The organism is Neorhizobium descurainiae, assembly GCF_051400715.1.
Classification (GTDB): Bacteria; Pseudomonadota; Alphaproteobacteria; order Rhizobiales; family Rhizobiaceae; genus Neorhizobium.
Genome location: NZ_JBLFFK010000024.1, coordinates 1 through 85,228, shown reverse-complemented (window position 1 = coordinate 85,228; position 85,228 = coordinate 1). Strand labels below are relative to the sequence as shown.

Genomic DNA, 85,228 nt, shown 5'->3' with positions numbered 1-85,228 from the left:
CCGTCAAACCCAGCCTTCGAAATCGCCTCCAGCTTCTCGGGAAGGTCCCCGCTGATCGATACCGTCGCTATCGACGTCTTCATGGGAAGCTCCTCCGTTGAAAATCACAGCGCCACGCGGAATTCCGGCCGGCCTCGAATGCCGACATCGAGCACGAGAACTTTTCCCGCAAGCGGCTCGGCCGCACGCTCCTCCGGCGAGAGCGGCTCGCTGGCAGACGTCACGTAAAGCCTGCCGAAATCCCTCCCCCCGAAACAGCAGCAGGTGGGGTAGGTAACGGGCAGTTCGACCACCCGTGACGCCTCGCCTTCGGGACTGTAGCGAACGAGACGGCCGCCGGCATATTCCACATTCCAGACATAGCCTTCCCCGTCTATGCAACTGCCGTCCGGCCTCGCGGGCGCGGTCGTGGTCGCGAACAACCTTCGCTCGCCGACGCGACCGTCGGCCGGATCGTAGTCGCAGACCCAGATCGCATAGGCGCGCGTATCGCCAAAATACATCCGCCGCCGTTTCGGATCGAATGCCAGCGCGTTGGGAATGGCCAGCTTGTTGGCCTCGACCGAAACCTCAAGATCCGGCGAGATGCGATAAAGCGCACCAACCGGGGCATAATCCGTCTCGCGGAGCGTTCCAACCCAGAAATTGCCGGCCGAATCGGCGCGGCCGTCGTTCTTCCGATGTTCTGTGGCTCCGGGTTCCGGGTCTACGAGAAAAACCTGCTCGCCTTTCTCCGGATCATAGGCGAAGACGCCGTTGTCGCAAGCCAGCACCAGGCCGCCGATTCGGCGAAGGGCAAGCGATCCGATCCGCCGCGCCGCCACCGGATGCCGCAGGCAGGCCCCGGTGCTCGGATCATGGCTCCATAGCGCCGGCTCGAGTACGTCGACCCACCAGAGCCGGCCGCTGCGCTCGCACCAGATCGGGCATTCGCCCAATCTGGAAGCTGCCGAGTCGAGCGTCTCGATGACCATGCTAGGCCTCGACATGTCCGCCAAGGAAGAGCTGGCCGACGCGCGGATCGGCCAGCAGTGCCGCAGCCTTGTCATACATTCTCGTCTGACCGAGCTCGAGCACCAGCCCATAGTCCGACATAGCCAGCGCAGACTTGGCGTTCTGCTCCACCATCAGGATCGTGACGCCCTGGTCGCGAAGCCTGATCAACGTCTGAAAGACCTCCTGCACCAGGTTGGGCGAAAGCCCGATCGACGGCTCGTCTATCAGGATCAGCTTGGGATCGAGCAGCAGGGCGCGCGCGACTTCGAGCTGCTTCTGCTGGCCGCCGGAAAGCTCTATCGCCTTCCGATCCCGAAACTGGCGCAGCATGGGAAACTGATCCATGACAGCCTCGATCCGCTGACGCACCTTGGCCTGATCCGGTGCCGTTATGCCGCCGAGTTCGAGATTGTGATAAACGGACAGTTGCGGAACGACATTCCGTCCCTGGGGCACATAGGTCACGCCGTGCGAGATCATTTGCCTGGGCGTCTGGCGGGTGACGTTCCTGCCGTCGAGAAGAATCTCGCCGGAGTGGATGTTCAAAAGGCCGAAGATCGCCTTGAAAACCGTCGACTTGCCGGCCCCGTTCGGCCCGATCACCGTCGTGATTGATGCCTTCGGGATTGCGAAGGAGACGCCGTTCAGAATGGTGATCTTGCCGTAGCCGCCGTGGATATCCTTGAGTTCAAGCATGTTCAGCCTCCGAGATAGGCATCAATGACCATCTGGTTCGCCCGGATATCTGCCGGCTTGCCTTCGGCGATTATGCCGCCTTCCGCGAGCACTATGATGCGCGTGCACAGGCTCATCACGAATTCCATGTTGTGCTCGATGACCACAAAGGTCGTGCCGTGTTCGGCGTTGTAGGCCGTCAACCGCTCCTTGAGATTGGCGAGCATGGTCAAGTTAACCCCACCTGCCGGTTCATCGAGCAGCACGAGGCTCGGCCCTGCCATGAAGGCCATTGCCGCGTCGACGAGTTTCTGCTGGCCGTAGGACAACGAACCGGCCAAGGTGTCGCGTAGATGATTCAGGCGGAAAAACGAGATCAGCTTGTCCGCCTCCTTCGTGAGGCCGGCATCGTTCGGGCCAAACAGCCGCGACACCATGGTGCCATGATGCTCCTGGCCGGCTAGGATGATATTGTCCAGCACGGTCATTTTCGGGAAGACGGAAAGCTGCTGGAAGGTACGACCGACACCCAGCCTATTCAGGTCCGAGGCACGCAAGCCCGAAACATTGCGGCCGTTGACTTCGACTTCACCCGTATCCGGCCTAAGCTGACCGAGGATGCAATTGAACAGGGTCGATTTTCCCGAACCGTTCGGGCCGATCAGCCCCAGGATCTCGCCTTTATGAACTTCGAAAGAAACGCCGCGCACCGCGCGGATACCGCCGAAGCTCTTCTCGATATTGCGGACGGAAAGGATCGGCGTGCTCATTTCAGGCTCGCTCCTTCCTGCATGTCGGCACGCACCTGCTGGCGCGGCCAGAACTTTTCACGGATACGACCCCAGACGCCGATCAGGCCCGAGGGGACGAAGACCAGCATGACGATGACAAGCGCGGAATAGATGATGAGGTAATAGCCTTCGGTAAACCGCAGGACCTCCGGCAGAAGGATAACGACGCCGGCGCCGAGGAAGGGCCCGAAAAAGAAGCCCGCACCGCCGACGACCACCATCAGCAGGATGCGCAACGAATGAGCCAACCCGAACGAGCCCGGCTCGATGAATTGCACCAGCGGCGTGATCAGGGAGCCGGCCAGCCCGCCGTAGGTGGATCCGATCGCAAAGGCGAGCAGCGTGAGGCGACGGGTATCGACGCCGAGGCTTTCAGCCCGGATCGGGTTCTCGCGCAACGCCTTGAAGGCGCGTCCCCAGGGTGATCGTACAATGCCCCACATTGCCAATGAGGCAATCACGGTGATCCCGAGCGTGAAGTAGTAGAAGTGCAGCTGCTTCATGGTCTTGAACAGGAAGAAGTCCGGCCGCGGCATGCCGACAAGGCCATAGCTTCCACCCGTCAGCCAATCCTCGTTGCGCAGCACCAGGAAGACCAGCGTGTTGAAGGCGAGCGTCACGAAGGCGAGGAAGTGCCCTTTGACACGCAGCGCCGGGTAGCCGAGCAGCAGTCCGATCACGAAGCAGGCTGCCAGCCCGATCGGCATGGCAAGCACCCAATGCCATCCTGCCAATGTCAGAAGCGCGGTCGTGTAGGCGCCGATCGCCATGAACGAGGCCTGCGCGAGCGAAATCTGGCCGGCGTAGCCGAGCGTCAGGTTGAGGCCCATGGCTGCGATCGCAAAGATCAACCAGGAGGTCAGCACGTAGATGATGTAGTTGCCCTGCCCGATGGGCAGCAAGACGGCGATGATGAGCAGTGCGAGGATCGCGACCTTCGTCGCCAGGGAATTCATGCGCATTAGACAGCCCTCCCCTCGGATGTGCCCATGATGCCTTGCGGCCTGATGAGAATGATGGCGATCAGGAGAACCAGGGGCAGCGCCGCGCGGTATTCGGCAGTCACATAAGCGGCCGTGAGATTGTCCAAAACGCCGATCAGCAAACCGCCCACGAGCGCGCCGCGGATCTGGTTGAAGCCTCCGACGATCGCCGCGATGAAGGCTATCAGGCCGAGCGTTTCGCCGTTCGAGAACTTTGCGAGATAGATCGGCGTGATGAGGAACGATGCGAGGGCGGCAAGGGCGGCGTTGATCAGAAATGTATAGAGGATCATCCGCTTGACGTTCACGCCCAGAATTTCGGCGACGGCCGGGTTCTGCGCGGTGGCCTGCATGCAGCGCCCGATACGGGTGCGATTGAGAAACAGCGTCAGCAGAACCACGATAGCCAGCGATATCGCCAGGTTGAACAGGTCCTGCGTCGACAGGATCGCGCCGAAGACATCGACGGGATCGTTGGGAAACACGGACGGGAACGGCTGGGCTTCCGCAGAGTAGAACTCCTTGACGCTTTCCTTGAGCAGAATGCCGAGCGCCATGGTCGCGATGATCAGCGTTATGCCGCCATGTGGCAGGATCGGTTCAACGATCAGCTTCTTGAAAAGAATGCCCAGGACCACAAGCGAAACGGCCAGCCCGAACAGCAGCGCCGCCCACAGGGGCATGCCGAACAGGCTGATGCCGATCAGCACGAAGAAAGCCGGAAGCATGACGAATTCGCCCTGGGCGAAATTGACGGTCTGAGCGGCCTGCCAGACCAGCGTAAAGCCGATCGCGACAAGCGCATAGATCGAGCCGGTCGCAAGACCGGACAGCAGGACTTGCAAAAACTGGGACATAGGTGTCTCTTTCGGAAATGGACCGCGGCAGCTCGAACCGCCGCGGTGAGACCGACGTCGATCAATTGGCGGGCACGGCGCCGATGACGACGGGCGCGCCGTTCTTGACCTGCACCATGAAGCTGGGGCGGGACATCTCGCCACGGTCGTCCCAGCAGGTATCAAGCAGGATCTTCGGATGATCGGCGGCCTTCAGGCAAAGACCATGCATCTTTTCGGAAAAGGCCTCGCCGTCGAACTCGCCCACCAACTCGGTGACATATTTCGTCGTCCAAGCGCCAACGTAACCCTTGATCGCGTCATGGGTTGGCTTACGCTTGAATGTCTCCTCGAACTTCTTCGAAAAAGCACCGATGCCTGGAACATCGGTTGCCGTGGCCGTCACGCCCACATGCGCGATCGCCCCTTCGGCGGCACCTCCGGCCAATTCGATGACCTTGGCTTCCGTAAGCGTGACTTCACCGACAAGCGGCATGGCGAGCGACTGCTTTTTCGCCTCGATGAGAAAACGGGCCGATTCCTCCTGGTTCATGTAGACGAAGATCGCGTCAGGTGCGGCCTGCTTGAGCTTGGCCACGTCAGCGGCATAGTCGGTCTGCGCCTGCTCGGACGGCACGTCCGCAATCACTTCGATGCCGGCCGTCTTCATCTCCTCGATGAAGACGTTGCGCCCGCCCTTGCCGAATTCGTTGTTCACCCACGCGACGGCAACCTTCTTGGCCTTCAGCGTATCCTTGAAATAGGTCGTCAGCGCCGGAACGCCCTTTTGCGCGCCCGACGACGTGCGAAATACGAAAGGGTTGCCCTTCTCGACGATGTTCGGCGCTTCCGAGCCTACGAACTGCGGAATGCTGTTCTGCTGGGCGACGAGCATGTTGACCATGGTGGAACCGGAATAGATGGTTCCGAGAATGGCATAGGCGCCGGCATCGATCGCCTTCTGCACCATGGCACGCGAGACCTGGGGGTCGGTCTGGGTATCGTATTCCGTCAGCTCGACCTTTCTATTGAGGATGCCGCCCTCGGCATTGATTTCCTCAACGGCGATCTTGATGCCGTCCCGCCAGTTGGTTCCGGACGGGGCGCCGGGACCGGAAAGCTCGGCAACCATGCCAAGTTTGACCGTCTCCTGCGCCAGCGCGGTTCCGGCGGTGGCCATCAGTACGGTTGATAGTGCAAGCAGGTATTTGCGATACATCGAAGTCCTCCCGATATAGATTGGTCGCCTGGTACTTACCTCTCCGTCTCCCTACATGCGGTGATAAGACATGGGAACACGTGAAGAGGCGAAACTTCAATTTGTCATGGGATATCCCCTGACGGTGCCGGCCTGGCGAGGAGGAACTCGACGAGCGTTTCCGCCTGCCCGTCGAACATGCCTCTCCCCGTCATCGTGCCGCAGCCGCGCTTGCGGGCCTCTTCTATCAATGGTGGAATCTCAGGCTTGGTGACCACACAGGCCACGAACTGCCACGCCTCCAGTCTTGATACGTCTACCGGCAACGGATCATCCGGCAGCATGCCGAGCGGGGTCGCATTTGCAACGAGATCGTATCCCGATGGATCGGCGCTTCCGATGGTGATCTTGCCTGGGAAACGCTGCGTCAGCGCGGCGATGACGGCATCCCGGCGCATGATATCAATGTCGTGGATCGCAAGTCCTGCCGCACCGCGTATCATGATCTCGAGGGCAATCGCCGAGCCGGCACCGCCGCATCCCACCAGCAGCGCCCGGCGTTCGCGAACATGGAACCCTTCACGTTCCAAGCCATTGAGATAGCCGAGCCCGTCTGTATTGTCACCGATCCAGCCGTCATCGGTCTTGCGCACCACATTCACGGATCTCACGAAATCCGCGCGATCCGTTCTCATTTGGCAGAGGGCGTAAGCGGCGTTCTTGTGTGGGACGGTTATCAGCATCCCGCCGACATTGCGGATCGCATGAAGCGCTTCGAAGACCTTGGGCAAATCCGGCGGGGACACATGCATCGGCACGCAAACCGAATCGTCGCCCCGCTCCGCCAAGATCCGCGTCAGGCCGCTCGGAGAACGCACCTGCGCGATCGGATCACCCAGAACCGGGAAGAGCCTGGTACTGCCCGAAGGAATGACGCCTGTTATCTGCATGCTCCGCCCTGAACCTTAGCTGGGAATGATGTCCTGCCGAGCTCCGGCTCGGCCAAGGATGCTCACTTCGCATCTCAGCTCCCATGCACCTTAGCGGAAACGGACGATGATATCGCCTACCAAATTCGACGACATCCATAACATGATGTTAATGGGTGCCGACACTTCGACGTATTCTGCTTTCCTGGGTTTTGGTCGAGCTGACTGCGGTCATTTCGCGGCGAAGTTCCTGCAGGAAATGTTCTGCATAGACTGAGAGGGGCAAATCCCTGCGATAGGCGACATAGGTATGGAAAATGCTGTCGGCATCGATCTCCAGCCGTTTCAGCCCACGCACGACGTCGTGCGCTACCGTGAATTCATCGATGATCGCGATCCCGAGGCCGGCTGCAACGAGGCTGCACACCGTCGTGCCAAACCGTGCCTTGACGTTCATCTGATAGTCGATGCCGGATTTTGTAAACATGGCGGCCATGATCGCGCCGTATGGATCCTTGGGATTGATCCCGATCAGCGGATGCTCCGCCATTTCCCGTGGCGTGATCTTTTCCCGTTCCGCCAGCGGGCCGTTGTCGGGAACGATGCAAAGCAGCCTGCCGCTCGCCAGGAGCTCGAATTCGATAAGCGGATGATCGAAACGGGACGAGATGGCCACGAGTTCGCCACGCCCCAGCAGAAGGTAGTCGATCGCCTCCTCGATCTTGAGGATGTTCACGTCGAGCCCGAGGTCTGGAAACCGCTGCCGCACCTGCGCAATCGCTCTTGGCACCATGACGTTCGCGATGCTCGGAACAGACGCGATGCACAGTTCCTGACTCCGCCCGCGTCCCAGGTCGGCGACCGCCGATTGCAGGTCCTCGATCTTGCGATGAACCGTATCGAGAAGGTCGAATATGTTGCGAGCTTGCGGCGTCGGCACGTAGCGTCCGGCCTGCCTGTCAAAGAGACGAACGCCAAGAGAATCCTCGGAATATTTCATCAGGCGACTGATGCCCGGCGCCGAGACATTCAACAGGCGGGCGGCTCCCGCGATGCTTCCCGTGACCATGATGGCGCGAATGACTTCGATTTGACGTAAAGTGAGCATGAATGCTCCCCATTTAGGCAAGAACAAAAGCCGTGCATGCGGCGGCATTCGACCGTAACATCATGTTATGGGTCCTGGCTCGTTTTATATCTGATGAGGAAAGCCTCGCATGAAGGCCTCACTGCTTGTATTCGGCCGGAACTTACCTACGGCGCGATCAGCACCTTGCATTCATGGGTGCGTTTGCGCAGCGCCTCGAACCGTTCGGGCACTTGGTCAAGGCCGATTGTATCCGTGACCAGCATCTGCGGTTCGGCGCTCCCGGCGTTCAATGCATCGAGGGAGGCTTCGTATTCCTGCCGTTTGAAGAAGGCGGAGGTCACGAGGTTGACCTCCTTCGACAAAGCCCGGAAAGGCACAAACGTATCGGGTCGCGTGCAAAGGCCGAGAATGACGACCGTGCCCCCGATGCGCGCCTGCTCGACGGCCTGTGCGATCAGGCCCGGGATGCCCACGCATTCGAAGACGATATCCGGCTTCCCGCCGAATGCCTCGTCGCTCGCACTAACGGGTTCGGCGGGATTGCAGACGAAACGTGTCGCACCCATGGCAAGGGCGCGCTCCTCCTGATAACGTGCGATGTCCTGCACGACCACTTCGGTCGCGCCGAGACGACGCGCCCAGTAGGCGGTTGCAAGCGCGATCGGCCCCGCTCCGAGCACCAGAACCTTTGCACCGGGCATCAGGCCCGCGCGCATGACGCCATGCAGGGCAACGGCCAGCGGTTCGACGATCGCGCCGTCGGCGATGCTCGCACTGTTCGGCAGGAGCACGCATTGGCGTTCACTGGTAACCGCCAGTTCGGCATATCCGCCGCCCTGCAGTGCCATCCGGCTGCACCAGGCCGGCTCGCCCGCAAGACAGCTGGGGCATTTCCCACAACTCGATATCGGCACGACGGAAACCCGGTCTCCGAGACTGAGGCGCTCGACGCCTTTGCCAAGTGCCACGACCTCGCCTGCGAATTCATGGCCAAGCACGTCGCCGGGCCGCGTACCGAAGGCGGGATCCCCGGTCATGTGCAGGTCGGAGCCGCAAATGCCGCAGCGTCCCACGCGGATCACCACCTGATCGCCTCCCGGCTCCGGGTCGCGCAGCGTTTCGATAGCGAGCGGCCGGCGCAATTGCCGGAAAACGGCGGCGCGCATCAGCGGAACCTCCCCTGTGCCATGCCGCCGTCGATCAGCAGCTGGCTTCCTGTCATGTAACTCGACGCGTCCGAAGCGAGATAAAGCGCCAGCGGCTTGATCTGATAGGTCTCGGCAACCCTGCCAAGCGGCACCTGCGAATCCCATTTGGCGCGCAGGGCCGGATCTCTCTTGAGCGCTCCGCCGCCGATATTGGTTACGAAAGGACCGGGTGCGATCGCATTGACGCGGATACGAAATTCCGCAAGCTCCAGCGCCAGATGCCGGACGAAATGTGCGACACCCGCTTTGGCCGGCATCTAAGGCAGATCGACGATCGCCTCGCAGATCATCGCGGCGTTCGATGACGTGGCAATGATCGAGCCGCCGCGCTCGGCCGCCTTCATGATGCGAACAGCCTCGCGGACGGTGTTGAACATGCCGGTGAGATTGACGGAAAGACTGCGGTCCCAGCGAGCGGGATCGAGCGTATCGACCTGACCTTCCGGGTTGCGGTAGCCGCCCGGATTCCAAAAGCCCGGTCCGGTATCGATCCCCGCATTGGCGAAGGCGATGTCGAGGCCGCCATAGGCATCCACATGCGCGTCGAAAGCGGCGCGGCTCTCCTCCCGGTTTCGAACATCCAGGCGGGCCGAGCGAGCCTCATAGCCGAGATCCCTGAGCCGCGCCGCCTCCCGATCCGCGCCTTCCGCATCGACATCCGTCAACGTCACTTTCGCACCCGCCTCCGCCATCGTCTCGGCATAGGCAAGCCCCAAGCCGGAAGCGGCACCAGTGACGAGCGCGGAGCGGCCGCTGATATCGAACTGTTCCAGAGCCTTCATCGGTATCTCCCAAGATTTCAGGCAGGCATGCCGGACCTTGTGGCCCGGCATGCCCATGTCACCGGCGATCAGACCGTGGCGGCTGCGGAAGTTGCGGCCTTGCGCACCTGCGACGGCGCGGTTTCGCGCAGAAAGAGCGCTGTGATCGTCGCAACCACTGTGAGGCCGACCATGATCCAGAGCGGCGCGGTGAGCCCCGCGGCGTCGGCTGCCATGCCTGCCAATGACGGTGCCAGAACGCCGCCCAGCACCTCGCCCGTACCCATGGTCAGGCCGAGCGCAGTTGCGACGTATCGGGGATCGACGCTTTCAGTCGGCACGGTCGCCATGAACAGCGGAAAAATGCCGTTCAGTCCCCAGCCGAAGAAGAAAAACACGGCAAGCATCCAAAGCGAGCCCTGGTAATAGAGCGCGCCGAGAGGTAACAACAGGCCGAGCAGCGGCATCGCGATCATCACCGGTCGGCGGCCGATGCGATCGGAAAGCCCGGAGACCACGAAGGCACCGATCGTTGCTGAAATGCCGAGTGTGCCCATCAGCCAGCCCATGCTGTCCGGCGAAATGCCACGCACCTGGGTAAGGTAGAGCGGCATGAAGACCCAGCAGACGACGAGATAGGAGACGAGCAGCACGCTGAGGCTGACGCAGATCAGCACGTTGCGCTCCAGGAGCACGCTAGCGATGCTGACTTTCGGCCCTTCCGCTTTCGCGGCCGCCGGGGCTTTCGGTTCGTCGATCAGCCACCAGATGAGAAGCGCTGTCAGGATGCCCGGCACACCGGCGAGGAAGAAGGCCTCGCGCCATCCGTAGGCGGTGGCGAAACCAACCAGCAGGACCGGCGCCACGAAGGAGCCGAGCAGGTTGGAGCCGAAATTCTGCGCCACGCCCTGGGCAAGGCCGAGACGTTCCGGCGCAACTTCGGAAGCCACCATGGCGTGGCTGATCGGCATGATGCCGCCTTCCGCAGCGCCCATCAGCAACCGCGCGCCAAGCAGCAGGGCAAAGCTTCCGGCAATGCCGCTCAGGAACGAGCAGAGCGAAAAGGCGACGGTCGAAAGCACCAGCAGAAGCTTGCGGTTGCCGATCGTGTCGGAAAGCTTGCCGATACCGAAGGCGGCGATCGCCCAGGTGAAGGAAAGCGCGCTCGCCAGGACGCCCACCTGCGTGTTGTTGAGCTGCAGATCCGGCTGGATGAACGGCATGAGAAAGCCGAGCGCATTTCGGTCGAAGAAGACGATGCCGAAGTTGAGGCTCAGCAGCCCGACCAGCAGAAACTGGTACCGGGCCGACCGCACGGCCTTCGGCGAAGGCGTAAATGTGTTATGCATGAAGTCCTCCCAAGGAAGCCCAAGGCCGGGCGCAGCGCGTCCCCTCGCATCTGCGCGGCCGGCCGGAACGTCAGATGTAAAGCTGAGGGTTAATGGGGATTCCGTGTTCCTTGCAGTAGGTCTCGTAGTGGTTCATGAACCACCACACATCCGCCGTGAACGCAAAGTTCGCCTTATCGTCGTAGAAGTCGATCGCGCCCTGCATCCAGCCGAAAAGCTTGGTGCCTTCCGGGTGTTCGGTGACCAGCGTATGGGCCTCCCCCGGCACTTCCTGGATGAAATCGCCGGGGCCGGCGACCCACGGATATTCCAGATAGCGCGCGCTGCCATGCAGGCAGAGCATCACGATCCTGCCGCGATGATAATGCGTGCCGATGACGCCCGGCCCTTTGATCCAGAGGATGTTGCTGTAGATGTTGTTGCGGACGTCAAAGGCGAAATGGCGGATGGCGGCATTCTCTCCGAAGGGAATCCACGGGCTTTCGAGCTCGCCCGAACCGACGAAGGTGCCGGCAGAGCCGCGCAGAGCCGAGAGTTCCTTGTAGGGATCCGGCACGTCGACGATCTTGAAGGCGTTGGAAGGCGGGGCGTTCCTGATCGAAGTATCCATTGTCTTGCTCCTGCTCCGGCACGTCGCGGCAGGATGCGGAGACGCTCGCAGGCCCAAAGGGCACAGCCTTGCGCGATAAAGTCGGATCGGCGGCGCATGACGCACAGGATCCGATAAACCGCCCGTCCTCCCCCACGTGCATGTTTCTCGTTCGGAGGCCTTACCGGCCGCCGGCATCGAACTTGACGAAATGCAATCAGGATCGCGAGGACTGGAGCGAAACGTGAGTAGGACCAAAGCGCAACCTGAACGATTTCAGATGCGTCAGCGGTTAGCGGAATGTCCCATCCGTCAATTGTCGCCCCGCCAACCGCTCGGGTTGGTGCCGAAGCGGCGCCGGAAACAGCGGGCGAAATAGGCGCTGTCGTTGAAGCCGAGTTCATAGGCGATCGACGTGACCGGCATGCTCCGATTCGCCCGCAGCAGATCGGCGGCGCGCGCCAGCCGCCGTTCCAGAATATAGTTCGACGGAGTGGTGCACATGGCAGCGAAGACATTCTGGATCGTCCGCGGGGAGACACCCAGCGCTTGCGCAAGCGTCGTCGTGCGCAAATCGGGCTCACAGAGACGCAACTCAACGAGACCGAGGAGATGAGACCGGAGCGGCCAATGCTCGGCCTCATTTCTGATAGGCGTCGCTGCACCGTGGACGGCCAATGCCAACATGTCGAAGAAGACGCTTGATATGCCGTTTTGCAAATCCAGATCGCCATCACCCTGATGACCCTGCCGCCAAAGCGAGAGCAGGAACTCACGGAACAACCTGCCGCCCGGAGATGTTCCTGGCAGCCGACAGTCCAACTTCTCCGGAAGCGAAGAAAGACGTTCCTCCAAAGCCGCACGCGGCATTTCCACGACGAGCAGCTCGTGATCCCGTGACAGGTCGAATTTATAGCCCGCCTCCGCATCGGAAAGCACGAAATCGCCAACCCCAAGCTCAGCCTGCCGGTATTGATGCGAGAAACGGCTGTGACCGTGATGCTGGAAATGCAGGACAACGGAACGTTCCCCCCGCTTGGAGGCAAAAGGCGCGCGCCTGACGACAGATGCGTCGGAACGCGGCCGGATCATCGTCAGATCTCCGAGAGACCAGCGCCACATCTCGGCGCGAAAACCGTCGACGTCTGTGTCCACGTAAGTTTCGGTGAGGGTCTCACAACAGAGCTGATTCCAGAAATCGAGCCGGCCGGCCGGTTTAACGGCAGCGGTGGAAAACCTTTCGATCACACCCATGAGCGGCTCCTCCCCAGAATCCGTCCGTCGTATTCCCTTTCAGTGCCCGTCAGAAATGCCTCCCCAGTCCTCCATTCCGCATCCCATCTCCTCTTGGCATGCGTCATCAACAACCGCGCATCAGGGCGTTCGACCGAACAAGGCATGCGGAAAATCTAGCATGATGCTGTCTTTCGTCCAGATCATGCGTCGCCGTCACATCTCGAAAGACGGTTGGAGCACACTCACCTGATCTTCCGCCCGCCCCGCGCCCGGAAGCCACGCACCATCAAAGCCCGGATAAAGCATGCAGAAATCCCTACAAGGAACCTCTGGCTAAAGCTTGAAGTGAGGGTTCTTCTCGCGTTCCAACACCACCCTTACGGCGGGTCGAGCGAGCATCTGGTTTTTGTGCCTGGTGAAATCCTCCAGGGTCTCCATCGGCAGCCCATTGCTATCGCCCCAGCCGTAGAAGACGAGAGCGTAAGGATCCACAACGGAATACCGGTCGCCCATGATCCACTCGTTTCCGGCGATCAGCCGGTCGATCTCCTGCATGCTTTCCCAGTAAGACGCCAGCGCCTTGGCGCGAATATCGTCATAAACCTCCTCCCTGTCGACGAACCGATAAGGCCGGAACTTCGCTCTCTGGAAGATATGGGGCGTGTTCGAAAACCACGCCATCTGAGCAAGATATTGCATCTGCTCGACGGTGTCGGTCGGAAACATGGCCAATCCCGGATTGGCGAGACCGATATACGCCAGTATGGCGGTGTTCTCCGTGATCACCCTGCCATCCGGCGTGACAAGCGCCGGCACTTTCCCGCGAGGATTGATCGTGAGGTATTCCGGAGTGAGATGCTCATTCTTCGACAGCAGCTTTTTGATTGGCTTATAGGAAGTTCCCGTTTCCTCCAGAGCGATATGGGGCGCAAGCGAACAGGCGCCGGGACTATAGAACAGTATGGTCTCGCCGGTTGAAGTCGAAGACGTGCTTATAAACATGGCTACGTCTGCCATATTGGATTCTCCTCGCATCTACGGTTCGAAACGCGGCGGGATGAAAGTTGCCGCGCCAGATCTTTCTCCGCCGCCAGGAAATTGGCGCTGGCTGATAGGTCTTGTCGCTCCCGACCGCACATCAAGCCAGGATGGCAGCCATGATCCGTTCTCGCGTCATCGGCATGTCATGGATGCGGGTGCCCAGCGCATGAGCAACGGCATTGCCGATGGCGGCAGCCGTTGGCCCGCCGGCGCATTCGCCGACGCCAAGGGGGAGATGTTCGCTCGCATCAACAAGCTCGACGCAAATCCTCGGGATGTCTGAAAAGCGGATGACGGGATAACTCTGCCAATCGATCGTCGAGATGCCTTGCGGACCGAAGCGCACCTCTTCGATAAGGGTCCAACTGATGGCCTGGACGATATTGCCTTCGATCTGGTTGATAAGCCCGTCAGGATTTATGATCAGCCCCGCGTCGACGGCGCACCACACATCGGTGACGCGCACCGCCTCGTCAACCTCGACCGCTGCGACCACGGCGGCATAGGCCGAGGAGTTCTTGTACCGGGCAAGGCCGATACCCAATCCGCTTCCGGTACCGCCGGCATCACGCGACGCCCAATCACCCATCCCGGCGGCTTTCTCCACGACCCGACGGGCGCGCGCGTCGGAAAGGAGGGAGAGGCGGTACGCGAGCGGATCTTCTCCAACGCGCGCGGCCAATTCATCGAGAAGCCCCTCGATGGCAAAAACGTTCAGGGTCGCTCCGAGACCGCGCAGCGACGAAGTGCGGACCGGCACGTCATGGATCAGATGGAAATCTATCCGCTTGGCACCCGTCTCGTAGAGCGGGATGGCGTTGCGGGCGGCCCCGCCTCCGCGTTCCAACGGAATATCGAACGGCTTGCGGTCCGGCGGAGGTTCCTTCAGGGCATCGGCGGCCAGCAGATAGGCGCCGCCGACCCCAGGACGCTGGCCATGGGTCGCGCTCCAGATTTCGGTCGTCCAATCCACCGGACGCCCTGTGGGATCAAGCGCTGCGTGGACGGCAACCGTCATAGCCGAAGACAGCGGCTCGTGGGCGAATTCCTCCTCGCGCCGCCACATGAGCCGGATCGGCACACCGGGCAGCGCCATCGCCACGAGCGCCGCATCGAATGCAGCGTCGTCGGCGCCGTTGTGGCCATAGCAGCCGGGACCCTGGACATGATGGCAGGCAACATTGCCGAGAGGCAGCCCCAGTGTCTTGGCAATGTTTTCGCGCAGCGGCTGCATCCCCTGTGCATGCGACCAGACGGTCAGGTTACCATCTCGGTAGACGGCAAGGGCACAGGAGGGGGCGATGGAGCCATGCGACAGGAAGGAACGGGTGAAGCGAGCCGAAACACGGCTTAGCGCGGGCTCAGGAAGGGGGTCGCCCATCAATCGGTCGTCGGAAGGCTGCGACGCAACCCATTCGGGGGTTGCCTGTTCGGGACGAAGGCTACGGGCACCGGTCCAGACGGCGCGCTCTGCCGCAGCGACCGCCGCCGCGCGGACGGCAGTTTCGTCGGCACCGGCAAAGGCGACAAAGTTCTCGACGCGCACGATGCGGATTTCGGCTCCGGCATGGCGCCGAACGGCATCCTCGTCCAGTGAGACCAGTTCTGCACCCCAGCCGGGCTGGCGCAGGGTGCGGGCATGGAGCATTCCGGGAAGCGTCATGTCCTGGATGAAGCCCGATCCTGTCAGCTTGGCCGGTAGGTCAAGCCGCGGGACGGACGTGCCGACGAGACGATAGGAGCTTTGTGGCTTCGCCGGCACCGTGCCCGTCACCTCGCCGGAAAGATCGAGCTCGCCTGCGATGCTCCAATAGTCGATCCCGCTCGACACGCCATTTCTGAGGAAACCGCCCTCAACGATGGTCAACTCATCGGGAGCGGCATTCAGCCGTAGAGCCGCCTGCTTTAGGGCAAGGGCACGAACCTCGGCTGCGACGAGACGAATTGCCGCGCCGGAATGCTCGATCGACCAGCTCGACGCGGTATAGCCTTCGCCCGGACCTTCGACGCTGTTGCCGGACATCATCCGTATCTGGTCGATGCCGAGGTCCAATTCTTCTGCCGCGATCTGGGCAAGCGCTGTCAAAACGCCCTGGCCAAGCTCCACCTTCCCGGTGCCGATACGCACCCTGCGATCGTTCTCAAACTGAAGCCAGCGGTCGATCCGCGGATTGTCCTTGAGGCTGAAGGTGAGCTCGGCCATCAAGCCACCTGCCGGCGCATCACGGCTGCCGCCCTCAGCACCGCGCGCAGGATGCGCGGATGGGAGCCACAGCGGCAGAGGTTCCGGTCCAGCGCCGCAGCGGCTTCGGCGCGTGTAGGGTTCGGATTGCGGTCCAGGAAAGCCTTGGCCGCAATCAGGATCCCGGACAGGCAATAGCCGCATTGTCCGGCCTGCTCATCGAGAAAGGCTTGCTGAAGCGGGTGCAACGCCTCAATGGTGCCTAGGCTCTCGACCGTCGTGACGGCGCGCCCGGCAAGCGTACCGACCTCGCGGCTGCAGGAATATTCGGCCGCGCCGTCGATCAGCACCATGCAGGCACCGCATTGTTCCAGCCCGCAGCCATACCGGCTGCCCTTCAGCCCGAGAGAGTTCCGCAGCACATCCAGCAGCGGCGTCGTCTCGGGTACATTCAAGTTATGATCCTGGCCATTGACGGTCAGGGTGAGAGGTTTGCTCATGCAGCGCAATTTATCCTTGTATCTGTTCGTCGGGAAACTCGCCGGAGCTAAAGAATCGAAGCGGCATCTCACCAGCCCGGATGCGATGCCGCTTCGCCCCAACCCAACTCGCCCGGTCCGCCTTCAGCTCGGCTGCACGAGACCCGCGGTAACCAACGGCCTGATCGAGTCGATCTCCCGCGCCATCTCGCTTCGCATCTCCTCGGGGGTATTGGCGACGGCGGTAAGGCCGAGAGATGCCAGCTTTTCCTTGGCCGCAGGCGTATCGATCCAATCCTTGATGGTTTTTTGGATCGCGCTCACGATTTCCGCAGGCATGTCCTTGGGACCCACGGCGCCGAACCAGAGCGTTTGTTCGTAATTCTTCAGTCCTTGTTCTGCGACCGTCTGAACATCGGGCAGCTCGCCAATCCGCTCCGCTGAGGTCACCGCAACGCCGTGAATTTTTCCATCCTTGATGTGCGGAAGGTAATTCGACGGAGCATCGAGTGCGAAGTCGATATGCCCGCCCAGGAGATCGGCCAGCAGAGGCGGTGAGCCCTTGTAGGGAATGTGGTTCAATTCAATACCGGTCTGCAAACCGATGAGCGCAGCACAGATATGGCCCTTTGTGCCGGCACCCGGATTGCCGATGTTCACCTTCCCGGGATTGGCCTTCGCATAGGCGACCAGCTCCTGAAGCGACTTTGCCGGAGCTTTGGCGCTTGCGGTGAGCAAGGCCGGGCTTTCGGCCACGATCGTTATCGGCGTGAAGTCCACCTCGGGGTCGTAGGCGAGGTTCGTCTGCACCACCTTGTTGGCCGCAATCGGCGCGCTGCCGCTGACGAGGATCGTGTAGCCGTCCGGCGCCGAGCGCGCGAGCTTGCCGCCTGCCAGCGCACCGGCCGCGCCGGCAAGGTTTTCGATGACGAACTGCTGGCCAAACTTCGCCGTCAGAAGGTCGGCCACAAGGCGCGCGATGATATCGCTCGTCCCGCCGGGAGGGTAGGCGGAGATCACCACCACCGATTTCTTCGGCCAATCCGCCGCAAGCGTTACTCTGCTCGACGCCAGCGCGGCAGCGGCTCCCCCCAATACGATAAATTCACGTCTGTTCATTTCTGCTCCTCCCCACTCGTTAAATCGAGTTCTTCGGCCAAAACCTACCGCGTCCCGGCTTGGGGAAGAACCGTTGACTGCCGCCATTTCGTCCCTTGGAACGGCCGCGCGGAATTCGGCCGTTTAGTTATCACCCGCGGCAAGCCAGCCCTCCTCGCCGGCATGAAATGCACTGAGTTCGTCCGGCCGGTCGTCCCCCAGCAAATCGGGATTAACCTTCACACCTCGCAGGTGCTGAATATAGGTCAGGAACTTGTAGGACGGCCGCATCGTCGACAGAACTGACCAATCGACAGGAAGCGCGTCCGAGGGATTGACCGGTTTCATGACATCCCTCTCGAACAGCACTTCGAAACTCATCAGCGTCCAAGTGCCCGTCTCGCGCACCGCGCGGGAGAAGAAGCGGCAGAAGACGTGAACGTCGACCTCGACACCTTCCAGCCGCGCACGGTTGAAGATCATCGCAGGACTTTCCACCGTCGCCCGATCGCCGGCCAGCCGCGCGAAAGCCGGAAACACCCAGTGCTTGCTGTTGCCGGTCGCGCTCATCCATTTGCGGGTCGCTTCCACATATGTCTCCCCGCCCTGTCCCTCGTACCAACTCGTGCGGACATATGCATCGCGGTGAAAACATGCGCGCATGACGTCGAAACGGCGTTGGTCTCGGGCGAAGCGCTCGCGGCGCACGAGATCGAACAGTTCCTCGCGATCGAGAAAGGTTTGCAGGCGCGTTGCGGTATCCTGTTGCATAGTGGCTCCTGGGTTGACGTGTTGGATAAGCTCGACAGGCTCCTCCTCCCGACGGGCCTGATGCCTTCCTTTCCGTCAGTCCGCTTCCTGCAGCCCCTCTTCACGGACCTTGCGGAAGCGCGGCGACACGATCGAAAGGAGAAGCAGGCCGGCAACGACAAGCGTCCCGAGGCTGAGAGGACTTGTGAGGAAGACGGTCGCGTCTCCATGGGAGATCAGAAGCGTCCGGCGCAGGTATTCTTCCGCCATCGGTCCGAGGATCATCGCCAGGATCAGAGGCGCGGGTTCCGCCCCCAACTTCTTGAAGAAGTAGCCGAGCACGCCGAACAGGGCCATGAGGTAGACATCGAAGACGTTGTTGTTGATGCTGTAGACGCCGATCGCAATGAAGACGCAGATGACCGGGAACAGGAAATGATAAGGCACCGCGATCAGCCTGGCCCACATACCGACAAGCGGAAGGTTCAGGAATAAGAGCATCAGATTGCCCAGCCACATGGACACGACCAGCCCCCAGAACAATGCGGGCTGTTGCGAGAGGATTTCCGGCCCCGGCTGGACGCCCTGAACGACCAGCGCGCCGATCATCAGGGCCATGGTCGCCGTTCCGGGAAGGCCGAGCGTCAGCATCGGGATGAAACAGGTTTGCGCCGCCGCATTGTTGGCCGCCTCGGGTGCCGCAACACCTTCGATCGCTCCCTTGCCGAACTCCTCGGGATGCCGCGAGACCTTCTTCTCCAGCGCATAGGCGGAAAAGGACGCCAGCAGAACGCCGGCACCGGGCAACACGCCGAGCAGCACACCGAGACCGGTACCACGCAGGATCGGCGCGAACATCCGGCTCCAATCCTCGCGGGTGGGAAACAGGCTGCTGACTGACGCCACGCTGGCAACCCGGCTGCGCTCGTTCTCCAGATTGGCCAGCACATCTCCCAGACCGAATATGCCCGTGGCGACGACGACAAAATCCAGCCCGTCCAGAAGATTGGGCGAACCGAACGTGTAGCGCGCCGCACCCGAATTGATGTCGGTTCCGATCATCCCCAAAACGATGCCGAAAAGTGCCATGCCGAACGCGGTCAACAGGGATCCGCTCGCCAACACCATCGAGGTGATGAGGCCGAGCACGATGAGCGAGAAATACTCTGCAGGTCCGAAGGTAAGCGCGAAGCTTGCCAGGAGGGGCGCGGATATGGCTATGAAAAGCGTGCCCACGGTGCCGGCAAAGAAGCTCCCGATCGCCGCGGCCGCCAATGCACGTCCAGCCTTGCCTTGTTTGGCCATCTCATGACCATCAAGCGTCGTGACCACGGACGATGCTTCTCCCGGCAGATTCATCAGGATGGCCGTCGTGGAACCGCCGTATTGAGAGCCGTAGAAGATACCCGCAAGCATGATGAGCGCGGTGTCCACCGGCAGGCCAAACGTGAAAGGCAGCAGCATTGAGATGGTGGCGATCGGCCCAAGGCCGGGCAGGACACCGACTGCGGTGCCGAGAAGAACTCCCAAAAAACAGTAGAGGAAGTTCGACGCCGTGGTTGCGGTCGAGAAACCTAGAAGAAGCCCGCTGAATATGTCCATGTCAAACCCCGCGATATCAATAGGAACCGACCGCCTGCAGCCAATTCCCGACAATGGGAACGGGCAGGCCGAGCAACTCCACGAACAGGACGGAGCAGAATGCGGCGAAGGCAAGCGACCCGGCGAAAGCTCTCCAGTTGAGCCGGAATTTGACGCTCGTCGTCGCACTCAGGATCGTCAGGAGCAGAACGGCGAGCGGCAGCCCAAGCGGCTCGATGACCAACCCGAAGATCAGGATCGCTGCGGGAACGATGACGAGTGGTTTCCATCCGATGACCGGCAATGGTTCCGACGAAGCCAGCCGCGATCGAAGAAGGACCAGAAGGCCGGTGACGATGAGCAGGCTCGACACGATGAGTGGAAAGTAACCAGGTCCCATTCGGCTGGAGGTACCAAATGGATAACGTGTTGCAATCAAGGCCGATACGGCACCGACGACCGTGAAAAACCCCCCGAGTAGGACGTCCTGGCTAAGCTTCATTCACTCCCCCCGCCATCAGAATAAGTGGTCCCGCTATCGTAACATATGCGAAGAGAAGACCCGTTCAGTAGAATGGAGCGATCGACGCGATGCACTCCGCAAGTGGTTCATGTGGTTTGATCAATGCAGAGCTGACGAAGCGTGGCAACGCCGCAATGACGGTGTTTCGCCAGATGAAGATGGGCGGCGCTGAATCAGCGTCACAACAGCAGTCGAGAGGCGGGCGCCGGGAAACCTGCATCCTTCGCGCTAGAGATGGCGCCCTTCGTCCACCGGAACGATGATGCCTGTCGAACTCGTGAGATGCACGATGCAGGCTATGACCGCCCGCGCGACATCGTCCGGGGCGGTGACCCTGCCGAGCGGAAGCCTCTCTGCGATCTTCTGCAGCTGGTCAAGGGTACGGTTGGGAACGAAATCGGTGTCCACGCCGGCAGGCGAGACAGAAAAGACCCGGACCTTGGGCGCGAGCACCTTGGCAAGCGCGATGGTAAGCGCGTCCAGCCCTCCCTTGGCGGCGATATAGGCGAGACTGCTTCCCACGCCGGTTCGCGCCGCAATGGAGGAAATATTGACGATAGCGGCACTGTTGCCCTGCTCCAGCAATGGACGGAAGGCGCGGACCATGGCGAATGGTCCCCTCAGGTTTATCGCTAGCGCCCGGTCGAAGATATCGTCCGTGAGCGCATCGAGATCATTGGCGGCAACCGGGGTCGTCGCACCTCCGCAATTTATCAGAGCGTCAAGACTGTCGAATCGTCTGCGAACAGTTGCGGCCGCGTCGGCCACCGACTTCGGATCGTCGATCGCGATGCGGATGGCGCTGTGGCCGCTGCCTCGAAGACCACTCACGACCTCCTCCGCCATTTCCCGGCGGCTGTTGTAGCCGACTATGACGGCAGTACCCATGCCCGCAAGACGCGCCGCTGTCGCCCGACCGATTCCGCTGCTTGCGCCGGTAACCAGTGCTACTTTCGGAACGCTCAGCTCGGGAATTTCGATGGCAGACATTTTCTCTCCCTGACTTGAAGCCCTGATCGTTCTCATCCGCGGATGGCTCAAGCGTATCGTCGTGCTTGCTGCGTTCGTCGACCGCGATCGTCAGTCAGAATAGTCCTTCAGCGCCGCGCTCGCTGCCGACCGGATGAAGCCGTGGTCGCTCGACACCAACATGGCGCTGGCGCCGAGCTCCTTGACAAACGCAAAATCGGTTCTGCTGGTCGGCAGCAGCATCAGGGGAACATCCGCTTGCCGGGCGGCGGCGGCGGCTTTGGCCGTGAGCTCGGCAACTTTGGCATCGGCATCGGGATCGTCGCCAAAGGAGGCCGTGAGATCGCCCCGGCCGACGAATAAGGCGTCGATGCCGTCAATGCCAGCGATGTCGGCGGCGCGATCGACCGCCTCAAAGTCTTCGATCATCGCAATGCATGTCACTTGCTGATCCTGGAGGGCCATGTGGCGTACTCCGCCGACAGAGCCCCAGTTGCTGGCGCGCGTAAGGCCCGCGAATCCGCGAGCGCCGCGCGCGTAGCGGCAGCTGCGGGCAATCGCCTGCGCTTTTTCGACCGTCGTGACATGAGGAACCATGATGCCCACCGCCCCGCAGTCGAGCACCGAGAGGATATTCGCGTCGCTGAAGTCGCCGACGCGCACGATCGGCGCGATGTTCGACACCCTCGCGGCAAAGATCATCATATCCGTGGTATTGCGATCGAGCGGCGCATGCTCCTGATCGATGACGACGAAGTCGTAGCCGATCGGACCGAGGATTTCGATCACCTGCGTCGTCGGAAGCTTGAGGAAGGTGCCGAGCATCCGCTCGCGCGCCAGCAGGCGCTGGCGGAATGTACTGAAGTGAGGACGCTGTTCTGTCATTTGGCTGCCTTTCGATCACTGCTCCTAGCGGGAGGCAAACCAAACCGGGAAGCCAATTGTGCAGCCGTTTCTCGCTGCGGAACGAAAGCCGTAAAGCGCCGGACGTTTCTAAGGGCGAAACGTCCGGCGATAAGCATTGCGACTGCCGGCTTCGGATGCGAGCGAGTACGGCATGCCACGCTCAGCAAGGAAAGCGACGCTTGCCCGATCCCACCATCATCACCTGCGCCGTGACCGGCAACATAACGAGCCCCTCCCAGACCCCCTTTCTGCCGATCACGCCGGAACAGATCGCAGATGCCTGCCTGGATGCGGTACGCGCCGGGGCGGCGATCGTCCATATCCACGTCCGGCACCCGGACGGCAGGCCGAGCATGGAACTGGAGCACTACATGGAGGTCGTCCAGCGGCTGCGCGCTGCGGACGAGGATGTCATCATCAATCTCACGACCGGTCCCGGGGGCCGCTTCATTCCGAGCGATGACGATCCGAGCATTGCAGCGCCCGGCACCACTCTCACGCGCCCCGAGCGCCGGGTGGAGCATATAGTGGCGCTGCGGCCCGAAATATGCAGCCTCGACCTCAATACGATGTATTCGGGTTCGTCCGTGGTCATCAATACGCCACGCAATCTCGCCGTCATGAGTGACCTGATCCGCGAGGCGGGCGTGCTGCCCGAACTGGAGGTCTTCGATACCGGCGATATCCAGCTCGCCAATCACTTCATTCAGGAAGGACGGCTCGATGTGCCGGCGCTGTTTCAGATCGTGCTCGGTATCCGCTACGGCGCGATCGCCACACCGGAAACCCTGCACTACATGAAGTCGCTTCTGCCTGCTGGCTCGAATTGGGCCGCTTTCGGCGTCGGGCGCTGGGAGTTTCCAATGCTGGCGCAAGCCTGGTTGCTGGGTGGTCACGTCCGGGTCGGTCTGGAGGACAACATCTATCTCGAAAAAGGCGTCCTGGCGGAAAGCAACACGGTCCTGGTGAAAAAGGCCGTGCGCATCCTGAAGGAACTGGGCGGTACGATCGCGACGCCTGGAGAAGCGCGCGAAATCCTGGGGCTGAAGAAACAGCTTCCGAAGGCGATCTGACCAAACCTTTTTTGACAACCGAGCGGGAGATACCAGATGTATGTCCAGAGCGACCCACGATCGAGCCTGCAGGGCAACGCAAAACAGACCGGTGCTAAGGCCCACAGCAGCTTTTTTGGTTCACAGCTTGGGCTGTTCTACAAGGAAAGGCCCCAGGTCGCTGACGGCAACGGCGACACCTGGATCAGCCGCGGGCAGAACTTCGTCGTCGCCTACAGCCTTGGAAAGCAGGGCGGCGTTTTTTCCCGTCAAGCCCAGCCGGACGAATATGCGGTGATCATTCCGGACAAGGAGACCTCGGTGGAGATTGTCACCGCGGACGGCGCTGCCATTGTCCCCGGATATTCCGTCGCCTTCGTGCCGCCGGGAACCAGTTCCATCCGGATTCTGACATCAGGAACCATCGTCCGGCTCTTTACCCCAAAGTCCGAGGATCTCGCGGATGCGGCGTCGAATGCCGAGGCGTTTCGCGGGCCGCATCCGAACGTACCGCCCTTCGAAGCCTGGCCCGAGCCGCCCGGCGGCCTCAAGTTGAAGTGGTATACACTGGATGTCCCTGACGACCCGTCGCGGTTCGGCCGGATCTATCGCTGCACGACCTTCATGATCAACTATCTGTCGCCGCGTATCGGGCCCCGCGAGCGCGACAAGGTTTCGCCGCATCATCATGACGATTTCGAACAGTGCTCGCTGGCGCTGAGCGGCACTTTCACCCATCATCTGCGCTGGCCCTGGACGACGAACATGAACGTCTGGCGGGAGGACGAACATCTCTACTGCGAGTCGCCCTCGATCTGCGTCATACCGCCGCCTGCGACCCACACGACGACCGCCGAGTCCGCCGGCGTCAACCAGCTGGTCGATATCTTTGCGCCGCCGCGGGTGGATTTCTCCGCAAAGCCGGGCTGGGTCCTCAATGAGGACGACTACCCAATGCCCCGACGCTAGACCGCTTGACGCTAGCGCTTGCCGGAGACAGGAACGGCTTCGGCAAGCATCGGGTCGATAGCAAGGACGACTTTCCCGATCTGCCGGTTTTCGTCGAGGATACGATGGGCCTCTTGCACGTCCAGGAACGGAACGACCTGATGGATGCGCGTGATGATGCGCCGGTCCTCGATCAACGGCCAAACCTCCGCGATCAAATCCTTCGCGAGTCTTCCCTTGTAGGAGGATGGCCTTGGCCGGAGCGTTGATCCGGTGATCGTCAGCCGCCGGCGTACGAGTGCCCGGATGTTCACCTCGGCCGTAACGCCTTGATGGCTGGCGATGAAAACCAGCCTACCGTCGTCTTTGAGCAAATCCAACTGGCGCTGCGTGTTGGGTCCTGCCTGCCCATCAAGGATAACGTCGGCTCCGTCGCCTCCCGTCAGTGCCCGGATAGCCTCGTCCCAAGGGCCGCGATAATCGACGGCTGCCTGCGCGCCTATCGCCTGACAGACCGCCCGCTTCTCATCGCTGCTGGCAGAGTTGCGAAAACCGTTGCGTTCCGAAGCTGTCTCGCGATCTGGATGCCGGCCATCCCCACCCCGCTCGTCCCGCCGTGAACGAGCAGGGTCTCTCCCTGTCCAAGGCGCGCCAGCCAGATCAGATTGTTCCAGGCCGTGAAAAAGACTTCCGGGAGCGAGGCCGCCTCAACGAAGCTTAAGCCCTCGGGAACCGGCATGCATTGCACGGCCGGGACAATGCAGAACTCCGCATAGCCCCCACCGTTGACCAGGGCGCAGACGACGTCTCCCGTCTGCGGTGCGTCAACGCCCTCGCCAACTTCCTCGATGATGCCCGCCACGTCGAGGCCGGGGATGACGGACGCGCCTGGCGGCGGTGGATAAAGCCCGCGCCGCTGCTGCACATCGGGGCGATTAACCCCGGCAGCCACCACCTTTACAAGAACCTCCCCCGCCTGCGGCCGAGGGCGCGGCTGCTCGATGACCTGAAGGACTTCAGGCCCGCCAGGCCGTTCGATCGAGATCGCTTGCACGTCCCTTGCCCGCCGTTCGATGTTCAGTTCACCAATCCGAGGAGGCGAGCCGGATTGTCCGCGACCATGGTGCGCACGTCTGCCTCGCTGAAGCCGAGCGCAAGGCAGAGCTTGATCGCTTGACGCATGCCCTCGACCGGCGTGGGATTGTCTACCTGACCGAGGTCCGAGCCGATCGAGGAATGCTCGACGCCCGCGGCAAGGATATGTTCCTTGAACTCCTCCGGCGTGTAGGAGTTGAACCGGGAATCGACATAAAGGCCGGCGGACTGCTCGATCAGTGCTCCGAGCTGAGCCAGTTCCCGGATGTCCTCATAGGTGAAGTGCAAACCGTACATCGGATGGTTGACAAGCAGCCGCTTGACGCCGCGCGCCCGCGCTTCATCGAAGAGCTTCCATATTTCCCAGACATGCAGATGGCCTGACGACAGAATGGCATCGAACTCAGCGATCAGATCGAGGATCTGCTTCACCTCGTCCAGAATATTGCCGTAGGGATCCACGACCGTGAGGGCCGGGGACGGCCTCAACTGGACGTTCGAGGCGAGCCGCGTCTTGCGGTGCGCGCTGCGGATATGGTTGGCTGCCTGGGCCGTCGGCATCCAGATCAATTTGGCGCCCATTTTCAACTGAGCGTCGACAACGAACGGGTTCAACCCTCCGGTCGAATTGTTGAGCACCAAGCCGCTGAACATGGATAGCCCGCGGTCTCCGAACAAGCGTTCCATCATGGGTATGACAGGCGCCACCGAATAGTGGTGGTCCTTGAACAGGAGGGCACGCATTCCCGCCGCAGCCGCTTCCTCCGCCGCCTCCATGTGATCGAGTTTTCGCGGCATCGTCGATGGCCCCGAATGGACATGAAGGTCGATGGCGCCCTTCAGCAAAGCATCGGCCGCGGTATCGTCTATGCCCGCGATAAGCTGCCGGACTTGTTCCCTATTGCGTGTCACATCGTCTGCCGAAGCCATGATCTTCCCCTGATAGCAACCAGGGTCTCGTAAAGCTTGACTCCCGGAGGTCACAACTTATCATCCCCTCCGTTTCGCGTTGCGAAACGGCGATGCACCAGATGCTACGGGAGGAGGATCTATGGGCATTCGAGCGATTGAACGCGCGATGGCTGTCCTGCAGGAGCTGAACTTGCAGCCGATAAACACCATCGCGCAACTGCATGCGCGGACAAAGCTTCCCAAACCCACTCTCGTGCGCATCCTGCGTACTCTCGAGGATGCGGGATATGTCGAAAACGATCCTCGCCAGGGCGGATACCAGGTCAGTGCCCTCGTGACGTCCTTGAGTTCCGGCTATCACAAAGGCCCACTGGTCGTGGAGGCCGGACGCGCATGGGCGATCGCGATGACCCGCCAGCACAAGTGGCCGGTAGCGATAGCTTTGCCGGACTATGACAGGATGGTGGTGCGCTTCAGCACAGTTCCGGACAGTTTCGTTTCGCCGTTCCACAGTACGGTCAACAAGCGCCTGAATTTTCTCACGCGTGGCCTCGGCCTTGCCTATTTGGCTTTTCTGGACGACGACGAGTTCGAGCTGATCATCGACGTCCTGAAGCGGTCGGACGATCCGGAGAATGCCCTCAGCCATCATCCGGACGAGCTGAAGAAGCTTGTGGGAAGGGTGCATGAAAACGGATATGCTATCCGATCGTCGCTGGTGGAGCCAAAGAACTCCAACACGATCGGTGTTCCTATCATCAGCCACGGCGGCCGGGTACTGGCGAGCATAGGATTGACCTATTTCAAATCGGCATTCGGTTCGGAGCGGGAGGCTTGCGATCGGTACGCTCCTATCCTGAAATCAGCGGCAGCAGCAATTTCCGAGGACCTGGATCGCCTTTCGAACCATCTTGCGGTGTGATCCTCTTGCGACCACTTTGCAGCCAGCGACAAATGCTCCAGTTTCACCTTCGTGCTTCTGCCAGACCCGTCTGTCGCTGCACTGATTCAGCCGGGCTGCTTCAGGGGATCAGGAAGAGAAGTACGAGCGCAAGCAGGCAAACGGCGGCCGTCAGGAAGACCGCAATTCTTGCGGCGTCCTCTCTTTCGACCGGCACGTGATACTCGCTCAACAGCGCAAGCGCCCTGGCCTCGGTGAGTGCCCTACCGAAGCAAAACTCGTGCTCCCGCCCGTCGATGATCAGGATGATCGACCGTCCTCGGCTCCAGAACGCAATTTTGGCCCTGAACGCCGCGGTTTCGAAAGTCAGTCGTGGCTGAACTGCATCAACGTCTTGGGCGCCAACCATTGGCATAGGCTGCGGGCGCCCGAGGTTAGGTGACGCCGCCGTCGGCGATGATGGTGCGTCCGGTGATCCAGCCCGCATCCGGCGAAGCGAGGAAAGTCACGATACCGGCGATGTCGTCAGGCTTGCCGATCCGCGCAAGCGGCGTCATCGCCAGGATCTGCTCGCCCCTTTCGGCAAGGATCTTCGTGGTCAAGTCCGTCTCGATCACGCCGGGCGCCACCGCATTCACCGTGATGCCCTTCGGCCCCAACTCCTTGGCGAACGCGTGCGTTAGCGTCACGACCGCAGCCTTGGAGGCTGAATAGACCGAACTTGTCGGGATCGGTCGGAAAGCCAGCGCCGACGAGAAATTGATGATGCGGCCGCCGGGCGAGGCAAGGTGCGGCAATACTTCCTCCGTCATCAGCACGATACCCATCACATTGGTTTCGAGGATGCTCCGGATGAAGGACGCATCCATCTGGCCGAGCGGGCGGTACGGCCCGACCGCGGCGCAATTCACCAGCACGTCGATCCTGCCGAAGCGTTCGACCACCGATGCCACAAGGGTCCTGATATCGTCCGGATTGGCGATATCCGCCTGCACGGCGATGCAATGGCCGCCGGCATTCACCAGGTCACCTGCAAGCTTTTCCGCCGCCTCGCGATCGGATCTATAGGCGACGACCACGCGACTGCCGAGCGAGGCGAACCGGCGTGCTATCGCCGCGCCAATGCCACGTGATCCGCCGGTGACAAGCACGACCTTATCCTGCAATCCGCCGCTCATCTGCCTGCATCCGGCATCGGATAGTCATCCGCATTCAGCACCCAGCCCATTTTCTCTGAAAAATCCAACCGCGGCGGAGAAAAGATGTCGACCAGTTGATTCACACCTGCATCCATGCCACGCGACGTATGGATTGCCGGGGGCGGAATAACGGTGACGGACGGCGAACCGCAAAGCTCGTGGTCATCGGGCCGCCATGCATGGAGATTTGGCGTCCATGGCCAGCGGATATGGTGCGTGTAGGAACCTTCGAGCGCCAGAGAGCACTGCTCGAAATCGTCATGGTAATGCGGCGACAGTTTTGTGACGTCACGTGGCCCCTTGTCCGGTGGAAGGACGTTGACCATGAAAGTCGTGCAGCGCCAGATGCGGCCGAAACGGCCGGGCTCGTCGGGCACGTCGAGCGAATAGACCCGCACTCGCTTCTCACCCCGTGGTTCGGGCCAGGGCTGGAAGGGCGGGATGTTCGGATGGCGTGCCGCATAGGCGGCGGCATTGGAGCAGGCCGCGGCCAAATCCTCAGAGCGGGTCGAGAACATGCGCACGAGGCGCCCGCCTTCCGGCATGATGATCGTGCTATCGCCGGCCGGCACGAAGGCGAGCGAATAACCGGGGACGGTTTCGGTTTTTCCCCGCCAGGTGATCGCGGCCGACGAGTTGGCAGCAGGCAGCAGGACGACATATTCGTCGATCTGTGCCTTTCTGGAAAAGACCGCTCCGGTCTTCGTTTCGCTGTACGCGATAATGAAATTCTGTCCGCGGCCTAGCCAGGTCTTGCCGTTGGCATCGTCTTCCTGGGGCGGCATTTCGTAGAACTTCAGGTATTCTGCGGCGGCGAATTCCGTGGCCGCGGGTCCCGACCGGGCGGTCGCCAGCGAGTTGCGGGGATCACTGCTGTTGTACATGGACTATTCCTTTCTCGTTGGCCGTTCCGGGCGTGTGCCGGCGCTCGTTCAATGCGCCTTCGCACTCCGGCCGAAGCCGGCAAAGAGCCCGTTGGGGAAGAGCAGCAGCACGACCAATAGAACGCTCAGCGCTGCGACATTCTTGAAGCCCGCTCCGAGCGCCACGATCGCGAGTGCCTGCAGGACGCCGAGCAGCAGCCCGCCCGCCAGCGCCCCGCCTGCCCGTCCGAAACCACCGATGATGGCCGCGATGAACCCGTTGACGCCGAAGGGCGTGCCGACGTTGTAGGCAGTGTATTGCGTCGGAGTGACAAGGATGCCGGCGATCGCCCCGAGTGCCGCGCTTAGGGCAAACGAGATCAGCATCATCCGTGCGACCGGAACACCGAGGAGCTGAGCGGCCTCGCGGTTCTGCGAGCAGGCGCGCAACGCACGTCCCGTCCGTGTGCGAGTGAAGAACAGCCACAGAAGCAGGACCAGAAGCGCCCCGCATCCAAGAATCCAGAAAAGCTGGTAGCCGATCGCGACGTCACCGATCTTGAGCGGCCCGCCCTCGGTGAATTCGTGATAGGTGCGCGGCCGGTCGCCGAAGGTCAGCAGCGTGATGCGCTCAATCATGATCTGTGCCGCAAGGGTCGCGAGAATGATCGCGAACAGCGTTGCGCCACGATGCATCATCGGCCGGACGATCACCAGTTCCATGATCATGCCTGAGATCGCCACAAGCGGGATGGTGAGCGCAACGGCGAGCACGAGGGGGATGCCGAGCTGGGCGAGCAGCGCCTGACAAACCATGCCGCCCAGCATGACGAAGACGCCCTGGGCGAAATTGACGATGCCGCTCGCATTGTAGATGACGCAGAAACCGATCCCGACGAGGCCGTAGATGAGGCCGACCCCGATCCCGTTGACGATGCTTTGAAGAAATTCGACAAGGCTAGGCATCGGCCGTCTCCGTTCCGCCGAGATAGGCCGCGATGACGTCCCGATGAGCCTTGATCTCGTCCGGCGTTCCCTCGGCAATCTTCTTTCCGAAATCCAGCACGACGATGCGCTGGGCGATTTTCATGACGAGGCTCATGTCGTGCTCGATGAGGATGACGGTCGTCCCTGCGCGATGGATGCGGGTGATGACTTCCGCGAGCGCCTCGGTCTCCTGGGTGTTGAGGCCGGCGGCCGGTTCGTCCAGCAGCAACAGCCGGGGCTTGGCGGCAAGCGCGCGGGCCACTTCGAGAAGCCGCTGCCGGCCATATGGCAGCTTGTCGGCCTGGAGGTCCGCCTGATGTTCCAGACCGACGAAGCGCAGCAGCTCGCGGGCACCTTCGCGCACGCTCTTCTCCTGTTTGCGCATCCATTCCGGCCTGAAAAGCGCCGAGAACACGCCGCCGCGCGTGACCCTGTGGCTGCCGATCTCGACATTCTCGGCGACGGTCAGATGCTTGAAGAGCTGGACGAGCTGATAGGTCCGCACCAGACCGGCCGACGCCACCTGATGAGAGGGCATCCCGGTAATGTCCTTTCCATCGAAGTGGATCGAACCGGATGTCGGCGGGAAGAAACCCGAGATGACGTTGAACAACGTTGTCTTGCCGGCCCCGTTCGGGCCGATCACCGCCAGCAGCTCCCCCTCTTCGACGTCGAAGGATATCGACTGGTTGGCGAACAGGCCGCCGAAACGCATCGTCTCTTCGCGAACGGATAGAAGCGCCATGATTATGCGACCTCCTGCGCCCGGCCACGAGCCCGCCTGAACAGCACCGACAGGCCGGCCAGGCCGCGAGGTGCGAAGATGAGGATGAATATGAGGATCGCCGTGTAGCCGATATCCTGCATCTCCTTGAGGCTACGCAGCGCCTCCGGCAGGATCGACACGATGATCGCGCCGATTGTCGGCCCCCACATGGTTCCGATGCCGCCGAGATAGAGCATCGCGAAGCTTTGCACGACCATCGTGACGCCGAAGACTTCCGGGCTGATGAAGCCGATGAAATGGGCAAACAGCGAACCGGCCGCCGAGGCATAAAGCGCGGCAATGACGAAAGCGATCAGCTTGTAGCGGGCGATATCGACACCGAGCGCGAGGGCGGCCGACTCACTGCCGGCGATCGAGGCCAGAGCCCGGCCAAAGCGGGACTGCCGCAGGCGGGCGGCTACGGCCACGCCGAACAGCGCCAGGACGACCAGTGCCACCAATTGCTGCTTGACGGTAACAAGTTCGTATCCGGCGATGCCGAGCGGCGGTATGCCTGAATAGCCCATGTATCCTTGCGTGAGCGCCGTCCACTCGATGGTGACCTCGTAGACGATGAGCCCGAGCGCGAAGGTGGCCATCGCGAGATAGTGGCCGCGAAGGCGCAAGGTCGGAAATCCGACGATCACCGCGGCCACACCGGAAAGCGCCATCGTGACGAGCAGCGCCAGAACCGGTTCCCAGCCATAGTCGGCGCACAGGATCGCACTTCCATAACCGCCGATCGCGGCAAAGGCGCTTTGCCCGAACGAAGCCTGACCGGTATAGCCCATGAAGAAATTCAGGCCGGTGCAGAAGATTGTGTAGATGAAGGCGAAGCCGAGCACCGTCACGACATAGTCGCTCGACAGGAGCCCGAATCCGGCCACAACCACCACGGCGGCGGCAGGCAGCATCGCCTGCCAGCGGATGCCCGCAGGTTCAATGGAGATAGTAGCGTGCGAGGTCATGATACGATTTGATCTCGTCTGTCTTGAGTTCTGCGACGATCTTGCCGAGCGAGATGACATAGGCGCGCTGGGCCAGCTTGAGCGCCAGCGGAGCCTTCTGCTCGACCAGGAGAATGCCGATGCCCCGGCGGTTCAGCTCGCTGAGCGTGCTGAGGATCTCGAACGCCACACGGGGAGCGAGACCGAGCGAAGGCTCGTCGAGCATCAGGAGCTGCGGCTTGGCCATCAAGGCACGGCCGATCGCCAGCATCTGCTGTTCGCCGCCTGAAAGCGAGCCGGCGATCTGGTCGATGCGCTCGCGCAGGCGCGGAAAGAGCTCGAAGACCGTGTTCATCTGCGCCTCCGCCTCGGCGGCATGCAGGTAGGCGCCGATGATCAGGTTCTCCCGCACACTCATCTGCGGAAAGAGCCCTCTCCCCTCCTGCACCATGACGATGCCGCGGCGCGCCAGCTTGTGGGTCGGCAGTCCGCTGATGTCCTCGCCGCGGAAGAACACGCTTCCCACGCTGGGCGTGAGGCGGGTCAGAGCCCGCATCAAAGTGGTCTTTCCCGCACCGTTCGGGCCGAGGATGGTCACGAGCTCGCCTTCGGCGATGTGCAGGCTCGTCGGCTTGAGCGCCTGCACGCGCCCGTAGCTGGCGGAGATGTCCCTCGCCTCCAGGAGAGGGGCACTTGCCGCGGTGGTGCCGGTCGCGCTCATTCGGCAATCACCAGTTCGCCGTTGGCAAACTTGCCGATCAGGAAGGGGTTTTCCGTGATGCCCACATGCTGCTTGTCCGAAAAGTTGAACGTGGCATAGGCGCCCGTATAGGTCGGAACCTTCTCGGTTGCGTCGCGGATCGCCTCGCCTTCGGTCGAACTGGCGATTTCCACGGCTTTTGCAAGCACCATCATGGAATCCCAGGCGCGGGCGCTGTTGGCCGGATCGCGATCGGGATATTTCGGCTTCCAGTATTTCAGGAAGGCATCGACCGCTTCCTTGCTCGGGCCGGGCTTCAGCTGTTTTGGCAGTTGCACAGGAGGAGCCACGAAGAGGAAGCGGTCTCCCAGCACCTCGCCGGCCTGCGAAAAGATCGAGCCGTCGTCATTGCTGGAGAGCAGCAGCATTTTGTCGAGACCCAGTTGCTTGATATTCTTGGCGGCCGTCACCGTTGAACCGCCTTGCCCGATCTTCACGACCGCACCGCCGCCGGCCGCATTGATCCTGCCGATCTGCACCGTCATGTCGGCGTCGTCCGCCTTGTAGGTTTCCTCCGCCACGACTTCGAGGCCGAACTCCTTCGCGAGCTCTTCGCCTAGATCCTTCATCATCAATGCGTAGGGGGTCGGATCGTAGAGCAGTCCGATCTTGCGGATGCCGGTCTTCTCCTTGAGGTAGCGGTAACGGGATTCGATCTCGAACTTCGGCGGCGCGAGGAAGCTGAACGCCCAGACCTGCTCATTCTCGCGCTGGGGCAGGATCGAGCAGAGATACATGGGCAGGTTGGCCCGCATCACAAACGAGGCGGCGGCGAAGTTTCCGGCCGACACACACCCGCTGTTGAACAAATGGACCTCGTCGCTGGAGATCATCTTGCGATATCCGACAACCGCATCCTGCGGCTGTGAATGATTATCCTCGGTAATCACCTGGATCTTCTTGCCGAGAAGACCACCCTTCTCGTTCAGCGCCTCCGCCGCGACGGTCAGCCCGTCGCGCCAGGCGCGGTCGACCACGGCAGCGTAGCCCGTCAGGCCGACGGAAGACCCGATCTTGAACACCTCCTCCGCCGAAACCTTTCCGGAAAAGGCAAATACCGCCATGATGGCGCAAATCAGCATGCGTCGCTTGTGCATTCCTTCCTCCTCCCCACGAACAGGCGAACCTCCATTCGCCTGTTCTTATCTATGAAACAATGTTTCGATGAAAAGAATACGCAGCACCTCCCGATTGTCAATACTCACGGCACTCGATGCCGAGCGGCCACTAAAGACCTTGATAACCCAGCGCCTGAGAAACACGCCGGGCCGCCGCAATCGTCCTCAAGCGCTGATCGTCCGATGGGGCTTCCGCGATGAACTGGATCATGTCGACGATCCCGACGGCGCCGCAGACCACTCCCGACGAATCGAAGATCGGGGCAGCCAGCGTATTCAGGCCGATGGCCGTTTGATTGGGAGCCGTCGCCCATCCCTGAGCCCGGATCGTTTCCAGCTCCGCGACCAGCACGGCCGGGCTGATAATCGTGTGTGGTGTGAAAATTTCGAACTTGCCACGCAGCACCCGGTCGCGGAATTCTGCAGAGGCAAAGGCAAGCGCCACCTTGCCCTGCGCGGAGCTGTTGAAGGTAAGAAGCGAACCCGCGCGCACGCCGATCTCAATGGGTGAACGCCCTGGAACCGTCGCGAGAACCCGCATTCCGTCCGGAGTAATTTGAGAGACGACGGCCGAATGCCCGAGCGCGTCCCTCAACTCCATCAGCGGATCCGCAGCCACATGGGCAAGGTCGAGATTGTCGCTGACGGCCCTCCCCAGAGCCACCAGACGCGGACCACTCCCGTATCGATCCGAATCTCTTGGCTGAACGATATAACCCTGCTGAACAAGCGTTTGGAGGTGCCGATGGATGCGGCTCTTGGTGGTTCCCAGCGCCTGCGCCAGTGCCGTAACACCCACCGCCTGCCGCTCCTTTGCAAGATATTCGATAATGCTGAGCGCGAGTTGGACGGCCTGAACGCCATCTCCACTCTTGCCTTCAATCCGCGGCATTCCGGCCTCCCCGTAAAAGTCGAATCCCTCAGCGCCCTTGACAGACACCCCGGGCGCAGGTGTAAAAAGTTCAATAATCAGAAAGCTGTTCTGAACAGCGATACACTAGAAAGAATTCCGGCTCATGTCAACGGCGCGCCCATCCGAGTTCCGCCAGCGTTTCCTTAAGCGGGAGTTCCTTCTCGGCTCCTTCATCAAGACGCCCACCACGCATTCGATCGAGATTCTCGGTGGCATGGGGTTTGATTTTGTGGTCATCGATGAGGAACATGCGCCGTTCGACCGGGTCACGATCGACAACGGGCTATTGGCGGCGCGCGCCGTTGGCACCGCCGGGATCGTGCGCGTCGCTGAGCCCACTCCGGCCAAGCTGCTCGCCGTCCTGGACGACGGGGCGGCGGGCGTGCTCGTCCCGCATGTTTTCAGCGTCGAGAAAGCGAAGGCGATCGTTTCGGCTTGCCGCTACAGAGGCGGCTCCCGCGGCTTTTCCAATTCACCGCGGGCGGGCGGATATGGCACGCTCGGTATGTGGCAGCATGTCGAGGCGCAGGACAAGTCGGTCACCGTGATAGCGATGATCGAGGATCCCGAGGCGCTGGATGTGATCGATAAGATCGTCGCGATCGACGGGCTGGACGGCTTCTTCGTCGGCCGGGGCGATCTTTCGGTCACCATGAGAGCGCAATCGCAGGGCGCTCCGGAAATCCAGTCCGCGACGGAAAAAATTGCCAGGGCGGCTGCCGCAGTCGGCAAGCCCGTCTCCGTCATGGTCGGGTCGATCGCCGAAACGCCTCCGTTTCGGACCATGGGCGTCACATCCTTCATCGTCTCGTCCGACCAGGGCCTGATGCGCCAGGCGGCGGGCAAGGTCCTGGCGGATTTCCGCGAAATGGCGGCGGGATGATCCAGAGGCCGGGGCTGCCGCCGAATATTGATCAGGGAGAAGCAGAATGACATCCGATACGGTATCATCCATCATCGCCAATGGCACTTCCCGCGACGAGGAGGTCGCAACGCTGCTGAAAGGGGCGGTCGATCTTCACTGCCACAGCGGGCCTGCCGCGATGCCTCGCGTCCTCGACCATCGGGAGGCGATGCAGGATGCTGCCGAGGCCGGTTTCCGTGCGCTGCTCTACAAGGATCATTTCTATCTCGGCACGCCGCATGCGAAGATGCTGGAGGCCATCTATCCCGATACCGGGGTCAAGCTCTTTTCCGGCATCGCGCTGAACAATGCGAGCGGCGGCATCAACCCTTATGCCGTCGACCATGCGATCAAGATCGGCGCGAAGATCGTCTGGATGCCGACGCTTGCCGCCGCAAACCATATCCGCAAGGGCCTGACGGAGGCGAAGAGCTTTCCGAAGACATCCCAGAAGATGCTCGATCCCTCCCCGCTCAGCGTGCTCGACGCCAGCGGCAGGCTCACCGATGAGACCAGGCACGTTCTCGACCTGATCGCCGAAGGCGATATCATCCTCGCGGGCGGTCATCTCGAAGCCTCCGAACTCTTCGTTTTGTTCGAGGAGGCGAAGAAGCGGGGCGTCAAGAAGATGCTCGTGAACCATCCGACCTATATCGTCGGCTGCTCTGACGAGGACATCAAGGGCCTGGTCGACATGGGCGTCTACATGGAACACTCGATCTGCATGTTCATCGAGGGCTCCGGCAACCAATACGAACCGGGCTATCTGCAGCATCTGATCGACATCGCCGGCATCGACAAGACCTGCCTGTGCTCCGACCTCGGCCTGCTCGGCGCGCCCCGCCCGATCGAAGGATACCGCCAGATCGTCCATGCCCTGCTCGACATGCAGTTCTCGCACCAGGAGATCCGGACGCTGATCGGCGATAATTCCGCCCGCCTTTTGAACCTGGCCGCCTGATACATTCGAGATGCCGGAGGAGGAGATCCCGCATGCCCGCCCGTAAAGTCATCATCACCTGCGCCGTGACGGGATCGATCCATACGCCGTCCATGTCGCCGCATATCCCGATCACCGCCGGGCAGATCGCGGACGCGGCGATCGAGGCCGCCGAAGCTGGTGCCGCCATTGTCCATCTCCACGCCCGGGACGAACGGGACGGGCGGCCCGACCAGAGCCTCGAGGCGTTTTCGCCCTTCCTGAAGGTGATCAAGCAGAAATCCGACGTCGTCATCAACATCACCACCGGCGGCTCGCAGACGATGACCGTTGACGAGCGCCTGAAGCCGGTGGCGACCTTCAAGCCGGAAATCGCCTCGCTCAACATGGGTTCGATGAATTTCGGGCTCTTTCCCATGCTGAATCGCTTTACGGACTTCAAATACGACTGGGAAAGGCCCTATCTGGAAGGCTCGAAGGAACGGATCTTCAAAAATACGTTCGCTGACATCGAAAGGATCCTGACCACCTGCGCCGACAACGACACGCGTTTCGAAATCGAATGCTACGATATCGGCCACCTTTACACGCTTTCCCACTTCGTTGATCGAGGCCTGGTGAAGCCGCCTTTCTTCATCCAGAGCGTCTTCGGTCTTTTGGGAGGTATCGGCAGCCATCCGGAAGACGTGATGATGATGAAGCGCACCGCCGACCGGCTGTTCGGACATGATTATAATTGGTCGGTTCTGGGCGCCGGCCGCAACCAGATGAACATCGCCGCCATGTCCGTCGCCATGGGCGGCAATGTGCGCGTCGGTCTTGAGGATTCGCTTTGGATCGGCCCGGGGAAACTTGCCGAGAGCAACGCCCAGCAAGTCTCGACGGTGCGGGCAATCATCAAGGGGCTGGGCTGCGAGATCGCTACACCCGCCGAGGCGCGCGAGATCCTCAAGCTAAAGGGCGGGGATCGGGTCGCATTCTAGGCGATGAGAAATCAAGAAGCCTCGGAGAGCCGATCGCAAAGCAGCAGGGTGTTCACTTGGCCGAAGAGCCGGACATCGCGAACGCAGCAAAGTACTCGTCGGCAAGCTTCTTCGCGGTTGCCTGGACGAGCCTGCTGCCGAGCGCTGCGATCTTTCCGCCGATTTCCGCATCCGCTCTATAGGTCAGGATCGTGGTGTCCCCTTCGGCCGCAAGCTCGACCACGCAGTCGCCCTTGGCGAAACCGGCGATCCCGCCGTTGCCCTTGCCGGTGATGCGACAGCTTTCGGGAGCGTTGATGTCGCAGATCTCGACCGTCGCCGCAAAGGCCGCCGAGATCGGCCCGATCTTCAGCACGACCTTGGCGTCGAAACTGTTCTCGCCGGTCTGGGTCAGCTCCTTGCAGCCCGGTATGCACCGCCGCAGGACATCGGGATCGAACAGCCTGACCCACGCATCTTCACGTGGCTCTTCGAGCTTATATTCACCGGTAATCTCCATAGCGATATCCTCTCCCCGCCGCGCGACGAGGCTCATCCGTTCCAATGTTGATCGATGGGGATCAGCGGTTCAGACCGCGCAATACCGTTCCTGGATGTCTTTGTCGGCGAGAAGCGTTGCCGCGTCGCTGCGGTAGACGATCTCGCCCTGATCGACGATCACAGCGCGATCCGCGAGTTTCAGCGCCCATTCAACATTCTGCTCGACAAGCAGCAGCGTCGTCCCTTCGTTCCGCAACTGCCGGAACAGCACGCCCATTTCCTCGACCAGAACCGGCATGATGCCTTCCGACGGTTCATCAAGCAGGATCATCTTCGGTCTGCCGATCATCGCACGGGCGATCGCCAGCATCTGCTGCTCGCCGCCCGACATCGTCACACCTTCCTGATGTAACCGCTCCTTCAGGCGCGGAAAACTGCGGGCGATCTCTTCGATCGCGGCATTCTCGTCGATGCCTTTCCGATCGGCCACTAGGCCGAGCTGGAGGTTTTCGAGCACAGTCAAGCCGCGCACGATGCGCCGTTCTTCCGGTACGTAGGCGAGACCCAGGGCATAGCGGTCATGCGCCTGCAATCGGGAGATTTCCTTGCCGTTAAACCGGATGCTGCCGGCGATGCGGGGCATCAGTCCCATGATCGAACGGATGATACTGGTCTTGCCCGCACCATTGCGGCCGACGAGCGCGACGATCTCGCCGGGCTCCACGGAAAAGGATACGCCATGGAGGACATGGCTTGCACCATACCAGCCGTTGAGCCCTTCGATTTCAAGCATAGCCATCGTTCTGTCCTAGATAAACGCGGCGGACCTCGACGTTCGCCTGGATTTCCTTCGGCGTACCGTCCGCCAGCAGTTGGCCGTGATGCAGGACAAGGACCCGGTCGCTGAGGCCCAGGATCATCTTCATCTTGTGTTCGACCAGGAGAATCGTCCGATCGGCAGCGAGTTTCTCGATCAGCGCGACCATCTCGCGGGTCTCTTCCGGTCCCATGCCGGCTGTCGGTTCGTCGAGCAGCAGCAAGGCCGGATCGGCAACCAGTGCGATGGCGATCTCCAGCGCCCGCTGCTGTCCGTGCGCCAGGAATTTCGCGGGCGTTCCGACCCGTTCCGAAAGGCCCACGGAGGCAAGCGCCGCGAATGCCTTCTCCTCAATGTCTTCATAGGCATTGCGGTCGGTCCAGATGTTCAGCCGTGACTGGAACGCCTGGGCGGCGACACGGACATTCTCCAGAACGGTGAGGTTCGGGAAGATGTTGGTGATCTGATAGGATCGGGCGATGCCTCGATGCACGTAATCGTGCTGCGGCATTCCGGCCATGTCCACACCGCGGAATTTCAACGTGCCGGTCGACGGCTTCAAGGTGCCCGACAGGATGTTGAACAAGGTGCTCTTGCCGGCGCCGTTCGGGCCGATGATCGCGGTGATCTGTCCTTCCTTGAAATCGGCCGTGACGTCCTTGAGGGCGACGAGACCGCCGAACTTTTTTCCGACATTGGCGACGCTGATGATCGGCTCGCTCATCGGCCCCTCCCCCAGGAAATCAGCGTGCCCCAGATACCTTTCGGCAGATAGAGGACGAAGAGGATAAAGATCGCGCCGACGATGAGCTGCCAGTTGGAGGTCCAGAGCGAGAAGATATCCTCCATAGAAAGAAAAGCGAGCGCGCCGACGAAGGGGCCGAAGAAACTGCCGGCTCCGCCAAGCAGGGTCATCATCACGATCAGGCCTGAAGTATGATAGTGAAGCGAGTCGAGCGGCACGATCGACAGGTGCATGGCCGACAGGGTGCCGGCGAGCCCGCAGAGAATGCCGGACAGCACGAAGGATAGAAGCTTGGTCTGCTCGACATTGTAGCCGCAGGCACGAGCGCGCGTCTCGTTTTCGCGGATCGCCTCGATGACGGCGCCGAACGGCGAGTTGAGCACCCGCGACACGAACCAGAGCGCAAGCGCCACGACCACCATGATGGCGTAATATTTGACGAGCGGATCGAGGAAGTTCAGCGAAAAACCCGGGAAAGCCAGCGCGCTGACCGTGAAGCCGCGCAGGCCGTTCTCTCCCCCGGTCCAGGAGGACGCCTGCACGGTGGTGTAGTAGACGAGCTGCGACAAGGCGAGCGTCACCATCGAAAAATAGATGCCGCGCGTGCGGATCGCCAGCACGCCCATGGCGGCCGCAAGGCCGCCGGCCACGGCGACGCCGATCAGCATGGCGAGAAACCAATTCACTCCGAAGACCCCGATCGCGATACCAGTCGCGTAGACCCCGGCGCCGAAAAAGGCCGCGTGGCCGAAGGAGAGCAGGCCGGTATAGCCGAACAGCAGATTGTAGCCGACGGCCACGAGGCCGTAGATCAGCACGTTCACCGCGAGCGCCTGGGAGGGGAGTATCCAGGGCAGGATGCAAAGCGCCAGGATCGAAAGCGGCACGCGCCAGCGGCTGGCGTTTGGGAAAAGCGTCGCAAGACCGTTCCGGGATGTCGTTGGAGCAAGTTCCACGTTTCTGACGATGGACATGGTCGCTCCTCACAGCCCTGGCGCCGCACGGCCATAAAGGCCGTTCGGACGGATCAGCAGGACGAGCGCCATCAGCGCAAACATCACGATCGTCGCCATTTCCGGCGCGAAAAGCGAGGTCATGCTGACCGCGACGCCGACGATGAGCCCGGCGATTACCGCACCGGCCAGCGATCCCATGCCGCCGATCACCGTCACCACAAAGGCCTCCGCGAGCACCAGCGCCCCCATTTCCGGGGAGACATTGCGCATGGGTGCCGCAAGCACGCCGCCGAGCGCGGTGATGCCGACGCCGATGCCGAAGACGACCAGCCACAATCTACTGATATCGACGCCAAGCACGCGCATGATCAGCGGATCGGCCGATCCGGCCCGTACGATCAGACCGAATTTCGTCTTTTCGAGGCCGATCCAGAGGAGCAGCAATACGGCGAGCACCACGCCGATGACGAAGAGGCGGTAGAGCGGGAAAAAGCCAATGCCGAGGTTCACCACGCCGCGCAGGGCCGCCGGGGTGGAAAAGGGAATGCCGTCGGTGCCGAAGAGGATGCGCACCGCCTCGACCAGGACATAGCCGAGGCCGAAGGTCAAAAGCAGCGGATCGTCCGGCGAGCGGCCGTAGAGGGGACGGATGAGAAAACGCTCGATGAGCATGCCGAACAGGCCGATCAGCACCGGCGCCAAAAGGAGAGCCCACCAGAAGCTCCCCGTCAGCCCCGCCACGTAAAGACCTGCATAGGCGCCCACCATGAACAGCGCGCCATGCGCGAAGTTCACGATGCCCAGCATGCCGAAGATAATCGACAGGCCGAGCGCAACCATGATCAGCACCGCGCCGAGGGCGAGGCCCGAAAACAGCTGCATCGCAATGAGTTGGACAGTCATATGCTCATCCGCCCCAGATTATCAGCTCTTGAAGCCGAGTTCGGAACAGCTTCTCAGCACGGCCTCCGACGCGGGCTCGTTGGCGACGATCCTGAAGAGATCGGCATCCGATTTCATATCTGCTTTCGCCTTGGATTCCAGCACGAGGACGGACTGCACGGATTGATGATCGCATTTGCGATAGGACTGCTCGCCCTTGGCGACGTCGTATTTCAGCGCTTCCAGGGCCGCAATCACCTTTTCGGTTTCGGTGCCGCCAGCTTTCTCGATCGCCACCAGAAGCGAGGCGACACCGGTATAACCGTAGGCGCCGTAATCGGTCGGGATCGCTCCCTTGTACATGTCCCTGAACGCGTTATTGAAGGCTTTTGCGGAAGCCACGGTTTCTTCGAGGCCCCAATAGTAGTTCGCCCCGCCGACCACGCCTTCGAAGACCTCCGGATCGACGGCAAGGCGCTGATTGTGCAGGAGCACCGGCACGACGATCTTCATCATGTCCTTGACGCCGAAATCGACTGCCTGCTTGATCGAATTCGCCTGATCGCGGCCGAAATTGCAGATGCAGAGAATGTCGGGAGAGAGCGACAGGATGGTCGGGATGAAGGTCGAATAATCGGCCGCACCGAAGGGATGCAGGATCTCGCCTGCCGTCTCGGCGCCGATCGCTTGGGCGGCGCGCTTGAAGCCGCGCAGCATTTCATGGCCGTAGGCGTAGTCGGCCACGAGATAGGCGACCTTCGAGCCCTTCTGGAAGGTGTGCTTGGCGACAACCGCCGTGGTCATCGTGGGATTCAGCGCCTCGTGGAAGGTATAGGGGCTGAAGTCCTTGATTTCGTTGATCGTGTCCGACTGGCTGATCGAGATGTAGAGCATGTTGCGGGCACGGGTCACTTCGTTGACCGCGAGCTGCACGGCGCTCGAAAGCGCGCCCACCACCGCATGGACTTTGTCCTTCTCGATGAGTTCGAGCGTGCGGGTTGCGGCTTCACCGGCATTCAGCTTGTCGTCGCGCACCAGAAGCTCGACCTTGCGGCCGGCAACGCCGCCCTTGTCGTTCGCCAGCTTGACGGCGAGTTGGGCGCTGCGCACCTGATCGTTGGCCTCTGCGGCAAACGGGCCGGTGAGCGGGGTCGGAAAGCCGATGCGGATCGTCTCGGCCTGGGCCCTTGCAATCCACGGCATGGAAAGAGCGCCGGCGGTGCCTGCGAGGCCCAAAAGCGCTGTGCGGCGACTGATCGGCCGTAAGGCCAGCTTTTCGATTTCCTTTGTCATTGTTGTCCTCCTCCTGGACATCATTTTCATGCGTCAGATCTTGCCGAGCGCCTTCAGGATGCGCGCCGGCGTCATGGGTACCTGCGTCAGCATCGCGCCGTGGTCGGCGAGCGCATCGTTGACGGCGTTCATCGCGGCGGCCGAAGCGGCGGCGGTGCCGGCCTCGCCAACCCCCTTGGCGCCGAGCTCCGTGTCCTCAGTCGGCGTCTCGACATGGGCAATCTCGATATCGGGCATCTCGCAGACCATCGGCACGAGGTAATCGGCAAGCGAGCCATTGGTGAACTGGCCTTCGGAATTGTAGAGACACTCCTCGAAGAACGCTGCGCCGAGTCCTTGGACGACGCCGCCGCGAATCTGCTCGTCGACCAGCAGCGGATTGATGATGCGGCCACAATCCTCGACCACCCAGTGCTTGAGGATTTTGACGAACCCCGTCTCCGCATCGACTTCGACGAGAGAGCCTTGCGCGCCGTTGGTAAAGGCAAAAGGATGGCCCTGTGGCGCATAGTGATGCACCACGGACAATTGCGCCTGGGTGCCGGGCGGCAGCGTATCGGAGCGGAAGAACGCGACCCGCGCAACCTCCGCAAGGCTGATCCGCTGCTGGCCGGTGGCGGCCTCGACGATCCAGTCCGCGCGGATGTCGAGTTCGGCGGGTCGTGCCTGCAGAATGAGGGCAGCGACCGCGAGCAGATTGGCCTTCAGCTTGCGCGCCGCCTGCAGCGCCGTCTCACCACCGATGCCCGCACCGCGGCAGGCCCAGGTGGCTCCGCCATGCGGGGTACTGTCCGTATCGCCGGTCATGACGCGGACCTTGGCGTGATCGACGCCCAACTGGTCGGCAACGATCTGGCCGATAATGGTCTCTGTCCCCTGCCCCTGTTCGGTGACGGAAATCGAGCAATGCACTTCACCAGAAGGCGTCAGCTTTACGATGGCACCATCCTGCGCAGAAATCCGCGCGCCGCCGACGCCATAGAACGCCGGACTCGGATTGGTGATCTCGACGAACAGCGCAATGCCGATGCCGCGCAGGATGCCTCTTTTCCGCAGCTGCGCCTGTTCTCGGCGCAGCCCGTCATAATTCATCATTGCCCGCATCCGGGCGAGGCAAGCCTCATGGGACAGTTTTTCGAACTGATAGCCGGTCGGCGATGTGCGCGGATAGCTGTCGTCAGGAATGAGATTGCGGGCGCGCATTTCGAACGGATCGAGGCCGAGCTCGCGAGCAGCCGCATCGATCATGCATTCAGTGACGGCGCAGGCGATCGGGTGACCAACGGCGCGATATTGGCTCGTCTGGACCTTGTTCTGGAAAACAACCGAGAGATTGGCGCGGTAGGAAGAAAAGTCGTATGGCGCGCCAATCAGCCGGACGACCTGATTTCCCTCAACGGCACTGGTGCGCGGATAGCTGGAGAACGGGCCGATCGCGGTGACGTCATCGACGTCCATGCCCGTGATGCGTCCGCCTTCCCCAACGGCCAGCCGCGCGGTCACGCGATGGTCGCGGGCGTGAATATCGGAAACGAAAGACTCCAGCCGGTCCGCCACGTATTTCACCGGCCGGCCAAGCAGGATCGATGCGCCGACGACGGCCATTTCCTCGTGATAGACATGCAATTTCATGCCGAAGGAACCACCGACATCCGGCGCGATGACGCGGACATTGGATTCCGGGATGCCGAAATGACGGGAATAGACGTCCTGGAACTGGTAGGGCGTTTGGGTCCCGTGATGGGCGGTCAGCCGGTTCTCGCTCGCATCGTAGTCGGCGACAATCGCGCGGGGCTCAAGCGTCACGGCCGTATGCCGACCGAATACAAAGCTCCGCTCCACTATCGTGTCTGCCGCCTCGAAGGCCGCGTCCACTCCGCCGCTGTCGAGTTTGGTGGCGAAGCAGATATTGCTGCCGAGATCCCGCGAAATGGCCTCCGCGGACATGGCCTCGACCGAATCCGCCTGTGCGGCAAGCTCCTCGATGTCGATCCTGACCAGTTCCGCAGCGTCCTCGGCAATCGCCCGGCTGTCGGCAACGATCAAGACGACCGATTGGCCGGACCACATCACCTTGTCCAGGGGAAGCGGGAGCTGCGGCGGCGATTTCATGTTCTTGAAATGGTCGAGCGTACCGACCCACGGTGCGCAGATCGCGGCCAAATCCGCGCCGGTGAAGACCGCGCGGACACCCGCAAGAGCGGTCGCGTCGCTCCTGTCGACCGACAGGATCCGGCCATGCGCATAGGGGCTCCGGACGAAGGCGGCGTGCAGCATACGGGGCAGCACGAGATCGGTAACGTATCGTCCCTTCCCTTCCAGCAGGCGTTTTGCATTCGGCCGCAAAACCGAACGGCCGATATAGGAATTGGACCTCTCGAGGGAGCCGGCAAACGCGTTCATGTCTCCTCCCCCATCGTGGCCCGCTGCCGCTCTCCGGCCGTCCGCTCGATCGCATCGACAATCGCTTCATAGCCGGTGCAGCGACAATAGTTTCCCGACAGGGCATCGCGGATCTTGTCTCGGTCCTGAACCTCCCCCGACGAGAGCAGGCCATAGGCGCTAACCAACATGCCCGGAGTGCAGAAGCCGCATTGCAGAGCATTGCGCTCGTGAAAAGCCTTCTGCAGGTCGGCGATCGCCTTTCGCGCCGTCAGACCCTCGACGGTTTCCACCACGCAGCCATCTGCCTGGACGGCGAACATGAGACAGGCGTGAACGGGACGATCGTCGATCAACACGAGGCAAGCGCCGCAAACACCCATTTCACACCCCGTATGAGTGCCGGTAAGCTGCAAATCCTGACGTAGGAAATCGGCAAGCGTCGTGCGTGGTGCGACGACCGCGTGAACAGCTTCGCCGTTGATCGTCAAGGAAATGGCGATCCGGACGCTCATGGCGTTGTCTCCAGCCGTCCCAGAAGGCGACCGAGCAGAACGCGCGCCAGATGCATGCGCATCTCGGCGGGCGTGCCCTCGTCGCCTGAAGGATTGAGATCGACGCTGAGGGCGTCCTGCGCCTCCCGAACGATTTCGCAGGTCAGCCGATTTCCAGCAAGCACCTCCTCGGCGCCTTTCGCCCGCATCGGCATGGGGCCGACAGACAGGAAGGCAATCCGCACGCGCCCGATGCGGCCATCGTCGATTTCCGCGTTCACGCCGGCGCCGACGAGCGCGTAGTCGCCGCGACGGCGGGCAAGTTCATCGAAAGCGCAGCGGGTCTTTGCGCCCGCCAAGGGAACATGCACAGCCCGTATCATCTCGCCAGGCTGAAGCGCTGTCTCATAGAGGCCCAGGAAAAAATCCGCGACCGGAACGTGCCGGTCGCCTTCGAGAGAGGCAATCTCGATCTGCGCGTCGAGCGCCAGTGCCATAGCGGGAAATTCGGATGCAGGATCGGCCAGGGCCAGGCTGCCGCCGAACGTCCCCTTGTTGCGTATCGCCGGATGGGCGACGAAGGGTGCGGCCATTGCAAGAAGCGGCGCATGCTTGGCGACCAGTTCCGAGCCGAGGATCTCGAAATGGCGGGTCGTCGCACCGATGCGGAGACGATCTTCCACGACGTCGAGACCACTTAAGTCCCCGATACGGGTGATGTCGATGAGCAATGCCGGCGCCTGCAGCCGCAGCGCCAATGCGGGAACGAGGCTCTGCCCGCCCGCGATATAGGCCGCATCGCCATCAGCGTCCGCAAAGGCCCGTAGCGCCTCCTCGACGGATTGCGGGCGCACGTATTCGAAAGCTCTCGCCTTCACCGATCTCCTCCCACGGCCATCCAATTTGTGACCACTTGGTTACAATATTTCGCAGGATGATCGACCGGTCAAGAAAAATTACCAAATGGTCTCAAATAAATTACCACTTGGTCTCAATCGCCGCCTGGAGTATCGCTGAGACAGGAATGCGCCGCCTGCGGCAATGCGGCGGTCACGGATCAGGAGTGCCATGACGGATCAGTTGAATGTCCCCGAAGGCGAGCACGGCCGGCCGAAGCCGCGGCGCCCCAAGCAGTACATGCGGGCGAACGAGCGGGAGCAATTCATTCTGGAAGAGGCCGTTCGCTTCTTTGCCGAACACGGTTTCGAGGGGCAGACGCGCGAGCTCGCGAAGCGCATCGGCATAACCCATTCGGCAATCTACCGGCATTTTCCAAGCAAGGAAGCGCTGATCGAGCGGGTCTACGAGCATGTCTATCTAAGCCACTGGGATGAGGCGTGGGCGAGCCTCATCACCGATCGCAGCCAGTCGCTGGAAAGCCGGCTCACCGAGTTTTACCTCCAATACGTCAACCGGGTCTTCCACTACGATTGGGTGCGGATTTTTGTCTTTTCCGGATTGAAGACCTTCGACATCACAACCCGTTACCTCGACATCGTGCGGCAGCAGATCATCGAGCCGGCATGCCGGGAGCTTCGCCATGATCTCGGATTGCCGGACACCGACGAGACGCCGCTGACCGAGCGGGAGACCGAGCTCTTCTGGGGCCTGCACGGCCGCATCTTTTATCTGGCGATCCGGCGTTTCGTCTACGCGACGCCGACCCCGCAAGCGCTTGACGATATCGTCCGCGACGGGGTCAAGAGTTTCATGTTAGGCGGCCCTGCCGTGGCGAGATCCATTCTTGAGAAGGATTGAAATTGTAGAGTAAAGGCAACCGGGGCATTTCAAACCAAGCGTATCTGCGTCTCCTTGTCGAAGAGGTGCAAGTGGGATGGATCGAGGCGAAGCGGAAGCGTCTCTCCCGGGTGGATCGACACGCGGCTGTTTAGCACGATGACGAGTTCCGGCACCGTCGCGGTCGTGACATAGGTCGCGGCGCCGGTGCTTTCGACGCTTCCGACGGGCAAACGGAGTGCTGCATCGGTTTCGCTGGAAAGCTGGAGATGCTCCGGGCGGATGCCCACAGTCAGCGCCCGACCGGCGGCAACGGCTCTCGGCGATTTCACCGTCTGCGGCAGATCCAGCTCGAGGACCAGCGACTGCTCGTCTGCTCCAGCCCGTGCAGGCACGAAATTCATGGCCGGCGAACCGATGAATCCCGCCACGAACTGGTTTGCCGGCCGGTCATAGAGTTCAAGCGGAGCCCCCTGCTGCTCGATGACGCCCTGACGCATGACGACGACATGATCGGCCATGGTCATCGCCTCGATCTGATCATGGGTGACATAGACGGATGTAGCACCCAGCCGGTCATGCAAGGCACGGATTTCCTTGCGCATGTGGACGCGCAGCGCCGCATCGAGATTGGAGAGCGGCTCGTCGAACAAAAAGGCCTTGGGATTGCGGATGATCGCGCGGCTCATCGCCACGCGCTGGCGCTGTCCGCCCGAGAGTTCGCGCGGATAGCGCCCGAGGAGATTCGAAAGGCCCGTCGTGGCGGCCACCTCCTCCGCCTTGCGTCTGGCTTCGGCCTTGCCGACACCGCGCATTCGCAGGCTGTAGGTGAGGTTTTCTTCAACGGTCATATGCGGATAGAGCGCGTAAGACTGGAAAACCATGGCGAGATCCCGCTTGCGGGGCGGAACGCCGTTCATCCTGGCACCGGCAATCACCAGATCGCCGGCGGAGATGGTTTCGAGCCCCGCCAGCGAACGCAACAGCGTGGACTTGCCGCAACCGGAAGGCCCGACGAGCGCGACGAAGGAACCCTTGCGGATCTTCAGGTTGATGTCCCGCAGCGCATGATAGGCGCCGTAATATTTGTTCACCCCCGCAAGTTCGATCTGATGCGTGGTCATTTGAGGGCTCCCGACGTCAGGCCGGACACGATCCGGCGTTGCAAGAGAACGAAGATGGCGAGGATCGGCGTCACATACATCGCGGCATAGGCCATGATATTGTTCCACTCGTTGGTATTCGGCCCCATGAACGAGTTCAGCCCCACGCTTGCCGGCTGGTATTCGATCGCCTGGATCATCGACTTCGAATAAACGAACTCGCCGAAGGCCTGCATGAAGATCAGGATGGCGCTGACGAGAATGCCGTTGCGGGCAAGCGGCAGCACGATGTGGAAGAATGCGCCAAAGCGGGAATTGCCGTCGACCAGCGCGGCCTCTTCCAGTTCCATCGGCACGCTCATGAAGGTCGCCCTGACCAGCACCACGAAAAAGGGCATGCTTTTCGCCGCGATTGCGAGGATGACGGCAACGCGCGGGTAATCCAGCAGTCCAAGCTGCGAAAAGCCGACGAAGATGGGCGTGATCATCAGCGAGGCCGGCAGCACCTGCAGCATCAGGATCAGGAACAGGCCGATATCCACCCAGACATTCCGGTAACGCGCCAGCACGTAGGCGCAGCCCGTGCCGAGGACGACGATGAGCGAGACGGCGCCGGAGGCGATCACAAGGGAATTCCACAGATAGCGGCCGACATTGCGGCTTTCCCAGACGGAGCCGTAAATACCCCATTGCGGATCGGAGGGCCAGAAGGATGGCGGCGAGGCAAACATCGCGGACCCCGTCTTGATGGCCGTCACATACATCCAGTAGAGCGGGAAGAGATAGATCGCCGCCAGCAGAACCGCGACCACCAGCATGAACTTGTCGCGCAAGGCAAGGCTCATCCGCGCACCTCATGCCGTGTCGAGCGGACATAGACGACGGACGCGATCATCACGAAGACGATCATGATGACGGAGATCGTCGCCCCTTGCGCGAAGTCATACTGTCTGAACGACATATCCCAGGCCCAGTATTGCGCGACGTTGGACGAATTATTGGGGCCGCCGGCGGTGATCGCGGCGAAAAGGTCGAACTGCTGCAGCGTAAAGATCAGCCCGAGCGCGATGATCGCACCGATCGTGGAACGCATCATCGGCAGGGTGATGGTGAAGAATCTCTGGACGACATTGGCGCCGTCGAGTTCGGCGGCCTCGTAAAGGTCCTGGGAAATGGCCGAGAGGCCGACCGAGAGAAGGATCATGTTGAAGGAAATGCCGAGCCAGATATTGGCGATCACCACCGCCCATAGCGAGAAATCCGGATCGGAGCGCCAGAAGATATTGCCGGAGACGAAGCCCACCTCCCGCAGGACGTAATTCAGCACACCGAAGTCGCCGGAAAGAATCCAGTTCCAGATGGCGCCGACGACCAGTCCCGGCATGACCCAGGAGACGAGAAACAGTCCGCGCAGCCAGGACGAGCCGGGAAAGCCGGTCCAGAAGAAGAGCGCAAGCGCGAAGCCGATGGTGAACTGCCCGGCAATCGAGGCGATCACGAACACTGCCGTATTCCTCAGAATCGGCCAGGTCTCGGGCAGCGAAAACAGAGTGATGTAGTTCTTGAAGCCCACGAACGGCCGCGCGAACGTCCCGAGGCTGAACATGTCCACCTCCTGAAAGCTCATCACGATATTGTAGATGAGCGGCAGGCCTGCCATCGCGAACAGGAAGGCGAGCGGCACGGAGACGAGGCCGATGTCGAAGCCGCGCCCGTCGCTGATGGAAAGGAGCAATTTTCTCATGACACCTCCGGATCGGGCACCGCCTTCCGGTCCGGAGCCGCGCGGAAAAAACCGTCACGACCCCGGCCGGGAGGAGAGGTTGGGAGCCGGCCGTCGGGAACCGGCTCCGATGGCTCAGCCAAGTACGGCCTTGATTTTCTGATCAGCCTGATCGAGCGCTTCCTGCGCGCTCATCTGCCCCGTCAGCGCCGCCTGGATGGCGTCCTGGATCGCCTTGGAGATCTTCGGCCAGGCCGGGTGCGGGCCTCGCGGCTGCGCATATTTCAACTGCTCCTGAAAGACCTTCAATGCGGCATCCTTCAGCGGCTGACCGCTCGACGGAATGGCAAGATCGGAGCGGGCCGGAAGCTGACCGAAGTCCTTGAACATTCGGTTGTCCTGCGACACGAAATATTCCAGCACCTTGAAGGCTTCTTTCGGGTGTTCGGTATTGGCGAAGATCGCCCAGTTGAAGTCGCCCATGGCGGACGAGCGGTTGGCGCCCGGCTCGGGCAGCGGCAATAGCGCCACTCCCCAGTCGAACTGGGCCTCTTTCACCATGCGGTCGAGCTCCCAGGGGCCGGAAATCGCCATGGCCGCATTGCCGGAATTGAAGGTGCCGGTCGAATCCCACTGGCTGCGTGTCAGGGTATCGCGTGAGGCGAGCTTCTCGTCGATGATCTTCTTCCAGATTTCCAGCGCCTTCACAGCACCGGGCGCGTTGACCTTGTCATAGCCTCCGCCGGCCATCTGCGCCCAGGGCAGGAATTGGAAAGTTCCCTCCTCGTTCGCCTTGGCAGAGAAGGTGATGCCATAGACATTCTTCGCCGGGTCGGTGAGTTTGCGGGCCGTATCGACCAGTTCGTCCCAGGTCTGCGGCGGCTTGTCGGGATCAAGCCCCTTCGCGCGGAACATATCCTTGTTGTAGTAGAGCGCGATCGTGTTGGTCGCCTTCGGTATGCCGAAATAGCGATCCTTCCACATCACCGACCTCAGTGGACCGGGGTAATAGTTCTCAGGCTTGACGATATTCGACTGTGCGATCATGTCCGTCAGATCGAGGAACGCGCCGCGCGATGAGAACAGCGCATGTTCCGGATTGTCGACGGCAATGATGTCCGGTGCCTGCCCTGTCGAATAGGCGCGCATCGCCTCGCTCACCACATCATCGAATTGGATCTGGCGATATTCGACGGTGATGCCGTTCTTCAGATTGTTGAAATCCTTGATGAGGTTTGGAGCCGGCTGAATGTCGCGGTCGAGCGACCAGACGGTGATCTTGACATCCTCGGCGCGGGCCGAGGCATGGAACGCCGACACGCTGGCAACCGCGAGCGCGCCGATCAAGGCCAATTTGCGAATACCCATGCTCTCCTCCTTCAGGTTATGCTCCCGGCGGCGGCCTCCTCCAGACCGCAGCAAGCGAGCGGTTACGTCAGACGGGATCGGTGACGAAATCGCCGCCCCGGCACGACTTCAGATAATTCAATGCGTGAACTTGACCGGTCATTTCGAGGTCGTCGCGATAAACGGGATCGTGCCATCCCTCGATGTCGATCGAGCCCGACCAGCCCGCGAGGCGAAGTTCGGAAATGACGTCCGTCCAGTTCGTGTCGCCGAAGCCCGGCGTGCGCATGAAGACGAAGGGATGCTTGCCGAAAACCCCGTGCTCGCGGATGACATCCCAGCGGATCGTCGCATCCTTGCCGTGCACGTGAAAGATCTTCGAGGTCCATTTACGGATCTGCGGCAGCGGCTCGATCAGATAGACCATCTGATGGCATGGCTCCCATTCAAGGCCGATATGGTCGTCCGGCGTCTCGTTGAAGATCAGCTCCCAGGCATCCGGATTGTGGGCAATATTCCAGTCGCCGGTCTGCCAGTTGCCGTCCATGGCGCAGTTCTCGAAGGCGATCCTGACGCCTCTGTCGGCCGCCCGCTTGGCCAGCTCGCTCCAGATCTGCCGGTAGCGCGGCAGGCTCTCGGGGATCGGACGTCCCCGCAGCCTTCCGGTAAAGCCGGCGACGCAGGTGGCACCAAAATGATGGGCATTGTCGATGCAATCCTTCCAGCCCTGGAGCGTCTGGAGATCGATCTCGGTTTCTTCCAGCGGATTGCCGAACATGCCGATCGCCTGGATGGTGATGTCGCGGTCGCCGATCGCTTCACGGCAGCGCTTGCCGAGCTCGGCCAGATCCTGGCCGTTCGTCGTCTGCCAGAAGAAAGGCTGAAAGCTTTCAAAACCCATGCCGGCAATCTGGGCGATACGCTCGGCCGCGCCGCCCTTGGTGGCGCGAATCATGGTGCCGATGCGGACAGACTTGGCGGGGTTGCTCATGTGCTCGATCCTCATGCTTCAATGGCGACGGGTTGGCCGGTGCGCGCGCTTTCGATAGCGCCGAACACCATGGCCAGACTTTTGATATTGTCGAAGCCCGCCGTTTCGGGCGGGCGACCAGATCGGATCGCATTCAGGAAATCGGCGATCACGCTCGCATGGCCGTGTGTCTCCGCCTCGCGGGGCGCCGGCGGCACGTCGATCGGCCGGTAGCCGCGCAACAGCCCTTCCTCTTCGCCGGCAACCGCCGCGTCGAAGGCCTCCTCGCCGTCCCAGGTCAGCATGCCTTTCGAGCCCACCAGCCGCCAGGCGCTTTCCCAACTCGTGCGGCGCCCTTCCGCGCACCAGGAGCCGCGATAGGTGAAAGCCACGTCATCGGAAAGTTTGAAAACCGCGTTCGCCGATGCGCCATGAGCATACCAGGAGCCGGCGGGGTTCGTTTCAAGGCAGTATACCGACAGCGGGCGCTTTCCGCTGACGAAACGGGCTGCGTCAAACGTGTGGATGGCCATGTCGAGTAGCAGCACGTTGTCCATCTTTTCGCGGAAGCCGCCGAAATGCGGAGCGATGAAGAAGTCGCAATGAACACCAGTCAGCTCGCCGATCGCGCCGCTCTCGACGAGGCGACGCATCCGGCGGATGCCGGAAATAAAACGGCGGTTCTGCACCACCGCGTGAATCCGTCCTGCCGCTTCCGCCAAGGCGACAAGATCCCTCGCCTCGTCGAGCGACGTGGCCATCGGCTTCTCGCTGAGCACATGACAACCGTGTTTGAGGCCCGAAGCGACGACAGCCTTGCGGGCAACGGGCACAACCACGTCGAACAGGAGATCGGCCTGGGTCTCTCGCAGCACATGGTCGAGATCGATATCGATTATTACCTCGGTCAAATCGAAGGCCTCGGCGAGCTGGCGCGCAACTCCGGCATCGAGATCGACCAGTCCAACGATCTCTATAGTCTCGGCGAGGCTTGGCGTCGTCTTCAACGCCCGCACCCAGCCATGTGCCATGGCTCCGCATCCGCATAGAACGGCCTTCAATGTCACGATCACCTCCTCGCTGACGGTCCGACGCTCCTTCATCGATTTCCGTAAACGTTTACGATCCTATTTACAGGTCATGTTCTTTGTCAATAGGATTTCCGAAAACGATTACGGTCTGATAGGACGGAGCTGATGAAGGGCATTCGGCGGCTGGCAGAACATCTCGATATTTCGATCGGCACGGTCTCGCGCGCCTTGAACGGCAAGCCGGACGTGAACGAAGAAACGCGCCGCCGCGTCCTCGAAGCCGCTGAGCGCCTCGGCTATGTCGCAAACCAGTCCGGACGGGCGCTGCGCAAGGGCTCGACCGGGGTGATCGGCTTCATGATGCAGACCGGCCGAGAAATCACCGGCCAAGGCGATATCTTCTTCATGAGCGTTTTCGATGGGGTGCAGACGGTACTGGCCCGCCACAAGCTCGATCTTGTCGCCCTCCTATGCTCTTCGGAGGAGGATCCGGACGATTATCTCAAACGGATGGTCGCGCGCGGTTTTGCCGACGGCATCATCCTGTCCGCGACGCGCCGCCACGATGCGCGTTTCGAGTTTCTGGCACGGCATAAAATCCCCTTCATCACGCTGGGGCGAAGCCTCACCGATGTCGGTCAGCCATGGATCGACCTGGATTTCGAAGGTATGGCCGAGATCTCGATCGAGCGCTTGGTACATGCCGGGCACAGCCGCATAGGTTTCGTCTGGCCGCACGGCGATCTCAATCTCGGCTATGTCTTTATCGAACGCTGCCGGGCATCCCTGGCACGACACGGCCTGACGCTGGCCGAGGAGTGCATTTTCCGCACCAATCCGAGTGAAGCCGGAGGTTATGCGGTCGCCCGGCAAATCAAGGACAGTGCTGAGCCGCTCACCGCCATCATCCTGGTCAACGAGACCCTGGTGACAGGTCTCTATCGCGGCCTTGAAGAGGTCGGCCTCCGGCCTGGTCGTGACATCGCCGTCATCGGCCGTCAAAGCCCGCAAGCCCGGTTTCTCTCACCGAGCCTCACGGGTTTTGAGCTTTCCCTCCGGGATCTCGGCATAGCGCTTGCCGAAAGCCTGCTCTCCACCATGCCGGTTTATGCCGACCTCTATCCCCATGCAATGCGCAGAATGCTTTGGCCGATGGCTTTGGTCGAGGGCGAGAGCGGATGAGGAGACCGTAGCCATGCACGCCATCGTGTCATGGAAGCCGCCGGCGTGCGGAAGTCGGAGGTCGCTGTCTGCCGGCGCCATCGCCCGATCGCGCCGGAGCTTTCGGCGGCAAGCCGCATCCACGCTGCCGCGCCGACCGCCAGCCTCTCCTCGAACCGATAGTGGCAACCCTGCCAGCTGACGCGGGGATCAACGGCAATCGCCCTTGCCTCGACCCGATATCCAGCCGCACGGCCCGCCGCGACGATCCGCTCCACATTGTCGGGTGTTCGCATCGTCGTTTCGAAGACGACGTTCACCCTGATTGTCTTGATCCGCCGCTCGCTTGCGATCGTGTGACCGATATCGGCGCTTACCGCCCTTTGTATTGTCCGCAGTCGTGGACGCATCGCCTCGAAGCCCGGCCGATGCGCGGCGGGCACGAGACTGATGACGCCGACCTCGTCGCGCCCGAGCGCGCCGCGTCCGAAGCGGGCGTCCAACGCCTTGCTGACGGCCGCGAACTCAGCCTTGATGGCAGGCGGAAGCGCGAGGACGGATTGGCCGAATGCCTTTGCGTCTTTTGGGTTCGCTCGCATCAATCGGTTCAGCTCCTTCTCCGCTTGATCGGACAACGCCGGCACAGCGATCGCCATGCGACCGCGCTCCACCTGGACGGCCTGCTTTTCATGGTCGAATGCCGTCGCGTAGGACTGCGCCGCCGATCGCGCCAGCCAGGCCTCATCCCGGGCGGATGTCAGCGCGGTCCGGCGCTCGGCGCCCACCCCGGTGAAGCGGTCCATCATCCGATCCGACCCCCGTAGCGCGCCGAACCGGCCCGGATCAGACGTCATCATCGTGGCAACCCGGTCGGGCATCTCGCCTGCCACATAATGCTCCTCGATGCGCGTCACGGCGACGGCCGGCTCGCGCCAGATCCGCACGGCGGTATCAGTGAGCGCTGCCCGCGCCGCCTGATAGTGCGGCACTGTCAGAGCGCGCCGCCGGGCCTCGTCGTTGACGGTGGCGGCGAAGTCGGTAATGGCCGCGATCATCGGCGGCCTCGCCGCCGTTTCCGCGCTGGGCCCGGCGGCCGACGGCAGAGCGATCTTCGACGGATCGCGCTCCTCGGCAAGATACTGTTCGAAGGCGAAGCGCTTGACCGCCTCGAAGCGAGCTTCGACCAACCGACGCTCATCCTCCGGCATATCCGGCATGCGCTCGGCGATCAGACGCTTCGTCCCATCGCTAGCCTTCTCCGTGAAGGCGTCATAGCCGAAACGCCGGCCGAGCGCCTCGGCCACCGCCTTGATCTCCCGAACGACGGAGAGGTCCTGCGCCGCAAGGCCGAACGCCTCTTTATAGGCGGCTTGACCGCCGCCGGCGCGGATTGCCTCGACCTCGGAGAGCCGCGCCGTGGCCTTTTCGGATAGGGCCGGAATGCCGACCGCCATGGCGGCGCGGCGCCGCTCCTCGCGTGCAACCGCATGGCCGTGCCCCGTCCTGAAGGCGGTCGCATGGGCGCGCGCGACGGCGACGAGGTCTCGCACCGCCTCCATTGGCGTCGCTTTGCCTCTGAGCGCCCCGAGCTGCTCCGGGCTCCGGGAGAGATCTTCCGCCAACGCACGCGGATCGGCGCTCGGTTGGGAGGCTCGCCGGCTGAGCTCGGCAAGTGCGGCGGCGGGATCGGAGTAGACGCGCTCGAGCACCGGCATGATCACCGCTTCGCGCTCGCGGGTCCGCGGCAGGTCGAGCTGCGCGATGCGGGCGCTTTCGTCCACGGACTTCTCGAAACTCATGGTCGGCGGCAGCAGGAACGACCTCCCTTCGCTCGGTTCGGTGATGATGTCTGGCCTTGAATCCGCGACAGTCTCGACCGGCGCCGTGCGGCCGGTAGACCGGCCCATAGCTGCGCCGGCGCGCTCCCACAGCTGCGCCAGACGTGCCCGCTGCTTTGCGATCCACGCGACCTGCCGTTCGATGGTCTCCTCAAGCCCATTGCCGATGTCGACGAACCGGTCGATGCCGCGGCGGGCCGCGAAGTCTCGGGCCTGCTCGCGGTAGCCTGCCTCGCTCTCGAAATCGAGCGTCGTCGTCTTGGCTCCGGAGCGCCCAAGCCGCTCCACGACTTCCTTGAAGACGGCCGGATGCTCGACAGTCGCCGTTGCCTCGTCGATCTCGACTGCAGGTGCAGCTTCGACGAGAACGGCGCTCCAGACGTTGCGCTGGACCTCGCGTTCCTCGAAGCGTTTGACACCTGTTTCATCGTCGATCACCGGGATGACTTTGATCACCGTCTCGGTGCCGTCCTTCGTCAGAGTGATGACATCGCCTTCGTTCACCTGCGCCTTTTCCAAAGCGTCGGGAATGCTGACGCCCCAGAGACGATGCGTGCGGCCATCATCGGTTCGAAGATCGGCGTAAGGTGTCGGGTCGGCATCTTCGTCATCGGGCCGGAAGAGCGCCTCGCCCGTCTCGACCAGGACACCGGTCACACCAGCGGCGTGATCCGGCCTTTTGCCGTAGCCAGCGGCGATATCCGGCCGCGGCTCGAAATCCTCCTGCGCCGCATAGAGGTCGGCGCGCTCGCGGTGCCGCGACATCGCCACGTAAGTCAGATGCTGGTCCATTCCGCCGGTGGCAAGGACGAACGTGCGATCGACCGTCGAGCCCTGGGACTTGTGGATCGTCGCGGCATAGCCGTGGTCGACATTGCGATAGGTGTCGGCACTAAAGACGACGTCGCGCCCCGCGTCGAGCCGCACGCTCAGCAACGTTTCGCCGCGCCGGTCGGTTGTCTCGGTCACCGTGCCGAGCATGCCGTTCCTGACGTGCTGGACGCCGACATGTTCGGCGCGCGGCTCCGCGAACCTGGCGTTTTCAAGGAAGATGATGCGGTCGCCGACGGCAAACTCGCGATCGCCGCGCTCGGTCGCAACCTTGCGGGCCCGGCTCAGCTCGCCGCGCGCCGTCATCACCGAGCGGATCGCATCGTTCAACGATTTCACGTCGGCATTGGTATGCGCCAGCACAAGAAGCGCATCGCCGCGAACCGGTTGATCAGCATCGGCCGCCTTCGCTAGTGCGTCGTCCCAGGCCTGTGCCCAATCCGCGACAATGCGATTGACCGCGGCGGTCCGTGTGTCGGTCTCGACGATGTGACCGCGTTCGCTATAGGCGGTGAGCGCGGTCGCGACCTTGCCACGCGCGAACGCCCGCGAAGCATCGCGCGCCCACTCTTCTTTCTGGCGTCGTACGCCGACCAGTTCGGCGTATCCAACACGGTCGGTGATGGCGCGGAATGCCGCGCCCGCCTGGATCGGCTGGAGCTGCATCGCGTCGCCGACGAGAACGACTTTCGCCCTTGCCTCCTCCGCGATCTTGAGGATCCGCGCCATTTGCTCGGACGCGATCATGCCGGCTTCGTCGATCACGAGAATATCGCCGCGCTGCAGCTGATCGCGCCCATTCGCCCATGCGAGTTCCAACGAGGCGAGCGTGCGCGAGGCTATGCCTGAACTGTCCTCGATCGCCTCAGCCGCCTTGCCAGCAAGTGCCGCACCGACGACGCGGCGGCCGTCCGCTTTCCAGGCGAGATTGGCAGCGGCGAGCAACGTCGATTTGCCAGCACCGGCAAGCCCGACCACCGCGGCGATTGCTTTGTCGCCGGTAACATGACGAACCGCATCGACTTGCTCCTGGTCGAGGCGGAAAGGCCGCTCCACATCAGCAGTTTCGACTACGGCGATCGCAACCGAAACCGTCTTTGCCGCGACGCCATAGCCGCGACGCTTCGACAATGTGAGCGCGGATTGGCCCATCTCGTATTCGGTGCGGAGCATCGCCCGCGTCGTGTAAATCGCCGGCTCCTCAGCGTCCGCAGCCTGCCCCTTCCTGGTGGCAGGCCTGAGTGTCACGAGGTCGTTGGAGGCCATGATCGCGGCGCGGATATTGGCAAACATCGCCGGATCGTCGACGACACGATGCAGCGCGCGGGCAATGTCGCGTTCGTCGAAGGTCGACCGCTCGCGGCTGAGCTGCTTCAGAAGAAGGCCGGGATCGGCGGTCAGGCGGTCTGCGGCGGCGAACCGGCGTGCGAGATCGTTCGGCGCAAAATAGGATTCCAGCCCTTTTCGCGCCCGCGCCGCGCGCACCGGTCCAAGATGACGCTGCGCGAGACCGTCGAGGCCCTGCTCTTCGTATGACCGGCCGTCGAGCCGGATATCGAAACCAGCGATCGCCAGATGCCGGTTTGCCGTCTCCGCCCACGCGACCTTCCAGTTTTTCATCGTCTCCTTGTCGCCGGCCCAGAGACGGTAGACGATCTTGCCGTTCGGCCGGTCCGGCGTGACGAGCGGATCGGATTGCCGTCCTTGCCGAGCACTGGCACCTTCTTCGGCCCGAAACCATCCTCGGTGAGCGGCCGCAACGTGGTCATCAGGTGCACGTGAGGATTGTCGTCCTTGTCGTGATAGACCCAGTCGGCGACCATGCCGGCCGACGTGATGTTGTCGCGGACGAATTCCCTGACGAGCGCGATGTTTTCGGCGCGCGACAGTTCCTCGGGCAAAGCGAGGATCAGTTCGCGGGCAAGCTGGGCGTCGACACGCTCTTCGAAGCGGTCGACGGCATTCCACAATGCCTCGCTGGCGCCGGCGACTGAGCGGCCATCGATCGCCTTCCGCAGCCAGGCGGTTGTCTCGTCCGGAAACGCCAGCTCCTCATGCACCAGCTCGGACGCCCCGCCCTCGTAGCGGAACTCGGTGCCGGCCTGCTCGTCCATCATCTTCGTTCGATGGCGATAGGCGGCGGCGGACACGACGCTGCGGCCCGCTCCCCTGCTGATCACCTGTGCCCGAACGAACATGATCGCCATGGCCGCCGCCGCCCTCCAAAGCACGTCGCGCCAGCGACGTATATTGCGCCCCCTCAAACCGATCGGACCTTTGGGCCAATTCCGTTTTTGGGATGCGCCCTGCGGGCGCGGGACCGATGCGTAAGCCACAGGCTTGCGCCAACAGGCGTTTTTAATTATTCTATATAAGTCATTTAAAAATAGGCGAAAAGAAGGAGGATTTCCATGGATCAGCGAAATGGAAGCCGAAAATCAACGGTATCCGATATAGATGCCGAAATAGAGCGCCTGAGAGAAAGACGCAAAAAAGTCATTATGAAGGACCATGGACGTTTCGCACGCGCGGCCATCAAGGCGGGCCTCGGCGAACTCAACATCTCAGACGATGAGCTCGACGCCGCCTTCGAGAATATGGTGAAGACCTTTCGCGCCGGCCGGACTGTCGCTGATCGCGCGGCTGAGTAGGCGGATCGATCAGCGCATTGTCGAATTGGAACGGCGGCTGCGGCGGGACATGACAGAACGAAAGCGCGACACACGCGAGAAGATCGCCCTCGGCGGCCTGGTCGTCAAAGCGGGCCTGCGTTCGTCCAATCGCGCGTTTCTGCTGGGAGCGCTGATTGAAGCAAGCCACATCACGCCGGGGAGCGCCGCGTACAGCCGGCTCGCGGCCATCGGACGGAAATCGTTCGGGGCGGAGCCGCGACAGCCGACAAAAGGTGAAGAGGATCAGGAGAGGGAAGCTGATGAGAAAGATAAGACTGAGTGACCTCGCCCTGGCTTTGGTCCTCGTACCGTTTCTCGTCACAGGGCTGACGGTCGCCATAACGGTCGAGCGCTGGCCCGATGTGGCGGTGGGGCTACCGCCGAAATACGCCTACTGGTTCATGCGAGCCGCGCCCGTGCCCAATCTGATCTTCGGCCCGCTGGCCGGCCTGGTGACGGTTTTCGCGTTGCCGCTGCACCGGCGCCGGGTGGTCGCTATGGGGAACCTTTTGGCGTTCATGAGCGTCGCCGGTTTCTACGGTGTGCGGGAATTCGCGCGGTTGTCACCGCCCGCCGTCCAGGGCAGCATGCGCTGGACGGATGTGCTCTCCTATCTCGATGTCTTTGCCGTTGGCGGCGCTGTCGCCGGGTTCGTCGCCGTGGCAGTCTCGGCGCGCATCTCGTTTGCGGTGTCCGATCCATTCAAACGCGCCCGCAAGGCGACATTCGGCGATGCGGATTGGATGACGATGTCGGAAGCGGCGAAGGTGTTTCCGCCGGACGGCGAAATCGTCGTCGGCGAGCGGTACCGCGTCGACAAGGAGCCGGTTCGGGACATCCCCTTTGACCCTGGCGACCGGTCGACCTGGGGGCGCGGCGGCGCGGCACCGCTTCTCACCTACAAGCAGGATTTCGACTCAACCCATATGCTCTTCTTCGCCGGTTCCGGCGGCTACAAGACGACCAGTAACGTCATCCCGACGGCGCTGCGCTATTCCGGCCCGATGATCTGCCTTGATCCGTCGACCGAGGTGGCGCCGATGGTCCTTGAGCATCGCCGTTCGAAACTCGGCCGCGACTGCAAGGTGCTCGATCCGGCGAACCCGATTGCCGGTTTCAACGTTCTCGACTGGATCGAAAATTCGAAATCGAAGGAGGAGGATATTGTCGCGGCCGCCCATATGCTGCTGTCGGAAAGCGCCCGCTTTGAGAGTTCCACCGGATCCTATTTCCAAAACCAGGCTCATAACCTTCTGACGGGGCTGCTCGCGCATGTGATGCTCGCGCGCGAATATGCCGGCCGGCGAAACCTGCGCAGCCTGCGCCAGATCGTTTCCGAGCCTGAGCCCTCCGTGCTCGCGATGCTCCGCGAGGTCCAAGAGAACTCAGAGAGCGCGTTCATCCGTGAGACGCTCGGGGTCTTCACGAACATGACCGAGCAGACATTCAGCGGCGTTTATTCGACGGCGTCGAACGATACGCAGTGGCTGTCGCTCGACAACTACGCGGCGCTCGTCTGCGGCAGCGCTTTCCGTTCGAGCGACATCGTCACGAAGAACGTCGACGTCTTTCTCAATATTCCAGCGGCGATCCTGAGAAGCTATCCGGGCATCGGCCGGGTGATCATCGGCTCGCTGATCAACGCGATGACGCAGACCGATGGTACGTTCGCCCGTCGGGCATTGTTCATGCTCGACGAGGTCGACCTGCTCGGCTACATGCGTGTGCTCGAAGAGGCACGCGACCGCGGCCGCAAATACGGCATCTCGCTGATGCTCATGTACCAATCGGTCGGACAGCTTGAGAAGCATTTCGGACGGGACGGCGCGATGTCGTGGATCGACGGTTGCGCGTTCGCGAGCTATGCCGCGATCAAGGCGCTCGAGACGGCGCGCAACGTCTCGGCGCAATGCGGCGAGATGACGGTGGAGGTGGAGGGGCGCTCGCGCAATGTCGGCTGGTCGACATCGAACAGCGGGACGCGCAAATCGGAGAGCCTCAGCTACCAGCGCCGGCCGCTGATCATGCCGCACGAGATCACGCAGACGATGCGCAAGGACGAGCAGATCATCATCGTGCAGGGACATGGGCCGTTGCGCTGCGGGCGGGCGATCTATTTCCGGCGCAAGGACATGGCCGAGGCCGCGGATGCAAACCGTTTCGTCAGACCTTCCTGAACGGCCGATAGCGGTCGCGCACGTCTGAGGGCCGAAGGAAGTCGACGAGCGCGGCATATCCGAACGAGAAGGCGAGCATCGCGGCGCCGCTGAGCAGGAATATCAGAAGAGAAGTCCGTTTGGGGAATCGGGATGGAACCAGACGACGATAGAAATCGGCATCGACATGATCGCCGCGACGCCGCAGAGCATGACGACCGGGCGGAACATGTAGAGCACCCACCAAACGGCGGACCAGGCCACCATGAACACGAAATGGACCAGTATGAGGAGGAGATCGAATGGCAGCAGAACATCGCGACCGCGAACCTGACCGGCCCTGGGTGGGGGCGATAGGATCCCTCGCTTTGCGCAGTGTCTTCCGAACTTTCGATGCGCTCTTCCATGATCGTCGGTGCTCCGTGGGTCTCCTTAATGAGCTTCTTGCGGGGTTCGATTGGGCGCGGCAGGAAGGCCGTCATGCTGCCTTATGCTTCGACCCGGACCATTTCCCTTGTGAGGGTGCTGACAAGGCCGAAACAGAAAGCCCTCGCGCGAGACGGAATGTCAAGCGAAAGGTTGACTTTGTCGCATATCCATCCATACCTGTAACAGGTCAACCAAAGGAGGCCGCGATGAGCCGTTCCGCAACGCCGGGCCTGGTGCTCAATATCCAGGCCGCCCCCGATTCCGTGCAGGCGGCATTCCTGCGCCGTGCTATGTCGGCACTTGAGCGGATCGCCGCCAACGTGCCGGCGAAGGCACTCACCGATGCACTGGCGGCGCCGACCGATGCCGGCTCGCTCGCTCAGTTGCTCAGCCATTCCGATATGGTCGGTTCGGCGGTGATCGAACTCGATCCTCTCGTTCCGGCGCTTGCGCGCAATGTCGAGCATCGCCAGCAGCTGATCGAGCGTGCCGGCGGCGCCCTGTCGGCGGAAGAGGCCGGCAAGGTGCTCGGCATCACAAGACAAGCCGTCGACAAGCGCCGGCGTGCCGGCGCGATCCTTGCGGTCCGCGAGGGCAGCGACTGGCGCTATCCGGCCTGCCAGTTCGCCGACGGCGAAGTGGCCGCCGGGGTCAGTGATGTCGTGCGTGGCTTCGAAGGCTCCAGCCCATGGGTCGCCCTCGACTTCCTTCTGGCGCCCGATGCCGCGCTGGCCGGCCGGTCGCCCTTGGACGCGCTGCGCGGCGGCGACAGGGAGGATGTGCGCCGCCTGATCCGGGCTGAGAACACGGACGGTTTTGCCTGATGACTGTGCCGCACCGGGGCCCATCGGGCGCGGCGCCGCCACCGTCCGACTGGCTCGTGTCGGCAAGCCTGCCGATCGACGAGGTTCCGGCAGGCCATAGCCTGCAACGTGTGCATCGCTCGGCAGTGGATCCGGTCTTCTTCGGCCCAGGTCCGGGCAATCCGCCGACAAACCGCTTTGACAGCGCTGACGGTCATTTCGGGGTTCTCTATGTGGGGATGAGCCGCAGGGCAGCGCTGGCCGAAACCATCCTGCGCAATCCGCGGCGGTTGATGGTGGCGATGAACGACATCACCAGCCGCTCGGTGAGCGAGCTTACCTGCGAACGCCCGCTGCGCCTTGTGCGGATGTATGGATCGGGCCTGCAGGCGCTCGGCACCGATAACGCGGTCCCGACCGGCCCTTATGCGCCATGCGGCCTCTGGGGCGATACGCTCTTTGCGCATCGCGACCGGCCGGACGGCATTGCTTACCAGTCACGCCATGACTCCGGCGAGATCTGCCTTGCGCTCTTCGAGCGCGACGACATGGCGATTGCCGTTCGAGCGGCCACGCGACTTTCGGCGATTCTCGGAGAGGTCGCGGCGATGCTGGACGGATATGGGAAATCACTGTCGCCGGGCGCTTCGGGTGAGCCGATCGACAAAGGAGGCGTTGTTTGACGAAGATTGCCGATCGAACCGGGCGTAAGAAGGCCGGGAAGCACCCCTCCCCGGCCTCGACGGCGCTGTCACCGCGTCTCTGCCTCCATGAGGATCTCGAAGAGGGCATCTTGTGCCTTCACGGCCTCGTCGCGCTCCGCCAGCAGCGCCGCAAGCTCGGCCTCCAGCTCCGCACGCTCTTCGGTCGAGAAGAGGCAGGCGTTGAGCTCAGCGCGCAGTTCGTTGATGTGATCGATGATGGTCATGATGATCGTCTCCTTCTTGATGACGTCGACCGGCGGCACGCGCAGGAGGACCGGGTCAAGGAGCGCAGAGCGACCGGCGGAGCCGGCGAATGGGGCAACCGATTTTCTGCCGGCGCCCATGGGGCGTCGGCAGAAAATCGGGGGCACCGTTCGTCCTTGAGGCGGGCCGAGAAGCTGTATGATCGGACGTCATTGAGAGAGGAGAACCGCGGACCCGTAGGGGCCGCGACCGCATGCCGGCGGCAGCCGGCCAGTCAGCCTCCCGGCAGGCGATCTAGCGCCCTACCGGTAGGTGTCCCACTCACAAGGGAAAAGAAAGGAAACGCGCATGCGGCATTGGCGAAGACCGTACTATTCGCTGCTCGGACCGCTGATGGTCTGGACAGCCTTTGTCATCATCATGGCGATCCTTGGCGGCGGTACGATTGCGGCCGCCGGCGAGCTTTCGCCGCTGACCGACGCGCTGCTAAGGACCGTCGCGCTCTTCTGCGTCATCGTGCTTGCCCCGCTCGCCGCGCTCGCGGAGATCGCGCCGCCGTTCGTGACGCGCGCCGAAGTGAACTGGCGGAACCGAAACAGCGAGCAGCTTTTCGTCGGCGATGTCGGATGGGAGGACGTGCCGTTTCTTCCACCTGTCCTGAACAGGATCCGCTCCACTATCGGCAAGCGCAGAGACGAGCCGGAGAGAGAAGGCGAGACCTCTCCTCAGGCGAAGCCATCCATCGCGTGACAACCAGAACGCCTGTAAGGGGGCGGCGATGACGCGACGTGTTCGTATCGACGGGAAGGATCTGGGTGTCGATGCCGCGGACTTCCAGGCGCGGTTGGCGAGCGCCTTTTTCCGCCGCGAGCATCCGTTGTGCCTGTGCTGCGCTAAGGGCGTGGCGATGTATATCGCCCGCTTTGAGAACCGGCATATCCTCAAGCGCATGCCGGGGACCGGTCCACAGCACGACCAGGATTGCGACTCCTACGAGCCGCCTTACGAGCTCTCCGGTCTCGGTCATTTGGGCGACGGAGTGATCCAGGAAAACACCAAGGATGGCACGACCAATCTGAAGCTCGATTTCAGCCTCTCGAAGACTGCAGATCGGGCCGCGCCGACACCTGGCGATGCCTCCGAGCCGGGTGAGGTGCGGACCGAAGGCGGAAAGCTGTCGATGCGCGGGCTCCTTCACTATTTGTGGGACCAGGCACAGGTCAATCGCTGGCGTCCGGCAATGGCGAGGAAAAGGAACTGGGCGGTAATCCGCAAATTCCTGATCGAGGCAGCGACCGGCAAGGCCACCAGGAAAAAGCCGCTTTCCGACGTCCTCTATATCCCCGAGATGTTCAATTCGGAGCGCGAGGCTGAGATTGTCGAGCGCCGGACCGCGTTTATCAATCGCGTCCTTCGCTCAGGCGGCAAGAGCCGGCCGCTGGCGGTGCTGATCGGCGAGGTCAAGGAATTCGAGGCGGCCCGCTTCGGCCACCGCATGGTGGTAAGGCATGCGCCGAAATATCCGTTCATGCTGGCCGAAGATGCGCATCGGCGCATGACCTCACGCTTCGCAGCGGAGCTTGCACTCTGGAACGCGAATACTGACGCCCATCTCGTCGCGATCGCCACGTTCGGGCTCGACCTTGCCGGCATTGCCGCGATTGACGCGATCAGCCTGATGGTCGTCGATGAAAACTGGCTCCCCGTCGAAACGATCGAGGACGTCGAATTGCTGGCCGCGTTGACCCGACGTGGCGCGAGCTTCGTCAAAACGCTTCGATACAACCTTCCGTCATCCGAGCCGCTTGCCACCGTCGTGCTGCGGCAACAGGATGCGCAACCGATCGCTCTCTACGTGGTACCGCCTGAAGCGGACTCCAAAGTTCGCGCTACAATCGACGCCGTCATCGCTGGAAGCAGCGTTGCGGCTTGGATCTGGGACGCGGGAAAAGGTGCCATGCCCGAGCTGCCGCGATGATACCGGCAAATCGCGGCGCGGCATGTCTTGGCAAGACCGGCACGAGCCGAGCCATGCGGAACGGCAACGTCGACGCCGCCTTGCAGTGACGTTCCTCTCGCGATCGAGAACTCGCGTTTCACCTGAACCTCCCTGGTCAGATCGATGGTCATCTCATCGAGCTTTTCGAGACCCCTGTAATGAAGATCGCGAGCGAATTGCGTGTTGCAATAGTAGCAGTTGAGAAGCACCTTTCCGCGAATGCGCTCGACTGAATGGATGAGTGCAACTGGATTGAAATCAGTCATAATTGTCTCCTTTCGTTCTGACGAAAGGGATCCCCGCTGTAGGCCAGAGGGGGCAAGGACCGCGTTAGCGGCCGCTTGACGGCGAGCGGGGGAGCCGGTTTTCTGACGGCGCCCTTCAGGGTACCGACTGAAAATTGGAGAAGCGCGGTGTCTTTGACGCCCGGATGGGCTGGCGTAGAATGGAAAATCAGAAGAAGAGACCCACGGTCTGCCAGGGCCGCGTCCGCTTCCGGCGATCAGCCGGCGCCTCGCCTGATCTGCGAGGAACAGCGTCTCCGCGATTGCGCGTCCGGTGCGGCTGGGCCGCAGGAGGATCGTCACCCGCTTGCGGATTTGGTGAGCGCCTCTGGCGCGAATAAAGCGGCCCGCCCAAATGTTTGAATCGCCACAGTCATACTTCACCGATATGAATCGATTGTCGACGGCCGATTCAAATCTCTCGTTGGACCTTTGCGCGAGCGCAGGTGATCCCGCGGGCATGATCGCACAACCCTATCAGCTTTACGTCGAACGTACCGACCCCGCTCGCAACATGGCGCGGTACTCCACCATGTCAATCGACGAGACCTTGTTCGGAGACGTCTGCCTGACACGGCGATGGGGTCGGATCGGCGCACGCGGTCGGACCATGCACCATCATTTCGAGCGGGAAGAGGATGCGGTTGTACAGTTTCTCGACGTTCTACGCCAGAGACAACGGCGTGGTTATCGTCCAAGAATGGCAAGAACGCAGCCGGCCCGGGAGGCTGATCACGTTCCGCAACTCCGGGAACCCCACATTTTCTAGGGGATTTTGCTGTGCTGACGCAAACGGACGCTTTCACGATGCGCTGTCGCGTGCCAGTGAGACTCTGAAACAACAACGGAGCCATGTCCATGCCAACAGCAATCGAAATCGCCGATAAGATCGCAGCCGATCAGAACCTCACCAAGACACAGGCCAAGACTATCGTCGACCAGGTCTTCAAGGCGATCGCCGACGCTGCGGCCGGCGGCGCCGAGACCAACATTCCCGGTTTCGGAAAATTCAAGGTCAAGGAGACGGCCGAGCGCGAGGGCCGCAACCCCTCGACGGGTGCGACGATCAAAATCGCCGCCTCGAAGAAGCTCGCCTTCACGCCCGCCAAGGCGGTCAAGGACGCGCTGAACGGCTGATAGCGTCTCGACGGCCGGCTATCGAGTGCGGCTTACGCCTTTCAAGGCCTTTCGGCGGGCGACGAACTCACGCACCAGCGGGAGGAAGAAGGCCTTGCTGAAGCGGCCGATCGGCGGTTCCGGTTCGAGATAGAAGGACTGGCCGACGATGTCGGCGTTGTACTCGCCGAGAATGATCCACAGGCGCCGATCGCCATCGAGGCCGGCGCGGCGCTTTTCCGTAGCCGGGATCTCCGCAGCGAAGGCGCCGGGCGCCGGTTCTTTCGTGGTGATCGGAAAGAACAGGATGAGATCGCCGTCCCTGAGGGCGAGCCTGACGCCGATGGCGACTGGCCGGTTCTTGCGGCTCCCCGATTTCTCCGAGCGCCGCCTCTCACGCCCAGAGATAGGGATTGCGCACGACGCACCCGGTCTGGATGGCGTCCTAGCTCATGGCTTGGTGCCCTCGCCCTCGTTCGCGTAGCCCTCGACGGCTTCCTGAAATTCAGCGAACAGTGCGTCGGGCATTGTTTCGAGGGTGCCGGCGGAGCGCGGATCGGCACGTCTCTTCAAGCGCTCGTAATCCTCGATATTGAGGAGCACGAGATGCGGCTTGCTGCGCTGGGTGATGGTCACCGAATGGCGCGACGCCTCGGCGATGATGTCTCCCGACTTGCGATTGCTGGTCGAGTGGGCTTGACCATGGCGCACTCCTGTAATTGGCGTGGATGCTGCGATACAGTATCCACGCCATGCGCCGGCCGATCAATCCGTATTCCTGCGCCCGGGCACAGACGTTTATGCCATTCAAACCAGCCCGATCAGCGAGCTGGTCCATGGTTTTCACATTCTGGCCTCGACCTCGTAGCGCTGGCGGCGGGCTGGCCGCCGTGATAACTCGGCGGCTAGCGCCACAGCTCAGGGAAGATCAAGCTCGTCCGCGAGTCCCAGCTCTTTTAACCTTGCAGCATTATCGAAGCGGACGATTTCGAAATCATCGGACTTGTAGCTGAAACCGCCATTCCACACTTCGCCGAGCGCCGCCCAAGTCCCATCCGGCCAAACAACGATGTTGTCGGGGTGGTGTGGCGCGTGCGTGATGATGCTGTTCATGATCCGGCCTTTCTAAGGGAATTAGGGGGTTTGCACATATCGTTTTCCTGAACCGCTAGCCGGCCCGCCGCATGGCGGGCCGGCTAGTTCCTGCTCAGGTCCGCGCCGTCCGCCGATCCCAGATGAGTTGCAGGGCTTCCTCGCCTGCGACTTGGACCAGCTTCGCCTGGATCGGGGCCGGGAAGCTCGGGTCGTCCAGCTTGACGGAGACGTAGTCGCGTTCGCTTTCCTTCGCGGTCTTGATCCAGCCGGCGCCGAACTCGACATTGCCGGCGAAGATCCGGTAGTCGGGGGCGTCTTCGGAGGTGCGCTCGATCCGGACGAGCTGGGCCCTTACGCTGAGGTTGAGAGTTTTGATTATGCCGGTAAAGCCAGTGCCGTTAGAGATGAAGGAGCCGATGGTAGCCACGGTGAAGTTCCTTTCGTTTTTCGGGCCGCGCCCATCGCGACCTCGATGGCCGGCGACCGGCCGGAGGCGGTTGGCCCGCACCCAGCAGGGGCCGAAACGGAGTGAAGGGCGGCCAGGGCGGGACTTTCTTGACCCGCGAGGAATGGGCGCCTGCGCCCAGGGGAAGAAAGTGCCAAACGGCTGTTGCGGGAGTAAGAGCGAGGCGGCGCCTAGCGGCGCTGGCCTTCGGCCAGACATGCCAAATCGAGGACGCAGTGGGCGGGCCTAACACTGCGACAAGGACCGAACGATGGCTGCCTCGCAGTTCCGCCCGAGTGGACCTGCCTCCCTCCGCAGATCGCTTTCTACCTCCGGCAAGACCAACCACGGGATCGTCGCACCACCGCTGGACCTCAACACGACGGTTCATCGACGATAGCCGGAGTATTGAAAGTATCTTGCTGGTCGTCGCGCCCGAAGCCGCGCTCAACACAGTCACACCGGTGACGCCCTGACCCATGAGAGACCTTCGGAAACGGTCACGGGCGAGTTCAAGCCGCGCTCGATCCAGGCAGGCCCGCCGTGAGGGGCAGGAGGAATCTCGGTCGAGCCCTCCATCGGCGGTAATTCGGCAGTCGATCGGCATGCACGCGACGAGAACTCATAGTCCGCGCTTTCGGCCAAAGGTCGAGCTGTCCACGGTCGGCAGAGGTAGAGAGGTCCGCCTCTTCGAGGGCAGCGCCGGAGCGATGCAGATAGACTGCGCCGCGGATGCCGCGCCGATCCGTTCGAATGGCCTGGTCGACAGCGACGGCGCAGTCCACGCCTCAGAATCAGGATCACGCATGGCGCGCCAGCCAGGATCGGAATGAAAGGGGCAGCCGATGCAGGCACTCTTCGGTGGGACAGGATAGCCGTGCCGTTCGAGCCAGCGCGGGCATTCGCTATACGACATAAGGCGCTCGACCAGCGGCCATCGGTTCAGCCGCCAGGTCTCGAAACTCGGCGTCATTCGGACGATTTCGTCCATCAAGATTCCGATCCATTGCTGTACGACCGGGATCTTCGGAGAGGGCTTCCGCGTCAGTCCGGAAAGCTCTCTTACCTTCCGTCGGATGGGAACGATCTTGTAGTCGTCAGTGCATTGGCGCTGGATCATGCCGATCGTGACGCGACCACGCCGATCAGTGGTTCGGGTTACAGGCGGGAATCGAAGCCCAGCGCCGGCCGTCGACGGCCGGGATGAGATTCTCGCGAATGTTACCGGCCGAGACGATGTGGATGGGAAACGGAAGAACGTTCGGCGACATCAGCCAGGCCGGTTGCTCATAGATGGCACGGCTCCCAGCCCCTAGCGGCGAAGATGGCGCAATCGGGCATTGGCCCGATCTCGCGATGTGCCGCCATGGGCGCAAGCGTGGTCGATTGAACACCGGCGCCAGGGCTGAGAATCCGCAAGCGGATCGGAAAGTGCAGTTCGCCCTTCCCTGCAGTGACGGGGATGGGGAGCATTAGCGCGCCTCCCGTCGCCCTGATCCAGCCACAGGCGCAGTTGCCTGCCCATCTTCCGATCGGACCGTTGATCTCCGTGACCTCCGCGTCGCCGGACACATAGCCCCGGAGGCGGAACAGCCCGACGAGGTGCCACATTACGTCGAGATAGAGGTGGCCGCCGGCCAGCGCGACTTCACGGAAGACACGACCCTCGGCACAACCGCAGAGGCGATGGATATGCATGCCTGGATGCTCTCCGGATGGTATTATCCGACGCTCAGTGGCCGCCTTGGCCAGCGTGTGCTGAGATCGCCAGCCTTCATGGCGGCGACCAGCTCGGTCATCCGGGCGTCGTATATCTCAATCGGCGGCTCGGCCGCACGGAAATCCAGATGGGCCGAGAGAAAGACCACCTTCGCCTTTTCACCACGGGGATGACAGCGCGAAGGGTCCGCCAGAGCGGACCGGCGAAAAGAAAGCCTCGTTGCCGCCGTGGCGGATGACCGCGCCGGTGCTCGTGACGAAACGGTCGGCGTGCTCGATCCGTTCGATCGGATCGGGAATCGGCGCTGCCGCCGCGTAGAAGCGATGGATCAGGGAGCCCTCAACGCGTGGTCAGAAAATCGACCAGCGCTCGCCGCTGACTCTCGTTCGTCACGCTGATGGCCATCGTTGTGCCGCGGACGAATTGGCGGGGGCTAACAAGAAAACTGTCCAGGGTTTGCGCATTCCACACTACGTTGGAGTCGCGGAGCGCCAGCGAGTACCGAGCACCCTCAACGGTCCCGGCGGTTCGCCCATTGACACCGGCGAGCGACGGACCTGTCCGATTTTGCCCGGCTTCAAGCGAATGACAGCTGGAACAGCGTTGCCGGAACAAGCGCTCGCCGTCGGCCTCCTGAGCTTGGATTTCGCAGGGCGCTACGAGCACGAACCCGGTGATCGAAGCGAGTTTCAAGAACATCGAGGTGGCTCCTCAGTGATGGCGCCCACGCGCTCATTTGATTGGAGCATGACATCTTCAGATCGTCGGATGATGCATAATCCGACAACACTATCCGGGGAATGCGACAAATGGACAAGTTCGATGCCATGCGGGTTTTCACCCGCGTCACAGAAAGGCGCAGCTTCACGCTTGCGGCGGAGGACCTGGGCTTGCCCCGGTCCACGCTCAGCGACGTGGTGAAGCAATTGGAGACGCGCCTGGGCGTCAGGCTGCTACAGCGCACGACGCGCCAGATCAGCCCGACCTTGGACGGTGAAGCCTACTATCAGCGCTGCTTGAGCATCTTGGCCGAGGTCGAAGATGCCGAGGCCGCGTTCAGTGGGGTCAAGCCCAGGGGCTTGCTGCGTATCGACGTGCAGGGGACGCTTGCTCGCCATCGGGTTCTTCCGGGACTGCGCGAGTTTTTCCGAGCCTATCCCGACATCGAAATCCGCATGAGCGAGGGCGACCGGTTCGTTGACCTCATCCGCGAGGGCGTTGATTGCGTGCTGCGCGTCGGGGTGCCCCAGGACAGCGACATGATCGCCCGCCGCCTCGCCATGCTTGACGAGGTGACATTGGCGTCCCCGCGCTACATCGAGGCGCATGGCACGCCCAAGGTTCCGGGTGACTTGCAGCACGGGCATTGTGCCGTCGGGTTTCACTCGTCCGCCACCGGAAGCGTGCTGCCGCTTGAGTTCACCATTGACGGTGAAGTGTCGAAGATGACCCTCCCGTCAATGATGTCAGTCAACGGGGCCGACAGCTATTACCAGGCTGCTTTGCTCGGCTTCGGTTTGATCCAGTGTCCCCGGTATCGCGCCGAGGCCGATCTTAAATCAGGCAAGATAGTCGAGGTGCTGCCAGACTACCTGCCAACGCCGACGCCGGTTTCCGTCCTCTACCCACGCAACCGGCAATTATCCCCGCGCGTCCGTGTGTTCATCGACTGGCTTACGGCCCTCTTTGAGAGACGGGTTTGAGCGCGGACTTGCACCGTGCAAGACTTCGATCTCCTGACAGGGTTTTCGGTTCTGATACAATGCTCGCATGATCTCTGAGGCGATCAAGACCTATCGATACCGGCGAGACCGCCGATCTGCTCGGTCAGGAATTCCACCAGCAACCGGACACGAGAAATGCCTGCACGCTCCGGCACAATAAGCATGCTCAGCGGCACGGACGGCGGCGCATAGTCCGGTAGGACCGCTTCGAGCCGGCCGTCTGCCAACAGATCGTGGACAAGCCATAGATGCGCGGGCGCGATGCCACGTCCGGCGACGAGAGCCTCGCGTGCGGCGAGCCCGTGATCTACACGGAGTCCTCCGTCGAAGGACACCTCATGGCGTGAGCCACTCGCATGACGCAGGATGAGCCTGTCGCTGCCTGTGATGTTTGACATGCGGATGCCTTCATGAGCCGGCAGATCTTCGGGAGCCAACGGCCTGCCTCGCTTTGCAAGATAGACAGGTGCCGCTACCAGCAAGCGGCTGGATTCGCCAATACTCCGCAGCTTCATTGAGCTGTCGGTGAGCGGACCAAGACGAAGCGCCATGTCAACCCCCTCCCGCACCAAATCGATCCGCTCGTCCGTGAGGCTAAGATCAATGCCGATGTCCGGATAGTGATCCTGAAACGCAAAAATCAGCCGACTGACGTGCAGGACACCCAAAGCCGCTGTACAGGAAATTCTGATTGGTCCAGCGGGGGCGCCACGAGCAACACGCGCCTCGTCGCTTGCCTGCTCCACCAATCGCAGGATCTGTACGCAGCTGCCATAGTAGCCACTACCTTCCTCCGTCAGCGTCACGCGGCGCGTCGTCCTGCTGAGCAACGGCACGCCCAGGGCTTGTTCGAGTTCCCTTAGATGCCGCGTCACCGTTGACTGGCCGATCCTCAGCTCGCGGGCAACCGCAGAAAGACTCTCACGCTCGGCCACACGAACGAACGTGCGCATGCGCTCAAGTGTGACGTCCGACTTATCCATTTTTCGGCAGAATGTTATCCTTTCCCGACATCTACCGCACTGGTCTGCCCACGTCCATCTCTTGGTCGGCTTTGCAATTGGAGAATTGACCAATGAGAGTATTATTTGTCTTTGCACATCCCGAACCACGCTCGCTCAACGCGGCACTTCGCGATGTCGCGATTGAGGAGCTCACATCGCAGGGGCACGAGGTGCTCGTTTCCGACCTCTACGCGCAGGGATGGAAGTCACAGATCGACCGGGAGGACTTTCCTTTGCTTGCGCCGGAGGGGCGGCTGAAGGTGCCTACGGCATCGAGTGAAGCATTTTCGACCGATACGCTCACTCCGGATGTCCGTGCCGAGCAGGAAAAGCTCCTCTGGGCGGATAGCCTGATCCTTCAGTTCCCGCTCTGGTGGTTCACCATGCCGGCTATTCTCAAGGGCTGGATCGACCGGGTCTATTCGTACGGCTTCGCCTATGGCGTCGGTGAGCACAACGACCGACGTTGGGGTGACCGCTATGGTGAAGGGATGCTGGCCGGCAAGCGGGCGATGCTGATCGTGACTGCCGGCGGATGGGAGGAGCATTACTCCGCGCGGGGGATCAACGGGGCGATCGAAGACCTGCTGTTCCCGATCAATCATGGCATCCTTTTTTATCCCGGCTATTCCGTGCTGCCGCCCTTCGTTGTCTACAAGGCCGACCGGATAGACCGGCAGCGCTTCACGCTTGTTGCCGAGCAGCTACGCGGGAGAATGCGGACGCTCGCAACGACCCCGCCCATCCCCTATCGACAGCAGAATGGTGGCGATTATCTGATTCCGAGCATGGAGCTACGGCCTGATCGTGGGAATCCAAGCGCTACGGGATTGGCTCTGCATCTTCATGATGAAGACGTGGCTGCTCCTGTGAGGCGGCAACGCGAACTGCGCCAGGAGCAGACCCCGTGCGGCTGCGCGTTGGAAGCGACCAATGTTGCGGCCGACGATCTGCGCGATGCAAGCATCACGCCGCTTTAGGGATTTGTCGTAGGGTAGAGGCCGTAGCCGACGAGGACCACGGCACTGAGCGGTTAAGCTGATGATCCGGAGAGACAACGCTCAAACCCATCGCTTCACGCGGATCATAGATCTCGACTGGCTGACACAGAAGGCCTTGCTCCACATGGTAGCCCATCCCGACGCTCGAACACAGGCGGCCATCCCAGACGCTGCGGCGTTCACATTCGAGAAGTCGGCGGAGAAGGATGCCATCGTTGCGGGAAGAAGATCGGGATGGCGATTCCGTTTGGAAGGTGACTGAGCTCGGCGTGGAAGAGGCGAAAACGCATAGATTTCTGGCATAACGGTGAGTTGTCGGATCTGGCATGAGCGGCTCCCCTCGCCGCATCGACCGCAAGGAACCTGCAGCCTATCTCGAGATCGCTGAGAGCACGTTTTCCATGTGGTGGCGACGCACAAGATGCCGTCGCCATCTTCGGAACCCAAATGGGACAAGCAAGCGGTCGACGCGAAGCTTGCCGAAATCTGCGGCCTGGCAGCGAATGAGAAAGAAGTTGCTCCGACAAGTGGATGCTGGAGAACGGCGAAGGCTCCGACCGCAATGGCCTTTCAGCGTAGAGAGGCAGACAACGGAGCGGGAGAAATACCGTTCAGTGTTGAAGTTAGGACAAAAGCTTGAAGCAACTCTCCTTTTTATGCCCGACACCCGGATGTAACTCCCCCGCGCAGGCCCCGTGTCATGGACAAGCTCATTGAAAAGGGGGCAGCCCGCCTCGTCGGTACTGAAAAGAAGGAGTTTCGCTTTGCGATAACCGATGAAGTCGCCAGGACTGTAAAGCGGAAGACCTTCTGATTGCCGGCGTGTCGAGCAGGCGTTTGGCAAAGGGACGGGTCTAACGGCTGAAGTGGATTTTTGCGCTCCGGCCGTTTTGTATGGAACCGATCCGTTCGGCAGGCATTAGGTCTGTGTCGCGAGGGCAGCACCCCCCGTCCCCCAGAGATTCCCCCAATCTCCTGCCCTTGCGATGCTGTTTGGCACTACTTGACTCCGACAAGCGTCGTGGCAGCTTCGCACCATGAGCTCATCACAGCCAAACGACCGGTACGACCTCCGCAATGGCGGCTCCGACACCGACGAGATATTCGGCACCGAGACTGGCCGCACGGTGAGCGTCGGCGGCAAAGCGCGGGCGAAGTTGAAGTTCGACGAGGCCGATGTGCTGGCGGGTATGCTGAACTCGCGCAACCAGGAACCCGATGAGGAGACGCTGCATTGAGCGAGCAAACGGCGGCCGCCGACCAGTGTATGCAGGTGTTGGGCGACACGAATATTGCACACAACAGCGGCGATGGTCGCGCTCGTGAAAGCAAAGACGCGGCAATGAGCGAAAAGCCGATAGACCGATACCTTCTGCGCCTAGATACTCCAGGTTCGTGGTCTGTCATCGATACGGACACACCGGCAAACCGTGAGGATAGGATCATTTACCGATGGGCGAAGAACGGGTCAGGCAGATCAACGACCATTTGAACAAGGCATTCATCGAGACGAAGAAGTCGGCGTAATGAGCATCATTTCCGATTTCGTTTCCGAATTTATACGCGCGGCAAATGAGGTCGAGAGCTCTCTGAGGATGACAGCGCCAGGCTTCTCAGCGGGCTTACATTACAGTTCTCGATGGTCGCGAGCAGGTTGGGGTAGAGCAGGACAGTCTCGATCGCGATCCGGCGATCGACCTCCTAACCATGTCGCGATCGATCCTGCTGGTCCCTGACGAAGAGATAAAGGCGGCGCTGTTGGAAGCAGCCGGCATGATCCGGGCGCTGAAGATTGTGCTGGATGCGAAGGATGACGGGACGGGCGGTCACACATTTGACGGCATGGAGGCACGTGTCGCCGAGCTTAAATCCGATATTGGCAACATCAAGGATGTCTCGTCCGAGACGAAGCACGACGTGCGCGACCTGCGATCTGGAGCCCGGACTGATTTCCGTCTGCTCTTTGGAGCACTGATCGCCGCGGCGATCGGCCTTGCGGCATCCTGGTTACTGGTTTTGGCTGGATTTAGTTCCAGATCACCCTGTTGCGACAGCCCGCTTCGACGGCCTTCAATCAGCGCTGAGAAGTCCGGTTGATTGCTGAGGATGTTCGATCACGATGGGCTCTACAGAAAGGCCCAAACGCTTACGGTGCCCGCTCGCCCAGGCAATCGCGTTGTCCCGGATAACGAACTCCCGCTCATCGAGCTGGCCGTCATCCACCCGCACAAGCCACTTATCGCCATTGCGGACCACTTCAACTGACCGCATAGATTGGCCCCAGTTCCCCTACCAGAACGGCAGCTTGACAGCAAGCTGTCGGACTGTCGAATCGTTTTCCAGAGTTGCGGAAACCACTCCCTTTGGCTCGGCCGTTCCGCATCCTTTCATACCTCCGCAGCACAAGAACGCGGCCATTTGGATCGAACTCCTGGCAAGCCTGAGAGATTCACCCGGTCACGGAACTAGCAATGCCTGTGGAAACCATGCTTAGTCGGCCGCTGACGTGGCCTCCGCAGGCTGGGCGACTGCTGAGAAGCATCAAGAAAATTGTTCAGTGTGATAAGCGCAGCACGATAGGTGTGATTATCCCCGCGTGGTACGCGCGCCTATGACTCGCAGCGCCTCCCCCGGCTTCATGTTTTTGCTGATTTCGTTTGGCACTACTCTCGGTATGCCGGGACTCGTCCTGCCTGCTGTTCCAACGATGCCTCGCCAGCTTTGAGGTACGCCGGCTTTAGCCCAGATGGTGCTCGCAGCTTACGCCGCAGACACGCTTATCGGATTGCTGGTTTTCGGGGAGCTCGAAGCGACGTATTCTGCCGGCAAGCTTCTGACCTGGTCGCTAAGCCTGTTTGCAATTGCATCTATTTTGGCAGCATTCGCACCTAAACTGGAGTGGCTTGTTGCCTTGCGCTTCCCACAAGGCGCGTTCGGCTCCGGTCCGGCGGTATTCGCACCCGGTTTCATTCAAGGCCCCTTTGCCAGCGACAAAGCGGCCGTAATGTTCGCAAGATTGGGGTCTATCGAGTCCTTGCCCCCCGCACTTGCCCCCGTGGCTGGGGCATTTCTGCTCGAATTGGGTGGTTGGGAACGTCCTTCCTGGTCCTTGGTGGCTTCGCTGTCTTCTGTGCCATCGCCAGCAGTGTCTACAGCCATTCACTTCCCGATCGGCCGGACGCTCTTGAGACACACCGGAGCTATCTCTCGATCTTACGAGGGGTTTTGAACGACGGCATCCAGGATTTCATTCTTCTCCAGATTTGCGGCATAGCCAATTTCATCCTGGCATCCAACCTATCAAGCACGCTCACCCGGAAGTTCGGCGTCGAGCGTATGATCCTTATCGGGACAGCGGGCCTTCTGCTGGGATTCCTGCTGATCCTCGCCTACGTGGGAACTGGCGGAAGCAGTCTTAGCGTACTTGTTCCCCTCTGGGTCCTGACGAACGGCGCATTTGGCATCCAGGGACCGATCGGCTTCCACCAAGCTATTGTTGCCTCCAAGGGAGATCATTCCCGCGGTGCCGCGTTGGTTGTGGCGGCGATCCTTGGTTTGACAGCCGCAGGTACCGCCGGCGCAACCCCTTCCTCGGTTTGGGCTGGTGGCCGCTCGCATTGGCAAGCTCCCTGACCGTACTGCTGGCGCTCGTTTGTCTGACGCTGCGCTTTTACCGTCGCTGACGTATCGATCGTCCGCAAACGCAAAAGGAACCCTCTGTCATCGCGGCAGTGGTAACTTGAATGATGAAAGAAATCACGTGCTTGCTTGTAACACTGGTGCTCGAGGCCCTGAAAAGCAAGCGGTCGCCCTATTTTCGTTAGCTATGCTTGAGAGACATACTCAGATCACGTCGGCGATTGAGCCTCACGAAATGGGCATGTTGCGACGCGTTTTCGATGAAGTACTGACACGTCGGGATATCCCCGAAGAGACCGATGCGGCATCACAAGTCGCCGTTGATCTAATCTCGCTTTTCCAGCACGGGATTCGGGATGAGCGACAATTGCTGGCCATGTTATCGGGCTGCTCATTTCCTTGATCGCTGCCGTTTAGCTGTCGGCACACGACGCGATAGTGGCCGGCACGAAGGCCGCGAGACACGGCAGCGCGAACGGTTGAGTATGCAGGAAACGCATTGGCGACCTCGCCTGTTGTGTTATGCTGGCCTGCGGAGACGCGGTGATGCCGCATTGCACAGGATGCGAAGACACGGGCTGGATATGCGAGGCTCATCCGGATAGACCGGGGAGCGGACCAAAAGCGTGCCTATGCGGGGCACCGGGTATGCCGTGCCTCCGCTGCTCACCTGATGCTGCTGTGAATGTCTCGCCTGAAATGCCGCCCAACGTGCGCGCAATCTTCCGACCAGTGGCCCACACCTGCCGGCAAGAAGGTGAACTGATGGTATTTCATACTTGCGAAAACTCGTAATCAACCAGAACGCGACGCTAACTAAACGCGAATTTGCGCCTTCGACCATTCGATATCTCCCTCGAATGGGTGACGAAATAGCTTGCTTTCTGAAGTAGCAATATCATCGTTCAACTCATTGTCGCGGATGCTGGATACAACCGATCTATGGGATCGCCTGAGTGGAAACCGGAGGCGTTTCCCATCATTGTAGGAGGCTGCATTGGTAATCGAAATTTGCTCGGTCTGCAGTAGACCGTTTCACCTGTTCTCTATCGAAGACAAATCCCGTCCAATCAGGCAAACGCAGATCGTTTGCCCCTATGGGAACCACGTTCATCGATCGGAGAATTCAATCCGCACCTATGTGTGCTTGCCTGACGGAGCGATCCCGCGGGCCGAACCACTGCGTCAGCCGAGCCCCAACAACGGCAAGTCTCACATCGCATGAATTTCGTATGATAATGGGCTACTCGTTTCTGAGAGATTACGTCCACCATAAGCTAGAGGACGGTCTGCGCTTCCAAACTTGCAGTGCCATTCATCGCCATGTTAACTGCCGAGCATTCGTCGTAATCGGGCAAGCAGTTTTGCGGGTGACATGGCGGGCTACAGGGAAGAGCCTATAAGCTGTCTGACAGAGAGGGGCGTTGCCGTAACAGTCATGAAAGTTACGAGGAACGTTGGCCCGTCCAATGATGATCAGCCCCGGCCGGAAACTGTTTACTATACACCTGACGGGTATCTCGTTGACCTTCTTCCGAATGGAGATTTTCGGATAGTTCTCACCGGCGAGAGGCTAACACGCCTCTGATGCTGGGCGGCCGGCGCCGCACCCGACAGTTACTTCTACTGCCCTTGGAGGATCGGCGCGTAACCTCCACCAGGTCAGAACGAACCTTGAGCGTCGTCACGGCCGTATGCTGGCCGCGGCAGTTGCCCTTCCCCGCCGTCGTCGGCAGGCTGGGCCATTCCTTTGCCGGGTTGTCGATCCGCGTGTCTTCGCTCAACCGCGCGGCGAGATATTTGCCGATTCCACACTGCCCGGGCAGGAACCGCGCCATGCGGTCCTGCATGCCTTCATCAAAGAGCGCCAAACCTTCCAGGGTAGTGGCTCGCGGATGTTCCGAGCTGTCGTGCGGACGATTTGATAGCGACCGCATGCGGAAGAATTCAGCTTTGTTCTTCGGATGCTTGAGCATCTTCATCTGCAACGCGTCGAGCTCGTCGAACGTTATCGAGACGAGGTTCACATCGCCTTCGGAATAGGCGCCATAGGCTAGCGTCTCGTTATAGCCGTCGTCCTTGCCCGTGTCCTCGGTGAAGCCGATCAAGCGAGCAGGGGAAGTAGGCGTAATATTTGTCCATGAAGAGCCTCCTGTTGGCATAGGAAGGCGCCGCTGCAGATGCGTCGTGCCATAGTCTTATCCGATATTTGATGAGGTTTCCCACCTTGGCGCGGACCTGTGGAAATTGACGAAACCTACACTGAGTGAGCTTGATCTAAATTACCGGCTTGGCAGATTTCCATTGCCGCAGGATCGTCCGAATACCCCACTGCGGCAAGAGGCCCGGCACGTACCCCCCTCTGGTGCCGGGCCTCGCCTTTGGAACGCGGCGGCAACGCCGAAGTTGGAACATGCTGCAACAAGACCCTCCTGCCCCGCAGAGCCGCAGCCGGAGGTCGGTCGCGTTAGCCTGTCACGCGCCGGCCTCTCGGGTAGATACCAGGCAGGTGGCGATTCACGGAGCATTAACGATGCCTTGTAAAGGGCCGGAACGGAATGTGGGTGCCGCAGTTCCGCCACCGAAGAAGGGCATGGAGGGGCGATGAGACTGCTCCATTTTATTGGTATGATCAGCGGGTCCCGCTTGATGGTCTTTGCGGCGGTGACTGTAGCCCTCTCGTTGATCGTGTTCAGCGGAGGTCTCGCGGCCACTTCGGATTGTGTGATCAAGGGCAATTTTGACGTGTTATCAGGCACGCGCTCATACTACTTGCCGCGCCACCCGAAATACGGTCAGATCGACGTCAATATCTGGAATGGCGATCGATGGTTCTGTACCGCTGCTGAAGCTCGCGAAGGGGGCTGGATGCCGGCGGTGATCCTTCATTGACTGCGCCTCGTGGGGTGATGATGCAATATATCTTACTCCGATATTCGTTCCGACGTAGGGACCTGAGGCGTCATGAACCACACCTCAGATGGCGGAGCGGCTTTCCGGCGGATATTCCCTCGGCGGCAGCGAGAATTCCCTGAGCATCGATTCCGTAATGACGGTAGAGATCGACGATCGTACCGGTCTGCCCGAAATGCTCGACGCCGAGGGATCTGGTGCGATGACCGTGAACCGAGCCCAACCATGTGAGCGTCGCGGGGTGACCATCGACGACGGTCACTAGCTTGGTGTGCGACGGCAAAGCGGACAAGAGGCGCTCCGCGTGACTTTGTGCATGCATCAATCCATGCTCGCGTGCCCGCTGCGCTGCTGTCCAACCCGCATTCAATCGGTCGGCGGAGGTGATAGCGAGCAGCCCAACGTCCCTCCGGTCTGCAGCCATCAGACCGACGGCCTCGATCGCCTCCGGCGCCACCGCTCCGGTATAGGCGACAACAAGATCTGCATTCGGACCAGGTCTACGCATCCAGTATCCACCGTTGACGATCTCTTCGGCGAGAGGGGGAGATATATTTCTATTTGGTTGTTCGACGGAGCGGGTCGAAAGGCGGAGATAAACCGACCCGCCGACAGCATCGCGCAGCCACGTCACCGCATCCGGTCCGTCGTCCCCGGATCGCTGAATATAGTCAAGGGAGAAGCGCAATATCACCGCGAGTTCATCGACAAAGGCGGGCTCGAAACTCGCCAGACCATCCTGCCCCATCCCGATCAATGGTGTCGCGATGGACTGGTGCGCGCCACCCTCAGGAGCCAGCGTGACACCGGACGGCGTTGCCGCGAGGATGAAACGGGCATCCTGATAACAGGCATAATTCAAGGCATCGAGCCCGCGCTCGATGAACGGATCGTAGAGCGTTCCGATCGGCAGGAGCCTTTCTCCAAAAAGCGAGTGAGAAAGGCCGAGGGCCGACAGATTGAGAAACAGGTTCATCTCGGCGATGCCAAGCTCGATATGTTGGCCGGTGGGCGAAAACTCCCAGTTGAAGGTCGAGGGGATCCGCTCGCTCTTGAACAGATCCTTCATATCGGTGCGGGAAAACAGCTTGCGTCGGTTCACCCATGCGCCGAGATTGGTCGATACGGTGACATCCGGTGATGTCGTGACGATCCTGTCGGGCAAGGCCCCGTCCGATTTGCCGATTTCGTGAAGAAGTAAGCCGAAGCCCTGTTGCGTCGACATTGAGGGTTGGATGGCGATACCGAGTTCTGGCGGCACCGGAATGGGCGTGGCCGAGTAACGTCGCCGGCCAGCCCTATTGAACGGAGCCTCCCGGAGGAATTTCGCAAGTTCGGCCGGAGAGCCGGCAAGACCCTCGAACGCTTCCCATTCATGACCCTCGCGGATGTTCAAGGAGGCGCGCAATGTTTCCACCTGACTCGGAGTCAACAAGCCGGCGTGATTGTCCTTATGGCCGGCAAGCGGCAAGCCGTGGCCCTTGATGGTGTAGGCGATAAAGCAGACAGGGCGATCATGTCCCCTTGCCTCTTGGAAGGCGTCCATCAGAAGCGGAAGATCGTGACCGCCGAGGTTCGTCATGAGCCGCGCGATCTCCTTGTCCGACCGTCGCTCGATCAGCGCGGTCACGGCGCCCTGATCGCCAAGGTCGTCGAGCAGCCGCTTGCGCCAGGCAGCACCTCCCTGGAATGTCAAGGCCGAATAGAGCTGGTTCGGGCAATCGTCGATCCACCCCCGCAGCGCAGCGCCGCCCTCCTCCCGGAATGCCGCCTCCAGCAGGCTGCCGTATTTCAGGACGACGACGTCCCAGCCGAAACTTCGAAAGATTGCCTCGAAGCGCTCCCAAAGTCCTTCGCGCACTACAGCGTCGAGGCTCTGGCGATTGTAATCCACCACCCACCAGGTATTGCGAAGTCCGTGCTTCCAGCCTTCGAGGAGCGCCTCGAAGATATTGCCCTCGTCCATTTCGGCATCGCCGACGAGTGCGACCATGCGTCCTTCCGGCCGCTCCCGCGCCAAACCCTTCGCCCGGACATAGTCCTGCACCAATGACGCAAAAATGGTCTGGGCCGCGCCGAGCCCTACGGACCCGGTCGAGAAATCGACATCGTCGATATCCTTCGTGCGGGACGGATAGGACTGGGCACCCTTGTAGGCCCGGAATGCCTTCAGGTTGTTGAGCGTCTGGTTGCCGAACAAGTACTGAATGGCATGGAAAATCGGGCTTGCATGCGGCTTCACCGCGACCCGATCCTCCGGGCGCAGTACCGAGAAGTAAAGCGCGGTCATGACGGTTGCGAGCGACGCCGAAGATGCCTGGTGACCACCGACCTTCAGTCCATCATCGTTCCCGCGGACATGATTGGCATTGTGGATCATCCAGGTCGCCAGCCAGAGAACCTTTCGCTCCAACTGTTCGAGACATGCAAGCTTCGATGCCATCCTACCCTCCTCTCCCCGACAGGTGCACACTATCCAGATCCTGAAGGCGATTGCGGCTAAAAACGATTGCCGAAAAGGCTGAGATTAGCTCAACTGGCTAAACGGATCGGCACAGGAGGGAAGTTTTGCCAAAATCTAATTTGGACGCGATCGACCGCAAGATTCTCATAGCGCTCCAAAGGGACGCGCACGTGACGATCGAAGCGCTGAGCGAAATGGTAGGCCTTTCCCCGTCGCCATGCGCCCGGCGTATCCGAAAACTTCGCGACGCAGGTGTGATCAAGTCCACCGTGGTGGTCCTCGACCAGGTCAAGGTAGGACTTCCGATGAGCGTATTCGCGTCCGTGAAGCTCGAGAGGCAGCGCGAGGAGCAACTTGATCGCTTCCAGGCCGCCGTGGAGCGATGGCCGGAAATCGTCGAATGTTATCTGATGACGGGGCAGCACGATTATCTGTTGCGCATTGTCGTCAGGGATCTTCAGGACTACGAGAGGTTCCTGAAGCAAAGGCTTACCCGACTCGAGGGTGTCGCATCGATCGAGTCCAGCTTCGCCCTAAGCCAGGTCAAACACTCGCAAGCCCTGCCGATTCCGCCCGCGTAGCCCGGCCCGCGCCCGAACAGGCATCTAGCAGTGAACGGGGCTTTTCTGTGCCACCTGCGAAACCACGGCGAATGCAGGTAACCGCCGTTCACGCCGAAACACGTCAACCAGCCTGCCGTTGCCGCTCGCGTCCTATTCGAAGACCATGTGCGCACTTCTTGGTGGCTCACGGTCCTGGAGGAAGAGGCTACGCGCGCTTGGATCTCCACGCTTTCCGACCACTCCCGGCATTTCATGGCGATCCCCCTTCTGGGATGGGGGCGTCCCATAGCGTTCGATGACCATTGTATCTTCCGGATCCGGGAATCATGATTGCCAAAACCGTCGCCCCCTCGGCCGCCTATTATCGATGGCGGCGAGGCCATCCGTGCGGATGATGTCCTGCACGATTACGCGGCCTGGCCTCTGGAAGGCTTCAAAACGGGAACTGATCTCATCGGCATCCGGGGAACTACGCCGACGGATCAGCGGGAAGATCGATCGCGCGGTGGTCAGGGTCTGCGCTGCCTCGGTCTTGACACGTGAGGAACGCACTCGACATGAGGAGAAGCGCTGATGTTAGCTTCGGGCTCTCCGGGCAGCGATCACCAGGAATACACCGTCGGCGAGCAATATTGCGGCACCGAGCGCCAATAAATAAGGCGCTGTCGTAATCGCGGTTACCTGCATTTCCATTTCTTTATCCTCCCACGGGGGTCATAAGCGCGTTCGATCGCGACCATCATCAACCAATCGTGCCACCGGTCGAATTCTTCTCGCAGCCTTCCTCCAGGCTTCTAAGATTTGGATCTATCATCCCTTCAACAAGGGTCATCGCCATGACTGGACCGCCCTCGATGGAGCAGCTTTCCAGGTGGGGCAACCAATAGAGACTCTTGTCGTGGGAACTGCCGTTGCCGTGGCAGGCGTTCTCCTTGTCGAATCCCCAATGCCCGTACCAGGCGTCTCCATGGTCACGAAAGAAATTCACGTGCGTATATATTGTAGTCACCATCCACTCCCTCAGAACATGCGGCGGGGACGCAGC

Annotated in this window: 84 protein-coding genes and 5 pseudogenes; 26 read left to right on the top strand and 63 right to left on the bottom strand. The window is 61.4% G+C overall.

Annotated elements, in window-relative coordinates:
- Window positions 1-104: 104 nt before the first annotated feature.
- The 22 genes and pseudogenes from ACMGE0_RS28530 to ACMGE0_RS28425 all read right to left on the bottom strand — a co-directional run bounded on the left by ACMGE0_RS28530 (window position 105) and on the right by ACMGE0_RS28425 (window position 22,149).
- Window positions 105-974, bottom strand: a complete 870-nt coding sequence (locus ACMGE0_RS28530; protein ID WP_436819263.1) for an SMP-30/gluconolactonase/LRE family protein — start codon at window positions 972-974, stop codon at window positions 105-107.
- Window position 975: 1 nt separating this feature from the next.
- Complete coding sequence (locus tag ACMGE0_RS28525; RefSeq protein WP_436819262.1) at window positions 976-1,692, bottom strand: ABC transporter ATP-binding protein; 717 nt, start codon at window positions 1,690-1,692, stop codon at window positions 976-978.
- Between the two features lie 2 nt (window positions 1,693-1,694).
- On the bottom strand, window positions 1,695-2,441 hold the full coding sequence (locus ACMGE0_RS28520; protein WP_436819261.1) for an ABC transporter ATP-binding protein: 747 nt from the start codon (window positions 2,439-2,441) through the stop codon (window positions 1,695-1,697).
- On the bottom strand, window positions 2,438-3,424 hold the full coding sequence (locus tag ACMGE0_RS28515; RefSeq protein ID WP_436819260.1) for a branched-chain amino acid ABC transporter permease: 987 nt from the start codon (window positions 3,422-3,424) through the stop codon (window positions 2,438-2,440). Before ACMGE0_RS28515 ends, ACMGE0_RS28520 begins: the two co-directional genes overlap by 4 nt.
- Complete coding sequence (locus tag ACMGE0_RS28510; protein WP_436819259.1) at window positions 3,424-4,302, bottom strand: branched-chain amino acid ABC transporter permease; 879 nt, start codon at window positions 4,300-4,302, stop codon at window positions 3,424-3,426. The genes ACMGE0_RS28515 and ACMGE0_RS28510 overlap by 1 nt, the downstream gene beginning before the upstream one ends.
- Before the next feature lie 61 nt (window positions 4,303-4,363).
- Window positions 4,364-5,500, bottom strand: coding sequence for an ABC transporter substrate-binding protein (locus ACMGE0_RS28505; protein ID WP_436819258.1), 1,137 nt, complete (start codon window positions 5,498-5,500; stop codon window positions 4,364-4,366).
- A gap of 104 nt (window positions 5,501-5,604) precedes the next feature.
- Window positions 5,605-6,429 (bottom strand): shikimate dehydrogenase family protein, encoded by an 825-nt coding sequence (locus ACMGE0_RS28500; RefSeq protein WP_436819257.1) that lies wholly within the window; start codon window positions 6,427-6,429, stop codon window positions 5,605-5,607.
- 148 nt (window positions 6,430-6,577) lie between these two features.
- Window positions 6,578-7,516: a LysR family transcriptional regulator gene (locus ACMGE0_RS28495; RefSeq protein ID WP_436819256.1), complete on the bottom strand. Its 939-nt coding sequence runs from the start codon at window positions 7,514-7,516 to the stop codon at window positions 6,578-6,580.
- 146 nt (window positions 7,517-7,662) lie between these two features.
- Window positions 7,663-8,664, bottom strand: coding sequence for an alcohol dehydrogenase catalytic domain-containing protein (locus tag ACMGE0_RS28490; protein ID WP_436819255.1), 1,002 nt, complete (start codon window positions 8,662-8,664; stop codon window positions 7,663-7,665).
- Window positions 8,664-9,488, bottom strand: a pseudogene (locus ACMGE0_RS28485) (SDR family NAD(P)-dependent oxidoreductase). The gene ACMGE0_RS28490 and the pseudogene ACMGE0_RS28485 overlap by 1 nt, the downstream one beginning before the upstream one ends.
- 68 nt (window positions 9,489-9,556) lie before the next feature.
- A complete protein-coding gene (locus ACMGE0_RS28480) occupies window positions 9,557-10,816 on the bottom strand; it encodes an MFS transporter (protein WP_436819254.1) in 1,260 nt (419 codons plus the stop codon).
- Between the two features lie 70 nt (window positions 10,817-10,886).
- Window positions 10,887-11,426, bottom strand: coding sequence for a 2,4'-dihydroxyacetophenone dioxygenase family protein (locus ACMGE0_RS28475; RefSeq protein ID WP_436819253.1), 540 nt, complete (start codon window positions 11,424-11,426; stop codon window positions 10,887-10,889).
- 291 nt (window positions 11,427-11,717) lie between these two features.
- A complete protein-coding gene (locus ACMGE0_RS28470) occupies window positions 11,718-12,659 on the bottom strand; it encodes a helix-turn-helix domain-containing protein (RefSeq protein WP_436819252.1) in 942 nt (313 codons plus the stop codon).
- 315 nt (window positions 12,660-12,974) lie between these two features.
- On the bottom strand, window positions 12,975-13,658 hold the full coding sequence (locus ACMGE0_RS28465; RefSeq protein WP_436819251.1) for a glutathione S-transferase family protein: 684 nt from the start codon (window positions 13,656-13,658) through the stop codon (window positions 12,975-12,977).
- A gap of 121 nt (window positions 13,659-13,779) precedes the next feature.
- Entirely contained in the window at window positions 13,780-15,885 is a 2,106-nt protein-coding gene (locus tag ACMGE0_RS28460; RefSeq protein ID WP_436819250.1) for a xanthine dehydrogenase family protein molybdopterin-binding subunit, read from the bottom strand.
- Window positions 15,885-16,364 carry a (2Fe-2S)-binding protein gene (locus tag ACMGE0_RS28455; protein ID WP_436819249.1) on the bottom strand — a complete coding sequence of 160 codons (480 nt, stop codon included), beginning with the start codon at window positions 16,362-16,364 and terminating at the stop codon, window positions 15,885-15,887. The genes ACMGE0_RS28460 and ACMGE0_RS28455 overlap by 1 nt, the downstream gene beginning before the upstream one ends.
- Window positions 16,365-16,487: 123 nt before the next feature.
- Entirely contained in the window at window positions 16,488-17,549 is a 1,062-nt protein-coding gene (locus ACMGE0_RS28450; protein WP_436819248.1) for a Bug family tripartite tricarboxylate transporter substrate binding protein, read from the bottom strand.
- Window positions 17,550-17,585: 36 nt separating this feature from the next.
- On the bottom strand, window positions 17,586-18,212 hold the full coding sequence (locus ACMGE0_RS28445) for a nuclear transport factor 2 family protein (protein ID WP_436819247.1): 627 nt from the start codon (window positions 18,210-18,212) through the stop codon (window positions 17,586-17,588).
- A 75-nt stretch (window positions 18,213-18,287) separates the two neighbouring features.
- Window positions 18,288-19,793: a tripartite tricarboxylate transporter permease gene (locus ACMGE0_RS28440; RefSeq protein WP_436819246.1), complete on the bottom strand. Its 1,506-nt coding sequence runs from the start codon at window positions 19,791-19,793 to the stop codon at window positions 18,288-18,290.
- Between the two features lie 16 nt (window positions 19,794-19,809).
- On the bottom strand, window positions 19,810-20,274 hold the full coding sequence (locus tag ACMGE0_RS28435; protein ID WP_436819245.1) for a tripartite tricarboxylate transporter TctB family protein: 465 nt from the start codon (window positions 20,272-20,274) through the stop codon (window positions 19,810-19,812).
- Window positions 20,275-20,523: 249 nt separating this feature from the next.
- The gene (locus tag ACMGE0_RS28430; RefSeq protein WP_436819244.1) at window positions 20,524-21,285 is read right to left on the bottom strand and encodes an SDR family NAD(P)-dependent oxidoreductase; all 762 of its coding nucleotides are present in this window, start codon (window positions 21,283-21,285) and stop codon (window positions 20,524-20,526) included.
- 90 nt (window positions 21,286-21,375) lie between these two features.
- Complete coding sequence (locus ACMGE0_RS28425) at window positions 21,376-22,149, bottom strand: HpcH/HpaI aldolase family protein (protein WP_436819243.1); 774 nt, start codon at window positions 22,147-22,149, stop codon at window positions 21,376-21,378.
- Between the two features lie 200 nt (window positions 22,150-22,349).
- Here ACMGE0_RS28425 and ACMGE0_RS28420 point away from each other — a divergent pair, with 200 nt between their 5' ends.
- Window positions 22,350-23,243: a beta-keto acid cleavage family enzyme gene (locus ACMGE0_RS28420; RefSeq protein WP_436819242.1), complete on the top strand. Its 894-nt coding sequence runs from the start codon at window positions 22,350-22,352 to the stop codon at window positions 23,241-23,243.
- A 36-nt stretch (window positions 23,244-23,279) separates the two neighbouring features.
- Entirely contained in the window at window positions 23,280-24,191 is a 912-nt protein-coding gene (locus ACMGE0_RS28415) for a cupin domain-containing protein (RefSeq protein WP_436819241.1), read from the top strand.
- An 11-nt stretch (window positions 24,192-24,202) separates the two neighbouring features.
- Here ACMGE0_RS28415 and ACMGE0_RS28410 read toward each other — a convergent pair whose 3' ends face one another.
- Genes ACMGE0_RS28410 through ACMGE0_RS28400 form a run of 3 tightly spaced genes read right to left on the bottom strand, consistent with a single transcriptional unit; the run spans window position 24,203 to window position 26,195 of the window.
- Complete coding sequence (locus ACMGE0_RS28410) at window positions 24,203-24,673, bottom strand: zinc-binding dehydrogenase (RefSeq protein ID WP_436819268.1); 471 nt, start codon at window positions 24,671-24,673, stop codon at window positions 24,203-24,205.
- A complete protein-coding gene (locus ACMGE0_RS28405) occupies window positions 24,670-25,224 on the bottom strand; it encodes an alcohol dehydrogenase catalytic domain-containing protein (protein ID WP_436819240.1) in 555 nt (184 codons plus the stop codon). The genes ACMGE0_RS28410 and ACMGE0_RS28405 overlap by 4 nt, the downstream gene beginning before the upstream one ends.
- A 23-nt stretch (window positions 25,225-25,247) precedes the next feature.
- Window positions 25,248-26,195, bottom strand: a complete 948-nt coding sequence (locus ACMGE0_RS28400; RefSeq protein ID WP_436819239.1) for a DUF6282 family protein — start codon at window positions 26,193-26,195, stop codon at window positions 25,248-25,250.
- Between the two features lie 79 nt (window positions 26,196-26,274).
- Here ACMGE0_RS28400 and ACMGE0_RS28395 point away from each other — a divergent pair, with 79 nt between their 5' ends.
- Complete coding sequence (locus tag ACMGE0_RS28395) at window positions 26,275-27,099, top strand: helix-turn-helix domain-containing protein (protein ID WP_436819238.1); 825 nt, start codon at window positions 26,275-26,277, stop codon at window positions 27,097-27,099.
- 100 nt (window positions 27,100-27,199) lie between these two features.
- Here the strand turns inward: ACMGE0_RS28395 and ACMGE0_RS28390 are convergent, their stop codons facing one another.
- The 9 genes from ACMGE0_RS28390 to ACMGE0_RS28350 form a co-directional block, all read right to left on the bottom strand.
- Window positions 27,200-27,487, bottom strand: a complete 288-nt coding sequence (locus ACMGE0_RS28390; RefSeq protein WP_436819237.1) for a hypothetical protein — start codon at window positions 27,485-27,487, stop codon at window positions 27,200-27,202.
- A gap of 25 nt (window positions 27,488-27,512) precedes the next feature.
- On the bottom strand, window positions 27,513-28,256 hold the full coding sequence (locus tag ACMGE0_RS28385) for an SDR family NAD(P)-dependent oxidoreductase (protein ID WP_436819236.1): 744 nt from the start codon (window positions 28,254-28,256) through the stop codon (window positions 27,513-27,515).
- Entirely contained in the window at window positions 28,253-29,161 is a 909-nt protein-coding gene (locus ACMGE0_RS28380; RefSeq protein ID WP_436819235.1) for a cupin domain-containing protein, read from the bottom strand. Before ACMGE0_RS28380 ends, ACMGE0_RS28385 begins: the two co-directional genes overlap by 4 nt.
- Window positions 29,162-29,209: 48 nt before the next feature.
- A complete protein-coding gene (locus tag ACMGE0_RS28375; RefSeq protein WP_436819234.1) occupies window positions 29,210-30,106 on the bottom strand; it encodes a branched-chain amino acid ABC transporter permease in 897 nt (298 codons plus the stop codon).
- Window positions 30,099-30,872: an ABC transporter ATP-binding protein gene (locus ACMGE0_RS28370; RefSeq protein ID WP_436819233.1), complete on the bottom strand. Its 774-nt coding sequence runs from the start codon at window positions 30,870-30,872 to the stop codon at window positions 30,099-30,101. Before ACMGE0_RS28370 ends, ACMGE0_RS28375 begins: the two co-directional genes overlap by 8 nt.
- A gap of 2 nt (window positions 30,873-30,874) precedes the next feature.
- Window positions 30,875-31,861: a branched-chain amino acid ABC transporter permease gene (locus ACMGE0_RS28365; protein ID WP_436819232.1), complete on the bottom strand. Its 987-nt coding sequence runs from the start codon at window positions 31,859-31,861 to the stop codon at window positions 30,875-30,877.
- A complete protein-coding gene (locus ACMGE0_RS28360; RefSeq protein ID WP_436819231.1) occupies window positions 31,833-32,561 on the bottom strand; it encodes an ABC transporter ATP-binding protein in 729 nt (242 codons plus the stop codon). Before ACMGE0_RS28360 ends, ACMGE0_RS28365 begins: the two co-directional genes overlap by 29 nt.
- A complete protein-coding gene (locus ACMGE0_RS28355) occupies window positions 32,558-33,697 on the bottom strand; it encodes an ABC transporter substrate-binding protein (protein WP_436819230.1) in 1,140 nt (379 codons plus the stop codon). Before ACMGE0_RS28355 ends, ACMGE0_RS28360 begins: the two co-directional genes overlap by 4 nt.
- A gap of 130 nt (window positions 33,698-33,827) precedes the next feature.
- Window positions 33,828-34,610 (bottom strand): IclR family transcriptional regulator, encoded by a 783-nt coding sequence (locus ACMGE0_RS28350; protein WP_436819229.1) that lies wholly within the window; start codon window positions 34,608-34,610, stop codon window positions 33,828-33,830.
- A gap of 124 nt (window positions 34,611-34,734) precedes the next feature.
- Here ACMGE0_RS28350 and ACMGE0_RS28345 point away from each other — a divergent pair, with 124 nt between their 5' ends.
- The 3 genes from ACMGE0_RS28345 to kce are packed head-to-tail and all read left to right on the top strand — an operon-like array spanning window position 34,735 to window position 37,458.
- Window positions 34,735-35,514, top strand: coding sequence for an HpcH/HpaI aldolase family protein (locus ACMGE0_RS28345; RefSeq protein WP_436819228.1), 780 nt, complete (start codon window positions 34,735-34,737; stop codon window positions 35,512-35,514).
- A 46-nt stretch (window positions 35,515-35,560) separates the two neighbouring features.
- Window positions 35,561-36,496, top strand: a complete 936-nt coding sequence (locus tag ACMGE0_RS28340; protein WP_436819227.1) for a DUF6282 family protein — start codon at window positions 35,561-35,563, stop codon at window positions 36,494-36,496.
- Window positions 36,497-36,528: 32 nt separating this feature from the next.
- Window positions 36,529-37,458, top strand: a complete 930-nt coding sequence (gene kce, locus ACMGE0_RS28335) for a 3,5-dioxohexanoate:acetyl-CoA acetone transferase (protein WP_436819226.1) — start codon at window positions 36,529-36,531, stop codon at window positions 37,456-37,458.
- 52 nt (window positions 37,459-37,510) lie between these two features.
- Here kce and ACMGE0_RS28330 read toward each other — a convergent pair whose 3' ends face one another.
- The 9 genes from ACMGE0_RS28330 to ACMGE0_RS28290 all read right to left on the bottom strand — a co-directional run bounded on the left by ACMGE0_RS28330 (window position 37,511) and on the right by ACMGE0_RS28290 (window position 46,385).
- Window positions 37,511-37,957 (bottom strand): SRPBCC family protein, encoded by a 447-nt coding sequence (locus ACMGE0_RS28330; RefSeq protein WP_436819225.1) that lies wholly within the window; start codon window positions 37,955-37,957, stop codon window positions 37,511-37,513.
- A 69-nt stretch (window positions 37,958-38,026) separates the two neighbouring features.
- Window positions 38,027-38,731, bottom strand: coding sequence for an ABC transporter ATP-binding protein (locus tag ACMGE0_RS28325; protein ID WP_436819267.1), 705 nt, complete (start codon window positions 38,729-38,731; stop codon window positions 38,027-38,029).
- Window positions 38,724-39,479, bottom strand: a complete 756-nt coding sequence (locus ACMGE0_RS28320) for an ABC transporter ATP-binding protein (RefSeq protein ID WP_436819224.1) — start codon at window positions 39,477-39,479, stop codon at window positions 38,724-38,726. Before ACMGE0_RS28320 ends, ACMGE0_RS28325 begins: the two co-directional genes overlap by 8 nt.
- Entirely contained in the window at window positions 39,476-40,474 is a 999-nt protein-coding gene (locus tag ACMGE0_RS28315) for a branched-chain amino acid ABC transporter permease (protein WP_436819223.1), read from the bottom strand. The genes ACMGE0_RS28320 and ACMGE0_RS28315 overlap by 4 nt, the downstream gene beginning before the upstream one ends.
- 9 nt (window positions 40,475-40,483) lie before the next feature.
- Entirely contained in the window at window positions 40,484-41,359 is an 876-nt protein-coding gene (locus ACMGE0_RS28310; protein ID WP_436819222.1) for a branched-chain amino acid ABC transporter permease, read from the bottom strand.
- 21 nt (window positions 41,360-41,380) lie between these two features.
- Complete coding sequence (locus tag ACMGE0_RS28305) at window positions 41,381-42,631, bottom strand: ABC transporter substrate-binding protein (protein WP_436819221.1); 1,251 nt, start codon at window positions 42,629-42,631, stop codon at window positions 41,381-41,383.
- Window positions 42,632-42,664: 33 nt separating this feature from the next.
- Complete coding sequence (locus ACMGE0_RS28300) at window positions 42,665-45,034, bottom strand: xanthine dehydrogenase family protein molybdopterin-binding subunit (protein WP_436819220.1); 2,370 nt, start codon at window positions 45,032-45,034, stop codon at window positions 42,665-42,667.
- Window positions 45,031-45,528, bottom strand: a complete 498-nt coding sequence (locus ACMGE0_RS28295) for a (2Fe-2S)-binding protein (protein WP_436819219.1) — start codon at window positions 45,526-45,528, stop codon at window positions 45,031-45,033. Before ACMGE0_RS28295 ends, ACMGE0_RS28300 begins: the two co-directional genes overlap by 4 nt.
- Window positions 45,525-46,385, bottom strand: coding sequence for an FAD binding domain-containing protein (locus ACMGE0_RS28290; RefSeq protein WP_436819218.1), 861 nt, complete (start codon window positions 46,383-46,385; stop codon window positions 45,525-45,527). The genes ACMGE0_RS28295 and ACMGE0_RS28290 overlap by 4 nt, the downstream gene beginning before the upstream one ends.
- A gap of 259 nt (window positions 46,386-46,644) precedes the next feature.
- Between ACMGE0_RS28290 and ACMGE0_RS28285 the strand changes: the two genes are divergently transcribed.
- On the top strand, window positions 46,645-47,265 hold the full coding sequence (locus ACMGE0_RS28285; protein ID WP_436819266.1) for a TetR/AcrR family transcriptional regulator: 621 nt from the start codon (window positions 46,645-46,647) through the stop codon (window positions 47,263-47,265).
- A 29-nt stretch (window positions 47,266-47,294) separates the two neighbouring features.
- Here the strand turns inward: ACMGE0_RS28285 and ACMGE0_RS28280 are convergent, their stop codons facing one another.
- The 6 genes from ACMGE0_RS28280 to ACMGE0_RS28255 all read right to left on the bottom strand — a co-directional run bounded on the left by ACMGE0_RS28280 (window position 47,295) and on the right by ACMGE0_RS28255 (window position 53,454).
- Window positions 47,295-48,368: an ABC transporter ATP-binding protein gene (locus ACMGE0_RS28280; protein WP_436819217.1), complete on the bottom strand. Its 1,074-nt coding sequence runs from the start codon at window positions 48,366-48,368 to the stop codon at window positions 47,295-47,297.
- Complete coding sequence (locus tag ACMGE0_RS28275; RefSeq protein WP_436819216.1) at window positions 48,365-49,192, bottom strand: carbohydrate ABC transporter permease; 828 nt, start codon at window positions 49,190-49,192, stop codon at window positions 48,365-48,367. Before ACMGE0_RS28275 ends, ACMGE0_RS28280 begins: the two co-directional genes overlap by 4 nt.
- Complete coding sequence (locus tag ACMGE0_RS28270; RefSeq protein WP_436819215.1) at window positions 49,189-50,091, bottom strand: carbohydrate ABC transporter permease; 903 nt, start codon at window positions 50,089-50,091, stop codon at window positions 49,189-49,191. The genes ACMGE0_RS28275 and ACMGE0_RS28270 overlap by 4 nt, the downstream gene beginning before the upstream one ends.
- A 114-nt stretch (window positions 50,092-50,205) precedes the next feature.
- Window positions 50,206-51,438: an ABC transporter substrate-binding protein gene (locus ACMGE0_RS28265; protein WP_436819214.1), complete on the bottom strand. Its 1,233-nt coding sequence runs from the start codon at window positions 51,436-51,438 to the stop codon at window positions 50,206-50,208.
- 67 nt (window positions 51,439-51,505) lie between these two features.
- Window positions 51,506-52,408 (bottom strand): sugar phosphate isomerase/epimerase family protein, encoded by a 903-nt coding sequence (locus ACMGE0_RS28260; RefSeq protein WP_436819213.1) that lies wholly within the window; start codon window positions 52,406-52,408, stop codon window positions 51,506-51,508.
- 11 nt (window positions 52,409-52,419) lie between these two features.
- Window positions 52,420-53,454, bottom strand: coding sequence for a Gfo/Idh/MocA family protein (locus ACMGE0_RS28255; RefSeq protein ID WP_436819265.1), 1,035 nt, complete (start codon window positions 53,452-53,454; stop codon window positions 52,420-52,422).
- Between the two features lie 129 nt (window positions 53,455-53,583).
- Between ACMGE0_RS28255 and ACMGE0_RS28250 the strand changes: the two genes are divergently transcribed.
- A complete protein-coding gene (locus ACMGE0_RS28250) occupies window positions 53,584-54,600 on the top strand; it encodes a LacI family DNA-binding transcriptional regulator (RefSeq protein WP_436819212.1) in 1,017 nt (338 codons plus the stop codon).
- On the opposite strand, the gene ACMGE0_RS28245 is transcribed toward ACMGE0_RS28250, so the two are convergent.
- Window positions 54,537-54,875, bottom strand: coding sequence for a zeta toxin family protein (locus ACMGE0_RS28245; RefSeq protein WP_436819264.1), 339 nt, complete (start codon window positions 54,873-54,875; stop codon window positions 54,537-54,539). The two genes, ACMGE0_RS28250 and ACMGE0_RS28245, sit on opposite strands and share 64 nt — an antisense overlap.
- 27 nt (window positions 54,876-54,902) lie before the next feature.
- A pseudogene (gene traA, locus ACMGE0_RS28240) lies at window positions 54,903-59,455 on the bottom strand (Ti-type conjugative transfer relaxase TraA); the annotation flags it as partial.
- 204 nt (window positions 59,456-59,659) lie between these two features.
- On the opposite strand from traA, the gene ACMGE0_RS28235 reads away from it, so the two are divergent.
- From ACMGE0_RS28235 to traG, 3 genes are read left to right on the top strand one after another with little or no spacing between them, the layout of a single operon-like run.
- A complete protein-coding gene (locus ACMGE0_RS28235; RefSeq protein ID WP_436819211.1) occupies window positions 59,660-59,899 on the top strand; it encodes a TraC family protein in 240 nt (79 codons plus the stop codon).
- A 49-nt stretch (window positions 59,900-59,948) separates the two neighbouring features.
- Window positions 59,949-60,203 carry a conjugal transfer protein TraD gene (gene traD / locus ACMGE0_RS28230; protein WP_436819210.1) on the top strand — a complete coding sequence of 85 codons (255 nt, stop codon included), beginning with the start codon at window positions 59,949-59,951 and terminating at the stop codon, window positions 60,201-60,203.
- The gene (gene traG, locus ACMGE0_RS28225) at window positions 60,181-62,097 is read left to right on the top strand and encodes a Ti-type conjugative transfer system protein TraG (protein ID WP_436819209.1); all 1,917 of its coding nucleotides are present in this window, start codon (window positions 60,181-60,183) and stop codon (window positions 62,095-62,097) included. Before traD ends, traG begins: the two co-directional genes overlap by 23 nt.
- A gap of 102 nt (window positions 62,098-62,199) precedes the next feature.
- Here traG and ACMGE0_RS28220 read toward each other — a convergent pair whose 3' ends face one another.
- On the bottom strand, window positions 62,200-62,343 hold the full coding sequence (locus ACMGE0_RS28220; protein ID WP_436819208.1) for a hypothetical protein: 144 nt from the start codon (window positions 62,341-62,343) through the stop codon (window positions 62,200-62,202).
- Between the two features lie 368 nt (window positions 62,344-62,711).
- Between ACMGE0_RS28220 and ACMGE0_RS28215 the strand changes: the two genes are divergently transcribed.
- Together ACMGE0_RS28215 and ACMGE0_RS28210 are read left to right on the top strand one after the other, a co-directional pair.
- The gene (locus ACMGE0_RS28215) at window positions 62,712-63,329 is read left to right on the top strand and encodes a helix-turn-helix domain-containing protein (protein ID WP_436819207.1); all 618 of its coding nucleotides are present in this window, start codon (window positions 62,712-62,714) and stop codon (window positions 63,327-63,329) included.
- Window positions 63,329-63,991, top strand: a complete 663-nt coding sequence (locus tag ACMGE0_RS28210; RefSeq protein ID WP_436819206.1) for an RES family NAD+ phosphorylase — start codon at window positions 63,329-63,331, stop codon at window positions 63,989-63,991. The genes ACMGE0_RS28215 and ACMGE0_RS28210 overlap by 1 nt, the downstream gene beginning before the upstream one ends.
- Window positions 63,992-64,059: 68 nt before the next feature.
- On the opposite strand, the gene ACMGE0_RS28205 is transcribed toward ACMGE0_RS28210, so the two are convergent.
- A complete protein-coding gene (locus ACMGE0_RS28205) occupies window positions 64,060-64,356 on the bottom strand; it encodes a hypothetical protein (RefSeq protein WP_436819205.1) in 297 nt (98 codons plus the stop codon).
- A 208-nt stretch (window positions 64,357-64,564) separates the two neighbouring features.
- On the opposite strand from ACMGE0_RS28205, the gene ACMGE0_RS28200 reads away from it, so the two are divergent.
- The 4 genes from ACMGE0_RS28200 (at window position 64,565) to ACMGE0_RS28185 (ending at window position 67,636) form a co-directional block, all read left to right on the top strand.
- Complete coding sequence (locus tag ACMGE0_RS28200) at window positions 64,565-64,966, top strand: hypothetical protein (protein ID WP_436819204.1); 402 nt, start codon at window positions 64,565-64,567, stop codon at window positions 64,964-64,966.
- Between the two features lie 28 nt (window positions 64,967-64,994).
- On the top strand, window positions 64,995-66,194 hold the full coding sequence (locus tag ACMGE0_RS28195) for a DUF1173 domain-containing protein (RefSeq protein ID WP_436819203.1): 1,200 nt from the start codon (window positions 64,995-64,997) through the stop codon (window positions 66,192-66,194).
- Between the two features lie 660 nt (window positions 66,195-66,854).
- Entirely contained in the window at window positions 66,855-67,268 is a 414-nt protein-coding gene (locus tag ACMGE0_RS28190) for a WGR domain-containing protein (RefSeq protein ID WP_436819202.1), read from the top strand.
- Between the two features lie 89 nt (window positions 67,269-67,357).
- Window positions 67,358-67,636: an HU family DNA-binding protein gene (locus ACMGE0_RS28185; protein ID WP_436819201.1), complete on the top strand. Its 279-nt coding sequence runs from the start codon at window positions 67,358-67,360 to the stop codon at window positions 67,634-67,636.
- 429 nt (window positions 67,637-68,065) lie between these two features.
- On the opposite strand, the gene ACMGE0_RS28180 is transcribed toward ACMGE0_RS28185, so the two are convergent.
- The 4 genes and pseudogenes from ACMGE0_RS28180 to ACMGE0_RS28165 all read right to left on the bottom strand — a co-directional run bounded on the left by ACMGE0_RS28180 (window position 68,066) and on the right by ACMGE0_RS28165 (window position 70,628).
- On the bottom strand, window positions 68,066-68,326 hold the full coding sequence (locus tag ACMGE0_RS28180; RefSeq protein WP_436819200.1) for a type II toxin-antitoxin system prevent-host-death family antitoxin: 261 nt from the start codon (window positions 68,324-68,326) through the stop codon (window positions 68,066-68,068).
- A 207-nt stretch (window positions 68,327-68,533) separates the two neighbouring features.
- On the bottom strand, window positions 68,534-68,728 hold the full coding sequence (locus ACMGE0_RS28175; protein WP_436819199.1) for a hypothetical protein: 195 nt from the start codon (window positions 68,726-68,728) through the stop codon (window positions 68,534-68,536).
- Between the two features lie 94 nt (window positions 68,729-68,822).
- The gene (locus tag ACMGE0_RS28170; protein ID WP_436819198.1) at window positions 68,823-69,137 is read right to left on the bottom strand and encodes a DUF736 domain-containing protein; all 315 of its coding nucleotides are present in this window, start codon (window positions 69,135-69,137) and stop codon (window positions 68,823-68,825) included.
- A gap of 530 nt (window positions 69,138-69,667) precedes the next feature.
- Window positions 69,668-70,628: pseudogene (locus ACMGE0_RS28165) on the bottom strand (hypothetical protein).
- 153 nt (window positions 70,629-70,781) lie between these two features.
- On the opposite strand from ACMGE0_RS28165, the gene ACMGE0_RS28160 reads away from it, so the two are divergent.
- Window positions 70,782-71,048 (top strand): hypothetical protein, encoded by a 267-nt coding sequence (locus tag ACMGE0_RS28160; protein WP_436819269.1) that lies wholly within the window; start codon window positions 70,782-70,784, stop codon window positions 71,046-71,048.
- A gap of 27 nt (window positions 71,049-71,075) precedes the next feature.
- On the opposite strand, the pseudogene ACMGE0_RS28155 reads toward ACMGE0_RS28160, so the two are convergent.
- Window positions 71,076-71,180, bottom strand: a pseudogene (locus tag ACMGE0_RS28155) (antirestriction protein ArdC); the annotation flags it as partial.
- 34 nt (window positions 71,181-71,214) lie between these two features.
- On the bottom strand, window positions 71,215-71,574 hold the full coding sequence (locus ACMGE0_RS28150; RefSeq protein ID WP_436819197.1) for a c-type cytochrome: 360 nt from the start codon (window positions 71,572-71,574) through the stop codon (window positions 71,215-71,217).
- A 110-nt stretch (window positions 71,575-71,684) separates the two neighbouring features.
- Here ACMGE0_RS28150 and ACMGE0_RS28145 point away from each other — a divergent pair, with 110 nt between their 5' ends.
- A complete protein-coding gene (locus tag ACMGE0_RS28145) occupies window positions 71,685-72,578 on the top strand; it encodes a LysR family transcriptional regulator (protein WP_436819196.1) in 894 nt (297 codons plus the stop codon).
- Between the two features lie 83 nt (window positions 72,579-72,661).
- Here the strand turns inward: ACMGE0_RS28145 and ACMGE0_RS28140 are convergent, their stop codons facing one another.
- Window positions 72,662-73,582, bottom strand: coding sequence for a LysR family transcriptional regulator (locus tag ACMGE0_RS28140; RefSeq protein ID WP_436819195.1), 921 nt, complete (start codon window positions 73,580-73,582; stop codon window positions 72,662-72,664).
- A gap of 92 nt (window positions 73,583-73,674) precedes the next feature.
- On the opposite strand from ACMGE0_RS28140, the gene ACMGE0_RS28135 reads away from it, so the two are divergent.
- From ACMGE0_RS28135 to ACMGE0_RS28115, 5 genes and pseudogenes are all read left to right on the top strand, one after another.
- Entirely contained in the window at window positions 73,675-74,583 is a 909-nt protein-coding gene (locus ACMGE0_RS28135) for an NAD(P)H-dependent oxidoreductase (RefSeq protein WP_436819194.1), read from the top strand.
- A 1,058-nt stretch (window positions 74,584-75,641) separates the two neighbouring features.
- Window positions 75,642-75,842 carry a hypothetical protein gene (locus tag ACMGE0_RS28130; protein WP_436819193.1) on the top strand — a complete coding sequence of 67 codons (201 nt, stop codon included), beginning with the start codon at window positions 75,642-75,644 and terminating at the stop codon, window positions 75,840-75,842.
- On the top strand, window positions 75,839-76,096 hold the full coding sequence (locus ACMGE0_RS28125; RefSeq protein ID WP_436819192.1) for a hypothetical protein: 258 nt from the start codon (window positions 75,839-75,841) through the stop codon (window positions 76,094-76,096). The genes ACMGE0_RS28130 and ACMGE0_RS28125 overlap by 4 nt, the downstream gene beginning before the upstream one ends.
- A gap of 215 nt (window positions 76,097-76,311) precedes the next feature.
- Window positions 76,312-76,701 (top strand): hypothetical protein, encoded by a 390-nt coding sequence (locus ACMGE0_RS28120; RefSeq protein ID WP_436819191.1) that lies wholly within the window; start codon window positions 76,312-76,314, stop codon window positions 76,699-76,701.
- Window positions 76,702-77,200: 499 nt separating this feature from the next.
- Window positions 77,201-78,287, top strand: a pseudogene (locus ACMGE0_RS28115) (MFS transporter).
- Between the two features lie 1,515 nt (window positions 78,288-79,802).
- On the opposite strand, the gene ACMGE0_RS28110 reads toward ACMGE0_RS28115, so the two are convergent.
- A complete protein-coding gene (locus tag ACMGE0_RS28110; protein WP_436819190.1) occupies window positions 79,803-80,351 on the bottom strand; it encodes a hypothetical protein in 549 nt (182 codons plus the stop codon).
- A gap of 496 nt (window positions 80,352-80,847) precedes the next feature.
- Here ACMGE0_RS28110 and ACMGE0_RS28105 point away from each other — a divergent pair, with 496 nt between their 5' ends.
- Entirely contained in the window at window positions 80,848-81,135 is a 288-nt protein-coding gene (locus ACMGE0_RS28105; protein WP_436819189.1) for a hypothetical protein, read from the top strand.
- A 70-nt stretch (window positions 81,136-81,205) separates the two neighbouring features.
- Here ACMGE0_RS28105 and ACMGE0_RS28100 read toward each other — a convergent pair whose 3' ends face one another.
- On the bottom strand, window positions 81,206-83,599 hold the full coding sequence (locus tag ACMGE0_RS28100) for a thiamine pyrophosphate-binding protein (protein ID WP_436819188.1): 2,394 nt from the start codon (window positions 83,597-83,599) through the stop codon (window positions 81,206-81,208).
- Window positions 83,600-83,724: 125 nt separating this feature from the next.
- Between ACMGE0_RS28100 and ACMGE0_RS28095 the strand changes: the two genes are divergently transcribed.
- Window positions 83,725-84,201 (top strand): Lrp/AsnC family transcriptional regulator, encoded by a 477-nt coding sequence (locus ACMGE0_RS28095; protein ID WP_436819187.1) that lies wholly within the window; start codon window positions 83,725-83,727, stop codon window positions 84,199-84,201.
- A gap of 724 nt (window positions 84,202-84,925) precedes the next feature.
- On the opposite strand, the gene ACMGE0_RS28090 is transcribed toward ACMGE0_RS28095, so the two are convergent.
- A partial coding sequence (locus tag ACMGE0_RS28090) for a hypothetical protein (protein ID WP_436819186.1) occupies window positions 84,926-85,228 on the bottom strand: 303 nt, incomplete at its 5' end.

Excerpts from the sequence above, each read along its gene's own strand:
- ACMGE0_RS28530 (WP_436819263.1), bottom strand. The coding sequence starts at position 974 with ATGGTCATCGAGACGCTCGACTCGGCAGCTTCCAGATTGGGCGAATGC.
- ACMGE0_RS28525 (WP_436819262.1), bottom strand. The coding sequence starts at position 1,692 with ATGCTTGAACTCAAGGATATCCACGGCGGCTACGGCAAGATCACCATT.
- ACMGE0_RS28520 (WP_436819261.1), bottom strand. The coding sequence starts at position 2,441 with ATGAGCACGCCGATCCTTTCCGTCCGCAATATCGAGAAGAGCTTCGGC.
- ACMGE0_RS28515 (WP_436819260.1), bottom strand. The coding sequence starts at position 3,424 with ATGCGCATGAATTCCCTGGCGACGAAGGTCGCGATCCTCGCACTGCTC.
- ACMGE0_RS28510 (WP_436819259.1), bottom strand. The coding sequence starts at position 4,302 with ATGTCCCAGTTTTTGCAAGTCCTGCTGTCCGGTCTTGCGACCGGCTCG.
- ACMGE0_RS28505 (WP_436819258.1), bottom strand. The coding sequence starts at position 5,500 with ATGTATCGCAAATACCTGCTTGCACTATCAACCGTACTGATGGCCACC.
- ACMGE0_RS28500 (WP_436819257.1), bottom strand. The coding sequence starts at position 6,429 with ATGCAGATAACAGGCGTCATTCCTTCGGGCAGTACCAGGCTCTTCCCG.
- ACMGE0_RS28495 (WP_436819256.1), bottom strand. The coding sequence starts at position 7,516 with ATGCTCACTTTACGTCAAATCGAAGTCATTCGCGCCATCATGGTCACG.
- ACMGE0_RS28490 (WP_436819255.1), bottom strand. The coding sequence starts at position 8,664 with ATGCGCGCCGCCGTTTTCCGGCAATTGCGCCGGCCGCTCGCTATCGAA.
- ACMGE0_RS28480 (WP_436819254.1), bottom strand. The coding sequence starts at position 10,816 with ATGCATAACACATTTACGCCTTCGCCGAAGGCCGTGCGGTCGGCCCGG.
- ACMGE0_RS28475 (WP_436819253.1), bottom strand. The coding sequence starts at position 11,426 with ATGGATACTTCGATCAGGAACGCCCCGCCTTCCAACGCCTTCAAGATC.
- ACMGE0_RS28470 (WP_436819252.1), bottom strand. The coding sequence starts at position 12,659 with ATGGGTGTGATCGAAAGGTTTTCCACCGCTGCCGTTAAACCGGCCGGC.
- ACMGE0_RS28465 (WP_436819251.1), bottom strand. The coding sequence starts at position 13,658 with ATGGCAGACGTAGCCATGTTTATAAGCACGTCTTCGACTTCAACCGGC.
- ACMGE0_RS28460 (WP_436819250.1), bottom strand. The coding sequence starts at position 15,885 with ATGGCCGAGCTCACCTTCAGCCTCAAGGACAATCCGCGGATCGACCGC.
- ACMGE0_RS28455 (WP_436819249.1), bottom strand. The coding sequence starts at position 16,364 with ATGAGCAAACCTCTCACCCTGACCGTCAATGGCCAGGATCATAACTTG.
- ACMGE0_RS28450 (WP_436819248.1), bottom strand. The coding sequence starts at position 17,549 with ATGGCGGCAGTCAACGGTTCTTCCCCAAGCCGGGACGCGGTAGGTTTT.
- ACMGE0_RS28445 (WP_436819247.1), bottom strand. The coding sequence starts at position 18,212 with ATGCAACAGGATACCGCAACGCGCCTGCAAACCTTTCTCGATCGCGAG.
- ACMGE0_RS28440 (WP_436819246.1), bottom strand. The coding sequence starts at position 19,793 with ATGGACATATTCAGCGGGCTTCTTCTAGGTTTCTCGACCGCAACCACG.
- ACMGE0_RS28435 (WP_436819245.1), bottom strand. The coding sequence starts at position 20,274 with ATGAAGCTTAGCCAGGACGTCCTACTCGGGGGGTTTTTCACGGTCGTC.
- ACMGE0_RS28430 (WP_436819244.1), bottom strand. The coding sequence starts at position 21,285 with ATGTCTGCCATCGAAATTCCCGAGCTGAGCGTTCCGAAAGTAGCACTG.
- ACMGE0_RS28425 (WP_436819243.1), bottom strand. The coding sequence starts at position 22,149 with ATGACAGAACAGCGTCCTCACTTCAGTACATTCCGCCAGCGCCTGCTG.
- ACMGE0_RS28415 (WP_436819241.1), top strand. The coding sequence starts at position 23,280 with ATGTATGTCCAGAGCGACCCACGATCGAGCCTGCAGGGCAACGCAAAA.
- ACMGE0_RS28400 (WP_436819239.1), bottom strand. The coding sequence starts at position 26,195 with ATGGCTTCGGCAGACGATGTGACACGCAATAGGGAACAAGTCCGGCAG.
- ACMGE0_RS28390 (WP_436819237.1), bottom strand. The coding sequence starts at position 27,487 with ATGGTTGGCGCCCAAGACGTTGATGCAGTTCAGCCACGACTGACTTTC.
- ACMGE0_RS28385 (WP_436819236.1), bottom strand. The coding sequence starts at position 28,256 with ATGAGCGGCGGATTGCAGGATAAGGTCGTGCTTGTCACCGGCGGATCA.
- ACMGE0_RS28380 (WP_436819235.1), bottom strand. The coding sequence starts at position 29,161 with ATGTACAACAGCAGTGATCCCCGCAACTCGCTGGCGACCGCCCGGTCG.
- ACMGE0_RS28375 (WP_436819234.1), bottom strand. The coding sequence starts at position 30,106 with ATGCCTAGCCTTGTCGAATTTCTTCAAAGCATCGTCAACGGGATCGGG.
- ACMGE0_RS28370 (WP_436819233.1), bottom strand. The coding sequence starts at position 30,872 with ATGGCGCTTCTATCCGTTCGCGAAGAGACGATGCGTTTCGGCGGCCTG.
- ACMGE0_RS28365 (WP_436819232.1), bottom strand. The coding sequence starts at position 31,861 with ATGACCTCGCACGCTACTATCTCCATTGAACCTGCGGGCATCCGCTGG.
- ACMGE0_RS28360 (WP_436819231.1), bottom strand. The coding sequence starts at position 32,561 with ATGAGCGCGACCGGCACCACCGCGGCAAGTGCCCCTCTCCTGGAGGCG.
- ACMGE0_RS28355 (WP_436819230.1), bottom strand. The coding sequence starts at position 33,697 with ATGCACAAGCGACGCATGCTGATTTGCGCCATCATGGCGGTATTTGCC.
- ACMGE0_RS28350 (WP_436819229.1), bottom strand. The coding sequence starts at position 34,610 with ATGCCGCGGATTGAAGGCAAGAGTGGAGATGGCGTTCAGGCCGTCCAA.
- ACMGE0_RS28345 (WP_436819228.1), top strand. The coding sequence starts at position 34,735 with ATGTCAACGGCGCGCCCATCCGAGTTCCGCCAGCGTTTCCTTAAGCGG.
- ACMGE0_RS28340 (WP_436819227.1), top strand. The coding sequence starts at position 35,561 with ATGACATCCGATACGGTATCATCCATCATCGCCAATGGCACTTCCCGC.
- kce (WP_436819226.1), top strand. The coding sequence starts at position 36,529 with ATGCCCGCCCGTAAAGTCATCATCACCTGCGCCGTGACGGGATCGATC.
- ACMGE0_RS28330 (WP_436819225.1), bottom strand. The coding sequence starts at position 37,957 with ATGGAGATTACCGGTGAATATAAGCTCGAAGAGCCACGTGAAGATGCG.
- ACMGE0_RS28325 (WP_436819267.1), bottom strand. The coding sequence starts at position 38,731 with ATGCTTGAAATCGAAGGGCTCAACGGCTGGTATGGTGCAAGCCATGTC.
- ACMGE0_RS28320 (WP_436819224.1), bottom strand. The coding sequence starts at position 39,479 with ATGAGCGAGCCGATCATCAGCGTCGCCAATGTCGGAAAAAAGTTCGGC.
- ACMGE0_RS28315 (WP_436819223.1), bottom strand. The coding sequence starts at position 40,474 with ATGTCCATCGTCAGAAACGTGGAACTTGCTCCAACGACATCCCGGAAC.
- ACMGE0_RS28310 (WP_436819222.1), bottom strand. The coding sequence starts at position 41,359 with ATGACTGTCCAACTCATTGCGATGCAGCTGTTTTCGGGCCTCGCCCTC.
- ACMGE0_RS28305 (WP_436819221.1), bottom strand. The coding sequence starts at position 42,631 with ATGACAAAGGAAATCGAAAAGCTGGCCTTACGGCCGATCAGTCGCCGC.
- ACMGE0_RS28300 (WP_436819220.1), bottom strand. The coding sequence starts at position 45,034 with ATGAACGCGTTTGCCGGCTCCCTCGAGAGGTCCAATTCCTATATCGGC.
- ACMGE0_RS28295 (WP_436819219.1), bottom strand. The coding sequence starts at position 45,528 with ATGAGCGTCCGGATCGCCATTTCCTTGACGATCAACGGCGAAGCTGTT.
- ACMGE0_RS28285 (WP_436819266.1), top strand. The coding sequence starts at position 46,645 with ATGCGGGCGAACGAGCGGGAGCAATTCATTCTGGAAGAGGCCGTTCGC.
- ACMGE0_RS28280 (WP_436819217.1), bottom strand. The coding sequence starts at position 48,368 with ATGACCACGCATCAGATCGAACTTGCGGGGGTGAACAAATATTACGGC.
- ACMGE0_RS28275 (WP_436819216.1), bottom strand. The coding sequence starts at position 49,192 with ATGAGCCTTGCCTTGCGCGACAAGTTCATGCTGGTGGTCGCGGTTCTG.
- ACMGE0_RS28270 (WP_436819215.1), bottom strand. The coding sequence starts at position 50,091 with ATGAGAAAATTGCTCCTTTCCATCAGCGACGGGCGCGGCTTCGACATC.
- ACMGE0_RS28265 (WP_436819214.1), bottom strand. The coding sequence starts at position 51,438 with ATGGGTATTCGCAAATTGGCCTTGATCGGCGCGCTCGCGGTTGCCAGC.
- ACMGE0_RS28260 (WP_436819213.1), bottom strand. The coding sequence starts at position 52,408 with ATGAGCAACCCCGCCAAGTCTGTCCGCATCGGCACCATGATTCGCGCC.
- ACMGE0_RS28250 (WP_436819212.1), top strand. The coding sequence starts at position 53,584 with ATGAAGGGCATTCGGCGGCTGGCAGAACATCTCGATATTTCGATCGGC.
- ACMGE0_RS28245 (WP_436819264.1), bottom strand. The coding sequence starts at position 54,875 with ATGCGAACACCCGACAATGTGGAGCGGATCGTCGCGGCGGGCCGTGCG.
- ACMGE0_RS28235 (WP_436819211.1), top strand. The coding sequence starts at position 59,660 with ATGGATCAGCGAAATGGAAGCCGAAAATCAACGGTATCCGATATAGAT.
- traD (WP_436819210.1), top strand. The coding sequence starts at position 59,949 with ATGACAGAACGAAAGCGCGACACACGCGAGAAGATCGCCCTCGGCGGC.
- traG (WP_436819209.1), top strand. The coding sequence starts at position 60,181 with ATGAGAAAGATAAGACTGAGTGACCTCGCCCTGGCTTTGGTCCTCGTA.
- ACMGE0_RS28220 (WP_436819208.1), bottom strand. The coding sequence starts at position 62,343 with ATGGTGGCCTGGTCCGCCGTTTGGTGGGTGCTCTACATGTTCCGCCCG.
- ACMGE0_RS28215 (WP_436819207.1), top strand. The coding sequence starts at position 62,712 with ATGAGCCGTTCCGCAACGCCGGGCCTGGTGCTCAATATCCAGGCCGCC.
- ACMGE0_RS28210 (WP_436819206.1), top strand. The coding sequence starts at position 63,329 with ATGACTGTGCCGCACCGGGGCCCATCGGGCGCGGCGCCGCCACCGTCC.
- ACMGE0_RS28205 (WP_436819205.1), bottom strand. The coding sequence starts at position 64,356 with ATGGGCGCCGGCAGAAAATCGGTTGCCCCATTCGCCGGCTCCGCCGGT.
- ACMGE0_RS28200 (WP_436819204.1), top strand. The coding sequence starts at position 64,565 with ATGCGGCATTGGCGAAGACCGTACTATTCGCTGCTCGGACCGCTGATG.
- ACMGE0_RS28195 (WP_436819203.1), top strand. The coding sequence starts at position 64,995 with ATGACGCGACGTGTTCGTATCGACGGGAAGGATCTGGGTGTCGATGCC.
- ACMGE0_RS28190 (WP_436819202.1), top strand. The coding sequence starts at position 66,855 with ATGTTTGAATCGCCACAGTCATACTTCACCGATATGAATCGATTGTCG.
- ACMGE0_RS28185 (WP_436819201.1), top strand. The coding sequence starts at position 67,358 with ATGCCAACAGCAATCGAAATCGCCGATAAGATCGCAGCCGATCAGAAC.
- ACMGE0_RS28175 (WP_436819199.1), bottom strand. The coding sequence starts at position 68,728 with ATGAACAGCATCATCACGCACGCGCCACACCACCCCGACAACATCGTT.
- ACMGE0_RS28150 (WP_436819197.1), bottom strand. The coding sequence starts at position 71,574 with ATGTTCTTGAAACTCGCTTCGATCACCGGGTTCGTGCTCGTAGCGCCC.
- ACMGE0_RS28145 (WP_436819196.1), top strand. The coding sequence starts at position 71,685 with ATGGACAAGTTCGATGCCATGCGGGTTTTCACCCGCGTCACAGAAAGG.
- ACMGE0_RS28140 (WP_436819195.1), bottom strand. The coding sequence starts at position 73,582 with ATGGATAAGTCGGACGTCACACTTGAGCGCATGCGCACGTTCGTTCGT.
- ACMGE0_RS28135 (WP_436819194.1), top strand. The coding sequence starts at position 73,675 with ATGAGAGTATTATTTGTCTTTGCACATCCCGAACCACGCTCGCTCAAC.
- ACMGE0_RS28130 (WP_436819193.1), top strand. The coding sequence starts at position 75,642 with ATGAGCTCATCACAGCCAAACGACCGGTACGACCTCCGCAATGGCGGC.
- ACMGE0_RS28120 (WP_436819191.1), top strand. The coding sequence starts at position 76,312 with ATGTCGCGATCGATCCTGCTGGTCCCTGACGAAGAGATAAAGGCGGCG.
- ACMGE0_RS28105 (WP_436819189.1), top strand. The coding sequence starts at position 80,848 with ATGAGACTGCTCCATTTTATTGGTATGATCAGCGGGTCCCGCTTGATG.
- ACMGE0_RS28100 (WP_436819188.1), bottom strand. The coding sequence starts at position 83,599 with ATGGCATCGAAGCTTGCATGTCTCGAACAGTTGGAGCGAAAGGTTCTC.